At 36.5% G+C, this 115,343-nt stretch carries 111 protein-coding genes, 1 other RNA gene and 2 riboswitches (2 of these 114 running past the window's edge); of the genes, 88 read left to right on the top strand and 24 right to left on the bottom strand.

What is annotated here, in order from left to right; translation table 11 throughout:
- The 16 genes from FC73_RS01485 to FC73_RS01410 all read left to right on the top strand — a co-directional run.
- Positions 1-995, top strand: the 3' portion of a protein-coding gene (locus FC73_RS01485; RefSeq protein ID WP_010021324.1) for a proline--tRNA ligase. The gene continues 712 nt to the left of window position 1, outside the view; the window shows 995 of its 1,707 coding nt (coding positions 713-1,707); its start codon lies off the left edge, out of view; it ends in the stop codon at positions 993-995.
- A 55-nt stretch (positions 996-1,050) separates the two neighbouring features.
- Positions 1,051-5,364 (top strand): PolC-type DNA polymerase III, encoded by a 4,314-nt coding sequence (locus tag FC73_RS01480; protein WP_010021325.1) that lies wholly within the window; start codon positions 1,051-1,053, stop codon positions 5,362-5,364.
- A gap of 117 nt (positions 5,365-5,481) precedes the next feature.
- Positions 5,482-5,955, top strand: coding sequence for a ribosome maturation factor RimP (rimP, locus tag FC73_RS01475; protein WP_010021327.1), 474 nt, complete (start codon positions 5,482-5,484; stop codon positions 5,953-5,955).
- A gap of 13 nt (positions 5,956-5,968) precedes the next feature.
- Positions 5,969-7,078: a transcription termination factor NusA gene (gene nusA / locus FC73_RS01470; RefSeq protein ID WP_010021329.1), complete on the top strand. Its 1,110-nt coding sequence runs from the start codon at positions 5,969-5,971 to the stop codon at positions 7,076-7,078.
- 19 nt (positions 7,079-7,097) lie between these two features.
- Entirely contained in the window at positions 7,098-7,400 is a 303-nt protein-coding gene (rnpM, locus tag FC73_RS01465) for an RNase P modulator RnpM (protein ID WP_010021330.1), read from the top strand.
- Positions 7,387-7,686, top strand: coding sequence for a L7Ae/L30e/S12e/Gadd45 family ribosomal protein (locus FC73_RS01460; RefSeq protein WP_010021332.1), 300 nt, complete (start codon positions 7,387-7,389; stop codon positions 7,684-7,686). Before rnpM ends, FC73_RS01460 begins: the two co-directional genes overlap by 14 nt.
- A 30-nt stretch (positions 7,687-7,716) precedes the next feature.
- Positions 7,717-10,254 carry a translation initiation factor IF-2 gene (gene infB, locus FC73_RS01455; protein ID WP_010021334.1) on the top strand — a complete coding sequence of 846 codons (2,538 nt, stop codon included), beginning with the start codon at positions 7,717-7,719 and terminating at the stop codon, positions 10,252-10,254.
- A gap of 21 nt (positions 10,255-10,275) precedes the next feature.
- Positions 10,276-10,629: a 30S ribosome-binding factor RbfA gene (gene rbfA, locus FC73_RS01450; RefSeq protein WP_010021335.1), complete on the top strand. Its 354-nt coding sequence runs from the start codon at positions 10,276-10,278 to the stop codon at positions 10,627-10,629.
- A gap of 61 nt (positions 10,630-10,690) precedes the next feature.
- Positions 10,691-11,602 carry a tRNA pseudouridine(55) synthase TruB gene (truB, locus tag FC73_RS01445; RefSeq protein WP_010021336.1) on the top strand — a complete coding sequence of 304 codons (912 nt, stop codon included), beginning with the start codon at positions 10,691-10,693 and terminating at the stop codon, positions 11,600-11,602.
- 8 nt (positions 11,603-11,610) lie between these two features.
- Positions 11,611-12,555: a riboflavin biosynthesis protein RibF gene (gene ribF, locus FC73_RS01440; RefSeq protein WP_010021337.1), complete on the top strand. Its 945-nt coding sequence runs from the start codon at positions 11,611-11,613 to the stop codon at positions 12,553-12,555.
- A gap of 90 nt (positions 12,556-12,645) precedes the next feature.
- Complete coding sequence (hrcA, locus tag FC73_RS01435) at positions 12,646-13,689, top strand: heat-inducible transcriptional repressor HrcA (RefSeq protein ID WP_010021338.1); 1,044 nt, start codon at positions 12,646-12,648, stop codon at positions 13,687-13,689.
- A gap of 14 nt (positions 13,690-13,703) precedes the next feature.
- Complete coding sequence (gene grpE / locus FC73_RS01430) at positions 13,704-14,270, top strand: nucleotide exchange factor GrpE (protein ID WP_010021340.1); 567 nt, start codon at positions 13,704-13,706, stop codon at positions 14,268-14,270.
- 39 nt (positions 14,271-14,309) lie between these two features.
- Positions 14,310-16,181: a molecular chaperone DnaK gene (gene dnaK, locus FC73_RS01425; protein ID WP_010021341.1), complete on the top strand. Its 1,872-nt coding sequence runs from the start codon at positions 14,310-14,312 to the stop codon at positions 16,179-16,181.
- A gap of 95 nt (positions 16,182-16,276) precedes the next feature.
- Entirely contained in the window at positions 16,277-17,419 is a 1,143-nt protein-coding gene (gene dnaJ, locus FC73_RS01420) for a molecular chaperone DnaJ (protein WP_010021343.1), read from the top strand.
- Positions 17,420-17,535: 116 nt separating this feature from the next.
- Complete coding sequence (lepA, locus tag FC73_RS01415) at positions 17,536-19,374, top strand: translation elongation factor 4 (RefSeq protein WP_056936281.1); 1,839 nt, start codon at positions 17,536-17,538, stop codon at positions 19,372-19,374.
- A 77-nt stretch (positions 19,375-19,451) separates the two neighbouring features.
- Positions 19,452-19,892 (top strand): GNAT family N-acetyltransferase, encoded by a 441-nt coding sequence (locus FC73_RS01410; protein WP_010021344.1) that lies wholly within the window; start codon positions 19,452-19,454, stop codon positions 19,890-19,892.
- A gap of 810 nt (positions 19,893-20,702) precedes the next feature.
- On the opposite strand, the gene FC73_RS01405 is transcribed toward FC73_RS01410, so the two are convergent.
- On the bottom strand, positions 20,703-20,972 hold the full coding sequence (locus FC73_RS01405; protein WP_010021345.1) for a hypothetical protein: 270 nt from the start codon (positions 20,970-20,972) through the stop codon (positions 20,703-20,705).
- Positions 20,973-21,264: 292 nt separating this feature from the next.
- On the opposite strand from FC73_RS01405, the gene pnuC reads away from it, so the two are divergent.
- Positions 21,265-22,029, top strand: coding sequence for a nicotinamide riboside transporter PnuC (gene pnuC, locus FC73_RS01400; protein WP_010021346.1), 765 nt, complete (start codon positions 21,265-21,267; stop codon positions 22,027-22,029).
- Positions 22,030-22,072: 43 nt separating this feature from the next.
- On the opposite strand, the gene FC73_RS01395 is transcribed toward pnuC, so the two are convergent.
- Positions 22,073-22,855 (bottom strand): DNA/RNA non-specific endonuclease, encoded by a 783-nt coding sequence (locus FC73_RS01395; protein WP_010021347.1) that lies wholly within the window; start codon positions 22,853-22,855, stop codon positions 22,073-22,075.
- Entirely contained in the window at positions 22,852-23,298 is a 447-nt protein-coding gene (locus tag FC73_RS01390) for a sunset domain-containing protein (protein ID WP_010021348.1), read from the bottom strand. The genes FC73_RS01395 and FC73_RS01390 overlap by 4 nt, the downstream gene beginning before the upstream one ends.
- 113 nt (positions 23,299-23,411) lie before the next feature.
- Between FC73_RS01390 and FC73_RS01385 the strand changes: the two genes are divergently transcribed.
- The 10 genes from FC73_RS01385 (at position 23,412) to FC73_RS01340 (ending at position 31,424) form a co-directional block, all read left to right on the top strand.
- Positions 23,412-24,710: a Y-family DNA polymerase gene (locus FC73_RS01385; protein ID WP_010021350.1), complete on the top strand. Its 1,299-nt coding sequence runs from the start codon at positions 23,412-23,414 to the stop codon at positions 24,708-24,710.
- Complete coding sequence (locus tag FC73_RS01380) at positions 24,688-25,017, top strand: acetyl-CoA carboxylase (RefSeq protein WP_147299360.1); 330 nt, start codon at positions 24,688-24,690, stop codon at positions 25,015-25,017. Before FC73_RS01385 ends, FC73_RS01380 begins: the two co-directional genes overlap by 23 nt.
- A gap of 16 nt (positions 25,018-25,033) precedes the next feature.
- Positions 25,034-25,396 carry a hypothetical protein gene (locus FC73_RS01375; protein ID WP_010021353.1) on the top strand — a complete coding sequence of 121 codons (363 nt, stop codon included), beginning with the start codon at positions 25,034-25,036 and terminating at the stop codon, positions 25,394-25,396.
- A gap of 98 nt (positions 25,397-25,494) precedes the next feature.
- A complete protein-coding gene (locus FC73_RS01370; protein ID WP_010021354.1) occupies positions 25,495-25,881 on the top strand; it encodes a VOC family protein in 387 nt (128 codons plus the stop codon).
- A gap of 152 nt (positions 25,882-26,033) precedes the next feature.
- Entirely contained in the window at positions 26,034-26,357 is a 324-nt protein-coding gene (locus FC73_RS01365; RefSeq protein WP_010021355.1) for a hypothetical protein, read from the top strand.
- A gap of 37 nt (positions 26,358-26,394) precedes the next feature.
- Complete coding sequence (prmA, locus tag FC73_RS01360; protein WP_010021356.1) at positions 26,395-27,351, top strand: 50S ribosomal protein L11 methyltransferase; 957 nt, start codon at positions 26,395-26,397, stop codon at positions 27,349-27,351.
- The gene (locus FC73_RS01355; protein WP_010021358.1) at positions 27,352-28,095 is read left to right on the top strand and encodes a 16S rRNA (uracil(1498)-N(3))-methyltransferase; all 744 of its coding nucleotides are present in this window, start codon (positions 27,352-27,354) and stop codon (positions 28,093-28,095) included.
- A gap of 7 nt (positions 28,096-28,102) precedes the next feature.
- Positions 28,103-30,328, top strand: coding sequence for a RelA/SpoT family protein (locus FC73_RS01350; RefSeq protein ID WP_010021360.1), 2,226 nt, complete (start codon positions 28,103-28,105; stop codon positions 30,326-30,328).
- Between the two features lie 6 nt (positions 30,329-30,334).
- Positions 30,335-30,790 carry a D-aminoacyl-tRNA deacylase gene (gene dtd, locus FC73_RS01345; protein WP_056936280.1) on the top strand — a complete coding sequence of 152 codons (456 nt, stop codon included), beginning with the start codon at positions 30,335-30,337 and terminating at the stop codon, positions 30,788-30,790.
- 1 nt (position 30,791) lies between these two features.
- Positions 30,792-31,424, top strand: coding sequence for an HAD-IA family hydrolase (locus tag FC73_RS01340; protein ID WP_029327111.1), 633 nt, complete (start codon positions 30,792-30,794; stop codon positions 31,422-31,424).
- Here the strand turns inward: FC73_RS01340 and FC73_RS01335 are convergent.
- Positions 31,413-32,261: a fructosamine kinase family protein gene (locus FC73_RS01335; RefSeq protein WP_010021364.1), complete on the bottom strand. Its 849-nt coding sequence runs from the start codon at positions 32,259-32,261 to the stop codon at positions 31,413-31,415. The genes FC73_RS01340 and FC73_RS01335 overlap by 12 nt on opposite strands.
- A gap of 13 nt (positions 32,262-32,274) precedes the next feature.
- Positions 32,275-33,126 carry an N-acetylmuramoyl-L-alanine amidase family protein gene (locus tag FC73_RS01330; protein WP_010021365.1) on the bottom strand — a complete coding sequence of 284 codons (852 nt, stop codon included), beginning with the start codon at positions 33,124-33,126 and terminating at the stop codon, positions 32,275-32,277.
- Positions 33,127-33,471: 345 nt separating this feature from the next.
- Here FC73_RS01330 and aspS point away from each other — a divergent pair, with 345 nt between their 5' ends.
- The 6 genes from aspS (at position 33,472) to FC73_RS01300 (ending at position 40,468) form a co-directional block, all read left to right on the top strand.
- Positions 33,472-35,262, top strand: a complete 1,791-nt coding sequence (gene aspS, locus FC73_RS01325) for an aspartate--tRNA ligase (protein ID WP_010021366.1) — start codon at positions 33,472-33,474, stop codon at positions 35,260-35,262.
- Between the two features lie 101 nt (positions 35,263-35,363).
- On the top strand, positions 35,364-36,242 hold the full coding sequence (locus FC73_RS01320; protein WP_010021367.1) for a YitT family protein: 879 nt from the start codon (positions 35,364-35,366) through the stop codon (positions 36,240-36,242).
- A gap of 157 nt (positions 36,243-36,399) precedes the next feature.
- The gene (locus FC73_RS01315; protein WP_010021368.1) at positions 36,400-37,467 is read left to right on the top strand and encodes a CDP-glycerol glycerophosphotransferase family protein; all 1,068 of its coding nucleotides are present in this window, start codon (positions 36,400-36,402) and stop codon (positions 37,465-37,467) included.
- A gap of 26 nt (positions 37,468-37,493) precedes the next feature.
- On the top strand, positions 37,494-38,303 hold the full coding sequence (locus FC73_RS01310) for an ABC transporter permease (RefSeq protein ID WP_010021369.1): 810 nt from the start codon (positions 37,494-37,496) through the stop codon (positions 38,301-38,303).
- 10 nt (positions 38,304-38,313) lie between these two features.
- A complete protein-coding gene (locus tag FC73_RS01305) occupies positions 38,314-39,537 on the top strand; it encodes a CDP-glycerol glycerophosphotransferase family protein (RefSeq protein ID WP_225416834.1) in 1,224 nt (407 codons plus the stop codon).
- Positions 39,530-40,468, top strand: a complete 939-nt coding sequence (locus tag FC73_RS01300) for a deoxyribonuclease IV (protein WP_010021371.1) — start codon at positions 39,530-39,532, stop codon at positions 40,466-40,468. Before FC73_RS01305 ends, FC73_RS01300 begins: the two co-directional genes overlap by 8 nt.
- Here FC73_RS01300 and FC73_RS01295 read toward each other — a convergent pair.
- A complete protein-coding gene (locus tag FC73_RS01295; protein WP_010021373.1) occupies positions 40,449-41,267 on the bottom strand; it encodes a pyruvate, water dikinase regulatory protein in 819 nt (272 codons plus the stop codon). The two genes, FC73_RS01300 and FC73_RS01295, sit on opposite strands and share 20 nt — an antisense overlap.
- 145 nt (positions 41,268-41,412) lie before the next feature.
- Between FC73_RS01295 and rpsU the strand changes: the two genes are divergently transcribed.
- The 14 genes from rpsU (at position 41,413) to pepT (ending at position 55,071) form a co-directional block, all read left to right on the top strand.
- Entirely contained in the window at positions 41,413-41,610 is a 198-nt protein-coding gene (rpsU, locus tag FC73_RS01290) for a 30S ribosomal protein S21 (protein ID WP_010021374.1), read from the top strand.
- A 55-nt stretch (positions 41,611-41,665) separates the two neighbouring features.
- Positions 41,666-42,109 (top strand): GatB/YqeY domain-containing protein, encoded by a 444-nt coding sequence (locus FC73_RS01285; RefSeq protein ID WP_010021376.1) that lies wholly within the window; start codon positions 41,666-41,668, stop codon positions 42,107-42,109.
- A gap of 112 nt (positions 42,110-42,221) precedes the next feature.
- Positions 42,222-43,196: a PhoH family protein gene (locus FC73_RS01280; protein ID WP_010021377.1), complete on the top strand. Its 975-nt coding sequence runs from the start codon at positions 42,222-42,224 to the stop codon at positions 43,194-43,196.
- A 2-nt stretch (positions 43,197-43,198) separates the two neighbouring features.
- Complete coding sequence (ybeY, locus tag FC73_RS01275) at positions 43,199-43,681, top strand: rRNA maturation RNase YbeY (RefSeq protein WP_010021378.1); 483 nt, start codon at positions 43,199-43,201, stop codon at positions 43,679-43,681.
- A complete protein-coding gene (locus FC73_RS01270; protein WP_010021379.1) occupies positions 43,665-44,060 on the top strand; it encodes a diacylglycerol kinase family protein in 396 nt (131 codons plus the stop codon). The genes ybeY and FC73_RS01270 overlap by 17 nt, the downstream gene beginning before the upstream one ends.
- A gap of 13 nt (positions 44,061-44,073) precedes the next feature.
- A complete protein-coding gene (gene era / locus FC73_RS01265; protein ID WP_010021382.1) occupies positions 44,074-44,982 on the top strand; it encodes a GTPase Era in 909 nt (302 codons plus the stop codon).
- A gap of 32 nt (positions 44,983-45,014) precedes the next feature.
- The gene (gene recO, locus FC73_RS01260; protein WP_040472258.1) at positions 45,015-45,764 is read left to right on the top strand and encodes a DNA repair protein RecO; all 750 of its coding nucleotides are present in this window, start codon (positions 45,015-45,017) and stop codon (positions 45,762-45,764) included.
- 280 nt (positions 45,765-46,044) lie between these two features.
- On the top strand, positions 46,045-47,022 hold the full coding sequence (gene glyQ, locus FC73_RS01255; protein ID WP_010021385.1) for a glycine--tRNA ligase subunit alpha: 978 nt from the start codon (positions 46,045-46,047) through the stop codon (positions 47,020-47,022).
- On the top strand, positions 47,023-49,101 hold the full coding sequence (gene glyS, locus FC73_RS01250) for a glycine--tRNA ligase subunit beta (RefSeq protein ID WP_010021387.1): 2,079 nt from the start codon (positions 47,023-47,025) through the stop codon (positions 49,099-49,101).
- A 50-nt stretch (positions 49,102-49,151) separates the two neighbouring features.
- On the top strand, positions 49,152-50,972 hold the full coding sequence (gene dnaG / locus FC73_RS01245; RefSeq protein ID WP_010021389.1) for a DNA primase: 1,821 nt from the start codon (positions 49,152-49,154) through the stop codon (positions 50,970-50,972).
- A 26-nt stretch (positions 50,973-50,998) separates the two neighbouring features.
- The gene (gene rpoD, locus FC73_RS01240) at positions 50,999-52,258 is read left to right on the top strand and encodes an RNA polymerase sigma factor RpoD (RefSeq protein WP_010021390.1); all 1,260 of its coding nucleotides are present in this window, start codon (positions 50,999-51,001) and stop codon (positions 52,256-52,258) included.
- A gap of 59 nt (positions 52,259-52,317) precedes the next feature.
- Positions 52,318-53,022: a tRNA (adenine(22)-N(1))-methyltransferase gene (locus tag FC73_RS01235; protein ID WP_010021391.1), complete on the top strand. Its 705-nt coding sequence runs from the start codon at positions 52,318-52,320 to the stop codon at positions 53,020-53,022.
- Positions 53,009-53,821, top strand: coding sequence for a Nif3-like dinuclear metal center hexameric protein (locus tag FC73_RS01230; RefSeq protein ID WP_010021392.1), 813 nt, complete (start codon positions 53,009-53,011; stop codon positions 53,819-53,821). The genes FC73_RS01235 and FC73_RS01230 overlap by 14 nt, the downstream gene beginning before the upstream one ends.
- An 11-nt stretch (positions 53,822-53,832) precedes the next feature.
- On the top strand, positions 53,833-55,071 hold the full coding sequence (gene pepT, locus FC73_RS01225; RefSeq protein WP_010021393.1) for a peptidase T: 1,239 nt from the start codon (positions 53,833-53,835) through the stop codon (positions 55,069-55,071).
- 48 nt (positions 55,072-55,119) lie between these two features.
- Here pepT and FC73_RS06885 read toward each other — a convergent pair whose 3' ends face one another.
- Positions 55,120-55,296, bottom strand: a complete 177-nt coding sequence (locus FC73_RS06885) for a YjzD family protein (RefSeq protein WP_010021395.1) — start codon at positions 55,294-55,296, stop codon at positions 55,120-55,122.
- Between the two features lie 128 nt (positions 55,297-55,424).
- Between FC73_RS06885 and dnaE the strand changes: the two genes are divergently transcribed.
- The 17 genes from dnaE (at position 55,425) to FC73_RS01140 (ending at position 74,074) form a co-directional block, all read left to right on the top strand.
- On the top strand, positions 55,425-58,766 hold the full coding sequence (dnaE, locus tag FC73_RS01220) for a DNA polymerase III subunit alpha (protein WP_115791441.1): 3,342 nt from the start codon (positions 55,425-55,427) through the stop codon (positions 58,764-58,766).
- Positions 58,767-58,881: 115 nt separating this feature from the next.
- Positions 58,882-60,642 (top strand): pyruvate kinase, encoded by a 1,761-nt coding sequence (pyk, locus tag FC73_RS01215; protein ID WP_010021399.1) that lies wholly within the window; start codon positions 58,882-58,884, stop codon positions 60,640-60,642.
- Between the two features lie 89 nt (positions 60,643-60,731).
- The gene (locus FC73_RS01210) at positions 60,732-61,601 is read left to right on the top strand and encodes a CvfB family protein (protein WP_010021400.1); all 870 of its coding nucleotides are present in this window, start codon (positions 60,732-60,734) and stop codon (positions 61,599-61,601) included.
- A 6-nt stretch (positions 61,602-61,607) separates the two neighbouring features.
- Positions 61,608-62,495 (top strand): site-specific tyrosine recombinase XerD, encoded by an 888-nt coding sequence (gene xerD / locus FC73_RS01205; protein ID WP_010021401.1) that lies wholly within the window; start codon positions 61,608-61,610, stop codon positions 62,493-62,495.
- A 36-nt stretch (positions 62,496-62,531) separates the two neighbouring features.
- On the top strand, positions 62,532-62,915 hold the full coding sequence (locus FC73_RS01200; RefSeq protein WP_010021403.1) for a hypothetical protein: 384 nt from the start codon (positions 62,532-62,534) through the stop codon (positions 62,913-62,915).
- Positions 62,881-63,600: a segregation and condensation protein A gene (locus FC73_RS01195; protein WP_010021405.1), complete on the top strand. Its 720-nt coding sequence runs from the start codon at positions 62,881-62,883 to the stop codon at positions 63,598-63,600. The genes FC73_RS01200 and FC73_RS01195 overlap by 35 nt, the downstream gene beginning before the upstream one ends.
- An 8-nt stretch (positions 63,601-63,608) precedes the next feature.
- Complete coding sequence (gene scpB, locus FC73_RS01190) at positions 63,609-64,163, top strand: SMC-Scp complex subunit ScpB (RefSeq protein ID WP_158529762.1); 555 nt, start codon at positions 63,609-63,611, stop codon at positions 64,161-64,163.
- Between the two features lies 1 nt (position 64,164).
- Positions 64,165-64,890, top strand: coding sequence for a pseudouridine synthase (locus tag FC73_RS01185; protein ID WP_010021409.1), 726 nt, complete (start codon positions 64,165-64,167; stop codon positions 64,888-64,890).
- Between the two features lie 6 nt (positions 64,891-64,896).
- Positions 64,897-65,017: riboswitch (FMN riboswitch) on the top strand.
- A 59-nt stretch (positions 65,018-65,076) separates the two neighbouring features.
- Entirely contained in the window at positions 65,077-65,655 is a 579-nt protein-coding gene (locus tag FC73_RS01180) for an ECF transporter S component (RefSeq protein ID WP_010021411.1), read from the top strand.
- Between the two features lie 29 nt (positions 65,656-65,684).
- Entirely contained in the window at positions 65,685-66,713 is a 1,029-nt protein-coding gene (locus FC73_RS01175; RefSeq protein WP_162250895.1) for a helix-turn-helix domain-containing protein, read from the top strand.
- Positions 66,713-68,140 carry a RecQ family ATP-dependent DNA helicase gene (locus FC73_RS01170; protein WP_010021413.1) on the top strand — a complete coding sequence of 476 codons (1,428 nt, stop codon included), beginning with the start codon at positions 66,713-66,715 and terminating at the stop codon, positions 68,138-68,140. The genes FC73_RS01175 and FC73_RS01170 overlap by 1 nt, the downstream gene beginning before the upstream one ends.
- A gap of 58 nt (positions 68,141-68,198) precedes the next feature.
- Positions 68,199-68,864 (top strand): LysM peptidoglycan-binding domain-containing protein, encoded by a 666-nt coding sequence (locus FC73_RS01165; RefSeq protein WP_010021414.1) that lies wholly within the window; start codon positions 68,199-68,201, stop codon positions 68,862-68,864.
- A 30-nt stretch (positions 68,865-68,894) separates the two neighbouring features.
- Positions 68,895-69,596: a (d)CMP kinase gene (cmk, locus tag FC73_RS01160; RefSeq protein WP_010021415.1), complete on the top strand. Its 702-nt coding sequence runs from the start codon at positions 68,895-68,897 to the stop codon at positions 69,594-69,596.
- Between the two features lie 64 nt (positions 69,597-69,660).
- Positions 69,661-70,881, top strand: coding sequence for a 30S ribosomal protein S1 (gene rpsA / locus FC73_RS01155; protein ID WP_010021416.1), 1,221 nt, complete (start codon positions 69,661-69,663; stop codon positions 70,879-70,881).
- A 65-nt stretch (positions 70,882-70,946) separates the two neighbouring features.
- Positions 70,947-72,254: a ribosome biogenesis GTPase Der gene (gene der, locus FC73_RS01150; protein ID WP_010021418.1), complete on the top strand. Its 1,308-nt coding sequence runs from the start codon at positions 70,947-70,949 to the stop codon at positions 72,252-72,254.
- A 211-nt stretch (positions 72,255-72,465) separates the two neighbouring features.
- On the top strand, positions 72,466-72,741 hold the full coding sequence (locus FC73_RS01145) for an HU family DNA-binding protein (protein ID WP_010021419.1): 276 nt from the start codon (positions 72,466-72,468) through the stop codon (positions 72,739-72,741).
- 67 nt (positions 72,742-72,808) lie between these two features.
- Entirely contained in the window at positions 72,809-74,074 is a 1,266-nt protein-coding gene (locus FC73_RS01140; RefSeq protein ID WP_010021421.1) for a tetratricopeptide repeat protein, read from the top strand.
- A gap of 39 nt (positions 74,075-74,113) precedes the next feature.
- On the opposite strand, the gene FC73_RS01135 is transcribed toward FC73_RS01140, so the two are convergent.
- Entirely contained in the window at positions 74,114-74,932 is an 819-nt protein-coding gene (locus tag FC73_RS01135; RefSeq protein ID WP_010021422.1) for a site-specific integrase, read from the bottom strand.
- A 114-nt stretch (positions 74,933-75,046) separates the two neighbouring features.
- Here FC73_RS01135 and FC73_RS01130 point away from each other — a divergent pair, with 114 nt between their 5' ends.
- The 13 genes from FC73_RS01130 to FC73_RS01070 all read left to right on the top strand — a co-directional run bounded on the left by FC73_RS01130 (position 75,047) and on the right by FC73_RS01070 (position 88,664).
- Positions 75,047-76,258, top strand: a complete 1,212-nt coding sequence (locus tag FC73_RS01130) for a CCA tRNA nucleotidyltransferase (RefSeq protein ID WP_010021423.1) — start codon at positions 75,047-75,049, stop codon at positions 76,256-76,258.
- Between the two features lie 14 nt (positions 76,259-76,272).
- Positions 76,273-78,201, top strand: a complete 1,929-nt coding sequence (locus FC73_RS01125) for an ABC-F family ATP-binding cassette domain-containing protein (RefSeq protein WP_010021424.1) — start codon at positions 76,273-76,275, stop codon at positions 78,199-78,201.
- Between the two features lie 27 nt (positions 78,202-78,228).
- A complete protein-coding gene (locus FC73_RS01120) occupies positions 78,229-79,179 on the top strand; it encodes a thymidylate synthase (RefSeq protein ID WP_010021425.1) in 951 nt (316 codons plus the stop codon).
- Positions 79,180-79,188: 9 nt separating this feature from the next.
- Positions 79,189-79,683 carry a dihydrofolate reductase gene (locus FC73_RS01115; RefSeq protein WP_010021426.1) on the top strand — a complete coding sequence of 165 codons (495 nt, stop codon included), beginning with the start codon at positions 79,189-79,191 and terminating at the stop codon, positions 79,681-79,683.
- Positions 79,684-79,697: 14 nt separating this feature from the next.
- Positions 79,698-79,919: a YozE family protein gene (locus FC73_RS01110; protein ID WP_010021427.1), complete on the top strand. Its 222-nt coding sequence runs from the start codon at positions 79,698-79,700 to the stop codon at positions 79,917-79,919.
- A gap of 15 nt (positions 79,920-79,934) precedes the next feature.
- The gene (gene ylqF, locus FC73_RS01105) at positions 79,935-80,810 is read left to right on the top strand and encodes a ribosome biogenesis GTPase YlqF (RefSeq protein ID WP_010021429.1); all 876 of its coding nucleotides are present in this window, start codon (positions 79,935-79,937) and stop codon (positions 80,808-80,810) included.
- Complete coding sequence (locus FC73_RS01100; RefSeq protein ID WP_010021430.1) at positions 80,800-81,564, top strand: ribonuclease HII; 765 nt, start codon at positions 80,800-80,802, stop codon at positions 81,562-81,564. The genes ylqF and FC73_RS01100 overlap by 11 nt, the downstream gene beginning before the upstream one ends.
- A 32-nt stretch (positions 81,565-81,596) precedes the next feature.
- Positions 81,597-82,469 carry a DNA-processing protein DprA gene (dprA, locus tag FC73_RS01095; RefSeq protein WP_056936279.1) on the top strand — a complete coding sequence of 291 codons (873 nt, stop codon included), beginning with the start codon at positions 81,597-81,599 and terminating at the stop codon, positions 82,467-82,469.
- 90 nt (positions 82,470-82,559) lie between these two features.
- Complete coding sequence (gene topA, locus FC73_RS01090; protein WP_010021434.1) at positions 82,560-84,677, top strand: type I DNA topoisomerase; 2,118 nt, start codon at positions 82,560-82,562, stop codon at positions 84,675-84,677.
- 83 nt (positions 84,678-84,760) lie between these two features.
- Complete coding sequence (gene xerC, locus FC73_RS01085) at positions 84,761-85,693, top strand: tyrosine recombinase XerC (RefSeq protein WP_010021435.1); 933 nt, start codon at positions 84,761-84,763, stop codon at positions 85,691-85,693.
- A gap of 19 nt (positions 85,694-85,712) precedes the next feature.
- Positions 85,713-86,255 carry an HslVU peptidase proteolytic subunit gene (gene hslV, locus FC73_RS01080; RefSeq protein ID WP_010021436.1) on the top strand — a complete coding sequence of 181 codons (543 nt, stop codon included), beginning with the start codon at positions 85,713-85,715 and terminating at the stop codon, positions 86,253-86,255.
- A 15-nt stretch (positions 86,256-86,270) separates the two neighbouring features.
- On the top strand, positions 86,271-87,725 hold the full coding sequence (gene hslU / locus FC73_RS01075) for an ATP-dependent protease ATPase subunit HslU (RefSeq protein WP_056936278.1): 1,455 nt from the start codon (positions 86,271-86,273) through the stop codon (positions 87,723-87,725).
- A gap of 54 nt (positions 87,726-87,779) precedes the next feature.
- Positions 87,780-88,664: an aldose 1-epimerase family protein gene (locus FC73_RS01070; protein WP_010021438.1), complete on the top strand. Its 885-nt coding sequence runs from the start codon at positions 87,780-87,782 to the stop codon at positions 88,662-88,664.
- 37 nt (positions 88,665-88,701) lie between these two features.
- On the opposite strand, the gene plsY is transcribed toward FC73_RS01070, so the two are convergent.
- Positions 88,702-89,349 (bottom strand): glycerol-3-phosphate 1-O-acyltransferase PlsY, encoded by a 648-nt coding sequence (plsY, locus tag FC73_RS01065; protein ID WP_010021439.1) that lies wholly within the window; start codon positions 89,347-89,349, stop codon positions 88,702-88,704.
- Between the two features lie 168 nt (positions 89,350-89,517).
- Here plsY and parE point away from each other — a divergent pair, with 168 nt between their 5' ends.
- From parE to FC73_RS01025, 8 genes are all read left to right on the top strand, one after another.
- On the top strand, positions 89,518-91,479 hold the full coding sequence (gene parE, locus FC73_RS01060; protein WP_010021440.1) for a DNA topoisomerase IV subunit B: 1,962 nt from the start codon (positions 89,518-89,520) through the stop codon (positions 91,477-91,479).
- 15 nt (positions 91,480-91,494) lie between these two features.
- Positions 91,495-93,954, top strand: a complete 2,460-nt coding sequence (gene parC / locus FC73_RS01055) for a DNA topoisomerase IV subunit A (protein WP_010021442.1) — start codon at positions 91,495-91,497, stop codon at positions 93,952-93,954.
- A 65-nt stretch (positions 93,955-94,019) separates the two neighbouring features.
- A complete protein-coding gene (locus FC73_RS01050; RefSeq protein ID WP_010021443.1) occupies positions 94,020-94,907 on the top strand; it encodes a LysR family transcriptional regulator in 888 nt (295 codons plus the stop codon).
- Between the two features lie 135 nt (positions 94,908-95,042).
- Positions 95,043-95,978, top strand: a complete 936-nt coding sequence (locus FC73_RS01045; protein ID WP_010021445.1) for a manganese-dependent inorganic pyrophosphatase — start codon at positions 95,043-95,045, stop codon at positions 95,976-95,978.
- Between the two features lie 113 nt (positions 95,979-96,091).
- Positions 96,092-96,529 (top strand): peptide-methionine (R)-S-oxide reductase MsrB, encoded by a 438-nt coding sequence (gene msrB, locus FC73_RS01040; RefSeq protein ID WP_010021447.1) that lies wholly within the window; start codon positions 96,092-96,094, stop codon positions 96,527-96,529.
- Between the two features lie 30 nt (positions 96,530-96,559).
- Positions 96,560-97,087 (top strand): peptide-methionine (S)-S-oxide reductase MsrA, encoded by a 528-nt coding sequence (gene msrA, locus FC73_RS01035; protein ID WP_010021449.1) that lies wholly within the window; start codon positions 96,560-96,562, stop codon positions 97,085-97,087.
- A gap of 139 nt (positions 97,088-97,226) precedes the next feature.
- On the top strand, positions 97,227-98,180 hold the full coding sequence (locus tag FC73_RS01030; protein WP_010021450.1) for a Dyp-type peroxidase: 954 nt from the start codon (positions 97,227-97,229) through the stop codon (positions 98,178-98,180).
- A gap of 133 nt (positions 98,181-98,313) precedes the next feature.
- The gene (locus FC73_RS01025) at positions 98,314-99,081 is read left to right on the top strand and encodes an HAD-IIB family hydrolase (RefSeq protein WP_010021451.1); all 768 of its coding nucleotides are present in this window, start codon (positions 98,314-98,316) and stop codon (positions 99,079-99,081) included.
- Between the two features lie 137 nt (positions 99,082-99,218).
- On the opposite strand, the gene FC73_RS01020 is transcribed toward FC73_RS01025, so the two are convergent.
- The 3 genes from FC73_RS01020 to FC73_RS01010 form a co-directional block, all read right to left on the bottom strand.
- A complete protein-coding gene (locus FC73_RS01020) occupies positions 99,219-99,755 on the bottom strand; it encodes a folate family ECF transporter S component (protein WP_010021452.1) in 537 nt (178 codons plus the stop codon).
- A 44-nt stretch (positions 99,756-99,799) separates the two neighbouring features.
- Positions 99,800-99,897: riboswitch (THF riboswitch) on the bottom strand.
- A 36-nt stretch (positions 99,898-99,933) separates the two neighbouring features.
- Entirely contained in the window at positions 99,934-100,797 is an 864-nt protein-coding gene (locus FC73_RS01015) for a DegV family protein (protein WP_010021454.1), read from the bottom strand.
- Positions 100,798-100,811: 14 nt separating this feature from the next.
- Positions 100,812-101,231, bottom strand: coding sequence for a MarR family winged helix-turn-helix transcriptional regulator (locus FC73_RS01010; RefSeq protein WP_010021456.1), 420 nt, complete (start codon positions 101,229-101,231; stop codon positions 100,812-100,814).
- A 124-nt stretch (positions 101,232-101,355) separates the two neighbouring features.
- Here FC73_RS01010 and FC73_RS01005 point away from each other — a divergent pair, with 124 nt between their 5' ends.
- Positions 101,356-103,086 (top strand): Rqc2 family fibronectin-binding protein, encoded by a 1,731-nt coding sequence (locus FC73_RS01005; protein WP_010021457.1) that lies wholly within the window; start codon positions 101,356-101,358, stop codon positions 103,084-103,086.
- A gap of 12 nt (positions 103,087-103,098) precedes the next feature.
- On the opposite strand, the gene FC73_RS01000 is transcribed toward FC73_RS01005, so the two are convergent.
- From FC73_RS01000 to FC73_RS00970, 7 genes are read right to left on the bottom strand one after another with little or no spacing between them, the layout of a single operon-like run.
- Positions 103,099-105,615: a carbamoyl phosphate synthase preATP-grasp domain-containing protein gene (locus FC73_RS01000; RefSeq protein ID WP_056936277.1), complete on the bottom strand. Its 2,517-nt coding sequence runs from the start codon at positions 105,613-105,615 to the stop codon at positions 103,099-103,101.
- Positions 105,616-105,619: 4 nt separating this feature from the next.
- Complete coding sequence (locus FC73_RS00995; RefSeq protein WP_010021458.1) at positions 105,620-106,693, bottom strand: carbamoyl phosphate synthase small subunit; 1,074 nt, start codon at positions 106,691-106,693, stop codon at positions 105,620-105,622.
- 23 nt (positions 106,694-106,716) lie between these two features.
- Entirely contained in the window at positions 106,717-107,253 is a 537-nt protein-coding gene (gene pyrR / locus FC73_RS00990; RefSeq protein WP_010021460.1) for a bifunctional pyr operon transcriptional regulator/uracil phosphoribosyltransferase PyrR, read from the bottom strand.
- A gap of 12 nt (positions 107,254-107,265) precedes the next feature.
- On the bottom strand, positions 107,266-108,183 hold the full coding sequence (locus FC73_RS00985) for an RluA family pseudouridine synthase (protein ID WP_010021462.1): 918 nt from the start codon (positions 108,181-108,183) through the stop codon (positions 107,266-107,268).
- Entirely contained in the window at positions 108,173-108,676 is a 504-nt protein-coding gene (gene lspA, locus FC73_RS00980) for a signal peptidase II (RefSeq protein ID WP_404825576.1), read from the bottom strand. Before lspA ends, FC73_RS00985 begins: the two co-directional genes overlap by 11 nt.
- Positions 108,651-110,309 carry a formate--tetrahydrofolate ligase gene (locus FC73_RS00975; RefSeq protein ID WP_010021466.1) on the bottom strand — a complete coding sequence of 553 codons (1,659 nt, stop codon included), beginning with the start codon at positions 110,307-110,309 and terminating at the stop codon, positions 108,651-108,653. Before FC73_RS00975 ends, lspA begins: the two co-directional genes overlap by 26 nt.
- 22 nt (positions 110,310-110,331) lie before the next feature.
- Complete coding sequence (locus tag FC73_RS00970; RefSeq protein ID WP_010021467.1) at positions 110,332-110,718, bottom strand: EbsA family protein; 387 nt, start codon at positions 110,716-110,718, stop codon at positions 110,332-110,334.
- Positions 110,719-110,755: 37 nt separating this feature from the next.
- Between FC73_RS00970 and FC73_RS00965 the strand changes: the two genes are divergently transcribed.
- Positions 110,756-111,160, top strand: a complete 405-nt coding sequence (locus tag FC73_RS00965; protein ID WP_010021468.1) for a ribonuclease HI family protein — start codon at positions 110,756-110,758, stop codon at positions 111,158-111,160.
- Here FC73_RS00965 and FC73_RS00960 read toward each other — a convergent pair.
- The 5 genes from FC73_RS00960 to FC73_RS00945 all read right to left on the bottom strand — a co-directional run bounded on the left by FC73_RS00960 (position 111,153) and on the right by FC73_RS00945 (position 114,934).
- Positions 111,153-112,265 carry an NAD(P)/FAD-dependent oxidoreductase gene (locus FC73_RS00960; RefSeq protein ID WP_010021469.1) on the bottom strand — a complete coding sequence of 371 codons (1,113 nt, stop codon included), beginning with the start codon at positions 112,263-112,265 and terminating at the stop codon, positions 111,153-111,155. The two genes, FC73_RS00965 and FC73_RS00960, sit on opposite strands and share 8 nt — an antisense overlap.
- A gap of 30 nt (positions 112,266-112,295) precedes the next feature.
- A complete protein-coding gene (locus tag FC73_RS00955) occupies positions 112,296-113,417 on the bottom strand; it encodes a THUMP domain-containing class I SAM-dependent RNA methyltransferase (protein WP_010021470.1) in 1,122 nt (373 codons plus the stop codon).
- A gap of 69 nt (positions 113,418-113,486) precedes the next feature.
- Positions 113,487-113,866: RNase P RNA component class B (gene rnpB / locus FC73_RS06880), an RNA gene on the bottom strand.
- Positions 113,867-113,878: 12 nt separating this feature from the next.
- Positions 113,879-114,316 carry a cell division regulator GpsB gene (gpsB, locus tag FC73_RS00950; RefSeq protein WP_010021472.1) on the bottom strand — a complete coding sequence of 146 codons (438 nt, stop codon included), beginning with the start codon at positions 114,314-114,316 and terminating at the stop codon, positions 113,879-113,881.
- Between the two features lie 54 nt (positions 114,317-114,370).
- Complete coding sequence (locus tag FC73_RS00945; RefSeq protein ID WP_010021474.1) at positions 114,371-114,934, bottom strand: SLOG family protein; 564 nt, start codon at positions 114,932-114,934, stop codon at positions 114,371-114,373.
- 107 nt (positions 114,935-115,041) lie between these two features.
- Between FC73_RS00945 and recU the strand changes: the two genes are divergently transcribed.
- Positions 115,042-115,343, top strand: the 5' end (the start) of a protein-coding gene (gene recU / locus FC73_RS00940) for a Holliday junction resolvase RecU (protein WP_010021475.1). Its footprint extends 322 nt past the window's final position; only the first 302 of its 624 coding nucleotides appear in the window; it begins with the start codon at positions 115,042-115,044; its stop codon lies off the right edge, out of view.

The following is a 115,343-nucleotide window of genomic DNA, read 5'->3' as shown; positions in this document are numbered from 1 at the left end:
ATATGTTTGTTGATCAGAAGGGTCACGCTGACTTAAAAGATCTTGAACTAGTGGATACGCCTGATGTAACTAACATTAATCAAGTTAGTAAATTCTTTGATATTGAAAAGAATCAAATTATTAAAAGTTTGCTTTATATTGTTGATGATAAGCCTGTCATGATTTTAATTCGTGGTGATCAGAAGATTAATCCAACTAAAGTGAAGAATTACTTTAATGCTGATTCAGTTGAATTGGCTAGTCCAAGTGAAGTGCAAGATTCATTAAACGTGAAACCAGGATCTGTCGGACCCATTAAAGTTCCTGATGATATTCCCGTTTACGCTGATCAGTACGTTAAGGGAATTAGTAATGCTGTTACCGGTGCTAATGAAAATGGGAAACACTATAAGAATGTTAACTATGATCGTGATTATCAGGTAAAAGACTTTGGTGATTTTCATTTGGTTAAAGAAGGAAACATTTCCCCGGATGGGAGTGGAGTTCTGAAATTTACCAAGGGGATCGAAATTGGTCATATCTTTAAATTAGGAACCAGGTATTCGAAGACACTGGGAGCCGATATTCTTGATAAGAATGGGAGAAGCATCCCAGTTGTCATGGGATCCTATGGAATTGGAATTAGTCGCCTGTTATCAGCGGTTTCTGAACAACAAGCTGATCAAAATGGATTGGTTTGGCCAAAAGAAATTGCTCCTTATGACGTTCACATCATCCCAACAAACGTTAAAAATGATGAACAGTTAGAGATGACTACTGCAATTGAAAAAGAGCTTGAGTCTAAGGGACTGTCCGTTTTAGTTGACGATCGAAAAGAACGAGCTGGAGTCAAATTTGCCGATTCTGATCTGATTGGAATTCCGATTCGTGTCACCATTGGTAAAAAAGCCGATGAAGGAATTGTAGAAGTGAAGATTCGAAAGACCGGCGAAACGATTGAAACTAAACAAGATGACCTTAACAATACAATTGATATTTTGTCGAAAGAGATTTAAATTAAAGACCAGGTTATAACTGGTCTTTTTTAAACTAACGAAAGAGAGGGTCAAAGTGAGTTTAAATAAAAAAGAATTATTCAGTAAGCTACTTCAGCAAATTAAACTATCGGATTCAGTTGATCAATCTTACTTTAAGAACGCAGAAATTGACAAAATTGATGTTCATCAGAAGTCTAATCGGTGGCACTTTTATCTTGAACTACCTGAAATTATGCCATATGAAAAATTTGTTGAGTTTATTCATCACATGGACATTGCTTTTGATGGCATTGCTACGGTTGATTTTGAGATTAAAACGAAGGATAACAGTTTTGATAACCGGAAGCTTGGCGATTATTGGCAATGGGTCGTAAATAATGCTGGAATTACGTCTAATTTAACTCATGAATTGTGCAATAATAATTTACCAAAGCTAATTGATGATCGTGTGACATTTCTAGCAGACAATGAGATCGTAAAAGATTTTTTGGATGGAAAAGCTTTAGGTCCCATTGAAGCTACTTATCAAAAAATTGGATTTCCTAAATTTTCAATTCATACCATGGTTGACGCTACTTCTTCTCAAGCAAAGATTGATGATTTAAAGAAGAAGAAGCAACAACGTGACGTTGAGTTAGCTCAAAAGGCCATGAAAGCCATGCAAACTTCATCAAATAAGGGTACTAAAAGTAATAAGCATTCAAAATTGATTGGTAAAAAGATTAAGGATGATGTTGACGTTACTAAAATGGTCGACATAACTGAAGAAGAACGTTCTGCTGTGGTCAGTGGTTATGTTTTTAATAAAGAGATTCGATCATTACGTTCTGGTCGTCAATTAATGATTTTGAAAGTTACTGATTATTCGTCTTCTATTGTAGTAAAGAAGTTTTCCAAAAATGATGATGAGGAACAAGAATTTGCCGCACTAGATGAAGGGGATTGGGTTAAAGTTCGTGGCAGTATTCAAGAGGACAACTATTCTCATGAGTTAACGCTCAATGCTTATGACATTAATCCAATCAAGCATGAAGAAAAAGAAGACACTGCACCGAAAGATAAGAAACGGGTTGAACTTCATCTCCATTCCAACATGAGTCAGATGGATGCTACTAATTCGGTTAGTGATTACGTTAGTCGTGCAAAGAAGTGGGGTCATCCGGCAATCGCAATTACTGATCATGATGATGTGCAGGCCTTTCCAGATGCTTATCATGCGGCAAGTGATAATGACATAAAAATGATTTACGGAATGGAAGCAAACGTCGTTGATGATGGTGAGCCCATTGCTTATAACGATAAACATACAGCATTAAAAGATGCTACATATGTTGTATTTGACGTTGAAACGACTGGATTGTCAGCTATTTATGATAAGGTCATTGAACTTTCAGCCGTAAAAATGCAAAACAATAACGTAATTGATCAATTTGAGGAATTCATTGACCCAGGATTTCCATTATCAGAACAGACGACTAATTTAACTTCGATTACGAATGATATGGTAGCTGGATCAAAGTCTGAAGAAGAAGTATTTAAATTGTTTCGAGAGTTTTATGGTGATGCAATTATCGTTGGACATAACGTAACCTTTGATGTTGGTTTTATGAATACGGGATATGAACGTCATGGGATGGATAAGATTAGTAATCCGATTATTGATACGTTGACGTTGGCAAGGTTTTTATATCCTAACTTTAAAAGTTATCGTTTAAACACATTAGCAAAAAAGTTTGATGTTTCACTTGAGCACCATCACCGAGCTATTTACGATGCTGAATCTACCGGACATTTAAATTATTTGTTCTTAAAGGAAGCAGAAGATAAGTACAACATTCAGTATCATGATCAGCTTAATGATCACATGGAAGAACATGATGCTTATAAACATGCCCGTCCTTTTCATGCCGTTATTCTTGCGCAGACGCAGGCTGGATTGAAAAATTTATTTAAATTAGTTTCAATTGCTCATGTTGATTATTACTATCGAGTTCCCCGAATTCCACGAAGTCAGCTCAAAAAATTTCGTGAGGGATTGCTCATTGGGTCAGCATGCTCAAGCGGAGAAGTTTTTACCGCGATGATGCAAAAGGGAAAACAGGAAGCTTTAAACAAAGCTAAATTTTATGATTATCTTGAAGTTCAACCCCAAGCTGCTTATCAGCCCCTGATCGATCAGGGGTTAATTAGTGATCGTGGGAAACTGCAAGAGATCATTAAAAATATGTATGAAATTGCTCATGAGTTGGATATTCCATTAGTAGCAACTGGTGATGCTCACTATTTAGACCCACATGATTATATCTATCGGAAAATTTTGATTCATTCGCAGGGTGGAGCTAATCCACTTAACCGACAAGAATTACCCGATTTACACTTTCGAACTACCGATGAAATGTTAAAAGATTTTAACTTCTTAGGTGAAGATCAGGCTGAAGAAATTGTAGTGGACAACACTAATAAGATCGCTGACAAAATTGATGATGTGAAACCACTTAAAGATAAGTTGTATACACCAAGAATGGAAGGTGCGGAGGACGAGATTCGGCAAAGAACTTTAGATACCGCGCATCGCTTGTATGGTGATCCTCTTCCAGATATTGTACAGAAACGACTTGATAGAGAACTAAAAAGTATTATTGGAAATGGTTTCTCTGTTATTTATTTAATTGCCCAACGATTGGTATCGAAAAGTAATAAGGATGGATACTTGGTTGGATCACGGGGTTCAGTTGGTTCTAGTTTAGTTGCTACCATGTCTGGAATCACTGAAGTAAATCCCCTACCACCTCACTATCGTTGCCCTAATTGTCAGTATTCCCAGTTTTTTACCAAGGGTGAATATAGTTCTGGCTTTGACCTTCCACACAAAAAGTGTCCTAAATGTGGGACGGTGATGATAGGAGACGGTCATAACATTCCGTTTGAAACCTTCTTAGGATTTAAGGGAAATAAAGTTCCTGATATTGATTTAAATTTCTCGGGAGACTATCAACCAATTGCCCATAATTACACTAAGGTTCTTTTCGGTGAGAAAAATGTTTATCGTGCGGGAACGATTGGAACCGTTGCTGATAAGACAGCTTATGGTTATGTAAAGGCCTATGAACGTGACACTGGAAAGCGATTTAGAAATGCAGAAATTGATCGACTTTCAAAGGGAGCCACGGGAGTTAAAAGAACAACTGGTCAACATCCAGCGGGGATTATTGTTGTTCCCGATTATATGGATATTTATGATTTTACGCCCATCCAGTATCCTGCTGAAGATCAGAATGCTGCTTGGAAAACAACCCATTTTGATTTCCATTCCATTCATGACAATATTTTAAAAATTGATATTTTAGGACATGATGATCCCACGATGATCAGAATGCTACAAGATTTATCTGGGGTTGATCCAACGACCATCCCAATGGATGATCCAGGAGTGATGTCGTTGTTTGCCAGTCCTAAGATTCTGGGGGTAACTCCTGAACAGGTATTTTCTAAAACCGGAACTTTAGGGATTCCTGAATTCGGGACTCGCTTTGTTCGTGGAATGTTAGAAGAAACTAAGCCTAGCAATTTCTCTGAATTACTCCAGATTTCTGGTTTGTCCCACGGGACTGATGTTTGGCTAGGAAACGCAGAAGAGTTGATTAAAGATGGAACGGCTACGATTGCGAACGTTATTGGATGTCGTGATAATATTATGACTGATTTGATCAACTGGGGGTTAGATTCAGAGACTTCATTTCAGGTCATGGAACAGGTCCGTCACGGTCGTGGAATTAAAGACGAGTGGCAGGATAAGATGACGGATGTTGGAGTTCCACAATGGTACATTGATTCATGTCTAAAAATTAAGTATATGTTTCCTCGGGCTCACGCTGCTGCGTATGTTTTGATGGCCCTGCGAGTTGCTTACTTTAAAGTTTACTTTCCACTTGTTTATTATGCTGCTTACTTTTCTGTTCGGGCTGATGATTTTGACATTGTTGCCATGAGTCATGGAAAAGAAGCAGTAAAATCTAGTATTAAAGAGATTAATAATAAAGGAACCGATGCTTCTACCAAGGAAAAGAATCTTCTTACCGTTTTAGAGATTGCTAATGAAATGTTAGAGCGCGGTTTCGAATTTGAAATGGTTGACATTAATCGCTCTGACGCTTCTGAGTGGCTAATTGATGGCAATAAGCTGATTGCACCATTTAGAGCGGTTCCGGGCTTGGGATTGAACGTTGCAAAGCAAATTGTTGCTGCTAGAGAAGATAAACCGTTTATTTCAAAGGAAGATCTTGCTAAACGTGGTAAGGTATCTAAAACAATCATTGAATTTATGACGCAAAACGGAGTCTTAAACGATTTACCAGATGAAAATCAGCTTAGTTTGTTTGATCTCTAGGGCTTCGTTGATATTGTTTGATGTGTATGGTATAGTAGTAATAGTAATTATAAACTCTTCTGATGAGTGAGCAGGAATGCTCGCTCTTTTTATTGGTATTTTTTAGGAGGTAAGTATTTGAGCGAAGTTATTGATAGAGTTTCTAAAACCGTCCAACCGATTTTAGATGACAACAATTTTTACCTTTATGACATTGAGTACGTTCAAGAAGGTGGAAGCTGGTATTTGCGAGTTTATATTGATAAAGACCAAGGGGTTAGCTTGGATGACTGTGTTTTAGTCAGTGATCAACTTAGTGAAAAACTTGATGAACTGGATCCAGATCCATTTGATGAACCATACTTTTTGGAAGTGTCTTCACCAGGTGCTGAGCGACCATTAAAACGAGAGTCTGATTATCAAAATGCAATCGGAAAATACATCCATGTTTCTTTGTACCAGAAGTTGGATGGAAAAAAAGCGTTTGAAGGTACACTTGAAAGTTTGGATGATGATCAACTAACGTTATCGGTTAAAGATAAAACGCGAGTTCATCAATTAGAAATTCCAAGAAAATTAATTTCAAAAGCCAGATTAGCAATTGAATTTTAGTTAGGAGATTAAAATGAGTAAAGAACTGGTAAGTGCACTTGATCAACTTGAAAAAGAGAAGGGTGTCAAAAAGGAAGTTGTGATTGACGCTTTGGAAGCAGCCTTGTCATCAGCATACAAGCGTAATTTTGATCAAGCCCAAAACGTTGAAGTTAACTTTGACGAAAAAACCGGTAGTATTCATGTTTATGCGGTCAAAAAAGTGGTTGATAAAGTAGAAGACCAGCGTTTAGAAGTTAGTCTTGAAGAAGCTTTAACCATTAATAAAGGGTATGAATTGGGTGACGAAATCAAGTTCGAGGTAACGCCAAAGAACTTTGGTAGAATTGCAGCTCAAACCGCTAAACAGGTCATTACCCAAAGAGTTCGAGAAGCCGAACGTGAAACGGTTTACGATAAGTACAGTAAGTACCAAGATGAACTTGTTACTGCTGAAGTTGAACGTCAAGATAGTCGCTTTGTTTATATGAATCTTGGTCAAGTAGAAGCCGTTATGGCAAAAAATGATCAGATGCCTAATGAAACTTATCGTCCACAGGATAAGTTAAAGGTGTATGTTACTAACGTTGAAAATTCATCAAAGGGACCACAGATCTTTGTTAGTCGGACTGCACCAGGAATGTTAAAGCGTTTATTTGAACAAGAAGTTCCAGAAATTTATGATGGAACGGTTGAGATTGTTTCCATTGCACGTGAAGCTGGCGATCGCGCTAAGGTTGCGGTTCGTTCTAATAGTACTGACATTGATCCAGTGGGAACTAGTGTTGGTCCAAGAGGAACTAGAGTTCAAACCATCGTGAATGAATTAGGTGGAGAAAATATGGATATTGTTCAATGGGATGAAAATCCTGCTGACTATATTGCAAATGCTCTAAATCCAGCTGATGTTGTCGATGTGATCTTTAAAGATGGTGATGATCGTTCATGCACTGTTGTCGTTCCTGATGATCAGTTATCACTTGCCATTGGTAAACGTGGTCAAAATGCTCGTTTAGCTGCTAGATTAACGGGATATAAGATTGACATTAAATCTGAATCTGAAATGAATGGTAATGATGAAGATGACAGTGATGAAAATGATTCTGATGATTCTATCTCTAATGAGGAAGAAAATGAAGAATAGTTTTTGAGGAGGTACTGGTATGAGAAAAAGAAAGGTACCAATGCGAAAAGACGTTGTATCTGGTGAGATGGCTCCTAAACGACAATTAGTGAGAATTGTTCGTGATAAAGAGGGAAATGTTTCAGTTGATCCAACTGGTAAGCAATCCGGTCGGGGAGCATACGTTAAGATTGACGTTGAGACCGCTAAAAGGGCTAAACAAGATAAGATTCTTGATCAAGTTTTTGAAGTGACGTTAACGGATGATTTTTATGATAAACTCATTGATTATGTAGATCATAAACAGGCTCGGCAGGAACTAATTGATAATGACAAATTATAATAAAGTCTTAAACTTATTGGGAATTGCCAGACGAGCTGGTAAAATAATATCAGGTGAAGGAATTGTTTTAAACGCAATTAAAAATAGAAAAGTAAACTATTTATTTATTGCGTCAGATTGTGGTGCAAGCACTAAAAAGAAATTCTTAGATAAAAGTAAATTCTATGAAGTTCCAGTTAATACTGGTATGCTTAAAGATGATCTTAGTGAAGCGATTGGAATGAAACGATCAATCGTAGCAATTGAAGATAAGGGATTTTCGAAAAAATTTAAAGAATTAAAATAATAAAAAATATAAGTAAAGGAGTGTGATTATATGGCCAAAAAAAGAATTTATGAATTAGCCAAAGAGCTTAATGTACCTAGCAAACGTGTGATTGATACAGCCAAGTCAAACGGTTTTACGGTTAAAAACCATATGTCATCGCTTGATTCAAATCAGGAGAAGACCGTACGAGGTGCGCTCAGAAATAATCCAAAGGCTACAAATGGAAGCGTACACACACACGCTCCATCCAAAAAGCCTGTTGACTCCCACAATAGTAATAATGGACATGGCACTTCTAATGGTAGAAATAATCATAATAACAATTCTAATAGAAATGATCATGCTAATGGTCAACATCAAACCAACCGTTCGGATCATAAAGTGGTAAATCAACACTCAAATAATGGACATAGTAACAATAACCATACTCAACGTCCTGAGAATGCTCATAATAACGGTGGTCACAGTAATACGCAACATCGTAATCAGAACTCTAGTAATCACTTTAATCACAGTAATAACCATCCAACTAATCAGCATTCACACAATAATGTTAATGGTCAAAGTACTACCCGTCCTAATAATAATCATCATGCTAATACTACTGGTAGTAATAACGGAACAAATAAGAAGACGGTTAATAACACCTCTAAGCCACATAATAATGGAGGCGGAAAATTCGGTGGAAGTTTAAACCGTAATAAGAACAAAAGGGGTAAGAAGCGGAACAAGCGTCGTGATAGTCGTTACAATATGTATTCTAAGAATCAACGGATTCGTCAGAATCATAAGAAAAACGCTGCTCCAACACGTAAGAGCCGTCCATTACCTAAGGTCTTAGTTTACCAAGATGGCATGAATGCTCAAGATCTTGGTAAGTTATTGCATAGAGAACCGGCAGAAATTGTTAAAAAATTATTTATGTTGGGAATGATGGTTAATCAAAATCAATCACTAGATAAAGATGCCATCGAATTGTTAGCTACTGATTATGGAATTGAAGCTAAAGAAAAAGAAAATGTCAATGTTTCAGATATTGATAAATTCTTTAATGAAGAAGAACATAACACTGATTATCAGGAGTCTCGTCCTCCAGTAGTTACTATCATGGGTCATGTTGATCATGGTAAGACTACTTTACTTGATTACTTAAGACATTCTCACATTACTGCTGGTGAAGCTGGTGGGATTACTCAAGCAATTGGTGCTTACCAATTGAAGCATGGTGATCAAACCATTACCTTCTTGGATACTCCAGGGCATGCGGCCTTTACGGCAATGCGAGCTCGTGGTGCTGATATCACGGATGTTACCGTCTTGGTAGTTGCCGCAGACGATGGAGTAATGCCACAGACTGTTGAAGCCATTGATCATGCTAAGGCAGCTGGTACTCCAATCATTGTTGCTGTAAACAAGATTGATAAACCCAATGCCAATCCACAACATGTTAAAGAGCAGTTAATGAACTATGGGTTAGTACCCGAAGACTTTGGTGGAGATACTATCTTTGTTGATATTTCTGCTAAGAATGGAACTAACGTTGATGAATTATTGAATATGATTTTGCTTCAATCTGAAGTACTTGAACTTAAAGCTAATCCTAAACAAAATGGTGCGGGATCGGTTGTTGAAGCACGTCTAGATAAGGGAAAAGGTCCAGTTGCTACGCTCTTGGTTCAACAGGGAACTTTACACGTTGGTGATCCAATCGTTGTTGGAGATACTTTCGGACGAGTACGAACTATGACTAATGAAAATGGTAAAGATATTAAAGATGCTAAGCCATCGACTCCCGTTGAAATTACTGGATTGAATGATGTCCCAGAAGCCGGAGATCGATTCATTGTCTTTAATAACGAAAAAACGGCTCGTGCAGCTGGTGAAGAACGTGCCAAAGAAGCCCAAATTGAAGAACGAAAGCAAAATAATCGGGTTACATTGGATAATTTGTTTGATTCAATGAAGCAAGAAGACATGAAACAGGTTAATGTGATTATTAAAGCTGATGTGCAAGGGTCAGTTGAAGCATTAGCTGGCAGTTTAAAGAAAATTGATGTAGAAGGCGTTAAGGTCAACGTTATTCATGCCTCAGTTGGTGCCGTTAATGAAAGTGATGTTGCTCTTGCAGAAGCAAGTAATGCAATTATCATTGGCTTTAATGTTCGTCCTACCCCACAGGCTAAGACTCAAGCTGAAACCGACAAAGTAGATATTCGCCTTTATCAGGTTATTTATAACGCCATTGATGATGTCGAAGCTGCTATGAAGGGTATGTTAGATCCAACTTATGAAGAAGAAGTTACTGGAAATATTGAAGTAAGACAAATTTACAAAGCTTCTAAGGTCGGAACCATCGCTGGTGGAATGGTGCTTGATGGATACGTTCGTAGTGACAGCAAAGTTCGTTTGATTAGAGATAATGTGGTCATCTATGATGGTGAACTTGGCAGTTTGAAGCGATTTAAAGATGATGTTAAAGAAGTCAAACAAGGCTTTGAATGTGGTTTGACAATTGAAAACTACAACGACATTAAAGTCGGAGATAAAGTTGAAGCATACCACATGAAAGAAGTGCAGCCTAAGTAAGAGCCGTAAGGAGTGATTATAATGGCGCAATATCGTGTAGGAAGACTACAGCAAGAGATTCAAAAAGAAGTCGACGACATTTTGCTCAAACGAGTTCGTGATCCACGAGTTCAAGGTGTTACGATCACTGGTGTTGAAGTGACTGGTGATCTACAACAAGCTACTATTTACTACAGCAGTTTGTCTGACAATAAAGCTGACCAAGAAAAAGTTCAAAAAGGATTGGATAAAGCTACTGGACTAATTCGAGGAGAACTTGGTCACCGTTTAAGTATCTATGTAACACCTGAGATTCATTTTGAACGTGATGGATCAATCCAATATGGAAGTAAAATTGATCGATTAATTGATAATTTAAATAAAAAAGATAAATAAAAAATGACTGGGAATGTTAATTTCCAGTCTTTTTTGCGTAGATAGGATTGGAGTGAAGATATTGATTACTGGGATTGTTCCGTTATATAAACCACGGGGAATGACAAGCTTTGATTGTGTAAGTAAGATTCGTCACATTGTCGGACAAAAACGAGTCGGACATAGTGGGACACTCGATCCTAATGTTGATGGGGTTCTTCCAATCTGTTTAGGACATGCTACTAAAGTAGTTGATTATCTTATGCAATCTGGAAAAGTTTATCAGGGGACCATTACACTTGGCTTCTCGACCACTACTGAGGATTTAGATGGTGAAATTGTCAATTCAAATTTTGATTTCATGTCAATTCCTGATGCAAAGATTGACCAAACCTTAAATTCGTTTTTGGGTCAATCTGTTCAAATCCCACCCATGTTTTCGGCTGTGAAGGTTAATGGAAAGAGACTGTATGAGTATGCACGAACGGGAGAACGAGTTGAACGTCCGAAACGTCAGATTGAGGTTAAGCAGTTTGTTCGTCTGAATAGTAGTTCATATGATAATACAAGTCGGACGCAAACTTTTTCCTTTGAAGTCCAATGTGGTAAAGGAACGTACATCAGGACGCTTGCAACTGATTTGGGACGTAAACTAGGAGTTCCAGCTGTAATGTCAAAGTTGACCCGAATTCAAAGTGGTGGATTTAACTTTGCTGATACAGTTACGTTTGATGATCTCGATCATGCAGTGAATGCTCATAAACTTGATAAGATTATTTTTCCTATTTCTTACGCTTTAAAAGGTTTTAAAACCATCATTCTTACTGATGAACAATGGAATCGTGTTAAACATGGCGGTTTTTTGAGTATTGATGAAGTAGCTTGCGAAGATGAGATGATAGTTTTAAAGTATAGTAATATTGATCGGGCTTTATATTATAAAAATGAACAAGAAAATAATTATAAGCCCCAAAAAATGTTTGATTTAGATTAGAGGAAATTATGAAAGTCGACTATTTATCATATCCACTCGGTGAAAGAAACGAAAAGGAATCCCAGGTGATTGCAATGGGATTCTTTGATGGCGTCCATCTGGGTCATCAAAAAGTGATTAATAAAGCCAAAAAAATTGCGATGCAAAAGAAACTCCCCTTAGCAGTTTTAACGTATGATCATCATCCTTCATTGGTATATAAGAAATTGGATGGGAATGCTAAACGGTATCTCACTCCACTTGATCGAAAACTGCAATTGTTTAATCAATTGGGAGTGGATAATGTTTATGTCGTAAATTATAATTTTGCATTTCAAAACCAGCAGCCGCAAGAATTTGTGGATAATTATCTGGTTGGTTTGAAGGCTAATACGGTTGTTGCGGGATTTGATCATACTTATGGAAAAAAAGATGCCGGGATGACCGAGCTTCCTGAATATGCTAATGGGAGATTCGATGTTATAAGTGTTGGTGCAGATGAACTAGATGACCAAAAGGTTAGTTCGACTCGCATTCGACGTAATCTTGATCAAGGACACATCCAAACGGTTAATCGGCTGTTAGGTTATGAGTTTGAAAATGATGGAGTAGTAGTTCATGGATTGGCTCGTGGACGTGAATTAGGATTTCCAACTGCAAATATTGAGTATTCAGATAAGCAGCGGTTACCTAAATTAGGAGTATATGTAGTAGAAATTAAAGTCAATGATATTTGGTATAAGGCCATGGCTTCTATCGGTAAAAATGCAACCTTTGGGGATAATAATCCCGTTACTCTAGAGATTAATATTCTTGATTTTGATCAGAATATTTATGGGAATCGGGTTAAAGTTAGATGGTTGTCAAAGATGCGAGATGAAGTTAAGTATCAGAGTCCTAAACCCCTGATTGATCAGTTAAAAACTGATGAAAATAATACTCGTTTGTATTTTAAGGAGCGTAAAAACCAGTAGTCTTATTTCTTGACGTTCTTGTGTACCTTTGGTAAGGTATAAATGTACGTTAGCACTTGATAATAAAGAGTGCTAAAAGAGGTGATAAGAATGCTCACTGAGAGACAAAATATGATTCTAAAGTACATTGTTGATGATTATACTGACAACGGTGTTCCAATCGGATCGAAGCGATTAGCGAGTCAACTCCCGATGAATGTTAGTTCTGCTACCATTCGAAATGAGATGGCTGTGTTGAGTGGTCAAAATCTGATTCAAAAGGTTCATACTTCGTCCGGAAGAGTTCCTTCAAATGAAGGATATCGATATTATATTGATAATTTGGTTGCTCCCGTACTAGTTGATAATGAAGAGAAAAGTTTAATTCATAATGCTTTGGGCGGAACTTTTCAGCAAATTGATGATATTGTAAAACAATCTGCTGATATTTTATCTAGTCTAACCGATTATACGGCGATGACATTAAGCCCTGAGCAGACTAATACAGAGACTTTACGACATTTTCAGCTGATTAAATTATCTGATCATCAAGTAATGGCTATCATTGTCATGAATGATGGACAAGTTGAAAGTCAACCATTTATAACGAATGATCAAATTGATGAGGATAAGTTAGTTCAAGCAACTAACTTAGTTAATGACAAACTTTCAGGTGAATCCATTCCCGAAGTTTTGAATGAACTTAAGACTACAATTCCTGAGGAAATTAGAGATTATTTAACTTCTTCTGAAAATTTTGTCAGTGCATTCGAATACGTCATTAACAAATCGCTTAAAGACCATTTCTTTGTTAGTGGAAGAATGAATTTGTTAGACACAATGGATGATAAGAAAGATATTAAGAATATGAAGCCACTTTATTCAATGTTTGGTGATAATTCGAACATGGCTCAGATTTTGGATAATGATGCTAAACCCATTTCTGTTATGATTGGTTCCGAGCTACGAAATGATTTATTGAAGAATTATAGTATTATCTCCGGAACTTATGATGTTGGTGTTCATGGCATGGGAAGAATTGCTGTGATTGGACCGACTCGGATGGCTTATCCAAAAGTTTTAGGACTAGTTGATGCGTTTAAAGATGAACTTCAAAAGCGGATTAACGGATACTATAATAATTATGATAAATAAGAAGGAGGTTCAAAATGGCGAGCGATAAAGAAAAACAAAATAAAGATATTAAAGATGAATCGAAAAATGTTGACGAGTCAAGCAAACCAAAGAAAAAAGATGTAGAAACGGATGAAAAAGATGATTCCGCAAAAAAAATTGATGAATTAAAGCAAAAATTAGATTCAGTTCAAGACAAGTACTTGAGAGCTGAAGCAGAGATTCAAAACATTCAAAATCGAAACAAAAAGGAACGCGCTGATATAGTTAAATACGGTGCACAAGATTTTGCAAAAGATGTTGTTCCTGTTATGGATGACCTAAAAAGGGCGCTTGACGTTGACGTTTCTGACGAAAACGGTAAGCAATTAAAAAAGGGAATCGAAATGGTACAACAGCACCTCGAAAAAGCTCTGAAGGATAATGATATTTCTGAAATTAATGCTGATGGAGTGGAGTTTGATCCAAGTCAGCATCAAGCTGTTCAGACGGTATCCCCGAGTGATGAACATCCAAAGGGTACCGTGGTATCCGTTCTTCAAAGTGGATATAAAATTGCTGATCGAGTTCTAAGACCAGCAATGGTGGTAGTCGCACAGTAATTAAATTGTTATTAAATATATAAAAAGAAGGTTTTAGGTATGGCAAGTAATAAAGTTATTGGTATTGATTTAGGAACTACTAATTCAGCTGCAGCTGTTATGGAGGGTAATGAACCAAAAATCATTACTAATCCAGAAGGATCAAGAACCACTCCTTCAGTAGTTGCTTTTAAAAACGGTGATATCCAAGTTGGTGAAGTTGCCAAGCGTCAAGAAATTACTAACCCAGATACGGTTGTATCAATTAAGAGTCACATGGGTGAACAGGGTTACAAAGTTAAGGCAAATGGTAAAGAATATACCCCACAACAAATCTCAGCAATGATTCTGCAATACATTAAGGGTTATGCTGAAGATTACATTGGCGACACTGTTAGTCAAGCAGTTATTACTGTTCCTGCTTACTTTAATGATGCTCAACGTCAAGCTACCAAAGATGCCGGTAAAATTGCCGGACTTGATGTTAAAAGAATTATTAATGAACCTACTGCAGCTTCACTTGCATATGGTTTAGATAAAAAAGACAAAGATGAAAAAATCTTAGTTTATGATTTAGGTGGAGGTACTTTTGATGTTTCTGTCCTTGAATTAGGGGATGGAGTCTTCCAAGTTCTTTCAACTAATGGTGATACCCACTTAGGTGGGGATGACTTCGATAAGAGAATCATGGACTGGTTGATTGATAACTTCAAGAAAGAAAACGGAGTTGATCTTTCAAAGGATAAGATGGCTTTGCAACGTTTGAAAGATGCTGCTGAAAAAGCTAAGAAGGACTTATCTGGTGTAACTCAAACTGAAATTTCACTTCCATTTATTTCTTCTGGTGAAAATGGTCCACTTCATTTACAAACAACTCTTACTCGAGCAAAGTTTAATGAATTAACTTCTGACTTAGTTGAAAAAACAAAGGCTCCTCTTGACAATGCTTTAAAGGATGCTGGACTTTCAGCAAGTGACATTGACCAAGTTATTCTTAATGGTGGTTCAACTAGAATTCCAGCTGTTCAAGAAGAAGTTCAAAAATGGACTGGTAAGGAACCTAGCCATTCAATTAACCCTGATGAAGCTGTTGCCCTAGGTGCAGCTATTCAAGGTGGAGTTATTACTGGTGATGTTAAGGATGTCGTTTTGCTTGATGTTACTCCATTGTCATTAGGTATTGAAACCATGGGTGGTGTATTTACTAAGTTAATCGATAGAAATACTACGATCCCAACTTCAAAGTCACAAACATTCTCAACTGCCGCTGATAATCAAACTGCTGTTGACATTCATGTTTTACAAGGTGAACGTCCAATGGCTGCTGATGATAAGTCACTAGGTCGTTTCCAATTAACTGATATTCCTGCTGCACCAAGAGGTGTTCCACAAATTGAAGTTACCTTTGATATTGATAAAAACGGAATTGTTAATGTTTCCGCTAAGGATAAGGGAACTGGTAAACAACAAAAAATTACCATCAAAGATTCCAATGGTCTTTCAGACGATGAAATCGATAAGATGATGAAAGAAGCCGAAGCCAACGAAGATGCTGATAAGGAAAAGAAGAGCAAAGTCGATTTGAATAATGAAGTTGATCAATTGATCTTCCAGACTGATAAAACATTGAAGGATGTTAAAGGTAAGGTTTCAGATGATGAAATTAAGGCAGCTCAAGATGCTGAAGACGAACTCAAAAAAGCCAAAGAAGATGGCGATACTGATGCAATGAAGACTAAGAAAGATGCTTTGAACGAAAAAGTTCAAGCTTTAGCAGTCAAATTGTATCAACAAAACCAAGGCCAAGCTGGTCAAGGACAACAAGGTGGAAATGATGCTAATGGTGGATCATCAGATAAAGGAAATGGAAATGATGATGGCGACACTGTTAACGGCGATTACCATGAAGTTCATGACGATGACAAAAAGTAGTTTTGGCGATTGGCGTTGTTAAAATTGACGAAAGCTAAAGTCGGTTTGGTAGGCTTTGGCTTTTTGTTGTATTATTTGAGTTTGGAGGCGAGCTAATGGCTAGTAAAGATTATTATAAAGTATTAGGCGTTGATAAAAGTGCCAGTGAAGATGACATTAAACACGCTTATCGAAAATTATCCAAAAAATACCATCCAGATATTAATAAGGCTCCCGATGCAGAAGCAAAATTCAAGGAAATTACCGAAGCCTATGAAGTTTTAGGCGATAAAAAGAAACGAGCTAACTATGATCAGTATGGCTCAGCAGATGGTCCCCAAGGCTTTGGTGGCTTTGGCGGTGGTGCCGGAGCTGATGCCGGCGGTCAAGGTGCTGGTTTTGGTGACTTTTCTGATATCTTTAATGATATTTTCGGCGGTGGCGGAAGACGTCGAGCTGATCCAACTGCACCACGTCGTGGACGTGATTTACAATATCAAATGACGTTAACGTTTGATGAAGCTGTCTTTGGAACTAAGAAGACGATTAAATATAATCGTGAAGAAACCTGTCCGACATGTCATGGAACTGGTGCTAAACCAGGTACTAAACCAGAAACATGTTCCAACTGTCATGGTAGTGGTTATGTAACTAAGACTGTTAATACACCACTTGGACAGATGCAGACTCAGGAACCATGTCCTGTATGTGGTGGAACTGGTAAAGTTATCAAAGACAAGTGCCCAACATGTGGTGGAACTGGTAAAGTTGAGAAACAACATTCACTTGAAGTTACTGTTCCAGCTGGTGTTGAAGAAGGTCAACAAATGCATATGCAAGGCCAAGGGGACGCTGGTGAAAACGGTGGACCTTATGGTGATTTGTATGTAATCTTTAGAGTACTTCAAAGTAAGTACTTTAGAAGAGACGGTCCAACTATCTACTTTGATCAACCAATTTCATTTGCAACCGCTGGTCTTGGTGGAGAAATTCAAGTCAAAACAGTTCATGGTGACGTTGACTTGAAGATCCCTGCTGGAACCCAGACTGGCACTGTTTTCCGTTTGAAAGGGAAAGGTGCTCCTAAGTTACATGGAAATGGTAATGGTGATGAAATGGTTAAAGTTAAGGTTCAAACACCAAAGAAACTTAACTCTAAGCAAAAGGTTGCCTTACAAGCACTGGCTGAAGCTAGTGGTGATACTAATATCGATGAAAATAAGAATTTCTTTGATAAAATGAAAGATGCATTTAAGTAAACAAATAAAGGAGTAGCCATGTGGCCACTCCTTTATTTGTTTGTTATACATATGTGGGGTTGTTATAATAGTAATAACGACTTGAACGAATTGCATAATGAAAGTAGGAGAATATCGTGGATTATAAAAAAATGAAAGAAAAGCAACGCCGCACAAGAAATTTTGCAATTGTTGCCCATATTGATCACGGTAAATCGACTTTAGCGGATCGAATTCTTGAGTTAACTGATACAGTTGCCAAACGAGACATGCAGGATCAAATTTTAGATAATATGGATCTAGAACGTGAACGCGGAATTACCATTAAATTGAATGCAGTGGAATTGACTTATCATGCAAAAGATGGAGTTGATTATGTATTTCATTTAATTGATACTCCTGGACACGTTGATTTTTCTTATGAAGTTTCACGGAGCTTAGCAGCCTGTGAAGGTGCTCTGTTAGTAGTAGACGCTACTCAGGGGGTTCAAGCCCAAACTTTGGCGAATGTTTACTTAGCCATTGATGATGATCTTGAAATTATTCCAGTGATCAATAAGATTGATTTGCCTTCTGCTGAACCGGAAAAAACTAAAAAAGAGATCGAAGATGTTATCGGCTTGGATACCTCAGATGCAGTAGAAATTAGTGCTAAAAGTGGTTTTGGGGTTGAGGATTTATTAGAAGAAATTGTTCAAAAAATCCCAGCACCGGAAGGAGACATTGAAGCTCCCCTTAAAGCCTTAGTCTTTGATTCTATCTACGATGATTATCGTGGAGTTGTTCTTAGTATTCGTCTTTATGATGGAGTAGTTAAACCCGGAGATAAAATTCGTCTGATGAATAGTGGTAGTGAATATGAGGTAAACGAAGTTGGCGTAAACTCTCCCAAACCACTTCAACGAACATATTTAATGGCGGGAGACGTTGGTTACATTACTGCTAGTATCAAGGATATTACTAAAACTCGAGTTGGTGATACAGTCACGGATGCGGATAATCCAACTGAGAAGGCCTTGCCCGGATATCGTGAAATGATTCCAATGGTTTATGCTGGGTTATATCCTACAGATAATGCTAAATTTGATGATTTAAGGGAAGCACTTGAAAAACTTAAGTTAAACGATGCCTCGCTTGAATTTGAGCCTGAATCATCTGAAGCGTTGGGATTTGGTTTTCGTTGTGGATTTCTCGGATTACTTCACATGGACGTGGTTCAAGAACGATTGGAACGAGAATTCGGGCTTGATTTGATAACTACGGCACCATCGGTAACTTATCACGTTGACCTAAACGATGGAAGCACAATTGAAGTTGAGAATCCATCTGAGATGCCTGATGTTTCATCAATTAAAGACATTAAAGAGCCGTTTGTTAAAGCTAGTATTATGGTACCAAATGACTATGTTGGAGCCGTAATGGAGATGTGTCAGGATCGTCGTGGCCAATTTGTTACGATGGAGTATCTGGATGATGCAAGAGTTAATGTGATTTATCAAATGCCATTATCTGAAATCATTTTTAACTTTTTTGATAAATTAAAGTCAAGTACCCATGGATATGCATCTCTTGATTATGAACTTTCTGAGTACCGTCAAAGTGACCTGGTTAAAGTCGACATTCTTTTGAATGGCGATAAGGTTGATGCTCTGAGTTTTATTTCACACAAACAGTTTGCTGCTGGTCGAAGTCGTGAAATTGTCAAAAAATTAAAGGGAATTATTCCGCGACAAAACTTTGAAATTCCAATTCAAGCAGCAATTGGAGCCACTATTATTGCAAGAACTAACATTAAAGCATACCGAAAAGATGTTACTTCTAGGATTCATACTGGTGATCCTGATCGTCGGGCTAAATTATTAGAAAAACAAAAACGTGGTAAAAAACGCATGAAGGCAGTAGGAAAAGTTGATATCCCACAGGAAGCCTTTATGGCTGTTTTACAAACTGATGAAGATCAAAAGAACGACAAGTAATAATTGTCGTTCTTTTTTTATATGTAATATTAGTATTGATGTATAATTAACCATCTTTAATTATTAGGAGGAATTTTATGTGGAAAGTAAGAAAATTCAACCAATTGACTTTAGATGAATTGTTTAAGATTTATCAACTAAGGTGTGAAGTATTCGTCGCTGAACAAAAAATCACCTTACAAGACATTGATGATAATGATAAAAAGGCTTGGCATCTCTTCTTGATTGATGATAACCAAATTATTTGTTACGGGAGAATATATGAACAAACCCATTATGTGACCTTTGGAAGAATTGCGGTTAAATCTAATTATCGTGGTAAACATTTAGGAGAAGATTTAGTTCGTCACATTATGAACTTAATTGCCGACAAGTATCCTAAGAAAGAAATTATGATTGAAGCCCAAAAATACGTGGAAGATTTATATACATCATTTAATTTTGTGCCCACAGGTGGTGTCTTTTTAGAAGGTGGAGTGGAACATATTAAAATGAAACATCAACCATTCATTAAATAACAATAATAATGTTTTAAAAATTAAAATTTGGTATTTTATTTATTATTAAAAACCACTATTATAGAATAGTGGTTTTTTGATTGGAAAATAATGGGATTTTAATTAATTATTAGGAAATGATCATGAATAATGGAATATCGGTTATAGAAACCATTAGCTGATGTTATGAATTGCACAATTGAATTGGATACAAGTGTGAATATATGCCCCATGTTTTTTAGGGATTTTCCTAAATTAACAATCTGATTTCAATTCACATCAGTAACTAGAAACCCTATAACTGTGGGGTGTATGATATGTGATATAAGCAACAATATGATTGTAAAAATTTCTTAGAAAAATTTTTTATGAGATAAAAATTGCTTCATGATTAGTTTTAGTGTTCCCTTATAAGGAATATATTTTGATATTTTTACTTATATACTTGATTAGTAACAGCTAATATAATATACTGTAAAAGTAAGGTAAAGATTAAAGAATTCACGCAAGGGGATTTGAATGTACAAAAAAAGCACTCAAATTGAGTGCTTTCGACGATTAGAGAGGTTAAAAAACTGCAACATAGTTATGAGAAGTAACAATCTAATAAGTAAAGATCTATGAAATAAAAGAGTACACGTATCTAAGACCAGTAAGCAGTAGGAGTGGAAAGTCTTAGTTGATGTGAATGTTGAGAATGCAACAGAAATTTATTACCTCTCTAATCTACACTTTATATTTAATCACACTTTACGAATTTTTACCAGCGAATTCTCATAATTATGAAGCTTATTCGCTAAAGAAGTACTACTTAAAAAGTAGTACTTCTTTTTATTTTGGAATTGCCATGAAAATAACTTTACTATTTGATGGGAACGAGTTCTTTTCCCCAAAGTTATCAAAAGAAATACTTTCCCCGGGAGTTCCCAGTTCATGATGAGGATCTTTTGTAATGGTTAGAAGGTGTTCGTGATCACGATCAATATCGTCAAGGGTAGCAGCGTCTAATTTGACTTCTTCACCTGAAGGCATTTTAACGGTAATTTTTCTGAGGTCATGAATTCCATCAGCTTTAATTGAGAATGGGACATTTATTAACATGATTATTCCTCCTTTGGACTTCAATATCTATTATACATATTTATCACTTACTTTTACAACATCTTTTATGTTTATCAGTGGTACATTTTTTTAAATTAGTAACTATTTAAATCTTTAATCATTTCATTAATTTGGATTGAATGGAAAAGAAACTTAATTAAAAAAACTAAAATTTTTTATAGGCCAGTAACTCGCAAATTTGTAGAATTCATCGTTTTTCGTTGATTTGTCTCAAAGTGATGAATGTGTGATGATAATAATGAATTCAAATTTGGAGAAAGGATGATTATTTATGTCAGGGAAAAACAATGTTGCTGCTTATGACATACTAAAGCCAAGTTGGTATGTTAATCAGATGAAGGGGTGGAGTTTTACTAGCTATTTGTTACTTCTGTTTGGTTTAGGAGTAATTGCTGGATCAACCGTTACACAACCAATTACGTTTATTGCAATTATGACCATGTTAGCTGGAATGCTTGGATTTACCACCACTATTTCTATTACCAATACTAAACCACTAAACGGAATTTTTGGTTTAGTCAGTGCTTTGATTTATATTTATGTTGCTTTTACCGCTAAGAATTACAATGATATTATTCTACAGACTACATACATTGTACTTTTGGATATTCCGGTTTTGCTAATTCCCAGTTGGGCTACTAATGTTGACAAACACATCAAGAAATTAACTATTAAGGGTAATCTTAAGAAAACACTGATGAATTGGGGGTTGACAGCACTATTCTTTGTTGTAGTATTAGGAGTTTTATATGCTTGGGAACATGGATATAGTGATAGTCCACGACCATTTGTAGATAGCTTTGCTGCAACAATTGGAATTACAGGAGCTCTTTTAACTACTTTGAGATTTCGTGATACTTATTATTTCTGGCTTGCTCAAGGGATATTCTCAATTATTCTATGGGGAATTACTGCTTATCAAGGTGGAGCAAATTGGACGTTATTCTTAACCTACATTTTGTATCTATTCAATGACCTTCTAAGTTTCTTTGATAAGAACATTGCATGGTTCCATACCAAAACAGTTAATGGCTGATAGATAACGTAAAAAGACGATGACTAAATGTCATTGTCTTTTTTTATCCCTTAGTACTATATCCATTTTGATAGTCAATATTATATCCAGGTTCAACGTTAAAAATGTAGACGTTAAAGTGAATTTGGTTATTTCCAACTGATTGGGCTCTCATTTGAACTCCGCGACTTACTAGTTCGTTACCACGATAAATTGGAGTTACTTGGTATCTAACATAGTTATTTCGGTTTTGCTTTAAGTAGTTAGCAATGTCATCTTCATGATAGAGCATTAGCGGAGCGTTAAGGGTTCTGGTTCCCGTGATCAAGTTTTTAGGATTATTGTTTTCACCGCAGAGCTGATAACCAATTAGATGACTACGATTATAAAGCCAGCCATTATTAATTCGTTTGTTATGCCATCCGGTGGGATTAAAAGTAAGTGGTTCTCGTTTTTTAGTTGGCATTGTTTTTATATTCAACATGCCATTGGCATCGGTAGCACGGTTAAGGTGATCAAGATTGTTAAACTTTAGCCAGGGACTTTTATGATTTAATTCTGAAGGAGCAAAATGAGGATTATTATGATCAACTTCGACTTCCTGGTTTCCATCATAGTTTAGGTCGCTTAGCTTTAGATTGGATGAGTTCTTTAACTGATAATGAAGCTTTTTGAGCTTTGCCTTTTTGGTATCAACCTGACGTTGTAAATTGTTCACGTTCTTTTGAAGTTGCTGAGTATTTTGACTGGAGTTGGCTGAATGATTATGAGCTGGTTGGGACTGTTGTGAGCATCCAGTCATCAGTAAACTGACTAACGTAATGGGGATAATGAGGTACTTTTTCATCGTTTAGCCTCCCGGTATCCAGCAGCTTGTGCATCCGCTACAGAGTTAAAATAAACCGCGTTTTTACTTTTCATCTGATAATTGTTTTGGCTCGGAAGATGGTAAACATGAGAGTTGCGATTTCCAATGATTTTTTGATTGTTATTGGTATCAGTTTTATCTTCAGAGCTTTGAACTGCCCTTGCAGGAGTGGAGTCTTTTTTAGGATGCGATGAAACCAGTTGTTGATTAGAGACTGGTTTAATTGTGACGTGTTTTTGATTTAAGTCATCTTGCGCTTGATTAATTTCTTGGGATAATTGTTGGCTCTGTTTGGTAAGTGATTTTTCTTGAGCAATTAGTTCTGATTGATTGGAACCAGAAGCAAGCGAAATTTCGGTTGGAATAATCAACAATAAAACGGCGCATCCAGCCGTTAGTGCGATTTTCTTAAATTTATTCATTACTTTCATTCCTTATTTTTTTAATAATTCAAGAGTATCATAAAAATTTTATTTACATTACCAATAAAAGATAGTAATATTTAATACGAACAGGTGTTCGAGTAGGTGATATTTTGGATTATGATGAAGAACCTCACGGAGTTTATTTTTTTATTGATAACAAATCATTTTATGCCAGCTGTGAAAGTGTGAAGCGAGGGCTTAACCCACTTCGTTCTATATTAGTGGTGATGTCGGAACAGGCTAATACTAACGGTGGATTAATTTTGGCGGCATCTCCAATGGCCAAAAAGTTATTTGGAATTAGTAACGTTAGCAGGCAACGTGATCTACCTAATGATCCTAGGCTTTTGATTGTTCCGCCACGAATGAATTTGTACATTAAGAAGAACTTGCAGATTAATGATGTTTTTACTGAATTTACTGATGAAAATAACATTTTGCCGTATTCAATTGACGAATCATTACTTGATATGACTCATACATGGCACTTATTTGGCAACAGTTTAAGAAATGTTGCACTTAAAATTCAAGAGGAGGTTAGAAGTCGCTTAGGATTATATACCACGGTTGGAATTGGCGATAATCCCGTTCAAGCCAAAATTGCGTTGGACGTTTATGCCAAACATGATTCCGATTTAGTGGGCGAAATCCACTATAAAGATGTCCCAAACAAAATTTGGAACATTCAAAACTTAACGAGCGTGTGGGGAATTGGGAAAAGAACTGCAGCTAACTTAAATCACCTTGGAATTTATAATATGAATGATTTGGCTCACGCTAATCCGTATTTGATTAAGGAGAAGATGGGAATCATTGGATTGCAATTATTTGCTACCGCGTGGGGAATTGATCGAAGTAATTTAAGACAGCCCATGCATACCAAAGAGAAAAGTTATAGTAACTCACAGGTTCTCCCAAGAGACTATACAAGCCGAAGTGAGATCGAAATAGTTATTAAAGAGGTCGCGAGTCAAGTTGCTTCTAGGATTCGTAATCACCATTTGCAAACGGGATGGATTACCTTGTTTATTGGTTTTTCCTTTGCAACGAAGCAAGTAACTGGTAGCAGTGGATTTTCTCAATCAATGAAGATTAATCCGACTGATGATAGTTATGAACTTGGCCGTGATTTGACTGAATTATTTGAGAGAAATTGGAATGGCGAGATGATTCGCAATATTGGGGTAGAATATGTTCATTTATCACCTAAAGTAGGTGAACAACTCGACTTATTTAGAGATAATCAAAGGACCATCAAACAAAACGTGTTAAACAAAACTGGCGATCAAATTCGAAAACAATTTGGAAATGCCGCTTTATTAAACGCGAATAGTTTGTGTAACGGTGCTACCGCGATTTCTAGGTCAAATCTGGTAGGAGGACATAATGGAGGCAATTCCTATGAATAGTGATGTCACTTTGGTAGGAAACAAAATTTTAGCCAATATTGATCATTTGTTTTTACGCGTTCCAGGGACCCGCTACTGGATGATGATTGTTAATAATGTTTTTGATTATGAGTATGATTGGTTTCTAAGTTCTAAGAAAAAGTACCAACAGGAGCGATCACAACCGCTTTATGTTATTTCGAATTATGACTTGGAATTTTTGGAGGCAATCGTTAATTACGTAGGCAAACGTAATTTATTAACTACTTATTATCGTAATTTTGGGAACTTAGTTTGGCCAACGGCGCAAAGAAAAATTCAAAGTTAGAGTTAGGAGAACCATCATGAATGAAAAAGCTGTTCAGAATTTTTTTAAATTTGATTATCATGATCGTGGTATTAAAAAATGGCAGGGTTATTTTTTATCAGACCATACCAGCAAATTAAGTAAGTTAAGGAAACAAAAAGCAGAGCAACAGCAAAGAAAATTAGATGATCAAATGGATCGTTCAGAAATTGATGAGGTTCTGCAAAAGTCATTTGCTAATCGCCTTAAGGTGGAACTCCAATATGCTTACTACGATAAGAATGAATTAAAAATTGAACAAATCATTGGTACGATGAAGGGTTACTATAAAAATTTAGTCATTGTAGGTGATCAAATCCTTAGATGGGATGAAATTGTAAGTGCCAAATTAATAAAATAAACTAATAGTATGACTTTATTAATTATCGTTAATGTCTTACAATATAGTTGTTAGAGATTTCACATAAAGTGAAAAAATATATCATAAGGAGAATTATTATGGCACTTAGTGACTACTTCACAGGTATCCAACACGTTGGAATTCCTGCCAAAGATTTAGATGAAACAATCGATTTTTACAAGAAATTAGGCTTTGATAAAGCTGGCCAATTTATGTATCAAGGAAATCGTTGTGCTTTCATGAAGTATGGTAATTTGATGATTGAAACATGGGAAGGCGATCCAGTTGCTGATAAAGACGGTGCTATTAACCATATTTCATTAAATACCACTGATGCTGATGCAGCATTTAAAGAAGCTAAGAAAATGGGCTTAGACGTTCAGGAAGATGAAATTGATACTCGTCCATTCTGGGACAAGGGGATTCGCTTCTTCAACATTTATGGTCCTAACCACGAAAAGATTGAATTCTGTCAAATTGTTTAGTTTATAATTTGAATAGTTATAAAAAGACGTGGTAAAGCACGTCTTTTTATTTGCTGTATGATAGATGCTTGCTAATTAAATATTTCTCCATTATGATATAGACTAAAGGTTTTAAGGACGAGTGTAAATAAAAATACGAGAGGAGGATAAATATGTTAGATCAAACTAAAAAGTTTTTGCGCGATCAAGGATATCATTATAAAAAGACATATATTAGACCATTAATTACCCCAGATAATATCTACGTATTTCGCTTTGGTAAGAATAATTTGAATAATCGACTCATTATTCGCTACGGACACGGTTGGACTGGACGACAAAGAATTAAAGAAATTGATCTTCGATTGCATAAGCAAAAGCATCCCCGAATTTTTAAGACTGAACGAGGATTGCTTAAGTATTTAGCTGGTCATTTAAAGCAGCATGAGCAAAAGCTTGAAAAAATTGAAGATAATAAAAATAATGCATCCAGTTAACGGGTGCTTTTTTTATAAAAAGAATGAGGTTTAAAGGATGGATTTAGTTAAAGTTTCAGTAAAAACGAGTCATGAAGCCGTTGACGCTGTTTCCAATATTTTAATGGAACAAGGGGCAACTGGAGTTCAGATTGATGACAGAAATGATTATGAAGTTCTAAAACGCGAGGCTAATTGGGACCAATATGAGCTAGGTGATTCTAGAACTGATTATAATTTGAATGAAGCACAAGTCAGTGCCTATTTTAAGGATAAGATTGACGTTGATAATGTTGTTAAAAAGGTGAAAAATAAAGTAGGAAGTTTGAACCAGTTTGGCTTAGATCCTGGTCCAAATCTAGTTAGTGTTAAATCAGTTAAGGATGAAGACTGGGCCACTTCTTGGGAGAAGTATTATCACCCAGAACGAGTTACAAGATTTTTAACCGTGGTTCCAAGTTGGGAAGATTATGACATTAAGAATTCTGATGAGTTAATGGTTCGTTTGGATCCAGGGATGGCGTTTGGAACCGGTACTCATCCGACTACTAAGTTAGCAATGCAAGCCCTAGAAATGACAATTCGTGGCGATGAAACCATGCTTGATGTAGGAACTGGATCAGGTGTGTTAAGTATTGCTGCTAGGGAATTAGGAGCTGGAACCATTAATGCTTATGATGTTGATGACGTAGCGGTTAAATCAGCTAAAAAAAACATTGCACTGAATCCGGGTATGCAAGGAATTCAGGTGAAAGTTAACAATTTATTAGACGGAATTAATATCAAGGCGGATATCGTAGTTGCTAATATTCTTGCTGAAATTATTATTCCTTTAATCCCACAAGCTGAAAAGTGCTTAAATAACGGGGGAATCTTTATTACTTCTGGAATTATTGCTGATAAACTAGATGAAGTAATTGCTACCCTTAAAAAACATCATTTTAAGATTAATCAGGTTTTAACCATGAAAGACTGGCGTTCTGTCATTGCAGAAAAAGTTAGTGAGGAGAATTAATTGCAACATTATTTTTTAAATTATCCCCTTCAAGTTGGTCAAATCATTGAGCTTCCAAACGATGTTTCCCATCATTGGAATGGGGTGATGCGGGCCGAACGGGGATCAAAAGCAGAGTTTGTATCTAATCAAGAGATCGTATACGTTGGAGAACTGGTTGATGAAGCTACGCCAACCATTAAAATTACTGATAAAACTAATCAGAATGTTGAACTTCCCGTTAAGGTAACGATTGTTTGTGGACTTCCCAAAAGGAGTAAGGCGGATTTGATTACGCAGAAAGCAACGGAAATGGGAGCTGATCGGATTATTTTTACTCCAACTGATTGGGCCATTGCTAAGTGGGGTAGTAAGGCACCTAAAAAAATCAAAAGGTTACAAAAAATTGCTAAAAGCGCGGCCGAACAGTCTCATCGAAATTTAATTCCAGATGTGAAGTACGTAGATTCAATCAATCATGTTAGTAAAATTAAGTCTGATTACAAAGTGATGGCTTATGAAGAAGCTGCTAAACATGGCGAAAATAGCAAACTTTATAAAATAGTTTCACAAATGAAAACGGGACAAGACCTCATGGTTTTCTTTGGACCAGAGGGTGGAATTTCTCCTAGTGAGGTTGAGCGATTAGAGAATGTGGGCTTTGTCTCAGTTGGTTTGGGTCCAAGAATCTTGAGAACTGAATCAGCACCACTTTACCTTTTATCAGCAGTTTCAACGTTATTAGAACTAAAACAAATTAAGTAGGGATAACATGTCAAAAGTTAAAGAATGGACACCAAAAGAAATATTTGATGAAGCATCTGAGTATCTAGACAAAAACGATATTCAAATGATTAAAAAAGCGTATAAATTTGCAAAGATTGCTCATGAAGATCAAAAGCGAGCATCGGGACAACCTTATATTAATCATCCAGTTGAGGTTGCTGGTATTTTAACTGATCTTCATATGGATGCAGAAACAATTACAGCTGGATTTCTTCATGATGTTGTTGAAGACACTGGAGCAACCATCGGAGATATAACTGAACTTTTTGGTGACCATGTCTCATTAATCGTTGATGGGGTCTCAAAACTCAGTAAAATTAAATATAAATCTAGTAAAGAGCAGCTGGCAGAGAATCATCGAAAGTTGCTATTAGCGATGTGTAAGGATATTCGAGTAATGATCGTTAAGTTAGCCGATCGCCTTCATAACATGGAGACCTTGGATGCCCTTCGTCCCGATAAACAAAAACGAATTGCACAGGAAACCCTCGATATTTATGCACCCCTAGCGGATCGTTTGGGAATTGGAACCATCAAGTGGGAATTAGAGGACCTTTCACTCCGTTACCTAAAGCCAGATGATTATTATGAGATCGTTAACTTGATGAATTCAAAGCGAAATGAACGAGTTGCATATGTTAATAGAGCGGTTAAGAAAGTTCAACAAGCAATTGAGGGTTTAGGCATCAAAGGTGAGGTTTACGGACGACCTAAGCATATTTATTCCATCTATCGCAAAATGCATGACAAACATAAAGACTTTAAAGAAATTTATGACCTATTGGCCGTTCGTGTAATTGTTAAATCAGTTAAAGATTGTTATGCCGTTTTAGGAGCCATTCACACGGAATGGAAGCCATTTCCAGATCGTTTTAAAGATTACATTGCAATGCCAAAACCCAATATGTATCAATCATTGCATACTACAGTTGTTGGACCAGAAGGCAAACCACTTGAAATCCAAATTCGGACGGAAGAAATGCATCGCATTGCTGAATACGGGGTTGCCGCACACTGGGCATATAAGGAAGGCAAAACAGATGAGGTTGAAAGTAACAAGAGTAATGTTCAGCTGAATTTGTTTAAGAAAATTATCGAGATTCAGGAAGAATCAGAGAATGCTTCTGATTTCATGGATAGTGTGCAGGGAGACTTATTTAGTGATCGCGTCTATGCCTTCACCCCATCTGGAGATGTAATTGAACTTCCTAAGGGATCCATCCCGATTGATATGGCATATTCCATCCACACTGATGTTGGTAATTCAACTACTGGTGCGAGAGTAAATGGCAAGTTAGTTCCTCTTGATTATGAAATTAAAAATGGGGATATTGTCGACATTATTACGTCAAGTAGTTCTGATGGTCCAGGAAAAAATTGGATGTCCATGGTAAAAACCCGTCGGGCCAAACATAAAATTAAGCAATTCTTTAAGCGTAGCAGTCATGATGATGACATTAATTCTGGAAAAGAAACGTTGGAAAAAGACATTGTTGATTCGGGATTCGATCCAGCAACAATTCTTAGTGATGATAACTTAACGCGAGTTATCAATGAAATGCATTATACAAGTATTGATAATTTATACGCTGCGATTGGTTTTGGTGATATTCAACCTAACGGAGTTGTTAACCGACTTCTGGAGCCTGAAAAAAATGAAATTGAAAAGAAACGGCAAGAAGACGCTGAACGAGACGTGTTAGAGGGTCATAAGACCATTTCTCATGAGAGTGAAGATGCTGAACAAGGCAAGAAACCAGAAGATAACATTAAAATCGAGGGTGTTGATAATCTTTTAGTTCATATTAGTCGTTGTTGTGATCCAGTTCCAGGCGATGAGATTGAGGGTTATATCACGATGGGGAATGGAATTTCTGTTCATCGTGCTAATTGCCCGAACCTTCTTCAAGCTAAGACCGGGAATAATCGTATTATCAACCTTAACTGGCGCAAAGTAGAAGATAATGCCATTACTTATGACAGTGATCTAGAAATTCAAGGATACAATCGAAGCGGATTATTAAATGACATACTAAAACGGGTTAATTCCGCTACCAAGAATCTTAATTCGGTAGAAGGAAAGGTTATTCACGAGGATTTGGTTTCAATTCGGGTTTCAGTTGGGGTCCGAAATGTTCAGCAACTTGACCGAATTATTGATAGTGTAAATGCGGTTCCAGATGTTTATGAGGTTAAACGAACGGAAGGATAACGGATAATGAAGTTAGTCATTCAACGAGTTAATTGGGCAGAAGTTAAAATTAATGATCAGGTTAGGGGTGCCATTAAGAAGGGGTACTTAATTCTGGTTGGCGCTCAAGATTCTGATGGACAGGATGAAGTTGATCACCTGGCCCACAAAGTCGCTCATCTTCGGATCTTTGAAGATGAAAACGGTAAAATGAATTTAAATATTAAACAAGTCTCAGGTTCAATTTTGTCAGTTTCGCAATTTACTCTGTTGGCCGACACTAAAAAGGGTAATCGGCCTACTTTCACCGGCGCGGGTGATCCTGATCATGCGAAGAAAATTTATGAATCATTTAATGATGCCCTCAAAAAAAATGGATTGAAAGTAGAAACTGGCGTCTTTGGAGCTGATATGGACGTGGATTTAGAAAATCATGGTCCATCTACTTTTATTTTAAATTACCAAAAAAAGGAAAATAATTGATATGGTAAATGCAATTTGGGATTTTGATGGTACTCTTTTTAACACTTATCCCTACATGGTAACCTCATTTTGTAAAGCATTGGACGAAAATGGTGTTAGTGACGTTAATTTTGATTCTGAATCAATTTATGAAGACATGCGGATTCATTCACTTGGAGCTAGTGAAACCAAGTATTGTGCTAGCTTTAACATTAATCGAGATCAATTTTCTCGATCATATAAGCAATTCGAACGTGATGAGGTCATGTTGGCAAAACCATTTGTTGGGGTCAGAGCTGTTTTAAGTAATGTAATTGGTACTGGTGGAAGCAACGGACTGTTAACTCATCGTGATGATCAAGCCATAACATTATTAAATGATTTTGACCTAAAAAAACTGTTTACTGGTTTTGTAACCAGTAAACAGTCGTTTAAAAGGAAACCCAATCCTGAGTCTCTGAATTATTTAATTAATAATATGGACTTAAACCGATCATCTACTTTTATGATTGGTGATCGGCAATTAGATGTTGATGCTGGCCATAATGCCGGGGTTAAAACCATCTTGTTTGATCCTGACTATATGATTGAGGATCAAGGTGACCCTGATTACGTAGCTCATAGTTTTGATGAAATATCAAAGTTAATTGAATGAGCTAAGGATTCCGTCTAATAAAGGTCCAAAGGTTTCACCGAAAAGAACTACATGGACTAAAGCGTAGTAAAATCGGTACCAGCCAACGCGATTTTTAAAGCCTGGCTCAATTGGATATGTGTCATTATAGCCACGATAAAAGTCGCGATCGAATCCCCCAAAAACGGTTGTAACTCCTAGGTCATATTCACGATCGCCAAAGTAAACGTCAGGATCAATTAACATTGGTTCATGTTTACTGGTAAAAATGGCGTTTCCTGACCACAAGTCTCCATGAAGAAGGCTAGGAGTCACTGGGTGTTTAGTGTAGTAATCGATAATTTGTTGGCGCATAACTTGATAATGTTGGTCGCGGGAGTCATTCCAGCGACCTTTTTTGGCTGCAATCTTAACTAGGGGATCAATTCTTTGTTCAACGTAAAATTTTTGCCAAGTGTCTTGCCAATGATTGTTTTTAGGAATTTTACCAGCATCAAAGTTATGGTCTAAACCAAACTGATCGTTATGAACTTTATGAACGTTGGCAACCATTTTTCCCAAATCATATTGATTCCCAGATCCAACGTCAATCCAATCGAGGATAAGAAATCCATCTCCATTGATTTCACCAGAGGAAACTACTGTGGGAACATTGGCAGCTTGTGATAAAAGGTGAATTCCCTCAACTTCATGGTCAAAAAACTGTTTTCCACGACCTGGTTGAACCTTCATAAAATAGACATGATCTGGGGTTTTAACCTGGTATGAATCGTTAATATCTCCGCCTGACACGGGAGATAGTGATTGAACGTTTTTTAATGGCAACTGGTTAATCCACTCTTGATCTAATTTTTTCATAATAAACTCCTTTCTAGTAAGTTTTATTTACATAACGGTTGATTCCTTTGAGAACGTCATTTGCGACCAAATTTTGGTAGGTGGGATTTTTAATTTTGTTAAAGTCATGATCGTTGTTAATATATCCCATTTCAAGTAAAACTGACGGGATAGAAACATCCCTGATTACTAGATAATTACCAATCTGAACCCCTCGATTATTAAGAGGAACGTTTCCCATGTATGAATTAATGTCGGATGCCAGTTGTTTGGATTTTCCGGCGTGATAGTAATAATTTGTAAAACCACTGGCCGTATTATCCGTACTGGACGAGTCAAAATGAAAACTAACGAAGAGATTGGCATGATTATCAGTTGAAAAATCTGGTCTTTTATATAAACTAACGGATTTATCTGAATCCCTTGTCATAATAACATGTGCACCTTGATTCCGCAGTTTATTTGCAACCTTCTGAGCTAATTGAAGAGTGTACGTTTTTTCTTTTTGACCATGTGTTGAAAGCGCTCCAGAATCATTACCACCATGACCAGGATCCAATACAATGGTTGTTTCTGATAGTTTAGTGGCATTAGTAATCTTATTATTATTCACTAACCAGGTTGGAATCCAACCAATTTTTTGATTTTTATAAACCACTCGATACCAATTATTCTTTTCGCTCAAGATTTGCAATCGGGTGCCACGATTGACGGTTTTAACCGTTTTGTACTGGATTCCTGGACCGGTCTTAATGGCTAAATTATTGAATCCAACTCCAATATTGTTTTTAACTAGCATGATTAGGAGGATGATTATGGTTGTTCCAATAATTATTAGGGTAGTATAAAATCCTCGTTTGTTCTTTATGTAAAATTTTGTTTTCATTTTAAGGGCCTCATTGGATTATATGATTACTCATAATAGTATAACTTTTTTACTGTTTCCTTAAGTCTATAATAAAAAAATTAACTTGAATCTTGACAATTCATCTGGGTTTTATTAATCTTAAATTGATTTGAAATGCCGTTGAAGATGAATAGTAACCGTTTGCTGGTCTTAAGAGAGTACCTAATTGCTGAAATGGTATGTCCTATAAATGGTAAAGACGCATCTAGGTAAAATTAATAAATAAGAGAACCAAAAAAGGTGGTACCGTGCTAATTGCGCCCTTGTGATTACATGGCTCGCCTTTTTTTATACTTTTGACTCAATGAGAGGAAGATGTGGTAGATGAAAAGAACGACTTATGCTGGAAATGTTAACGAAGATTATTTAGATCAAGAAGTGGTTCTTGATGGATGGGTTGCCAAAAAACGGAATTTAGGAAGTTTAATTTTTATCGATCTTCGGGATCGTGCTGGAATTGTTCAACTGGTTTTTAATGAGAAAAATGGTGAGGATGCTTTTAAGGTAGCTGAATCAGTTAAAAACGAGTACGTAATCCAAATTAAAGGAAGAGTGGTTGCTAGATCTGAAAAGGAAATCAATCCTGATATTCACACTGGAAAAGTGGAAGTTGACGTTTCTGATGCTAAGGTTTTAAGCACATCAAAACAGACTCCATTTGAGATTAAGAATGATATCAATGCCTCTGATGATTTGAGGTTAAAGTATCGTTATCTTGATTTAAGACGGCCAGTAATGCAAAAGGGATTGATGATTCGGAACCGAATCTTACAGTCAACTCACAAATATTTTGATGAAAATGGGTTTATTGATATTGAGACGCCAGATTTAACGGTTTCAACCCCTGAAGGTGCCAGGGATTACCTGGTTCCATCACGAGTATACCCCGGTTCTTTTTATGCTCTTCCGCAGTCTCCTCAACAATTTAAACAATTATTAATGGGTGCTGGCTTTGATCGTTACTATCAGATTGCCCGTTGTTTTAGAGACGAGGATTTACGTGGCGATCGGCAGCCCGAATTTACTCAAATCGACATGGAAACGTCATTTTTGTCAGCTGAGGAGATTCAAGACCTTACCGAGGGATTGATTAAAAAGGTTATGAAAGATACGGTCAACGTTGACGTTGATACACCATTTGAAAGAATTACTTGGCAAGAATCAATGGATCGATTTGGAACTGACCAACCTGACACACGTTTTAAAATGGAATTAAAAGATCTTTCGGATGTAGTAGCAGATTCTGATTTTAAAGTCTTTAGTTCGGCCATTAAGAACGGTGGTCAGGTAAAGGCCATTGGCGTCCCTGATGGAGCCAAGCAGTTCTCAAGAAAAGATATTGATAAGTATGGTGAGTATGTAAAACGGTTTGGTGCTAAGGGACTAGCATGGATGAAGGTTACAGATGACGGATTTTCTGGCCCAATTGCTAAGTTCTTTAAAGATCCAGCAATGGTAAGTAAAATTAAAGAAACGACTGGGGCTAAAGACGGTGACTTATTGTTGTTTGCTGCCGATCGAAGTAAAGTGGTTGCGGATACATTAGGATATTTAAGAGTTGCGATTGCTAACGAATTGAATATGATTCCAGAAGATCAGTACAACTTCTTATGGATTGTGGACTGGCCACTGTTTGAGTACGATGAAGGTGCAGGACGTTGGGTAGCTGCTCACCATCCATTTACGATGCCAAATAAAGGTGATGAACATTACTTAAATGATGGGGAAGATCCTCATAAAGCACATGCTCAAAGTTATGACATTATCTTAAATGGCCTCGAACTTGGTGGTGGATCAATTCGTATTCACACCCGTGAACTTCAAGAAAAAATGTTTAAAGCCCTTGGGTTTACTAAAGAGAGTGCTGAAGCTCAATTTGGATACTTTCTTCGTGCTTTGGATTATGGATTCCCACCACATGGTGGTCTAGCAATCGGACTTGATCGTTTTGCTAGGTTGTTAGCTCATCGTGGCAATATTAGGGATGTAATTGCTTTCCCTAAGAATTCAAAGGCGGTTGAGCCTTTGACCGGAGCTCCAACTCCAGTTTCACAGAAGCAGTTGGATGAATTAGGAATTTCTCTAGATCAAAAAGACAAATCAAATAATAAATAAGATTAAATAAAAAGTTGTGACTAGCTCACAACTTTTTATTTTTTTTAAATTTGGTAATGTTATACTAGTTATGAATTTCTAAATGATCAGAAGGAACTTAAATGGACGACGTACAAAAAATTTTAAAACGACATCAGTACATATCAAAGTTATCAACCGCATTTGTATATGGAATTATGGTATCCATCGCGATGAACTTCTTTTGGACTCCTGGGCACATTTATTCTTCAGGGGTTACTGGATTTGCACAGTTACTTAATACTTTGACTGAACGATATTTTCCGTTTACGATTTCGGCTGCATTGGGATTATTCCTACTTAATATCCCAATGTTTATTTTATCTTGGAAACAAATTGGTCATCAGTTTACGATGTTTACGTTTGTTTCTGTCGTTGTTGCCAGTGTCATGATTAAAATCTTACGTCCTCTAACCTTAACCACAGATCCATTAATCTGTGCAATTTTTGGTGGTGCAATTAATGGATTTGGAGTGGGATTATCCTTAAAAAATGGTATTTCAACTGGTGGATTGGATATTTTGGGAATCGTGATCCAAAGGAAAACCGGAAAATCAATTGGAACCATTAACCTTATATTTAATACCTTTATTATTTTATCAGCTGGTTTCTTTTATGGATGGCCCTATGCTTTTTATTCAGCAATTGGAGTTCTAGTAAACGCTAAGGCAATGGATTTGGCATATACAAGACAACAAATTGTCCAAGTGATGGTTGTTACCGATCGGCCCAAGACGGTCGTAGATAGCATTCAAAATCATTTGAGAAGAGGAATTACTATTATTCATAATGCCGAGGGTGCTTATAACCATAAGAAGAAGTCGGTCCTGTTTACTTCAATTTCACGATATGAAATGACCGAATTTGATGCAGCCTTAAATGAATCTGATCCCGATGCATTCGGGGTAGTGGTCGATGTTGATAAGGTGTTTGGTAATTTTTATGAGAAAAAACGGAAATAGCTGGCTTTTAGCCTGAAGTGTTGTTTTTTTATTATGGTATAATGTTTCATTGTAATTATTGAAAATGGTGATGAAAGTGAAAGTCATATATACATGGTTGATTAGATTAATTTCGACAATTTTTTATTTTCGACCCAAAAAGAATATATATTATGTAATGAGTTTTGATAATAATCTGAGGCTAATTAAGCAAATTGCCGCTAACATGCCTGAGGGTCAAGAGCTAGTTGTGTTATACGAACCTGAAATTGAGGCAGCCGCAACTGACCTGAGTGCGTTTGGGATTAAGACCATTCCATTTAAAGAAAATGCAAGGTTTGCGTTGTTAACTATTCCTAGTTTAATGTCGGCTCGCGTTTTGTTTTGTGATAATTATTTCCCGTTTTTGGCTGGTTTAGTTCGACCAAAGAAAAAAATGAAGATTGTCCAGTTGTGGCATGCCGATGGTGCCATTAAATGTTTTGGTTGGGAAGATCCGACCACTAACAAAAGATCATTTTTTGACAAACTTCGATTTCAAAGTGTTTACAATCATTTTGATGATTTTGTGGTTGCTTCTAAGGCAATGGGACATATTTTTGAACGAAGTTATCGAGAATCACCTGATAAGATGAAGTATCTTGGATATCCGAGGTCAGATCGACTATTTAAGGAACGTTGGAGAAGGGTTGCTAGACACAGGGTCTATGAGGTGGCACCTGAATTAAAGGGGAAGCGTGTAATCTTGTATGCTCCCACCTATCGTGATGGACTTGAGTTTGATCCTCCAAAGGACATTGGTGAAGCGTTAACGGCTGATCCTGATGCGATTACGGTCGTTAAACTTCATCCGTTGTTACGAGATCAGGAATCACGAATCAGGAAATTTTCTAATGGGAATATTCGCTTTTATAATCAACTTTCTACTTCTGATCTCCTATCAGTATGTAATACACTAGTGACTGATTATTCTTCAGTGGCTTTTGATTTTAGCTTATTACCCCAAGCTCATTCAATGATTTTCTTTATGTTTGATCTCAAACAATACGAGCAGGACCCAGGAATCCAAAAAGACTTTTTGGAGTGGCTGCCATCAGAGCCAATTACAAGGGTTGATCAATTAACGCAGGCAATTGTTGCTAATCAAAAGATTGATTTTACTAGTTTTAATAAACATTGGAATACATACAATGATGGGTATGCAACCGAACGTGTTATCAAAAGATATGTTTTACAAAATAATTAATGAAATAAAAAAGGAGAGTGCTGAGCTTGAAGGAAGTTTGGGCCTTACTTAAAGAACAATTTGAAAATTTAGGCATTATTTTTCGAATTTCAAAATACGAAGATAAGGCTACTTACCAGAGTCATTACTTAGGCTTGGTTTGGGAATATTTGTACCCGCTGATTCAAATTGCCATTTACTGGTTAGTCTTCGGTGTTGGACTAAAGGGAAGTACTGGTCACAACGGAAGTTATTTACCATGGATGGTTATTGGTATCACACCATGGTTTTTTATGAATCGTGTGACTCTAGATGCTTCTAAAAGTATTTATCAACGTGCCGGTTTAGTTTCAAAGATGAAGTTTCCCATTAGCATCCTACCCTCGATTAAATTAGTCAGTAATCTAAGCTCCTTTTGGACCATGCTGGTTTTTTCAATTGTGATTGGATATCTTTATGGGGTTCGTCCGAGTTTATTCTGGTTTCAGTGGATTTATTACTTTATCGCAATGATTGCGTGGTTAATTGCTTTTGGAATCTTTAATTCGACGATTACCGTTTTAATCCGGGATTACCACGTGATGCTACAGTCGTTTATGAGAATGTTGTTCTACATTTCTGGAGTTCTGTTCAACTTTGAATCTTCTGCTTCGTTCCCGCCATTTTTGATTAGAATCCTAGAATTAAATCCATTCTTTTATATCGTTCAAGGATTTCGTGATTCAATGTTATCAAGCAGTTGGTTCTGGGAAAAGCCGCTTCTAAGTATTATTTTCTGGTTAATGACGTTGTTTTTCTTTTTAGTTGGATCACATTTACACTTTAAATTTAGATCACATTTTGTTGACTTAGTATAAGGAAAATAATATGAATGGAAAGCAAATTAAGGACAAATTAATTAGTGGTATTAAGTTAGCCATTCGCACTGGACTCATCGCGCTGAACGATGGGTTTATTTGTATGCCCGTTAAAAAACACGAAATCATGTTCGAAAGTTTTAACGGAAAAGACATTAACGATAATCCTGCTGCCATCTATTTTGAATGGATTAAGCAACATCCTGAATACGCTAAGCATGCGTATTTTGGGGTGAAAGCAGCTAATTATAAAGAGTTACACAAACAGTATCCTAACGTTCAAATTTTACGACGCTTTTTTCCGAGATGGGTTTGGCACGTTGCTCGAGCTGATTTTTGGGTCTTTAACTCGCGATTTCCCAAATGGTGGAAGAAAAATAAGCGAACGACCTACATTCAAACCTGGCATGGGACTCCGCTTAAAAAATTAGGAGTTGATATTGAGCATGTTTCCATTCCAGGAATTTCGACTCAGCAATATCATGACGATTTTAAGAAGGCTGCTAGTCGATGGAAATACTTGATTATGCCTAATCAATATTCAGAGGATATTTTTGATCGGGCATTTGATTTTAAAAACGTTCCCTTGCAAATTGGATATCCAAGAAATGATGTTTTGTATCAGCAAAATAACGCTAAAGCCATTTCAGAATTAAAGAAAAGAATTGTTGGTAATCCAAGACAAAAAGTTATTTTGTATGCACCAACTTGGCGAGATGATGACTATCAAAAAAAGGGAAGCTATAACTTTGAACTGCCATTTTCGTTGAAATCATTTTTTGATCATGTGGGTGATAACACGAAATTAATTATTCGTCCTCACTACCTTATTAAAGATCGAATTGATATCGCTGGGTATGAAGATCGAGTTCAGATTGAAGCCGATTGTGATATTAGTGAGTTATACTTAATTTCAGATTTATTGATCACCGACTATTCTTCTGTGATGTTTGATTACGCTAATTTGAAACGTCCAATGTTATTCTATGCATATGACTTAAAACATTATCAAAATGAGTTAAGGGGTTTTTATTTTGATTTTAAAAAAGACGTTCCTGGTCCAATTGTTGAAGATCAAGATTCTTTTTATAATGAGTTGTCACATTTTAACGAAGATGGTAAGTTTATCGGGTATGATCAGAAAATAGAAGATTTTTATAATAAGTTTTGTAGTTGGGAGCATGGGGATGCTTCCGCTAAGGTTGTTAAAGTAATGGAGGATAAAAATGAGTAGTGATGAATTCTTAATTGGGTCACATGTTGCCATGAAAGCACCAGATATGATGCTCGGTTCTGCTGAGGAAGCAGCTCGGGATGGTGAAAATGTTTTTATGTTATACACTGGAGCTCCACAAAGCTCAAAAAGAACTGCGATTGATAAACTTAAGATTGATCAAGCTCATTCGTATATGGAAGACCATGATTTACAAGAAGTAGTGGTTCATGCTCCTTATATTATTAATTTGGGCAACCCCAAAAAGCCCCAAAGTTTTCACTTTGCGGTTAATTTTCTGAAACAAGAAATTGATCGTTCAGAAGCAATGGGTGCTGATCAGATTGTCTTGCACCCAGGATCCCACGTTGGATCAGGAGTGGAAGCAGGAATCAAACAGATTATTAAAGGTTTAAATGAAGTGATCACTCCCGACCAAAAGATTCAGGTGGCCCTTGAAACTATGGCAGGTAAAGGAACGGAAATTGGTTCAACATTTGAGCAATTAGCTAAGATTATTGATGGGGTTAAGCTGAATGACAAATTGTCGATTACTTTTGATACCTGTCACACTAGCGATGCTGGTTATGACATTAAGAATGATTTTGATGGGGTAATGAAAGAGTTTGACAAAATTATTGGAATGGATCGGATTAAAGTGATTCATTTAAATGACTCCAAGAATCCTCAGGGTTCCCATAAAGATCGTCATACTAACATCGGTTTTGGGGCCCTTGGATTTGACGCTTTAAATTACGTGGCCAGATACCCTAAGTTTGATAAGGTCCCTAAAATTCTTGAAACACCAACAATTAAAATTAATGATGAAGTTAAGATTAATCCTCACCAGTATGAGATCAAAATGCTAAAAGAACAGAAGTTTAATCCAGATATGATTGAAGATATTAAACGTGATTATAAGGATGGAAAGATTAGTGACCTTGTTCATTAATGTTTAGACTCTGAGTGATGATCGTAGCTGTTTCTTCAATGGACTTATTGTACACGTTGATTTGTAGACAATCTAATTTACGATAAAGATGCTTGGCATAGTCAAGCTCTTTTTTTATTTGTTTTGAGTCTGAGTATGGAGTGTCAGGGTCGAGTCCATATGCAATCATTCTTTCTTGGCGAATCTTCTTTAGGTTTGTAACAGAGTTGGTTAAACCAAAAATTTTATTGTGGTCGATTTGATAAACTTCTTCTGGTAGTTGGATGGTTGGTCCAATGGGAACGTTTGCTACTAGTAAGTTTTGGTTGGCCAGATAGAGCGATAGGGGTGTTTTAGATGTTCGTGAGATTCCAAGGAGAACAATATCCGCTTTTTTAAGATCACCTGGTCGTTTTCCATCGTCATTTGCTACCGCAAATTCAATTGCAGAGATTCGTTTGAAGTAGTCTTCGTTAAGGTTATGAACTAAACCAGGAACTTCGGCAGCTGATTCATGAAGCTTTTTGGAAATAATTTGAATTGGCTTTTGAATGCAATCAAAACTATATAAATTATTATCCATGGCAAAGGCAGTTACTAGCTTACTTAGATCAGGATCGACTAAGGTGTGAAAGATAATGGCATCTTGTTCTTTAGCTAGTTTAAGAATTCCGTCAAGCATCGACTGCGTTTGAATGAATGGATAGCGTTTAAAGTTAGCATTTGCTTCAGGGAATTGGGCTACTGCAGTTCGGGCGATTGACATGGCTGTGGCACCACTTGAATCTGAAATTATAAATGCATTGAAATTGGTTGTCATAATATTACCTCCTACTTTGTTAGTATTTTATCATATTTATCGTTCAGACTCGTTGACGGGCCATTCCCCATAATGTATAATTAATAATGACCGTTAAGGATTAAATACAAATGGTATTATTTAAGCTCGGAGGGAGGGATTTATCATGTCAAAAACTGTCGTTCGCAAAAACGAATCTCTTGATGATGCTCTTCGACGCTTTAAGCGCACGGTTTCAAAAATCGGTACCCTTCAGGAATTCCGTAAACGTGAGTTTTACGAAAAACCTAGCGTAAAGCGTAAATTAAAATCAGAAGCAGCTCGTAAGCGTAACAATAAGAAAAAGAAGCGTCGCAGCTTCTAATAATGAAACGCCCCTGATGATAGGAGCGTTTTTTATATATGAAAAGAGGGCTAAAATGGCTTTATCCGATGAATTAAATAATGATCTCAAAAGTGCCATGAAGAACCATGATAAGACAAGATTAACCATTGTCAGGATGCTTAAGTCTAATTTAATGAATGAAAAAATAAAATTAGGCCATGATCTTTCTGATGCTGAAGCGGCAGCTGTTGTTAATCGAGAAGTTAAGCAACATAAGGATTCAATTGCTGAATTTAAAAGTGGTGGAAGAGATGATTTGGTGAAGGGTCAAGAAGAAGAGCTCAAGATTCTTGAAGACTATGCACCAAAACAAATGTCTGAAGCCGACGTTGAAAAAATCGTTAATGATACAATCAAACAACTCGGAGCGTCCGGTAAGGGCGACTTTGGAAAAGTAATGGGTGCTGTCATGGGAAAAGTTAAGGGACAAGCTGATGGCAGTACTGTTAATAAACTAGTTAATAAAGCTCTCAGTTAGAAAAAGAACTCATTGAATGAATCAATGAGTTCTTTTTGTTCTTTTGCTTTGTAAGTGGCGGATTATATGCTAGTATTTTAGGTAAAAGTCGATATGAAAGGAACTTGTTTGATTGACAGATAATTTTAAGTTTAAAAAAGAATTAACGTTAAAGAATCCCAATGATGAAGCCGCTTTATTTGGTGTACAAGATGCCTTTTTGGATATTTTAGAACAGGGTATGGCAACATCAATTCGTCATTCTGGGGGAAAGATCACTGTTGAAGGTGATGACGAAAAGGCGGTTCAAAATACCATTGATATTTTGAATGGCATGCTTGAATTGATTCATTCTGGAATCACTTTAAATTCTAGTGACTTCGTTTCGGCCATGAAAATGGCTGAAAAGGGAACCCTTGGATTTCTTCCAGAGTTGTATAATCAAGTGCTTTTAAAGGATAATAAAGGGAAGCCCGTCCGAGTAAAGAATTTTGGTCAACGTCAGTATGTCCAGTCCATTAAGCATAACGATGTCACTTTTGGAATCGGACCAGCTGGTACCGGGAAGACCTATTTAGCGGTTGTAATGGCAGTAGCAGCCCTCAAAAAGGGTGATGTGGATAAGATTGTCTTAACTAGACCTGCTGTTGAAGCTGGTGAAAGCCTTGGATTCTTACCCGGAGACTTAAAAGAAAAAGTTGATCCATATTTGCGTCCTTTATATGATGCATTAAACTCAACGCTTGGATCTGATCATAGTGAACGATTAATGGATCGTGGGGTTATTGAAATTGCGCCCTTGGCATATATGCGTGGGAGAACGCTTGACAATTCCTTTGTCATTTTGGATGAAGCTCAAAATACGACCAATGCACAAATGAAAATGTTTTTAACACGTTTAGGTTTTGGTTCTAAAATGATTGTTAATGGGGATGTTTCTCAAATTGATTTAAACGGAAGAGTACGAAGTGGGCTAGTAACCGCTCCTAAAATCTTGCGAGACATTGATGATATTAGTTTTGTTAATTTTAGTGCTGACGATGTGGTTAGACATCCCGTAGTTGCCAAGATTATTAATGCGTACGAAAAAAATGATAATGGAGAATAGATATGGATCTTGAAATATATGATCAAACTCAAGATGGAGTTGATCCCCAAAAAATTACTCTGATTAGAGATATTCTAAATTATGCTGCTAAGTACATTAACTTAAAGGATAATACCGAGATGTCAGTTACCTTAGTTAATAATGACCGTATTAGAGAAATTAATCGTGATTATCGTGGAGTTGATCGGGCTACGGATGTAATTAGTTTTGCAATTGAAGACCAGAGTGATGACGATTTTCCAGTGATTATGAATGATGAAATGAAGAAGGATATTCCTGAAAATATCGGGGATATTTTTGTGTGTGTTGATAAAGTAGCCGAACAGGCTGACTTTTTAAATCATTCTAATGATCGAGAGTTAGGGTTCTTGGTTGTTCATGGATTTTTACATTTAAATGGTTATGATCACATGAAACCTGAAGACGAAGCGGTAATGTTTCCTCTTCAAAGAAAGATTATGGATTCTTATGGACTCACAAAATAACAAACAAACGGGTAAAAACAAAAATTTCATCCAGGCTTTTGGTCATGCTTATGACGGTATTAAATGGGTTTTCGTTCACGAACGAAATTTTAAGTTTGATATGGCGTGTGCCGTTATTACGATGGGATTAGGATTTATTTTACGGATTCGACTGGAACAATTTATGTGGCTTTTGACGGCCATTATTTTAGTACTTGTTGGTGAAATCCTTAACACTGTGGTTGAAAGAATCATGGATTTTATGAGTGATCATCATTATGATGAACGAGTAAAAGTGATTAAAGACGTTGCGGCTGGTGGTGTGGTACTAACGGCTATCTTTGCAATTGTCGTTGGACTATTTGTGTTTGTTCCAAAAATTATTGAATTATTGAATTAATTAAGGGGAAAATATGGCAGAGACTTCAAAATACAAATCAGGATTTGTAGCAATTGTAGGACGTCCCAATGTTGGTAAATCAACGTTTTTAAATCGAGTGATTGGCCAAAAAGTGGCCATTATGTCTGAAAAAGCTCAAACAACAAGGAACAAGATTCAGGGAATTTACACTACTGATGATGCGCAGATTGTTTTCATTGATACTCCTGGAATCCATAAGCCTAAGAACAAGTTAGATGACTATATGGATGAAGCAGCTCTCTCTTCTTTAAAAGAAGTTGATGCAGTTTTATTTATGGTCAGCGCAACTGAGACACGTGGAGCTGGCGATAATTATATTATTGATCAACTAAAGCAGGTTAATAGTCCCGTCTATTTGGTTATTAATAAGATTGATGAAATTAATCCTAATAGTTTATTACCAATTATGGATACCTATAAACGAGCTTATGATTGGGCAGATGTATTTCCAATTTCTGCTCTACAGGGTAACAATGTTGATGAACTATTGAATACTTTAGTTGCTAAGCTTCCAGAGGGTCCCCAGTATTATCCGGATGACGAAATTACTGATCATCCCGAACGTTTTATCGTAGGAGAATTGATTCGAGAAAAGGTTTTGGAATTAACCAGACAGGAAATCCCTCATTCAGTTGCGGTGCAAGTCGAAAAAATGAAGACACAAGATAATGGGAATGTTCATATTGATGCCAATATTATTGTAGAAAGAAAGGGTCAAAGAGGTATCCTAATCGGCAAAAATGGTGGAATGCTTAAAAAAATCGGAACCTTAGCTCGAAAAGAAATTGAAGATTTACTTGGAAGTAAGGTATATCTGGAGTTATGGGTTAAGGTTCAACCGAGTTGGCGTGAAAAAGAATCCGCTTTAAGACAATTAGGATACCGCAAAGATAGTTACTAGGTGGTATTTTGTCAGTAAATCCAAAGAGTCAAATGTTTCATGGAATTTTGTTATACCGTAAAAATTATCGTGAACATGATATGTTGGTGAAATTTTTAACGGCTGAAACTGGACTTAAAATGTTCTTTGTAAGAGGAGCTAATAAGGCTAATTTTAAAATGGCAGGAGACATTTTACCCTTTAGTTTTGGGACCTATGAGGGTACTTTAAGGCCAGAGGGATTGTCATACATTAGTAGTGGGAATGACGTTAAACATTTTGAACAAATTTCAAATGACATTTATTTGGATGCATATGCCACCTATATCATGACGTTAATTGATGCCGCTTTTCCTGAAGGGGTTAAAATTAATGATTGGTTTAATCGTTTATACTATGCGTTGAACATGATTAACAGTGGGTTTGATGCTGAAGTTGTTACTAATATTATTGAAATTCAATTATTACCGGTTTTTGGGGTGGCACCAGATTTTAAGTCGTGTGTGATCTGCCATCAAACTAATAAAAAATTTGATTATTCGGAAGAGTATGGTGGTATTATTTGTGAGGATCATTTCAATATGGATCCTCATCGAATGCATTTAGATCAAAAGACAATTTACTACCTTCGTTTATTTTCAGCGGTTAATTTAAAAAAGATCGGAAATATTCAGGTTAATGAAAAAACTAAGAAGAAATTACGAAGCGTAATTGATAAAATTTATGATAGTTCTGTCGGATTGAATTTAAAAAGTAAAAAATTTTTAGATCAGATGAATGATTGGAAAATTAACCTTAAATAATGATTAAACGTTGACGGTTGTGACTGATAATTTTATAATTAAGTTAGTTAAATAACTGACCTTGATGAAAGATGGTTTATATTTATGACATCTCAGTGAAGCCACGATGGTGAGAAGTGGTCGATGTTAATATGGATTGGCACTTTCGGAGTCGTTTAATCTCGAGTTGCTGATTAAGTTCAGAAGTAGGGTGGAACCGCGAATAAATCGTCCCTATGTAGAAGTAGTGATACTTTTGCATAGGCTTTTTTATTTGCTTATTAATTAGGAGGAAAAAGTAATGACGGAAAAATTATCGGTTCAAGATATTATCAGTACTTTAGAGTCATATTGGAGTTCATTAGGTTGCATGAGGATGCAATCATATGACACGGAAAAAGGTGCAGGAACCATGAGTCCTTACACTTTTCTACGTGCAATTGGTCCAGAGCCCTGGAACGTTTGTTACGTGGAACCATCAAGACGTCCCGCTGATGGTCGTTATGGCGAAAATCCTAATCGACTGTATCAACATCATCAATTTCAAGTTTTGATGAAGCCCTCTCCGGACAACATTCAGGAACTGTACATTAATTCATTAGAGCAGTTGGGGATTAATCCTCTTGAACATGATATTCGTTTCGTTGAAGACAACTGGGAAAACCCTTCAATGGGATGTGCGGGAGTTGGATGGGAAGTCTGGCTTGATGGAATGGAAGTTACCCAGTTTACCTACTTCCAAGTTGTTGGTGGACTTACCATGGATCCTGTTGCCGTTGAAATCACATATGGACTTGAACGTTTGTCTTCATACATTCAAGATGTTAATAATGTTTTTGATCTTGAGTGGGGTAATGGAGTTAAGTATGGTGATATCTTTAAAGAACCTGAGTATGAACACTCCAAATATAGCTTTGAAGAGTCCGATCAGAAGATGTTGCACCAAATGTTTAATGCATATGAAAAGGAAGCTAAACGATTAATTTCCCTTGGACTAGTTCACCCTGCTTACGACTATATCTTGAAGTGTAGCCATACTTTTAATTTACTCGATGCCAGGGGCGCCGTTTCGGTAACCGAGCGGGCTGGTTATTTATCACGAATTAGAAAGATGGCACATGCGATTGCGAAGGCTTTTGTAGCAGAACGTAAAAAGCGTGGTTTCCCACTCATTAAGGATGAAAAGAAACGACAAGAACTTTTGCATGATGATCAAAAAGATAAAAAGAAACATAAAAAACATGGTAATAATCGTAATAACGGAAAGGGGGAGAAATAAATGTCAAGAACATTTTTATTAGAAATTGGATTAGAAGAAATGCCAGCACATGTGGTTACTCCCAGTGTCAATCAACTGGCAGATAAGACGGCTGCATACCTAAAAGATCAACGAATTTCTTATGATCAAATCAAAAAATTTTCTACCCCACGCAGATTAGCAATTCAGATTACGGGGCTGGTTGATAAGCAGCCTGATGTCGATGAAGAAGTAAAGGGTCCTGCCGAAAAAATTGTAAAGGATAAAAATGGTGATTGGAGTAAAGCTGCCATTGGATTTACTAAGGGACAAGGATTATCTCCAGCGGACATTGTCTTCAAAGACGTCAAAGGCACAAAATATGCCTTCGTTAAAAAGCACATTGAAGGGAAACCAGTCCAGGTCGTCTTAAGCGGACTTAGTAATGTTGTTAAGTCCATGACATTTCCAACCCTTATGAAATGGGGAACAAATAAGTTTGAGTTTATTCGTCCCATTAAATGGATTGTGGCCTTGTTAGATGATGAAGTTATTCCAATGCAAATCGTTGATGTTCATTCAGGTCGAACTACTTGGGGACACCGATTCTTAGGAAAAGACGTCGAATTAAAAAATGCTAAGGATTATGAAGAAGCATTAACTAACCAACATGTAATTGCTGATGCAGACAAACGTAAGGACTTAATTCGGAAGCAAATTGAAGCCATTGCTAAAAAGCACAATTGGAAAATTAACATTGATAGTGACTTGCTTGAAGAGGTTAATAACCTGGTTGAATGGCCAACCAGCTTTGCTGGGAAATTTGATGATCATTTCTTAAAAATCCCACGTGAAGTTTTAATTACCTCAATGAGAAACCACCAACGTTTCTTTTATGTTGAAGATCAAGATGGCAATTTATTACCTTATTTTGTTTCCGTACGTAATGGGGACGAAAATCATCTTGATAACGTGATAGCTGGAAACGAAAAGGTTTTAACTGCGCGTCTTGATGATGCTGATTTCTTCTATAATGAGGATCAACAGCAAACAATTGATGACTATGTAAATAAACTTAAAACGGTAAGCTTTCATGATAAGATTTCATCTGAATATGATAAAATGCAACGTGTTCAAGTTATTGCAAAGTTGATTGGTGAAGAAGTGGGCTTAGATGAAAAACAGTTAAAGCATTTACAGCGAGCTGCCGAAATCTATAAGTTTGATTTAGTGACTGGAATGGTAGGCGAGTTTGCCGAATTACAAGGTGTGATGGGTGAAAAATATGCCCTATTAGCTGGTGAAGATCCTAAGGTTGCTACCGCAATTCGGGAACATTATCTGCCAATTTCAGCTGATGGACAGTTACCTAAAACTAAAGTTGGTGCAGTTCTTTCCGTTGCTGACAAGCTTGATAGTGTTATGACTTTCTTTGCCGCTGGCATGGTTCCGAATGGTTCTAACGACCCATATGCTCTTAGAAGACAAGCAGCTGGAATTGTTAGAATTGTTACCAATGAAAAATGGCGGATGCCACTTGTTTCGCTTATGAAAAATGCGATTGCTCAAGAGAAGCAAGCCGACGTTTTACCAAAGGTTGATCAAAATCCAATTGTGTCTGATGTGGTATCTTTTATTAAAGAAAGAATTAAGCGACAATTAAAATCACAGGATATTCGTTATGATCTGATTGATGCAGCCGTTGGTTCCACTGACAGTGACATCTACTTTAATGTAGAAACAGCAATGACGTTAAATGATCATAAGGATGATGCTCACTTTAAGGAAGCCATTGAATCCTTAACAAGAGTGGTTCGAATTGCACAAAAGGGTAATTTTAAAGACGGATTACTTGAAGTCGATCCGAACATGTTTGAAAATGACTCCGAAAGGGTCCTTAATGAACAAGTTGACCGAATCAGCCAAAACTTCGATGAATTAAATGCTAACCAAACTTTTGAAGAACTTACTTCTTTGCGTCCAGCCATTAATGATTATTTTGATCAGACCATGGTGATGGTTGATGATGAGAAAGTTAGGACGAACCGATTAGCTGAGTTAACTAATTTGGCACGTTTGATTGATCGGTTTGCGGCGGTTGATGAAATCATTGTTAAATAAAAATAATAAATAGTAAGTAGTATGTAATCCTAAGAAGGGATGGTGATTTCATGGCAAAGATTCCCGAAACGGTAATTGATGATGTTTTAAATCAGACCAATATTACTGACGTTGTTAGTAAGTACGTTAACTTGAAAAAGTCTGGGAATAACCTATTCGGTTTGTGTCCGTTTCATGAAGAGAGAACACCATCCTTTTCTGTGTCCGAAAGTAAGCAAATTTTTCACTGCTTTAGTTGTGGTCGTGGAGGGAATGTTTTTAAATTCCTGATGGATTTACAGGGAATTTCTTTTCCCGAAGCTGTAATTGCAGTGGCTAATGATGAGGGAATTAAACTTCCTGATTCAATCCAAAATGGTGGTGATAACTCCCCGGTTCACACTGAGAAAAATAATCTTATTCAGTTACAAGAAGAGGCAGCCAAACTTTATCATCATGTGTTGGTTAACACCGAACTAGGTGTCCCAGCTCTTAAGTATCTTCATGATCGAAAAATCACGGATGACATGATCGAAACTTTTAATTTAGGTTTTGCTCCAGGACAACGATTATTAAAGCCATTCTTTGAGAACAAAAAAGCCGATTATCAACTTTTGAGGAAATCGGGGTTATTCATTGAAAATTCAGATGGAGAACTAAATGATCGATTTACAAATCGAATCATGTATCCGATTAGGAACGATAGTTCTAAGACTGTGGGATTTTCGGGAAGGGTTTTACACAAAGATCCTGATATTCCCAAGTATTTGAATAGCCCAGAGACAAGTATTTTTAACAAACGGAAAATCATTTATAACATTGATCTAGCTAAACCTAGCATTCGTAATGAACAAAATTTAATATTATTTGAGGGATTCATGGATGTCATCTCAGCCTATCAAGCTGGAGTAAAAAACGGTGTAGCTTCAATGGGGACTAGTTTAACTAATGAACAAATTTACCAGTTTAATCAGTTAACTAATCAGGTCTATGTTTGCTACGATGGTGATGATCCTGGACAAAAAGCTACTAAACGTGCTATTTCACTTTTGGGTGATGAAGGTCAGTTTACGGTTGGCGTAATTCAAATGCCAAATGGGATTGACCCCGATGAATATCGGCGAAAATATGGAAACGACAAGTTTAAAGATGCGATTAAAAGTGCACGGGAGACTACTGTTTCTTTTGAGCTACGTTTTCTTAAAACCCAGTATGATTTAAGTAATGATGAAGAAAAGTTAAATTATGTGGATGCGGCTTTAAACGTAATTGCTAAAATTGATAAACCAGTTGAACGAAGTGTCTACCTAAAACAGCTTTCAGATGAGTTTGAGTTAGATATGAATGCATTAACCGTTCAGTGCAAGCAGATTCGCTCAACATTTATTAACAAACGTCAAAGAAAACAAGTTCGGATGTTGAAAACCGATACAGTTCCCGAAGTGCTGAATCAAAATCCTAAGAAGATTACTCGGGTTGAGAGTGCGGAACGGTTACTTTTATCGCGAATGTTGAATAATCGTAACGTGTGGTTGAAAGTCACAGATGATCCTGAGTTCAGTTTTGTTCACGATCAGTATCAGACAATTTATTTATTAGCACAACACTATTTTCAAAATCATGATCATTATAGTGCGGCGGAGTTTAGTGATTTTTTGAAAGAATCTGATTTACAATCTACGCTTGCTAATATTGAAATGGCTGCTTTATCCAATGAGCCAAGTGAAAAAGAAATTGATGATTGTGTTAGAATAATAAGGCAAGCATTAACTGGTGAAGTGTCACTAAAAACCAAGCATCAGGCCATGATGGACGCTGTAAAGTTGGGTGATATTGAGAAAGCTGCCCAATTGGGCAAGGAATACCAGGATTTGCAAAAGAAGTATCAGTAAAAAGACAGTAATGGGAGGCAATTTCTATGGCAGAAAAAGACATTAAGAAAAATGAAGTAAATTCTACAAATAAGACTGCGAAGGCAGCTCCCAAAAAGAGTAGTGCAACCAAAAGCACTAAGAAGACTACTGCAAAGAAAACCACAAGAACTAAAACTACTAGAGCTAAGAAGACCACTAGTAAAGAAAAATTTGATAAAACTGGATACAAAAAAGTTTTTGATGCGGTTGTGAAGAAGTACAAAAAAGTGGGTCACATCACTTATGGGGTCCTTGAAGAAGAACTCCAAATTCCATTCAGTTTGAACAAGAAGCAAATGAATGAATTAATGGAAAAAATTGAGGACTCTGGAATCAGTATCGTTGATGATAGTGGTGAGCCTGACCCCCGTGCTTTAAAGGCTGCTAAAAAAGTTACCCAAAAGGAATTAAAGAATGCTTCAAGTTCCAAGGGTGTTAAGATTAATGATCCAGTAAGAATGTACCTAAAAGAAATTGGACGTGTTCCGCTACTAACTGCTGACCAAGAAGTTCAGTTAGCTTTAAGAATTGAACAGGGTGATGAAACCGCTAAACAAGAATTAGCAGAGGCTAACTTACGATTAGTTGTTTCGATTGCTAAGCGTTACGTTGGTCGTGGAATGCAATTCCTTGATCTAATTCAAGAAGGTAACATGGGTCTAATGAAAGCCGTTGAGAAGTTTGATTATCGAAAAGGATTTAAGTTCTCAACCTATGCCACCTGGTGGATTAGACAGGCGATTACTCGGGCAATCGCGGATCAGGCTCGAACGATTCGAATTCCAGTTCATATGGTTGAAACCATTAATAAGTTGATCCGAATTCAACGTCAATTACTACAGGATCTTGGCAGAGAACTACTTCCATCAGAAATTGGTGCTGAAATGGATATGCCAACTTCAAAAGTTCGAGAAATTCTCAAAATTGCTCAAGAACCTGTATCACTTGAAACCCCAATTGGGGAAGAGGATGATTCTCATCTTGGTGATTTTATTGAAGATGAAGATGCAACGAGTCCGGCTGATCACGCAGCTTATGAACTTTTAAAGGAACAATTAGAAAGTGTCCTTGATACGCTTACTGATCGTGAAGAAAATGTTCTTCGGTTGAGATTTGGCTTGGATGATGGAAGAACTCGAACTTTGGAAGAGGTTGGAAAAGTTTTTGGTGTTACCCGAGAACGAATTCGTCAGATTGAAGCTAAAGCTCTGAGAAAATTGAGACATCCATCACGTAGTAAACAACTAAAAGATTTCTTAGATTAAAAAAAGTGGCAGAGATCCCAACGGATCGCTGCCTTTTTTATTGAATTTGGAGGAAGATAATGACGGCAAAAAAATTATCGCCACGACTGCAAGCAGTTTCTGATTTAGTTCCTAATGGATCCATTATGGCAGATATTGGCTCCGATCATGCATATGTTCCAGCTTACCTATTAAAACGAGATTTAATTAAGTATGCAATTGCTGGTGAAGTAGCTCCTGGCCCACTTAAAAATGCAACATCTGAGATGGAAGAGCAGCATTTGACTGATAAAATGACAACTCGATTGGGAGATGGACTTGATGTGATTAATCCTGATGATCACGTAAACGCCATTGTAATTGCTGGAATGGGTGGGGAATTGATTACCCAAATTCTTGAACGGGGAAAGCATAAACTAACTGATCAAACTGCTTTGATTCTTCAGCCAAACGTTGATGAAATTCGTTTACGCAGGTGGTTAGTATCCAACCAATATGGAATTAAAGCGGAAAACATTGTTTTTGATGCAGGACATTTTTATGAAATGATGTTGGCTAAGCCAGTTGTCAAACGGGTTGAATATTCTAAGCAGGAATTGCGATTTGGTCCTGTTCTTTTAAAGCAAAAGAATCCAGAATTTATTGATAAGTGGACCGATCGAATTCGCAAGAACAAGGTTGTGTTGAATAACTTGAATAATGCAACTAACCCACCATTAGATAAGATTCGCCATATTCAGAAAATTAATGCAGAATTAAAGGAGATTTTAAATGACCACAGTTAATGATTTGATCAGTAGATTTGAAGAATTTGCACCTCTTTTACTTGCTGAACCTCATGATCCTACTGGATTTCAAATTGGATCAAAGGACCAGAAAATTAAGAACGTGATGACGACCCTCGATGTAAGGCCAGAGGTTGTAAAAGAAGCAATTAATCGAGATGTAGATTTTATATTTGCTCATCATCCCGTTATGTTTCATCCAGCAAGGAATCTTGATCTGGCTGATCCACAAAATCAGATGTACGCAAATCTTTTAGAACACCACATTACTGTGTACGCTGCTCACACCAACTTGGATAATGCAAATGGTGGCATGAACGATTGGTTGGCAGATGCCATTGGTCTTCAAAATCCTACTGGCCTTGTTCCTCATTTAGATTTAAACGGAAATCCAACTAATTATTCGATGGGGCGCTTTGGCAATTTAAAACAGCCAATGAAGGTGATTGATTTGGGAAGACTATGTAAACAAGTGTTTGGAATTAATGGTTTACGAATGGTAACGAATGATGATCAACAAAATGTTTCCCGAGTTGCTATTCTTGGTGGTGATGGGGGAAAGTTTTATCCAGAAGCAATTAAACGAGGCGTCCAAGTTTATATTACGGGTGATTTGTATTATCATACTTCTCAAGAGATGCTTTCTAATGGTCTGTCTGCAATTGATCCTGGCCACCATATCGAAAGTATTTGTAAAAACAAATTAGCTGAAATGTTTACGCGTTGGTCCGACGAAAATAATTGGAAAATCAATGTATTTGCATCGCAATTGAACACGGATCCATTTGAGTTTATATAGGAGGAAGAACTATGGCTGATAGTAAACAACTATTAGATCGCTTTTTAAAGTATGTACGGGTAAATACGCGATCTAATCCCAATTCTGATACGATTCCATCTGATCCAAAGGAAGTTGATTTTCTAAATGAACTTTCTTATGAGTTAAAGGACATTGGGATGAAAAACGTACGAACAAATGAAAAGAGTGGATACGTTTTTTCGGATTTACCTAGTAACATTGATCAAAAGGTTCCTAAAATTGGATTCATTTCTCACGTTGATACGGCTGACTTTAACTCCGAACACGTTCATCCTCAGATCGTAAAGGATTATGACGGAAAATCAGTTATTAATCTTGATAAAGACGGAAAGTACAAATTGGATCCTAACGTATTTCCAACCCTTAAGAAGTATGCTGGTCAAACGTTGGTTACTACCGATGGTTCAACTCTTTTAGGAGCCGATGATAAAGCTGGTGTGGCCGAAATCATGACCGCAATGAAGTATTTAATTGATCATCCTGAGATTAAACATGGTGATATTGTAATTGGTTTTGGACCAGATGAGGAAATTGGAACTGGTGCTGATCAATTTGACGTTACTGATTTTGGCGCTGATTTTGCCTATACTGTTGATGGTGGTCCGCTTGGAGATTTAGAGTACGAAACTTTCAACGCAGCTGCCGCTACAATTAAGTTTAATGGAACCGATGTGCATCCTGGTGATGCTTATGGTGTAATGGTGAATGCTTCACAACTTGCCATTGATTTTCATAATCAGTTGCCTAAGGATCAACGTCCGGAGAACACTAAGGATCGTCAGGGATTTTACTATCTATTGGCGATTGATGGGGTGACAGATCATGCAAAATTAGATTACATTATCCGTGATCACGATAAAGATAAGTTCAATGAACGCAAAGAATTCATTCAGAAGTTAGTTGATCAATTTAATGAAAAGTATGGCGACGGTCGAGTCGAACTGGAAATGCATGATGAATATTACAACATGGCCGAGGTAATTAAGAAGGATATGACCCCGATTAATATTGCTAAAGATGCCATGAATAAGGTTGGTATTAAACCAAATATTTATCCTGTTCGTGGTGGGACTGATGGTTCTAAGATTTCTTTTCTTGGAATTCCGACACCTAATTTGTTTGCCGGGCCTGAAAACATGCATGGCCGTTTTGAGTATGTTTCACTTCAGACAATGGAAAAAGCGGTTGATTTGATCGTCAAAATTTCAGAAGACGTTGCGAAAGAATAAAAAATAACCTGCAGATCAATCAACCTGCAGGTTATTTTTTGTTTATAATTAACGACTAATCAATCTAATTCCATTGAAAGCAATTAGTGCAACAACAGCGCCGATTACTCCAACTTGGATCCAATTATATGGTGCACCGACTAAAGCAGAGCCAATGTATCCAATAATTTCACCATAGACGAAACCCCAGAAAGCACCAGTCAAGTTAGCAGCAAATGTCTTCATAATTAACACCTCTCAATAAGAGTAGTTTATCACTATAACGGAAAAAATCAATTGCAAACATCAGCTAATGTCTGATAAATTTTACTAATTTCATTTGGTATAATGATTAGTGAAGTTTAAGAAGGGAGATGACAAATTTGGGATATAATCCATTACAAAATATTACTTCTTATAGCCTACTTCAAAGTACTAATAAGGTTCCAAAATTAATCGAGAAGGCCAGGGCACGTGGTTATGACAGTGTTGCGTTAACCGACCGGAACGTACTTTATGGAGCAGTGGCGTTCTATAATGAATCTAAACGCCAGGGGATTAAGCCGGTTATCGGTTTAACGGTGGTTTTAAGTGGAATGTTTTTTAAGGAAGAGTCATCTGAACTGGTTTTGATTGCTAAGGATCATACTGGGTATCAAAACTTGATGAAAATTTCATCATTATTGATGGATAATGAGCAAACGAATCTCATTGAGAAGATCAAGAATCAATTTCATCATTTATTTGTCATTTTTCCTGAAAATAGTGAATTAAGAAAGTTAATTGAGATTGGCAGAACTGATGATGCAAGGAAGCTTATTAATGATATTGAAACTGTTTCTGATTTAAATTCAGTCAAAATCGGAGTTAATTTAAGTTTATCTAAATTATTAATGAGCCACATTCATGATCTAGCTGCTGAACTGAACGTTGATTTGGTCGCCCTTAATTCGGTTGAATATTTGGATGCTAGTGATTATTTTCCCAATGAGGTTTTAAAAGCAATTGGGACTGGTAAAGTAATGGATCATCCAATGGAAAAGCAACATCAAGTCGGATCTAAGTGGCTAAAAGATCGCCATGACGTAGAGAGTCAGTACCACGAGTTGGGACTTGATCAGGCAGTTTTAAATAATCAGAAAATTGTTGATGCTGTAAACGTTGATATTCCTCAAGAGCAACCAAAACTACCAAGTTTTACCACACCGAACCAGCTAACTTCAAAAGCATACTTACGTCAGTTGTGTGAGCAGGGGCTAAAGGAAAGACAGCTTGCTCAACCAGCATACCAAAAGCGACTTGATCGAGAACTAAGTGTAATCAATCACATGGGTTTTGATGATTACTTTTTGATTGTGTGGGATGTTTTAAACTTTGCACATCGGCATGGTATTATTACTGGTCCTGGACGTGGTTCATCAGCTGGTTCGCTAGTTGCTTATACCTTAAGAATTACCGATGTTGATCCAATTAAGTATAATCTATTGTTTGAACGGTTTTTAAACGAAGAACGGGCTCAAATGCCAGATATTGATTTAGATATTCCTGATGATCGGCGTGATGACATTTTACAGTATGTCCATCATAAGTATGGAAATGAGCATGTTGCCCAAATTGTAACGTTTGGAACCTTAGCCGCTAAACAAGCCATTCGTGATGTTGGCCGGGTCTTTGGAATGACTCCAACTCAGATGTCACAATGGTCGTCAGCAATTCCTAATCAATTGCATGAATCGCTAAGCAAAGCTGAGTCAGAATCACAAAAATTAAAGAATTTATTAGCAGACCAAAAAGTTAATCAATTGTTGTTTGATACGGCAGAAAAACTCGAAGGGTTACCACGTCATTTTTCAACGCATGCTGCAGGATTGATTTTAAGTGAAGACCCGATTGTTGATCGTTCTCCACTCCAATCCGGAAATGATGGATTATTAATGACACAGTATTCAAAATATTATGTTGAAAGTGTTGGACTATTAAAGATTGATTTTCTTGGACTACGAAACTTATCAACAATGGCTAATATTTTAAAAATCATTCATTCTGAAATTGATCCAAAATTTAAAATCAACGAAATTGATTTAAACGATCAGAAAACTCTGAAATTGTTTCAGGCTGGCAAAACTGATGGGGTCTTTCAGTTTGAGTCATCTGGGATTCAGGGTGTGTTACGTAAGCTAAAGCCTGACAATTTTGATATGGTAGCGGCCGTTAATGCTCTTTATAGACCCGGTCCAATTAAAAATATTGATATGTTTATTGCACGTAAGAATGGGACACAGAAAGTTAATTATCCTAACCAAACCATTAGGGATATTCTTGGATCAACGTTTGGCATCATTGTTTATCAGGAACAAGTGATGCAATTAGCATCAGCAATGGGTGGTTTTACGCTTGGGCAAGCTGACATTTTAAGACGTGCCATGAGTAAGAAGCACAAAAAAGAAATGGATGATATGAAGATCCAGTTTATTGATGGTGCAACTAAAAATGGATATCCTAGTGACGTTTCTGAAACAACGTTTGATTACATTGAACGGTTTGCTGACTATGGATTTAATAAATCACATGCAGTTGCTTATAGCAAGATGGCGTTTCAATTAGCTTATTTGAAGGTTCATTTTCCTGGTCCTTTTTTTGCATCTTTATTGAATTCCGTTCTGGGGAATTCGCGTAAAATTAAAAATTATGTACAAGAAGCAAAAGAGTTTGGGATTCAGGTTGAACGTCCAGATATTAATGAAAGTATGGATGATTATACTTATCAAAATGGAAAAATCCGATTTGGATTTCGGGCAATTAAAGGCTTGCGAACTGATTTCATTAAAAACATTGATGACGAACGAAGCAAAAATGGGAACTTCCATGATTTACAGGAATTAATCAGCCGAATTGATCCAAGATTTAGAAAAGTTGATCTCCTTAATTCATTGGCTTATTCTGGTGCGCTTGATGGTTTTGGCTATAATCGTCATGAACTGATTAATGCTATTCCAGAGTTTATTAGTTCGGCTGAGTTAAGTGGGGATTCCATTGAATTAATCCAAGCACTTGCCCCCAAAATCAAAAAGATGGATGATTTCTCCGACTGGGATAAGCTTAACAAGGAAAATGAATATTTAGGCACTTATCTAACTGGTCATCCCGTCGAACATTATGCTGGTTTACAGAAACAGATTCATGCTTTAAATACCAGCGACGTTCATGATCCAATTAAAAACGTCAAAATGATTTTATTTGTGTCCCACGTTAAAACCATTCGAACCAAGAAGGGACAATTAATGGCTTTCATCGATGGAAACGATCCGTTTGGTGATATTGACGTTACTATTTTCCCCAAACTTTATAATAAAATCAGTGGATGGTTAAAAAGTGGTATGGTTGTTGTGATTGCTGGTAATGTTGAAGTTCAAAGGGGACTTCAGTTAGTGGCCAATTCGATTGAACCAGCTGCAAACGTTGTTCATAATTCTGAAGCTAAAACCAGTGGGCCAAAGTTATATCTAAAAATTGATTTGGATCATGATGAAAGTGCCATTTATCAGGATATAATGCGGGTTATTCAAGATCATCCAGGCAATACTAGGATTTTAATTTATCGGACCGCAGATGACCGCAAACAACTCCTAGATAAAAAATATAACGTAGCGATTAATACAAGTTTGATGCAAGATTTATGGAACATTTTAGGGGATGGAAACGTTGTTACACAATGATAAATTTTGACTGTGAAAACAACGACAATCCTACGGAAAAGTGATACAATACACTTGAAATCAAATAATGCGTGGTGCACAGGTGTGTGCCGTGCAAAGAGGAGAGGCTTTACTTATGAAGAGAACAAAGATCGTAAGTACACTTGGTCCTGCAAGTACTGATGTTGATACCATCACTAAGCTTATTGAAGCAGGAGCAAACGTTTTTCGTTTTAATTTTTCACACGGAGATCATGCGGAACATTTAGATCGTATGAACAAGGTGAAAGAAGCGGAAAAGAAAACTGGTAAGGTTGTTGGAATTGTCTTAGATACTAAGGGTGCTGAAATCAGAACCACTGTACAAAAAGACGGAAAGATTGAATACCACACTGGTGATCAATTTAGAATTTCAATGGATGGTAACCTTGAAGGAACAAAAGACAAGATTGCTGTTTCTTACCCCGGTTTGTATGACGATGTTAAAGTTGGTGGACACGTTTTGTTCGATGATGGTCTTCTAGATACCAAAATCGACAAAAAAGATGATGCTAACAAAGAGTTGGTAGTTACTGCTCAAAATAACGGAGTCTTAGGTTCACGTAAGGGTGTTAATGCTCCAGGAGTTTCAATTAACTTGCCTGGTATTACTAAAAAAGATACTGATGATATCCTCTTTGGTTGTGACCATGGTATTAACTATATCTCTGCTTCATTCGTTAGAAAGCCACAAGATGTCTTAGACATCCGTGCCCTACTTGAAAGTAAGAATATGGAAGACGTTCAAATCTTTCCTAAGATCGAATCACAAGAAGGAATCGATAACTTTAATGAAATCATTAAGGTTTCTGATGGTTTGATGGTTGCTAGAGGTGATATGGGGGTTGAAATCCCACCAGAAAACGTTCCAACCGTTCAAAAACATCTAATTAAGATTTGTAATGATTTAGGTAAGCCAGTTATTACTGCTACTCAAATGCTTGATTCAATGCAAGAAGAACCAAGACCTACTCGTGCCGAGGTATCTGATGTTGCTAATGCCGTTTATGATGGTACTGATGCTACGATGCTTTCTGGTGAAAGTGCTAACGGTGATTACCCAGTTAAATCAGTTTCAATGATGAGCAAGATCGACATTCAAGCTGACAAACATTTCTTTGAATTTGGAACTCCACGTCCAAAGTTTGGCAATGGTGACGTTACTGAATCATTAGGTGATTCAGTTGCTCGAATTGCTAAAGACATGGGAATTCATACCATCGTTGCTGCAACTGGATCAGGTTACACTGCTAGAATGATTTCTAAGTATCATCCAGATGCTGATATTCTTGCTTTAACCTTTAATGATCGTGTTCGTCGTGGATTGACGGTTAACTATGGAGTTCAACCAATCTTAGTTGACAAGCCTTCAAATCCTGATGAAATGTTCGAATTAGCTGCTAAGAAAGCAGTTGAAACCGGACTTGCTAAGGAAGGCGACATGATTTTGATCACATCCGGTGTTCCATTGGGTGATCAAGGAACTACTAACACTATCCGTGTTAAGTTGATTGGTACCAAGTTAGCTCAAGGACAAGGTGTCGGTGGTGAAACTGTTATTGGTAAGACAGTGGTTGCTAAAGATGCTCAAGAAGCTAATGATAAGGCCGTTGATGGTGGTGTTCTTGTTGTTAAAGACACAAACAAGGATTACTTACCAGCTATGAAGAAATCAAGTGCAATCGTTGTTGAAAACGGTGGTTTGACTTCATACGCTGCTGTTGTTGGTATTTCACTTAACATTCCTGTTATTGTTGGTGCTACCGATGCAGTTGAGAACATCAAAGATGGTCAATTAGTTACTGTTGATGGTCGTTGCGGAATCGTTTACGCCGGTAATCAATCAAAAGCTAAATAATAATTATTAATAATAAAGCATCCGAAAATATCGGATGCTTTTTTTATTTGGTATAATGGTCATTAAAAGCGTTGGGATGGAGAGATAATATGAATGAAGATCTTGGAACCGTAATTATAGGAAAAGTAATTGATGAAAATGATAAGGAATATTTTATCCAAAATAACGGGATTACCTATTCTTTGAACAAGGATGAATTGAAGAAACCCATCAAAATGGGTGGTAATTTCAAGGGATTTGTATACGAAAATGAAAAGCACCAAATGAAAATAACTCGTAATGTTCCCGATGTGGGTGTCGATAGTTACGCATGGGGAAAAGTAGTCGGCATTAAGTTTGGTTTAGGAATCTTTGTCAATATTGGTTTGCCAGATAAGGACGTGGCAGTTTCACTTGATGACCTGCCTGATATCAAATCGCTCTGGCCTGAAGTAGGTGATGAACTTCTAATTTCCCTTAAAAAGGATAGTAAAAATCGCATTTGGGGCGAATTGGCTGATTCACAGATATATAAAGCCATTTCTCAACCAGTGAATGATCCAAAGTTAAAGAATCGTGACGTAACGGCTTGGGTAATCAATCCCAAACTAATGGGAACTGAAGTTATTACCGATCATTATAATCTGGGCTTTATTGATAAGTCGGAAGAGGAACAACAACCTCGGCTGGGTGAGAAGGTGAATGCTAGAGTTATTGGGATTCGTCCTAATAAAACCCTGTACTTATCCCTTCGCCCCCGGGCATATGAAGTAATCGGCGAGGATGCTAAGATGATTCAAACCATCTTAGAACATAAGCCAAACAATGAATTGCCCTATAACGATAAAAGTGATCCGCAAGAAATTAAAGATTATTTTGGAATTAGTAAAGCCCAGTTTAAACGAGCACTTGGACACTTATTAAAGGCCCGTATCATTGAAGAAACACCAACCGGAATTAAATTAGATGAAACGAGATGAAAATAGTTGAATGACCAAGTTGAAGATTATCTTCACTATCTTTTGGTTGAACGGGGATTATCTGACAACACCATCAAAAGCTACCGGCAGGACCTAAAAGAATTCTGTACTGGTATGAAAGAAAAGCATGTTAATTCGTTTAAAGATGTTGATCAGTATGAAATCTTGAATTATATGGAAATGATGAAGCAAAAAGGTAAATCGCGTAACACTATCATTCGTTTTGTATCAACGTTACGTAAATTTTTTCAGTATCTCATGGAGTTTAAGATTATTAAACAAAATCCTATGAATAAAATTGATACACCTAAAAAGGGCAAGCATCTACCAGATGTGCTATCTGTAGATGAAGTTGATCGTTTACTAAAAATGCCAGATACTAATAATAAGTATGGCATTCGAGATCGAACTATCTTAGAAGTGCTGTATGCCACGGGATTACGGGTATCAGAATTGATTAATCTAAAGTTATCTGATCTTCATTTAGAGATGAATTTGATCCAAACCATTGGGAAGGGTGATAAAGAGCGAATCGTCCCAATTGGAAAAGTTGCTCAAAATTGGCTTTCTAAGTACTTAAATGGTAGCCGTTTGAAGTTACTTAAACATCGAACTTCACCCTATGTCTTTTTAAATGCTCATGGTGGTCGCATTAGTCGTCAGAGTGTCTGGGAAAAGATCAAACGGTATGTAAGTTTGGCTGGGATTAAAAAGAATGTTACTCCGCATACTTTGCGTCATTCTTTTGCCACCCATATTCTTGAAAATGGAGCGGATTTAAGAACGGTTCAAGAACTGCTTGGTCACTCGGATATTTCGACAACTCAGATTTATACCCACATTTCTCATGAACGTTTAAGCCAGGTCTATGACAAGTACCATCCCAGAGCATGAATTAGTCGGTATAATCAATTGATTGAGGTGATTATAATGTTATTTAAGTATCGCAATGATTATGAAAAGATCGTGATGGGGATGTTGTCTCTTTCTAAAAGTAGTGATAAGACGAAACATCTCTTGGAAGAAATGAATTGGTATCGAAATGCGGATAATCGTGATATTTATCTGTGGAAAGATCAGTTTGGAAACTGGGCTGGAATCGTTGGGATTGAGACTAATCCTAAGAATGTGGTTGTAAGAAGAATCACGATGACTCCTGATGCAGATACTATTTTTAATGAATTTCGGATACTTGATAGTGTTGAAAATGAGTATCCAGATCAGAAGATCATGGGAACTTTTAATACCCAAGATGTTATTAGCAAATGGGAGTTGAGTCATGAGCAGCGACAATCTACAAATTCACTTAGATGATTTTGATGGGCCATTAGAACTTTTATTGCATCTTATTCATCAGTCTAAAATGGATATTTATGATATTAATATTAAAGATATTACTGAACAATATTTTGATTATTTGAATCAGATGAAACAACTAAATTTCGATGTTGCTGGTGATTTTTTTGTCATGGCAGCCAACTTAATGCGGATTAAGTCCAAGATGTTACTTGCTAAGGAGACTGACGATGAAGATGAGGATCCGCGAGATGATTTAGTGGGACAATTGATTGAATACAAACGATTTAAACGGGCTTCCCAAAAATTGCGGGTAAAGGAAAAGGAACGCACTCAATATCATTTTCGGGATCGATCGTTTAATAAATCAGATGTAATGATTGGTGCAAACGAGTTTGAAGTTAGTTTGCTTGAACACGCTTGGGACAAAATTATGCGACGGCGACACTTGAGCTCAGCTCCACAAATCGAAGAGGTTCAGGATTGGGATTTTAGTGTAAATGAACAGAGTGAAATCATTAGACGGAAACTAGATTCTGCTGTAGATTATGAAATGCCATTTTCTAAGTTGTTAAGCGGTAATTATCCGCTTGAGGAATTGGTAACAGACTTTTTGGCACTGTTAGAGATGGTTAAGCACCAAAGCGTTCGCGTAGTTCAAACAAGTAATGATGGAGAAATCTTAATAAGGAAATGGAATTAATGAATTTAATGGCTGAAATTGAAGCGCTCTTGTACGTGTCTGGAGACGCTGGAATGACAATTAAACGGTTAATGAAGTTGACTAGTAAAAGTGAGAGTGAAGTCCAACGTGAAGTAGACGCATTAAAAAAACGGTATGCAAGCACTCAATTTGGACTTTGTATACTGCAAAATGGTGACATCATCCATATGTCAACTAAGCGAGAGTATGCTGATGTTGTACAAAAATTTGTGAAAGCGGATGATGATCTGTTAACTCAATCAGCTTTGGAAACACTTACTATTATTGCTTACAAACAACCAGTCACTTGCATTGAAGTTGACAATGTTAGAGGAGTTAATAGCTCAATTTCAATCCGAAATTTACTTACGCAGAACTTAATTAAGGTTGATGGTGAAAAAAACGAACCTGGTAAACCCAAGCTCTATGGCACTACAGATTTATTTTTAAGTGCATTTAACATTGAAAAAATTGATGATCTACCAGAACTTGATGAAGGAGAAGATCCAAAAGATTACGTTCAAATGTTTGATGATGAGATGAAACCATTGGAGGATCAATAAAATGAGTGAAAGATTACAAAAGGTAATGGCGCATGATGGGGTGGCTTCTAGAAGGAAGTCAGAGGAGCTAATTAGCACTGGTCATGTCAAAGTGAATGGTAAGGTTGTTAATCAGCTAGGAGTTAAGGTGGATCCTACTGATCGAATTGAGGTCGATGGCACTCCGTTAAAGAAAGAACGCTTAGTGTATTTTGCGTTGTATAAACCGCGCGGGGTGATTTCATCAGTAAATGATGAGAAGGATCGCAAGACTGTCTTAAGTTTTTTTAAGAAAGTTCCAGAACGAATTTATCCCGTTGGAAGACTGGATTATGACACTAGTGGACTTCTCATTTTAACTAACGATGGGACACTTGATTTTCAATTGACCCATCCCAAATATGAGATCAAGAAGACCTACTTGGTTAAGGTAATTGGAAAACTTAATCACGAAGAGTTGAAAAAGATTCGTGAAGGTGTTTTAATTAATGGAAAGTATAAGAGTGCACCCGCAGAAGTAGAGGTGATTGCGAAGGCTGGTAATTCAAAAAATAATTCGATGCTGCGTCTAACAATTCATGAGGGTAAAAATCATGAAGTTAAAGAGATGCTAAAGGCAGTCGGTCATCCCGTTGAAAAATTAAAACGGGAGGAGTTTGCTGGAATTGGTTTGGAAAATTTACAACCTGGTGAATTTCGACAGCTTCGAAAACGAGAAGTACGAGATTTGTATGATTTAACTAAATAATTTATAAAACGTCTTCAAGGTCGGGTGAAATTCCCAATCGGTGGTTACAGCCCACTACCCAATGAAAATTGGTTGAGATGGTGAAATCCCATTGCCGACAGTAAAGTCTGGTATAAAGAAGATCAGTTTTTTATGGCGCAATTTACCCTAATTGACTTGGAGAACGTTTAATTGGAGGAAATTGTGATGATAGCTAAAGATGATCGAATTAAAAGAATTACTATAACTGCAGTGATTGGGGCGATCTCATTTTTATTGATGTTGATCTCATTTCCAATCATTCCTTACATGACTTACTTAAAATTGGATTTTTCGGATATTCCACTTTTAATTTGCTTGTTATTGTTAGGTCCTACTGCTGCTATTGAGGCCACTGTGCTAAAGCTGTTCATCTATTGGATGGTAATGGGTTTTTCACCAATTGAATTAGTTGGCTTATCTAGTTCGTTTCTAGCATCCCTAACGATGATTTTGGTGTTTTACTTTTTGAGAAGGTACTTATTTAGAAGTCATATTATTGATTTTCTAATTGTGTTGGTAGAAACAGTTGCTTTAACAATCATAGAAAGCCTTGCTAACCTGTTTATTACCACGCCCTTATACGTAAAATTAACGAATTTAAAATTAGATTTTCCATTAGCAAAGACCATTCTATTTGGAGTAGTACCCTTTAATTTGATTAAGGGAATTATTATTGGATTGATTTTTGTGATTATAGCAAAGCAAATGCAGAAATGGATTAAAAAGCGATCTTCATGGAAATGATTAATAATACAAATGGGGCCCTTTGTCTTTTGGTTTTTAGCTCACACCAAAAGCGAAGGGTTCGATTAATTGAGAATCTGTTGACTGGTAAAAAGACTGTGGCAACGCTCTATTGGGCAATGAGATACCAACTTCTCGATCTTTTAGGAGTGGGTCGTTATTTCAATATTAATCAATTAGAGATTAATCCTTTAGTTCAAAATGGTTTAATTATGAGAACTGATAATGATCAGGTTCACTTAACCGCCGCAGGGAAACAAGCAAAAGAAGAATTAATACAGGAAATTAATGGTTCTGACCTTTCTTTTGCATTACATACTTTTCAAAAAATTGATTTGAATAACTTTAAGCAGCGTTTTCAACTTTTAGTGCAAGTTCTTTCAGAACGGGTTCATCACGTCAGGCAATATTATCCAATTAACGTTGATGGAACTAATAAAGCTTTTATTAAAAAATATTATCGACAAATTGATCGTGATCAAGCAGGTGCACTTTTAAAAGATGAGTTAAACCAATTTTTATCTTCACTTGAATTTGATCGTGCTAATCTATTTGCTCAGGAACTAGTGGGATTTAATACCAATGGGTTAACGATGCAACAAATTGCAGCTAATTTAAATCAATCTTTATTTAAAACTGCTCTTGATGATTTAATTAACTATGCCAAGTTGGTCAGTTTTATAAGCCACCGTGACCACTCCATCATTGCTCCATTACTGAACGGGCTATCCAAGCATTCCGTTTCTACTAGCGCGGAGGAGACTTTTACTGAATATCAACAATTACGTGATTTAAAGCAAGTTGAAAAGCGAAGAAAACTTCGTGAGTCAACTGTTTTAGAGCATTTGTTAGAAGTTGCGATTTATACACCACTAGCTGGTTTTCCGTATCGTGATTTTGTGTCCTATGACTTAGAAAATAAGATAATCAGGCACCTAAGCGGAATTCCGGTCGATGAATGGGACTATCGACAACTATCAGATTTTCTTTCTAATCATTTGAGCTTTTTTCAATTTAGATTACTTGAGATTAAACGGACGAAACAGGATGTTAAATAATGAATGGTATGAACTTGGCAACTAAAATCCTAAATAATCGGTTTGGCTTTGATGAGTTTAAATCAGGTCAAAGTGAAACCATTCAAGCCCTTTTAAGTGGATCAGATGTTCTTTCAATCATGCCAACGGGATCTGGTAAATCACTCATTTACCAGTTGTACGGATATTTGGTTAATCAGCCAGTTGTGATTGTGTCACCGTTAATTTCATTAATGGGTGATCAAGTTGATCGAATGAATTTTATGGGAGAAAAGCGAGTTTGCGCTTTAAATTCTATGAATGACTGGAAACAGCGAAGAGGCTTGTTGCAACATCTTGATCAGTTTCGGTATATATTCGTTTCACCAGAATTGTTGTCCAGTCCGGATGTACTTAAGCGCATGAAAAAATTAAATATTGGGTTGTTTGTGATTGATGAAGCACATTGTATTTCTAAGTGGGGACTTGATTTTCGTCCTGAGTATTTGGACCTTGGCCGTGAAATTAGAGCGTTGGGTCATCCACAGACGTTGATGCTCACGGCTACTGCGTCTGGTAGAGTTCAAAATGACATTATTAGTCATCTTCAGCTTACTAATGTAAAAAAAATCATTGAAAATATTGATCGGCCCAATATTTTTCTTGCGGCCCATCAAAGTTCCAATGATGAAGATAAGCAAGAAGAGTTGTTTCGCTTGATTAATAAGCTGAAGTATCCTGGTATTATTTATTTTTCTAGTCGTGATAAAGCAGATGAGATTGCTGAAAAGATTAGAGCAGATGGTAACGTGAAAGTGGCCTCCTATCACGCAGGCTTAAGTAATGATGATCGTTATCGGATTCAACACCAATTTATGGATAATGAACTTCAAATTATCTGTGCAACTAGTGCGTTTGGAATGGGAATTGATAAGAATGACATTCGGTTTGTGATTCACTACCACATGCCAACCGACATGGAAAGTTACGTTCAAGAGATTGGTAGAGCAGGGAGAGACGGGAAAGAGAGCATTGCAATTATGCTCTATTCAACTGGTGATGAACAAATTGCTCAAAGTTTGATCGCTAGTTCAATTCCTAGTGACCAACAGATTAACTCGTTTTTTGATGATCCTAAGGTTAAAATAAGTGAACAACCTAAAAGACTTCTTCAGTTTTACATGAATCATGACTATAGCCGTGAGGAAACTAAAAAAGTATTTGCAGTGGTTGCGATGAATAAAGATCAAAGTTTAAGACAAGTTATTAGTTATATTAATAATGTTGGTTGCCGAAGAAAGTATTTACTTTCATTATTTGACGTAAGTTTTAATGATCATGACGATACTTGCTGTGATTTTGGCAACGAAAAATTCGATTTAGATTCACTACATTTATTAAGAGGTCGTAATAAGAATACTTCTAAAATAAAAAATGATTGGCATAATATCTTAGCCAGACTTTTTTAATAATAATTTGGCTCAAAAAATGATATAATCACCATAGAAGTTTTGGAGGGATGTATTTATGAAGGACGATAAACACGAAGATAATAAAAAGAAAGATCCGTGGGATGACTCATTTTCAGATGACACGGATCCAGATGGAAATCTTTCAAGAACGGAGTATCGAAAACATCATCGTAGTAATTCGTTAGTTGTGATTATGCTTGTTTCAATTATTGTAGTCATTGCCCTTGTTGCATTAGTTTTCGGTCTTTCTAAAGAGCGTGCGGTTGGTACGGGTTCTACCAGTCAAAAGGCTCAATCAAGTAAGGTTAGTCATTCAAAAGCTAAGAGCAGTAAGCCTGATCGAAGGGCTAAGAAGTCATCTAGTTCAAGTAATTCTCAAGACGATGCTACCACTAATAGTGATACTACTGATGATGATGCTGGTTCATCTTCTGCTACACCGAACACTCAGGGTAATACCAGTACTAATGAAAGCACAACTCCAAGTAGTGCAAATAGTGATAACTCAACCTCTGATAGCAAACAACCGACCCAAAAGTCTTCTCAGACAACGGATAATAATGATAATTCTGAAAGTAATGATTATGTTAAGGTGCAAAAGGGCCAAGGAGTTTATCGAGTGGCTACCAACGCAGGAATCAGCATGCAACAACTGTTAAAATTAAATGGTCTTAGTTCGTCCAGCCAAATTCATCCCGGACAAAGTCTTCGAGTTAAATAATTATAAATAAATAATAAGGATTGATTATTTTTGGGAAAGAATGGATTACAAGTAGCAATTGATGGGCCTGCTTCGGCCGGAAAAAGCACGGTAGCTAAGTTAGTTGCCAAAAAATTTCATTACATATATTGTGATACCGGTGCAATGTATCGATCAATCACTTTAAAAGCGATCAGATTAGGATTAGATCTAAATGATGAGGAAGCCATTCTTAACCTTTTAAAAAAGACGAGGATTGTTTTTGAACCTGGTGATCCAGTTCAGAAGGTTTTTGTTGATGGTAAAGAAGTTACAAATGATATTCGTAGTACTGAAGTAACTAATAATGTTTCGGCTGTTTCAGCGCTTGGATCAATTCGTTCAGAATTGGTTAAAAGACAACAGTTTCTGGCTAAAGATGGTGGAATTGTGATGGATGGAAGAGACATCGGAACCACGGTTTTACCTCAAGCTGATGTTAAAGTTTTTTTGATTGCAAGTGTTTCAGAACGTGCAGAACGTAGGTATAAAGAAGATCAAACCAAGGGAATTTCGGTTAGTCTAGATCAACTTAAGCAAGATATTGAAGATCGGGACTATAAGGATTCCCATCGAAAGATTTCACCATTAAAAAAAGCATCTGATGCTTCTGAGATTGATACAACTTCAATGTCGATTGATGACGTGGTGAAGGCAATCTCAAGATTAATCGAAAATAAAATTCAACAACTTTCAAATAATAAAGCCGATTAACTGGTATTTTATTTCCAACTAAGATAAAATAGCAGTTAGAGTTGTTGCAAGGAGGAAATGTTTGATGAGTGAAAACGATACTAATGCAAACAAGGATTTATTAGCCGCTCTCGATAATATTAAGCAGGTGAACGTTGGATACGTTGTTAATGGTGAGGTTTTAGCTATTGATGATGACCAACAATTAGTCGTGGGAATCGAAGGCGCTGGTGTTGAAGGAGTTATTCCTAGAAAGGAAATCTCTGCACAAAGGGAAGATAACCCAACCTCAAACTACAAAGTTGGAGACAAAGTTAAGGTTGTTGTTGTATCTCGAATTGGTGATGACAAAGAAGGTGGAAGCTATCTTCTTTCAATCAGAAGACTTGAAGCTCTCAAGGTTTGGGATGAAATCAAGGAAAAAGCCGATAAGGGTGAAACAATCAACGTTACTGTTACCCGAGCAGTAAAGGGTGGACTAGTAGTAAATGCTGATGGAGTTCGTGGATTTATCCCAGCTTCAATGATTACCGATCACTTTGTTGATGATTTGAATCAATTCAAAGGTCAAGAACTCGAAGTTAAGATTATCGAAGTTGTTCCTGAAGAAAACCGTTTGATTTTGTCACATAGAGCAATTGCTGAAGCAGAACGTAAAGAAGCTCGTGATAGAATTATGAGCACACTAAAGCCTGGCGACATTGTCGAAGGTAAAGTGGCCCGTTTAACTAACTTCGGTGCTTTCGTTGATCTTGGCGGAATTGATGGACTTGTTCATGTTTCAGAGATTTCATATGAACATGTTAATAAGCCTAGTGATGTTTTGAAAGTTGGAGAAGAAGTTAAGGTTAAAGTTCTTTCAGTTGACCCTGACCGTAATCGTATTTCATTATCAATTAAACAAACTCAACCAGGTCCTTGGAGTGATATTGAAGAAAAAGCTCCTAAGGGAAGTGTTCTTGATGGAAAAGTTAAGCGCTTAGTTGATTTTGGTGCTTTCGTTGAAGTTTTCCCTGGTGTTGAAGGATTAGTTCACATCTCACAAATTTCACATAAGCATATTGACAAGCCAAGTGATGTTTTAAAGTCTGGTGAAGATGTTAAGGTGAAAGTTCTTGATGTACAACCAGAAGAACATCGATTAGCATTGTCAATGAAAGCTCTTGAAAAAGATCCAAGAGATGATCAAAAAGCTCCAAAGAAAAATGTGAGTGATAATTCAACCAATAACGCTCCTGAAGAAGAAAATGGTTTTACTTTAGGTGACATTGTGGGAAATGAATTAAACGATGATGACAATGAGTAATTAGAAAATTATCCTTCATGTTTATGAAGGATTTTTTTATTCTTAAAAACGAGAGGTGATATAAAATGGCAAGACCAACTGTAGCAATTGTTGGACAACCTAATGTCGGTAAATCAACGATTTTTAATCGAATTGCTGGTGAGCGGATTTCGATTGTGGAAGATACGCCAGGTGTAACTAGAGATCGAATCTATGCTCATGGAAGCTGGCTTGGACATAATTTTAACCTAATTGACACTGGTGGAATTGAAGTATCGGATGAGCCCTTCATTAAACAAATTACTGATCAAGCTGAAATTGCAATTGATGAAGCTGACGTTATTGTGTTTATGGTGAATGAGAAACAAGGGATGACCGATGCTGATGAACGAGTGGCTCAATTGCTTTATCGTGCTAATACCCCAGTTGTTTTAGCGGTTAATAAGATTGATAATCCTGAAAGTCGGGCTGATATTTATGACTTCTATGCATTAGGATTTGGCGATCCCTATCCAATTTCTGGTTCTCATGGGCTTGGAATTGGGGATCTTCTGGATGCGATTATTAAAAACTTTCCAGAAAACGCTGAAAATACTGATGATGATAGCATTAAATTTAGTGTGATTGGACGACCTAACGTTGGAAAATCATCACTAGTAAATGCTATTTTAGGTGAAAATCGTGTAATTGTATCAGATGTGGCTGGTACAACAAGAGATGCCATTGATACTAAGTTTGAAAACGATGGCCAGGAATATACCATTGTTGATACCGCGGGAATTCGAAAACGTGGTAAAGTTTACGAGAAAACTGAGAAATATAGTGTTATGCGGGCAATGAGAGCCATTGATGAAAGTGATGTAACTCTGATGGTGCTTAATGCTGAAGAAGGCATTAGAGAGCAAGACAAGCGGGTTGCTGGCTATGCACACGAAGCTGGCAAAGGTGTCATTATTGTTGTTAACAAATGGGATGCTTTGAAAAAGAACAATCATTCGCAACAAGAATTCGAGGCGGACATTCGGGAACAGTTCCAATATCTAGCGTATGCTCCCATCATTTTTGTTTCAGCGACAACTAAACAGCATGTTAGCCAATTACCTTCCTTGATTAAACGTGTTAACGAAAATCATCAGCGTCGGATCCAATCATCTACGTTGAATGATGTTATTATGGATGCAATCGCAATTACTCCTACACCAACTAGAAATGGGAAACGGCTTCGGATTTATTATGTTACCCAAGTTGCTGTGGGGCCACCTACGATTGTTCTGTTTGTCAATGATCCTGAACTGCTTCATTTTTCATACAAACGTTATTTAGAAAATCAAATTAGAAAGAACTTCGACTTTGTCGGCACGTCAATTCACTTGATTGCGAGAAGGCGGAAATAACAACTAATGGTAATAATATTCTAATCATAATTATATTAAAAAAGTTTTAATAAATGTTGATTATAATCCCATTATTTGTTGCAATGGCACTATTCTTATGCTAAATTAAGACTAGAAATGATGTAGAAGTACATCGTTTCCCCTGGCTTAATCTTTAACTTATTGGGTGTTTTTTTACATAAAAAAACATCTACTCGGGAGGTGAATACACATGGCCAACAAAGCAGAATTAGTTAATGATGTCGCAAAGGCAACTGGTTTAACTAAAAAAGATGCCACCGCAGCTTTGGATGCAGTCTTTGACTCAATCCAAGACAAGTTGACTCACGGTGAGAAGGTACAATTGATCGGTTTTGGTAATTTCGAAGTACGTAATCGTGCCGCTCGTAAAGGACGTAACCCTCAAACAGGTGCAGAAATTCAAATCCCTGCAAGTAAAGTACCTGCCTTTAAACCTGGTAAGGCTTTAAAGGAAGCTGTTAAATAATTTTTATTTAACGCTTGACCAGTGCGCTTATGCGTACTGGTTTTTTTATTAGTAGGAGGACATGTGAATGACTTATTCAGAGAAAGCCCTAGAAGCCCTAAAAAAGGGTGATATGAACCAATTTAATGATGATATTAAAAATGCTAAAGAAAATGATAGTGATGATATGCTATATTCTTTGGCAGAAGAACTTTATTCACTTGGATTTTTAAACGACTCAATTGATATCTATAAAGGTTTGCTAAAAAAATATCCAGATGAAGATGAATTACGGACTAGTATTGCCGATATTTTAATTTCTGAGGGCAAGATCGACAAAGCCCTCAACTACTTGAGTGAAATTAAACCAGATTCACCTAATTATGTGAATGCGTTAATGGTTGAAGCTGATCTTTATCAAACTCAAGAGATGTACAGTGTGAGTGAGCATAAACTATTAGAGGCTGAAAAAATTGATCCTGATGAGAATGTGATTAAATTTGCGTTAGCAGAATTATATTTCTCAACGGGACAGTTTGATAAGGCGATTCCCATCTATTTAGGGTTGATTAAACAAGGTGAATTAAATATTTCTTCTGTGAACCTTGTTGAGCGATTAGGGGTAGCATATGCTAATGCTGGTCATTTTGAACAGGCCATTGGGTATCTTGAACAGATTAAACCAATTGATATGACTCCTGATGTTAAGTTTGAAACTGGATTTACGTATCTTCAACTGAAAGATTATGCTAAGGCAATTGAAATGCTTAAACAGTTGAGAGAGGATGATCCTCAGTATGCTTCCCTATATCCTTACTTAGGTGAGGCCTACATTGAAATGAATGAACCAGAGAATGCCCTCAAAGTCTATCAAGAGGGGATGAGTGTGGATCAGTATAACGTTAATATGTACATTCAGGCTGCTGATGTGGCTGCTAAATTATCTGAAGAAGATTTAGCGTTAAAGTACCTCAAGGAGGGACATAAAGTTGACCCTGATAACATGGAACTCATCATTAAATTATCCAACTTGTACGTAAAACAAGGTGAATACCAAAAGAACGTTGACTTTTTGGCTCAGTACGTAAAAAATGAGGAGACTGATCCGCAAATCTACTGGAATTTAGCTGTTTCTTACGCACACCTTGAAAAATATGATGAAGCTCAAAAGTACTATCAACGGGCATTGCCATACTTTGATGACAATCCAGATTTCTTACATGAAGCCATCCTGTTATTTAGAGAAAACGGACAAATTAAAGAAACCATTAAGTTGTTGAAACGTTATGTGAAGTTAGTTCCAACTGATGATGAAATGGCTTATATGCTTGAAGACCTAGAAGATTATGAATAAAAAATAGGGAATAAAATATCACTAAAGATATTTTATTCCCTATTTTTGTGCTAATTTTTGATAATATAACAGCGAAGCAGGATCCATTCGAAGGTTCCGACTAAGCGTTTTATCGTTATCCTTTTGATGTTGACTTAAGTAGTTAATGACAAATGATTGATAAAGATACTTGGGACTTAGGTTCATTTGTAAATATTCACTATCTGGTTTCAAATATTTGTGAAGCCCTGCTGAAGTGATGTGACAGTCCTTTGCGATTCGTTGTTTTAAAAAAAGATCTTTAGTATGATGACGAATCTGAAGTGGAGTAATAAACGTCATGAATTGTGATAGGAAAGTGCGTTCTTCTGATGAAAATTTAATGTGATCAAGTTCCTGATAAAACCCCGGAAGTAAGAATTCAGACGACTGATATCCCTTACTGATGAGTAGTAGAGTCATTCTAGTGTAATAGTGGAGCTCGTTATCTTCTAGAATAACGGGTAAAGAGTAAAGCCATTTTGTGATGTAAGAAGTATGCTCGTTTTTATCTTTGCTTTTAATGTTAATGGTCGGAAGGTGCGTATTAAGGTTGTCATTAAATAAAAATTTAAAATAAACGTTAATTTGGGACAAGATCTTATTATAAGTGTTATTTCCATTGTTTCTTTTGGAAACAATCATATCCAGATACTGCTCGATGTCACGATCAAAGATTTGACTGACACGATGATCCTGCTGGTATCCAACGTTAAAATTGGATAAATAATTAAAAAGATCTGATAAGGTTTTCGAATACTCTCTGATGGTAATGCCTGAGAGTTCTTTTTTTCTTAAATAACGTTCAAAATGATCTTGATATGGATAATTATTTGTCATAATTAGTCTCCTGTAATAAGTTACTTTAACTTAACTATAACACAACAACAAATGTAAGGTCTAACTTTTGTATGATAATTTTGGTAGAATGAGATTAATGAAAGTGGGTGGACCATGAAGATAGAAAATTTACCCAATGAGTTTACTGATGCAAGAAAAGTTTTACAAGTAATTGAAGATGCTGGTTATCAAGCATATTTTGTTGGCGGATCCGTTCGTGATACAATTTTGCATACACGAATTCACGATGTGGACATTGCTAGTAGTGCTTATCCAGAAGAAATTAAGTCGATTTTTAAGAAGACCATTGACACTGGCATTGAGCATGGGACTGTGACCGTCATGTATGATGGTAAATCGTATGAGATTACCACCTTTCGGACTGAATCGGGGTATCAAGATTATCGGCGACCAGACCAAGTTACTTTTGTTAGATCACTTAAAGATGATCTTAAGCGCCGTGACTTTACCATCAATGCACTTGCCATGAAAGAAAATGGGGAAGTAATTGATTTATTTGGTGGGATAGACGACTTAAAAAAGCATATCATTCGCGCCGTAGGCGATCCTGAGCAGCGTTTTAATGAGGATGCATTACGGATGATGCGAGCGGTTAGGTTTGCCAGTAAATTGGACTTTACCATTGAAGCAGACACCTTTACAGCGATTACCAAGCATAGTTATCTGCTAAAAAAAATTGCGGTAGAGCGGATTAACGTTGAATTTGTCAAAATGATGTTAGGGAAAGCCCCAAGTAGAGGACTAAACCAGATGATTGAAACGAAACTAATTCAGTATGTGCCGATCTTTAATAACTATGTTTCAAACATAGCTGACTTAGCTACTTTATCAATTTCAGATTATTTAAACAATGAAACGCAGGTATGGTCTTTGTTAGCGGTTCAATGTGGTTTAAACGACGATCAGATTAATCATATGATGAAAGCATGGAAATGTTCTAATAAACTAACTGAAAACGTTCGCTTAGTCGTATTAGCGTGTCGTAAAATTATGACAGATAATTTAGATGCTATGACAATGTACTTAGTTGGTAAAGAAGACTTGGATAATGCTTGTCAAATTGCTTTGGCATTTGGCCATTTGGTTGATGATGATCGGATTGAAAATGAGTATGAGCATCTTCCCATTAAAAGTAAAAATGAATTAAAGATTAACGGTAAGATCTTAATAAACCATGGATTTAAACCTGGTCCACAGCTGGGAAGAGTCTTAAAACGACTAGAACAAGCAGTTGTTAGCGAACAAGTTAATAATGATTATGATTCACTACTTGCTGCGTCGAAGAAAATAATGAACAGGCAATAATTGGAGCAGATATTGTGCAAACATTAAAAGCGGAAAATCTAACAAAAACGTATGGAGAAAAAAGCCTTTTTAAAGATTTGGATTTTATTATTAATGAACATGATCGAATTGGATTAATTGGTACCAATGGAAGTGGAAAGTCATCCCTTTTAAATACCATTTCTGGTATTGATCATGATGTTAATGGAACCATCACAACTTCCAAATCATATACGATTGGGTACTTGAAGCAGGTTCCAGATTTAGACGGCGAATTAACCGTAATGGATGCGGTGTTTGCTGGTGACCAAAAGATATTTAAGATTATTAGAACATATGAAAAAGTGTTAAAGGATTATTCGCAAAATCCCGAGAATGCCGATTTTGAAAAACGTTTTGAGAATGCCGAAGCTAAAATGAACGAGGAAGATGCTTGGACGGCTGAGGTAGACGTAAAAAATATTCTTAATCAACTAAAAATTACTGATTTAGATCAAAAGGTTGGTAGTATGTCTGGTGGTCAACAAAAGCGGGTTGGATTGGCTCAGGTTTTAATTCAATCGCCTGATCTTTTACTGCTAGATGAGCCAACTAATCATTTAGACTTTGATTCAATTGATTGGTTGGAACAATTTTTAAGTAAATATAAGGGAGCGCTAGTTTTCGTTACCCACGATCGTTACTTTTTGGATCAGATTGCAAATCAAATCTGGGAGTTATCCTTTGGAAAACTCTATAAGTATCCTGGTAACTACCAGGATTATGTTCAACGAAAAGCAGAATTGGATGAAGAGCAGGAGGAAGCTTCTCATAAGCAGCAGCGTTTGTATAAACAAGAACTTAAATGGATGAAGAAGGGCGCTAAAGCTCGGTCCACTAAACAGCAAGCCCGAATTAATCGGTTTAACGATTTAAAGGAAGACGTTAGTCAGGGGAATCCAACTGATGAAGACGTTGATATTACCATGGGACAAAAACGGCTTGGCAAGAAAGTGATTGACATCCAACACGCTGATTTGACCATTGCTAAAAAGCCCATCTTAAAGGACTTTAGTATGTTAATTCAAAATGGACAACGAATCGGAATTAGTGGTGAAAACGGAGCTGGAAAATCCAGCTTTTTGAATGCAATTGCTGGAAAGATCCCCCTGCAGTCCGGAACCATTGATATTGGGGAAACCGTGAAAATGGCCTACTATACTCAGCAAATGGAACCAATCCCAGAAGATAAGCGTGTGATCAGTTACTTAACTGATGTGGGTCAAAATGTAATTGATGAAGATGGTAATAAGGTAAGTGTAACTAATCTACTAGAACAATTTCTCTTTCCTAAGTTTATGCATGGAACTTTAATTAGAAAGCTTTCTGGAGGAGAGAAGCGACGACTTTATCTGCTGAAATTATTAATGGAACAACCCAATGTGTTGTTGTTGGATGAACCTACTAATAACTTGGACATCGGAACTTTAACCGTGCTAGAAGACTACATTCAGCATTTTAGCGGTACGACCATTACTGTTTCACATGACCGTTACTTCTTGGACAAAGTGGCTGATCGCCTGTTAATTTTTGATGGGGATGGCAAGATTGAGCGTTACACCGGACAATTTACTGATTATCTGCAAAAATTAAAGGATAGAAAAAAACAAGTGCGCCATGAAAGCCATGTTAATCATGATCGAAAGACTAATCAGGCCAAACCCACTTCTACTGATTCTAAGGGATCAGCTAATTCAAAGGCCAAGACAAAATTAACGTATGCTGAGAGGATTGAGTGGAATAAAATTGATGATAAAATTGATTCACTTGATCAACAAACCAAGCATGTTAAAAAACTCATGCAGGAAAATAGTGCTAATTATGATAAATTAGCTGAATTACAGCGTCAACTGGATGAATTAAACCAAAAATCAGATCAGTTAATGAATCGTTGGGAATATTTAAGTCAGTACGTTAATGATTAATGATTTTAATAAAGGAGAAGATAACCGATGTTAGAAGATGCATATTTAAATCTGGAACGTTATGTTTTAGAGCATGGGCACAAGAAATCTGATCGGACTGGGACGGGAACAATTAGTACCTTTGGGTACCAGATGCGGTTTAATTTGCAAGAGGGATTCCCTCTTTTAACCACTAAAGCAGTTCCATTTCGATTGATTAAGTCAGAATTACTCTGGTTTTTAAAGGGTGATACTAACATTCGTTACCTACTTCAACATAATAATCACATATGGGATGAATGGGCCTTTGAAAAATGGGTAAGTTCTGATGAATACCATGGCCCTGACATGACCAATTTTGGTTTACGTTCAGAAAGTGATCCAGTGTTTAATCAGGAATACCAAAAGCAAAAGAAGATCTTTTGTGATCGGGTTTTAAATGATGATGACTTTGCTAAAAAATATGGTGATCTCGGCCTTGTTTATGGAAGTCAGTGGCGTAAGTGGAAGACCAGTCATGGGGATACCATTGACCAAATTAAAAATGTGATTGAAACCATTAAGAATAATCCAGATTCAAGACGAATGATTGTAAGTGCCTGGAATCCAGAAGATATTGGAAGTATGGCACTCCCTCCGTGTCACGTAATGTTTCAATTTTACGTTAACGACGGAAAACTGAGTTGCCAGTTGTATCAGCGGAGTGGCGACATTTTCCTTGGAGTTCCGTTTAACATCGCTAGTTATGCTCTTTTGACTAATTTAATTGCAAAAGAGGTAGGCCTTGAGCCCGGTGATTTTGTTCATACTCTAGGAGATGCTCACATTTACAGTAATCATATTGAACAGGTAAAGGAACAATTGAGTCGTAAGCCACATCAGGCACCCAGTCTTTGGCTGAATCCCCAAAAGGAGAGTATTTTTGATTATGGCATGGATGATATCAAAGTTATTGATTATCATCATGACAAACCGATTAAAGCTCCTGTAGCAGTTTAGGAGGTTACTATGTTAGCTTATATTTGGGCGGAAGCTTCGAATCATGTGATCGGGAAAAATGGTAAATTACCATGGCATTTACCTGATGATATGCAGTTTTTTAAAGATCAAACCATTAACCATCAGATTTTAGCCGGGAAAAGAACCTACGATAGTTTTGGTCGTCCTCTTCCGAAACGAAAGAATCTAGTTTTAACTCATTTTTCCCAAGCTGATTTTCCAGCCGGCGTAAAAGTTTTTAAAACCATTGATGAGTTTTTACAGTACGCGAAAGGTTATCCAAATGAGGTCATTTTTGTTGTTGGTGGGACTTCTGTCTTTAAGGAACTTCTGCCATACGTGGATTACCTATACCGTACGAGTATTAATCATGGGTTTAATGGTGATGTGCGAATGATTGATATTGATTATTCACAGTTTGAATTAGAACAACAAATTCCAGGAAAGGTGGATAAGAACAATGTTTATCCGCATACTTTTGATGTATTTAAAAGAAAAAAATAATAAGAGGTAAAAATTTGAGAAAAAGTTTCTATGAGTTTTTAATGACACAGAGGCATCCCGGAAGTTCGGATCCAATCGCTGAATTTGCGAATAATGCTTTTTTTGATCAGTCTTTCCCAAAACAAGAAGATGACTTTGAGAAGCTTTCCAAATATTTGGAAGAAAATACTGGATACTTGCCTTCAATGACAATTTTTGACGATGCTTGGAAAGACTATTTGGCTTATCTTGATTAACAGAGAGGAGAAATAATGGGAAGTAACATACAATGGTTTCCTGGTCATATGGCCAAGGCGATTCGGCAGTTTGAAGAAAATGTCCATGTAGTTGATATTATCTTTGAATTAGTTGATGCACGAATTCCGTACTCTTCAGTTAATCCAGAAATCAAGCGGGTTGCTGGCAATAAACCGCGTCTATTTATTTTAACTAAGTCGGATTTAGCTGATCCTAAGATGACGCAGAAATGGTTGGATTATTTTAACCAGACTGGATTATCAGCAATTTCGATTGACTCAAAAGCACATGGGGTAAGAAAGAAAATTGAGGCAGCTGCACGTCAGGTTTTAAAACCACGGTTGGAAAAGTCACAAGCAAAGGGAATTAAGAAAGATATTCTTAAAGCGGTTTGTGTTGGCGTGCCCAATGTTGGAAAGTCGACGTTATTGAATCAACTAGTAAGTAAACGGTCAGCAGCTGTTGGTAATCGACCAGGTGTTACTAAGGGTCAGCAATGGCTAACTTCTAGTCCAACGATGGAGTTACTAGATACACCAGGGATCTTATGGCCAAAGTTTCAAAATCAGGAAATCGCCGATAAATTAGCTCTGACCGGTGCCATTAAAGAAAGCATTTATCATCCTGATGATATTGCGTTATTTGCACTACATTTTTTCCGAACCAATCATGAAGACGAAATTTTAAAGCGATATCATTTAAATGCCAATGACTTGAATTTAAGTGATGTTGATTTATTACTCAAGATTACGGAAAAGATCGGGATGAAAGACGACTATGATCGAGCCAGTATTCGGATCATTAATGACGTACAAAAGGGAAAATTAGGACGATTTACCTTAGATTCACTTGAACTAGTAAATGGGAATGAGCATAGTAATGACAATTAGGGAAATTGCTGAGCGGTTTGCTAACGTTACTGACGTTAGTGATCCGCTTTTTGTCCAATTTGATGGCGATCATCGAATTGGCGTTCAAAAGATTATTAAAAAAACGCTGAAGCGACTAAAAGAAGAGAATGAGCGCCAACATGAATTCTTTAATCGGTTTAAATATGAAAAAGAACTGTGGCACAAGGGAATTAAGTATGTTGCTGGAGTTGATGAAGTTGGAAGAGGGCCGTTAGCTGGACCAGTGGTAGCCGGTGCTGCAATTTTACCGTCTGACTTTGATTTAGTAGATGTAAATGACTCTAAACAATTGAGTGATGAAAAGCGGCGGGAACTGGTCCCACTGATCCAAAAAGAAGCCATCGCATATAGTTGTGTTCCCATTTCAAGTCAGATAATTGACGAGATCAATATTTATGAGGCTACTAGGGTGGCAATGAAAAAGGCCGTTTATAAATTAGATCCACAACCAGGTCATATTATTGTTGATGCGATGACGATTGCTAATGATATCCCGCAAACGCGGTTAATTAAGGGTGACGCTAAGTCTATTAGTGTAGCCGCTGCTAGTATTTTGGCAAAGGTTTTTCGGGATAATCTAATGGATGAGTATGCGGTTCAGTATCCACGATATGGCTTTGAGCATAATGCTGGTTATGGAACCAAACAACATTTGTTAGCTTTGGCTAAGTATGGCCCGACTCCGATTCATAGAAAAACATTTTCACCAGTTTTAAAAACGATTCATCATTAATTGCGTATTTATTCATAGAAAGGAAGAGAAAAATGGATAAACGCAATTTATTGCTTAGAATCAAACTGTGTCCTGGAATTGGAATTAAAGGTGAGGCAATGCTGGCTCATTGGATTAAACATGCATCAATCGAATCAGACTTAGGCGTCTCAATTTTGAATCAATTAACCGTCATTCTTAAAAAACATCATTTAAAGTATGAACGGTTTGAACGGTGCTTTTTAAGCGATGAGGTAAACAAAAGAGTGGATTTAAATCAAAAGCAGCATTGGATTACGATTTTAGATGCTGAATATCCGCAGCAATTGGCTGATATTTATTGTCCGCCGATAGTTCTTTTTTTCGTAGGTGATGTAACTATTCTGAAAACACGATCAATTTCCATTGTTGGAGCTAGACAATGCACCAATTATTCGATTGCAGCCATTAAGTCCATCTTGACCAAGAGAGTTTTGAAGAGATTTACCATTGTGTCAGGATTAGCTAAGGGAGTTGATTGTTTAAGCCACCAATGCGCGTTAGCTAATAATGAACGGACAATCGGAGTGATTGGAACTGGATTGGATGGTTCGTATCCCAGTGAATGTATGAATGTTCAAAATGAGTTAATGAATACTAATCTGGTAGTTAGTGAGTATCCGTTGGGTAGCAAACCACTTAAGTACCACTTTGTAGAACGAAATCGGATCATTGCGGGGCTTTGTGAGAAATTAATTGTGGTGGAAGCAAAGCAGAAGTCGGGAAGTTTGATTACGGCTAGTTTGGCATTGTCAGAAAATCGGGATGTTCTTGCTGTGCCGGGGAATATTACTTCACCGCTATCGATTGGCTGTAATCAATTAATTGCTTCCGGTGCACGTCCATGTTTGAGTGATAATGACGTTTTGGAAGAATCTTTAGTTTGACAGGCTTCATAAACTGCAATATGATATGGAAGAAATTTAAACGGAAATTATCATGTATTAATGAAGAAAAAAATAACGAGGATAATTTTAATGGCGACAACTTCTGTAACAAAAACTAAAACGAAAAAAAGAAAAACAAGGACTAATAAGAAAAAGCTAGTGATTGTTGAATCACCTGCTAAAGCAAAGACCATTCAGAAATACTTGGGTAGTACCTACAAAGTAGTAGCAAGTAAGGGACATGTTCGAGATTTACCTAAGAGTCGGATGGGCGTGGATATTGGTGATGATTTTAAGCCCGATTATATCTCAATCAGGGGTAAGGGTGATGTCATCAAGATGTTAAAATCTGAAGCTAAAAAGTCGAAAATGATTTATCTGGCGTCTGACCCAGATCGTGAGGGTGAAGCAATTGCGTGGCATGTTTCGCATGTGTTAAATCTGGATGTAAACGATCAAAATCGGGTTGTTTTTAATGAAATCACAAAGGATACGGTTAAGGATGCTTTTAAACACCCTCGAACTATTGATATGAATTTGGTCGATGCTCAGCAAGCTCGACGAGTACTTGATCGATTAGTAGGATATTCCATTTCACCTTTACTTTGGAAAAAAGTGAAGAAAGGATTAAGTGCGGGGCGTGTGCAATCAGTTGCATTATGGTTAGTAATTGACCGTGAGCGACAAATTAGAAAATTTGAGCCGGAAGAGTATTGGACGATTGATTCGGAATTTAAATCCGGTCGTTCTAAGTTTAAAGCTAGTTTCTATGGTTTAAATGGTAAAAAGACTAAGCTTGCGAATAACGATGATGTTCAAAAAGTCCTAAAAAAGATTGATTCGAAGGGTGATTTTGATGTTAATAAAGTCACTAAAAAAGAACGACGAAGACAACCTAATCCACCATTTACGACTAGTACCCTTCAACAGGATGCTAACCGGAAATTAAATTTCAAGACCGGACGGACAATGATGGCTGCTCAGCAACTTTATGAGGGAATTAACATCGGTAGAGAAGGCAGTCAAGGGTTAATCACTTACATGCGGACTGATTCAACTCGGATTTCTTCAATTGCTAAACATGAAGCTGCTACTTTTCTTCATGAAAAGTATGGAGCAGAATACTCAGCAAATAAGCCGATTAAAGGTAAAATGCCAGAGGGAGCTCAGGATGCTCATGAAGCTGTTCGACCGACTTCAGTTCATCGGACACCCGCTAGTATTAAACAATATTTATCTAAGGACCAATATAAGCTTTATAATCTGATTTGGTCGCGTTTTGTGGCTAGTCAGATGACTCCAGCAATTATGGATACTGAAACGGTGACAATTGAACAAAACGGTGTGACCTATCGGGCTAATGGATCCAAGATGAAGTTTGAAGGCTTTTTGAAGGTTTATTCAAATGGAAAAGAGAAAGATAACATTTTGCCTGACTTAAACCGTGGTGACACTGTGAAATTAGCCAAGAACAACCCAGATCAACACTTTACACAACCACCAGCTCGGTATACTGAAGCAAACTTGATTAAAACTCTGGAAGAGAATGGGGTTGGACGTCCATCGACTTACTCTCCAACGCTTGGAACCATTCAGAAACGATACTACGTTAAATTAGTGGGAAAACGTTTTGAGCCAACTGAACTTGGTGAAATTGTTAATAAGATCATTGAAGAATATTTTCCTGATATTGTTAACGTTGATTTCACTGCCGACGTAGAAGGCAAACTAGATGAAATTGAAGAAGCCAAAGAAAAATGGGTTGAGGTTGTTGATCATTTCTATCAACCATTTTCTAAGGAAGTTGATCACGCTGAAAAGCTCATGGAAGATGTTCAGATTAAAGATGAATTAGCAGGATTTAACTGCGAAATTTGTGGTGCTCCCATGGTTGTCAAGATGGGAAAGTATGGTAAGTTTTATGCATGTTCACGCTTCCCAGATTGTCGAAATACCCAAGCAATTGTTAAAGAAATTGGGGTAACGTGTCCAAAATGTAAAAAGGGACAGGTTATTGAGCGCAAAACGAAAAAGAATCGTTTATTCTATGGATGCTCACGATATCCAGAATGTGACTTTGTTTCATGGGATAAGCCAATTGGACGAGATTGTCCTAAGTGTGGTCATTTCTTAGTTGAGAAAAAGGTCCGAGGTGGCATGCAGGTAATTTGTCCAAATGGTGATTATAAAGAAGACATTCAAAAATAATTAAATTAACTGTTCTTCGGAACGGTTTTATTTACAAGGTAAAATGTAAAAAGTTACTTTAACCCAAAAGAAAGAAACAAAAAATGAAAACAAAAAACCAAGACCTAATCAATCTATTTATCAAATACATCATAAATGAACGCCAATATTCGGACGATACCGCCAAGGCATATAAGGATGATGTGGAAGAATTTAATACTTTTTTGAGGGATTCTGGAAAACAAAAAGATTTTAAAGCAATTGATAATTTTGATGTGGAAGTTTTTTTGAGTAGTTTACATGATCGTGGTGATGAAAATAGTACTATTGCAAGAAAAATTTCGTCATTAAGATCATTTTTCAATTTTTTATTAAATAATGAGTTAGTTTCAGACAATCCATTTGAATATGTTCATATAAAAAAGCATAATAAACACTTGCCGAGATTTTTTTATCAGAAGGAATTGGATATTCTGTTTAAAACTGCTCGTAAAAATCCTAATAAACAAATGGCAACGCGTGACAGCGCTATTCTTGAAGTACTATATGGAACTGGAATGCGTGTCAGTGAATGTTCCAATTTAACCTTAAGTAATATTGATTTTGGTAATCGGATCATGCTAGTTTTAGGAAAGGGGAACAAAGAACGTTATCTCCCATTTGGTCGGTATGCCAAAAATTCAATTCTTAAATATTTAGAAGTATGTCGAACCCCGCTTATGAATAAATATCATAAGGATCATGATTTTTTGTTTATCAATCAGCATGGAGATCAACTATCAAGTCGTGGGATTGAATACGTTTTGGATAAAATCATGAAAAACAGTGGCATGAATGGATCAATTCATCCCCATATGTTGCGACATACATTTGCCACTCAAATGTTAAATAATGGTGCTGATTTGAGGACCGTTCAGGAATTATTAGGTCATTCTGATTTATCTACCACCCAAATTTACACCCACGTAACTAAGGAAGGATTGCTTAAAAATTATAGTAAGTTCTTTAAGCGTCCAGATGAAGACAATCCAGATTAAGTTGTGAAAGGAATTAATTATGACAGTAAAGTTTGAAGCTACTACAATTTGTGCCATTAGGCATAATGGTCACGTTGCTCTTGCAGGTGATGGTCAAGTCACTATGGGAGAAAAGGTGATTATGAAAGGGACTGCTCACAAGATTCGTCGTATCTTCGATGGAAAAGTTGGAGTAGGATTTGCTGGCAGTGTCTCTGACGCCTTCAATTTAGAAGAAAAGTTTGAGCAAAAATTAAAAGAATATAGTGGCAACCTAAAGCGGGCTTCAGTTAAATTAGCCCAACAGTGGCGTGGTGATCAACAATTACAAAAGCTTGAAGCAATGCTAATCGTAGCCGATCACGATAATTTATTGTTAGTATCTGGCTCTGGTGAAGTAATTGAACCCGACGATGATATTCTAGCCATTGGATCTGGTGGTAATTTTGCGTTAGCGGCAGCAACAGCTATGAAACACTATGCACCGGAAATGTCAGCTGAAGACATTGCGAAAGCTGCTATTAACATTGCTGCAGATATCGATATTTTTACTAATCACAACGTAATTTCTGAAGAATTATAAAATGAGGTATGATTAATGACACAAGAAGAACAAATGACACCCAAAGAAATTGTTTCACAATTAGATAATTACATTGTAGGACAAGATGAAGCCAAAAAGTCAGTTTCAATTGCCTTACGTAATCGCTACCGTCGGCTCCAACTAGATCCGCAGATGCAGGAAGATATTACTCCTAAAAATCTTTTAATGATTGGTCCAACTGGAGTTGGTAAAACAGAAATTGCACGAAGACTTGCTAAAATTGTGGATGCACCTTTTGTTAAGGTAGAAGCAACTAAATTTACTGAGGTTGGATACGTTGGTGGTGATGTTAATTCAATGGTTCGAGATTTAGTTGAAAATTCAGTTCAAATGGAAAAGAAGATCCAATTTAAAAATGTTCGACGTGAGGCAGAAAAGAAGGCCAACCAAGATTTAGCTGAAATTATTTCACGTGAAGAAAATCATGTTGATGATGCTCAAGAAAAGTCCAATAATGATAAAAAACTCCAAGACACCGTCAAGGAGCTCAATAAGGCCTTCAAAAAAGGGAAACCGATGGATTTATCATGGCTGAACGAAAAGGATCCTTTCATGGATCAAAACGAAAAAGATAAGATTAAAGATGATTCTAGTCGAATTTTGGCTCAAATTGAAAATGGTGAGCTAGAAGATCAAGAAGTTAAAATCTCAATTGATGATCCCTCAGCCGCATTAAACGCTGATAACAGTAAAATGGAACAAATGGGAATTAACTTGCAAGGATTGAAAAACATGTTACCAAAAAAGCAAGTTGAGCGAGTTTTACCGTTAAAGGAAGCGCGTGAAGCTTTGATTAATCAAGAATCTGAGACTTTAATCGATGACGCTAAGGTTAATGGAGCTGCAATTAAACGTGCGGAAAATACCGGAATTATCTTTATTGATGAAATTGATAAACTTACTGGTGGAAATAAGCAAACACGTGGTGAAGTTTCCAGAGAAGGTGTTCAACGGGATATTTTACCAATTGTCGAAGGAGTTAATGTAAATACAAAATATGGTGTCATCAATACTAATCATATCTTGTTCATTGGCTCTGGTGCTTTCGCTGATAGTAATCCATCTGACCTAATTCCCGAACTTCAAGGTCGTTTTCCAATTCGAGTTGAATTAAATGACTTAAGTAAAGATGATTTTGTTAAAATTTTAACTGAACCTAGTGATGCATTGATTAAGCAATATGTAGCTTTAATCGGTACTGATAACATTAAAGTTACCTTTACTAAAGAAGCAATTGAAAAAATTGCTGATATTGCCTACTCTGTTAACCATGATACTGATAATATAGGTGCTAGAAGACTTCATACCATTCTAGAAAAATTACTCGAAGATATTTTGTATGAAGGTCCTGATATGCATATGGGTGACATTACCATTAATCAGAAGTACGTAGAAGATAAAGTCGGTAATTTAGCTGCTGATGAAAATGTAGCCCGTTATATTTTGTAGGTTTGAAATTTGTGAAGTACGAAGTACTAGGTATAAGGAAAGTGAGGGATTAGATTGCCAGTTACGTTAAAAAATGATTACTTGACGGTTAAAATTAACCAAAAGGGTGCAGAAATTGTATCTGTTAAGGATCAAAAAGGAACTGAATACATTTGGGGTGCTAATAAAGAATACTGGAAGCGCCATGCACCAATATTGTTTCCAATTGTTGGGCGACTTCAAGATGATGATTACATTTATGATGGGAATAGTTATCATATGTATCAACATGGATTTGCTAGAGATAGTGAGTTTGAAATCGAATCTCATAATAAAACTGAGGTTAATTTCATGTTGCATTCCAATGCGGCAACTAGAAAAATTTATCCCTTTAACTTTAACTTATCCATTCATTATGAGTTAGATGAACATACAATTGCAGTTGAAATGGTGGTAGAAAATATTAATCCTGATCCAATGTACTTTTCATTGGGAGCCCATCCAGGATTTAACGTTCCACTCTTTCCTAAGCGCGAAACGTTTGATGATTATTCGGTTTCAGTGGCTCCTAAACATGATTACAAAATCGTAAGAATTGATCAAAATGGATACAGTAACATCAAACATCCCGTTGAAAAGACTTTAGATAATCCACTTCAATTAAAACGAGATTTGTTTAAACATGATGCCAAAGTACTAGATGTTTCCGATAATGAACAAACAACCGTTATGCTTCAATCTGATGTCACAGATCATGGGGTGGCTCTTACTGCTTACGATTGCAAATACATTGGCATTTGGTCAACTTATCCTAAAGAAGCCCCATTCGTATGTTTAGAACCATGGTGGGGAATTGCTGATGAAGAAGAAAGTACCGGATTTTTAAAGGACAAAGCTGATATTAGTAAACTTGATCCTGATGAAAGTTTAAATGCTAATTTTGATATTACCTTCTTCTAATCAAAAGAAAAAATAAGGGACGCTCAGAGAGTGTCCCTTATTTATGCTGTTGTTTAGGATGAATTGTTTTTTTGATGTACTTCAGATACCAATAGTAAAGTCCAAAGGGTACCAGATTTTCGTTTCCATGAATAATTTTAATAATATTATTACGATGTCGATAGAAGGTGAAGATGGTCAGACAGATTGCTAAAATCGTAAGGGCGGGATCGTGCTCGAAAAACGATGCAATTACGATAATAGTAAATCCAAGCATACTAGCAAGGCTTACCATACTAGTAACAAAGATACAAGTAACCCAGGTACCTGCTGCAATACAGAAAAACACGAAATTATACGCCCATAACATTCCAGCACTGGTAGCAACTGCTTTTCCACCACGAAAATGATCAAAGATAGAGTAAGTATGACCTAAAATTGCTGCTAGGCCGAAAATTAATGGATACCAAGAATGGATGCCAAATTGCATTGGCAGCCATGTAGCAATGGCACCTTTAGCAATGTCTAGAACCATCACGATTGTTCCAGCAAACCATCCTAGTACTCGATAAGTGTTAGTGGCTCCAATGTTTTTGGAGCCATGTCGTCTAATATCGATATGAAAAAATATTTTACCGATCCAAATTCCGTTTGGAATTGAGCCGAGTAAGTAGGCCAAGATCAGGAGAATAATAAATTTAACCATATCTTCCTCCATATTTATTAATATATGCTCACAAAGTTTTATTTTAGCATTAAAAAGATCATTTTAAAATTTAGTTTGAAAGATTGTGGTGGACTTTGAAACGTCTTTCCAATCAAGTTTAAATAGGTTATTATTAAAAACGATGATTAAAAGAAGGAGTCTTTCCTAATGACACAGGCAAAAAAACAAGAATATGATGCCTCTTCAATTCAAGTCTTACATGGTTTAGAAGCAGTTAGAAAACGACCTGGTATGTACATAGGTTCGACTGACTCGAAAGGACTACACCATTTAGTATACGAAATCGTAGATAATGCAGTTGATGAAGCACTCGCTGGATATGGTGATGAAATTAACGTCACCATTCATGAAGATGATAGCATTACCGTTGTTGACCACGGACGTGGAATGCCAACGGGAATGCATTCTTCTGGGAAACCAACTCCAGAAGTAATTTTAACGGTTCTTCATGCTGGTGGAAAGTTTGGACAAGGAGGATACAAGACCTCTGGTGGTCTTCATGGGGTTGGTTCAAGTGTTGTTAATGCACTTTCAACTCATTTAACCGTTCAAATTGTGCGTAATGGTCAGCTTTATCAGGAAGATTTTGCTGATGGTGGGAAACCAGTTGGAACCTTAAAAAAACTTGGTAAAACAAGTAAACACACCGGAACGACTGTCACATTTAAACCTGATCCAGACATTTTCACTACTACAACTTACAATTACGACATTTTGGCAGAACAGCTTCGTGAGTCTGCCTTTTTGCTGAAGGGCGTTAAAATTACTCTCAAAGATGAACGACCAGGAAAAATTCGCGAAGATGAATTTCAATTTAAAGATGGAATCAAAGAGTTTGTTGATTATTTAAACGAGGGTAAGAGCACTCTTGGAAAAGTTATGTATTTTGATGGTAAAAAAGACGGCATTGAAGTTGAAGTAGCTGCTCAATACAACGATGGTTACACTGAAAATATGCTTTCATTTGTTAATAACGTTCGCACAAAAGACGGTGGGAGTCATGAAGCTGGCTTTAGAAGTGCTTGGACCAAGTCCTTTAATGAATATGCAAGAAAAGTGGGCTTATTAAAAGATAAAGATAAAAATCTCGAAGGTAATGATGTTCGAGAAGGTTTAACTGCGATAGTAGCACTAAAAGTTCCAGAAGAATTACTTCAATTTGAGGGACAAACCAAGGAAAAATTGGGAACACCAGTAGCTCGATCTGTCGTAGATAACGTGGTTTCTGAACAGTTATTGTATTATTTAATGGAAAATAGTGATTTTGCTAACACATTAATTAAGAAAGCTACCAATGCTCGAACTGCACGTGAAGCTGCTAAAAAAGCACGAGAAGAAAGTCGCCATGGTAAAAAAAGAAAGAAAAGAGAACGTTTACTTTCTGGAAAGTTAACCCCAGCTCAATCTAAGGATACAAGTGAAAACGAACTATTTTTGGTTGAGGGTGACTCCGCCGGTGGATCAGCTAAACAAGGCCGAGACCGTAAGCATCAAGCCATCCTACCATTGCGAGGAAAAGTTTTAAACACAGAACGTGCTAAGCTTCCTGATATTATGAAAAATGAAGAGATTAGTACGATCATCTACACGGTTGGCGCTGGTGTAGGAGTGGACTTTAAGATTGACGAATCCAATTATGACAAGATTATTATCATGACTGATGCTGATGATGACGGTGCTCATATCCAAATCTTGCTACTAACTTTTTTTTATAAGTACATGCGTCCTATGATTGAAGCTGGCAAAGTATACATTGCCTTACCACCACTTTATAAATTGCAACATGGAAAAGGCAAAAGAGCGAAAGTAGAATATGCTTGGACTAACGAAGAGCGAGATCAAGATATTAAAGATTTCAGATCGGGCTATTCGTTACAACGTTTTAAGGGTCTTGGTGAAATGAATGCGGACCAGTTATGGGAAACAACAATGGACCCTGCCAAACGAACCCTGATTAGAGTAAGAATTGATGATGCGGCTGATGCAGAACGACAGGTTTCTACTCTAATGGGTAACAAGGTTGAACCACGTCGAAAATGGATTGAAAGCAATGTCCAATTTAACCTTGAAGAAGACGGAAGTATTTTGGATAATACGGAAAAAAATTAGTTTGGAGGTGATGAAATGGCACATAGATCAAAAATTAAAGATTTAACTCTTTCAGAAGTTATGGACGAACGATTTAGCCGTTATTCCAAATCAATTATTCAAGAACGAGCTTTACCAGATGTTCGCGACGGATTAAAACCCGTGCAAAGAAGAATTTTGTACGCTATGAATAAAGATGGGAATACTTCATCTAAAGGTTTCAGAAAAGCAGCAAAATCAGTGGGTAACGTAATGGGTAATTTTCATCCCCATGGTGATAGTTCAATTTATGAAGCTATGGTTCGAATGAGTCAGGATTGGAAATTAAGGGAACCATTAATTGAAATGCACGGAAATAATGGTTCTATGGATGGAGATCCACCTGCAGCAATGCGTTATACTGAGGCACGTCTAAGTAAGATTTCAGATGAAATGCTTCGTGATATCGATAAAGATACCGTTGATTGGATTCTAAATTTTGATGATACAGAATATGAGCCTGTTGTACTTCCATCACGATTTCCCAATTTATTGGTAAATGGGGCAACTGGGATTTCTGCTGGATATGCGACCGAAATTCCACCACACAATCTTGGTGAAGTGATTGATGCATTAATCTACTTGCAAAAACATCCCGATGCCACTTTAAAAAACTTGATGAAGTATGTAAAAGGCCCTGATTTTCCAACTGGTGGAATTATTCAGGGATTAGATGGAATTAAACAAGCTTACGAAACCGGTAAAGGACGTATCATGATTCGGTCCAAAACCTCGATTGAATCATTGCGTGGAAATAAGCAAATGATTAAAGTAACTGAAATCCCTTATGAAGTAAATAAAGCTCAATTAGTTAAACAAATTGATGAAGTCCGAATTAACAAAAAAGTAGATGGAATTGCTGAAGTACGTGATGAGTCTGATCGTGAGGGATTGACCATTGCAATTGAATTAAAACGAGACGTAGATAGTACTAGTGTTTTAAATTATTTATTTAAAAATACTGACCTTCAAGTTTCATACAATTTTAATGTAGTTGCTATTAGCAATATGGCTCCTAAACGCCTTTCTCTAAAAGAAATTCTGGTTGCATATTTGGACTATCAACGTGATGTAATTGCCAAACGGACTAAATTTAACCTAGATAAAGCCAATGCTAGACAACATATTGTTTTGGGTTTAATTAAGGCATTATCAATTCTTGATCAAGTCATCAAGACCATTCGTGCCAGTAACGACAAGAAGAATGCACGTGACAATTTAGTTGCTGAATATGATTTTTCCGAGAAACAAGCAGACGCAATTGTAGCTTTACAACTTTATCGTTTAACTAATACTGATGTGACCGAATTAAAGAAGGAAAATGCAGATTTAGCGGCTAAAATTGCCGAATATGAAGCAGTTTTAGCTAATCCTGATGAGTTGGATTCTGTTCTTAGAAAGGAATTACGTGATATTGCAAGGTGTTATCGTAATAAGCGCCGGACTAAGATCGAGGATAAGATTCAAAATTTGGAAGTCAGTGAAGAAGTGACTCTTCCAGATGAAAACGTGATGGTACTAGTCAGTAACGATGGGTATCTGAAACGAAGTAGTCTTCGCTCGTTTAACGCGTCTGAGATCACCGATAACGGCTTAAAAGAGGATGACCATGCCGTTTACCTAAATGAATTAAACACGCGTGATTCGCTGTTTATGTTCACTGATAAGGGGAACATGATTTATCGTCGAGTTTATGAGGTTGAAGATACTAAGTGGAAAGATACTGGAGAGCATATTTCCAGAATGAATGGCCTAGATTCAAATGAGAAAATTATTGATGTTTATGCATTCCCCGATCTAAAACAAGATGGAGAATTCGTCATTACTACCAGTGGAGGTCACATTAAGCGAACTGAGTTTAGTAAATTACTTCCTAGTAGGACTTACAAAAGTCGAGCCGCGGTCTATGAAAAATTAAAGGGTCCTTTGTCAAGAGTAGTAGACGTTTCATATAATCGAACTGAAGACCCTGGAAGTGTTCTACTAATGACGGAAATGGGATTAGCACTTAGATATGATTTGCAAGAAGTTTCTCTAAGTGGACCACGAACCACTGGAGTTAAAGCTATCAGTCTTGATGATGACGACCACGTGATTAATATGCAGTTTGTAGATGACAATTCTGAGATAGCACTTATCTTTCAAAATGGTAATTTTAAAAAGATGAAAGTGTCTGATATTCCAGTAACGAGCAGGGCTCGTAAGGGAATTAAAGTCCTTAAAGAATTTAAGACCAAAAGTAATCTATTAGCCGATTTTATTAAGATTGAATCTAATGATGAAACTCTCAAAGTTTATACTGATCATATGACTTCACATGATGTAATCCTCGGTGATCACGGAATTTCTGGTCGTTTATCTAATGGTTCACCCGTGATGGATACTAAGATGATTGGAACACCAATTATGATTACTCATGATGCTTTGAAACAGTCTCAAATTGATAGTTTACTATAGTAAATATAGTAATTCCGTGATAATATACACAATATAATAATAAATGTTAGTGCGAGGTATTAATTTTGAGAGAATCTAAAAGAGAATCATTATTTTCATCAAAAGCTTTAGTATATTTCTTACAATTATCCGAATCGCTAAATTATACAAAAGCTGCTGGTGTTTTAGGAATTACGCAGCCGGCACTATCTCAACAAATTAAAAAATTGGAAAATAAACTACATGCCAATCTATTTTATTCAGTTGGAAAACAAATTCACTTAACAGATGCTGGATACACTTTGAAAAATGCTACTGAAGAAGTTTATGGAATTCTGGACAACGCTACTGATGAAATTGAATCTTATTCAAGCTCCATTCGGGGAACCATTAAAGTTGGAATTCTTTCAGCAATTGAAGATGAAATCTTTGAAAATTTTGCTTTATATTTCTATGAAAAGAATCCAGACTTAAGAATTGAAATGTATATGTTAACCCAGCAAACATTGATTTCTGACCTTGAAAGTGGAAAAATTGATTTAGCAATTATGTATTTACCAAACGAAAAATTACATAATTGGAAGGGTATGGCAATTAAGCCGATTCTTCACGATACCCTGTGTTATGTTCACCATGATAAGAGTAAGGTAGGTAGCAAAATCAATCTTAAAAAGGTTGAGGGACCAATGGTTGGGTACCCTAATGGATACTATTTTAATCAGTTTTTAAAGAATATTTATAGTGCTAAACGTTATGAAATGCCTAAGATGGTAGCTTGTTTTACGAGGCCAGTGCAAATTATGGAATTCGCATTATCATCTGGATTAAACACTATTTTGCCAAAAACGTTTATGATGACCCGGGATCGAAGTAAGATGGCTGAAAAAATACTTACTATACTGAAATCATTCCTGACTTTTCCCTTCAGGCCGTCGCTGTTTATCGTGATACTAAAGATGGTATCCCACGGTTGAATAAATTATTTGACGAATTTAATGGCTTTATTGGGGAATATGCTCAGGCTAAAGATGTATACTTAAATAGTATTAATATTGAAGTTAGAGATCGTCAGAGACTCTTGGAAATATGGAAAAAGAGGAGAGAGAATCATGAGTAAAGAATTAGTTTTTGGACACAAAGTGCCCGATACAGATGCAATTGTTGCTGCAATGGCACTTGCATACTTAAAGAAGCAGGACGGTTATGACGTTGAAGCAGTTGCTTTAGGTGAACCCAATGCTGAAACTAAGTATGTTTTAGACTATTTTGATACTAAGGCACCACGAGTAATTAGCAGAGCCAAACCTGAAGTTGATAAGGTCATGTTAGTTGATCACAATGAACCACAACAAAGTGTCAGTGACATTGATCAATTGACCGTTACCGACGTCGTTGATCACCATCGAATTAATGGTTTTAATACGGCGGCTCCTTTATACTACCGAGCTGCTCCTTATGGTTGTTGTAGCACGATTTTAACTCAAATGTTTTCTGAAGAAGGAATTAAGATTCCTAAGAAGTTGGCTGGCTTAATGTTATCCGCCATTATTTCTGATACTTTGCTATTAAAATCTCCAACTACCACTGATTTTGATCGTGATGCTCTGAAAGCTTTGGCTGATATTGCTGGAATCGATGACTATGAAGATTACGGTGTCAAAATGCTTAAAGCTGGTACAGATGTTGATTCAAAGACCGACCAACAATTAATTGACGGTGATGCTAAGTCATTTACTATGGGTGGTAAGAGCGTTCGAATTGATCAAATTAATGTGGTTGATTTAGATGACATTACTAAACGAGCTGATGATGTTAAGAAAGCCATGGAAGCTGAAGCTAAAGATAAAGGATACGATTTATTCTTAGTCTTAGTAACTAATATCTTAGACAGTAATTCGGAATTAATTGTTGTTGGTGAACCAAAGAGTGTTGTTGAAAAGGCATTTGATAATAAATTTAATGCTGATGACATCATGAATCTACCTGGAGTAGTTTCACGTAAGAAACAAGTGGTTCCACCATTAACTGATGCATTAGAAAAATAATAATTATAAAACCCCGCGTAGTTAACGCGGGGTTTTTAGTTAAAAACAAATTGTTTGCTATTTAATTGGATAAGATATAAGTTATATATAAACGTAAATAGGGGGTTTATATTATGGCTGAAAACAACAAAGAAGATTTAAAGAATCGTTTAACACCTGAACAATATAACGTGACACAAAATGCAGGAACTGAACCTGCTTTTACAGGAAAATACGATGATTTCTACAAGAAGGGAATCTACGTTGATGTTGTGAATGGTAAACCATTATTTAGTTCAGCTGATAAGTATGATGCTGGATGTGGTTGGCCATCATTTACTAAACCAATTAATGAAGATGAGCTAAAGAGTGATACCGATACTTCATTCGGTATGATCAGACAAGAAGTTCGTGGTTCAGATTCTAAGTCCCATTTAGGTCATGTTTTTCCAGATGGTCCTCAGGATAAAGGTGGATTAAGATACTGCATTAATTCTGCTGCCTTGAAATTCATCCCTTATAATAAGATGGATGAAGAGGGTTATGGTAAGTACAAAAAGTTTGTTGAATAATACAAATAACCAAATTAGAGGTGTTTATTAATGAGTGATAAAGAAGAAACTGCAATTTTTGCTGGTGGATGTTTCTGGTGTATGGTTCAACCATTTGATCAGATGCCCGGAATTATTTCCGTTGTATCAGGATATACCGGAGGTCATGTACCTAATCCAACCTACGAACAAGTTGCTTCTGGCACAACTGGCCACACTGAAGCAGTTAAAATTACATTTGATCCAAGTATTATTTCATATAAGAAACTAGTTGAAATTTACTGGCATCAAACCGATCCAACCGATGCAATGGGACAATTTCAAGATCGTGGTGATTCTTATCGTCCAGTTATCTATGTAAATAGTCCTGAGCAACGTAAGATTGCTGAAGAATCAAAGAAAGAATTAGAAAATAGCGGAGAATTTGATGAACCAATCGTTACCAAGATTGAAGATGCACAGCCATTTTATCCGGCTGAGGATTATCATCAAGATTTCTATAAGAAGAATCCACTTCGTTATGCAATTGAAGAAAGTGGTGGACGGAAAAAGTTCATTAATGATCATTGGAAAAAGTAAACAAATAAAAAGAATGTCAATGTTGGCATTCTTTTTTAATGTAGTGGTTAACATATTGTATAATTAAGTAGTATGAGATTGGCTATATAAAACAGTTAATCCTTTACTAATACTGAATTTAACTTAGGAGGTATTTATAATGGCTGAGAAAAAAACAAGTCCAGACAAATCACAAGATGTTTGGAAAGATACGGGTGAAAACGTTGAGTTTGCAACGCTAGAATTAACTCGTAAGGATCAAAAAGCAACTCAAGAGGGAATTCAAGATTTTGCTGATCGTTCCCAATCAATTATTCGATCAATGCGAATTAGAGAACCTGAAGCTAATTTAAGGGTTGCAATTGGATTTAGTAGCAAGGCCTGGGATTACTTATTTCCCAAGGCTGATAAGCCCAAGGAACTTATTGATTTTGAGGGAGTTAAGGGTCCAAAGTATTCGATGCCATCTTCTGAGGGAGATATTTTTCTTCATATTCGTGCTAATACTGAAGCAGTTGTATATGAAGTGACGACTCAGTTCATGCTTTTTCTAAGAGACTTTACGAAGGTAGTTAATGAGACGCATGGATTCCGATACCTTGAAGGTCGTGCTATCATTGGATTTATTGATGGAACCGAAGTACCACAAGTTGAAGACATTGCTCCATATGCATTGATTGGTGATGAAGATCCCGAGTTTATCAATGGATCATACGCGTTTGCTCAAAAATGGCACCATGACATGGATTACTGGAATAAATTAAATACCACTACGCAAGATAAAGCAATTGGGAGAGAGAAGTTTTCTGATCTTGAATTACCCGATGAAGAAAAGTTTAAAAATGCGCACAACGTAACTTCCAATACATCGGTTAACGGGGTCGAACAAAAAATTGTTAGAATGAATGTTCCGTATTCTGATCCAGCTAATAATGATACAGGAACTTATTTCATTGCATATTCGCGCTATTGGCATGTTATTCAGGGCATGTTGCAGCAAATGGTTGATCAAAATGATTTTCTATTAACTTTTTCAACTCTTTTAACTGGTCAAACTTTCTTTATTCCATCTAGACCATTGCTTGGGAAGATTGCTGATGGTGATTTGAACTAATAATTAAGTTTTAAGAGATTTACAAAAAACTTTCGATCATTTCGAAAGTTTTTTTATTTTAATTTTATGAATTACCATTTTTAGCGTAATATTTAAATAGGTAATATTAAGAAATCAAGAGGTAATTATAAACATGCTATATGTATTTGATGTTGACGGAACGCTGAGCTTTAATGGTGTTGAAATAGATTCAGAAATTGTAAATGCAATTAAGCAACTAGCAAGACATAATGAAATTATCTTTGCTTCAGCCAGGCCAATCAGAGATCTAATTCCAATCGTACCAACGTTTAAAGATAAGACATTAATAGGTGCAAATGGTGCACTTGTATCAAGAAATGGTCATACTTATTCAATAAAACCCATTAGTAATTGTGATATACAATTGACTAAAAATATCATTAAAAAATACGATTTAAATTACATAATTGATAGCAATTGGGATTATAGTGCCAAAGTAAGCGCTTTAAATCCAATATTTAAGCAATTGGATCCAGATCAATTAGCTGAAAATGTAGCTATCTCATCAATCAAAAAAGCCGTTAAAATCATCTTATTAGACATAAATAACAATTTAATTGATAAAATATCAGCATTTATTAAACAAAATACGTCATTATCAGTTATCAAACATACTGACGAAAATAATATTGATCTGACAGCACAAAATATCAATAAATTCAGCACATTAAGAACTATAACTGATAGCAACTATATTGTGTTTGGAAACGATAGTAACGATCAAGAATTACTCGTGAATGCTTTTAAAAGTAATTGGGTTGACGATGGTAGCAATAAACTTAATCGGATGAATCTACAGCCAGATCAAATTGTTTTGAATTCAAATGATGAAGTTGCAAAACTAATTCAAAGTTATACAAATGTTGATAATCTAAAATAAGTATAAATTGGTCTTTTTTCAATATTAAGTCTACTTCGTATAATATATATTATGTAAAGTAGACAAATAAAATATTAATATTGTCCTTCCCTCATATATATGTATTAAAAAACACCATTTCTGGTGTTTTCAATCGTTTATTTAAAAACGTTGGGTTTAAAATGCTGGATGGTCTTATTATTCATTAATATATAAAGAATAATAATTTGAATCGGAATCATAATTATATTTTTTACCAATCTAAGTGGTAAATAATAGAAAAATGACGTATGAGCCATCACAGAAATCCACAACGTATTTAGTCCTATGTTTACTATTAAAGTAATTAATACGACTGCAACAATCACTCTTAGCCAACTAACTTTTTCTTGATTATAGAAAGCAAAACTAAAAATTAATGCTGCAATGATTCCAGAAAATGTAAATCCAATGAAGAACCCATATCCATTAATAATGGATGTTAGTACATCAACTAGAATAGCTACGATTGTCGACCAGAACGGTCCAAACCACCATGCAATGAATGCAACTGCAATAAAACCAAATCCAATTTCCAGATAACTCGTCTGGAACTGGAATTTATTCAGGACAATCTCAATTGCCATTAAAATGGCAATATAAGTTAATCCCTTGATACTAAGAGGACGTAATCCCCAATGTTCTAATTCCTTCATAATTGACATCTCCTAAGTGGAGCTGCCACCAAAAATGGCAATATAGTGGCGAATGCGGATCTAGCACCGCAAACGATTAGTTTTTCGTTCAGCGTTCACATTCCGTTCCGCCGACACTTAACGCGCTAGATCCTACTCCTAAATTTTTAGAACATTATTAATTATACACCTTTTATTTTTATTTGCTCATGTCTCTAATCCAACCCAAAGCAAGTGCCCCACTACCAAGATGTGTTCCAATCGCTGGGCCAAAGTATCCGCGACTCACTTTCATGTTCGGATATTTATCTTGGATAGTTTTTTGCCAAATATCTGCTTCTTTTGGATTATTAGCATCAATCACTGCTACTTCAATTGGATAATCCGCCTTTTCAACTGCTTGCGAAAATAAATCTTCCACTCTTTTAAGTGCTTTTTTCTTTGATCGTACTTTATCAAATGCTACAATTTCATCCGTTTGATTATCAAAAGTTAAAATCGGTTTAATGTTTAATAACCCACCAACAAAAGCACTAGCATTCGATAAGCGTCCGCCTTTTACTAAATTATCTAAATCGTCTACCACAATGAGTTCGTCGATTGTAGAACGTAATCCCTTTAATTTATCGATAATTTCGCTCGGATTAACGCCTTCTTGAGCCAATTTAGCAGCGTACTTAACTAAAGCAGCCATTGGATCAACGGTAATTCCTGAATTAAATGGATAAATTTGAATGTTATCCATCATTTTTGACACATTGCAAACCGCCTGATACATTCCCGATATGGTTGATGCAAGATGAATACTAATAACTGCATCATAACCTTCGTCAGCTAGTTTATTATATTCCTCCACTAAAGCACCAATTGGTGGCTGTGAAGTTGTTGGCAACTTGGTCGATTCTTGAAGCTTTTTATAAAACTCATCATTTGTAATATCGATTCCCTCACGGTAGTCCTTACCGTCGAAGATTACGGAGATTGGAATAATATGAACATTATATTTTTTGAGATCTTCTTTAGATAAATATGATGTACTATCAGCGACAATCGCTGTCTTCATTTTTTTCACCTATCTTATTTACGGATTTTTTTCATACTTGTTTCTAATCGGTTGAGCAAAATTTTTAAAAGATTCTTTTCTTCGTCTGTCCACTGATTAAAAATTCGTGTGGAAAGATCTGCATAATCAGAGTTAATCTGATTGCAGGCATTTTTACCCTTATCAGTAATACTGTAGATCAACTGACGCTTGTCCTGCCCGACAGCCTTTTTACGGATCATTTCTTTTTCAACGAGTCGTTTTAATTGTCGCGATAAAGTTGATGTATCCAATTCCATTGACTGTGAAAGGGATTCTTGCGTAGTGTAACCGTCAGTAATAGCGATCAATAATTGCCACTCTGAAATAGTAAGATTTGATTTTTTAGTAAGTGCTTGAAGCTGTTGTTGATGGATTTTTCCTACAACTCTAAGAGCAGTTAAACTATTTTTCATTGATATTCCTCCATAAAATATTATACCATTAATTGCCTAATACAAGATTAGCGATTTAATATTCGTGTGATGTACGAGAAGATATAAGTTATACTGGACAATGAAGTAAAAAGGAGTGTTATATATGTCATTTGACGGATCATTTACACATGCAATGAATCAAGAGTTAAAAAACGACTTGTTAAATGGACGAGTTTCTAAAATAAATGAACCCTATCCCAACGAAATCATACTAACCATTCGTTCTAACCATAATAATTATCAATTATTACTCTCAGCAAACCCGTCTTACGCACGGGCTCAAATTACAAACGTCCCCTTTACTAATCCCAAAGTTCCAACTAATTTTGCAATGACGTTAAGGAAACATCTTAGTGGGAGCTTTATTAGTAAAGTTCATCAGGTTAATAATGATCGAATTATTCATCTTCATTTCAATACCAGAAATGAACTTGGAGATATAGAAGAACTAGTGCTAGTAATTGAAATTATGGCTCGTCATAGTAACATTATTTTAGTCCAGGCTAAGGATTCAACTATCATTGACTCGGTGAAAAGAATTTCTTCTTCTCAGAATCGCTATCGTACCATTCTGCCAGGTTCCAAGTATATCCAACCCCCCAAGCAAAATTTGGTGGATCCCTTTCAAGTCCAAGATAATGAAATAACTCGAATCGAACGAATCAACCGTGAATTTCCAAACGTTGACGTGTTTGCTAGTAAACTTCGCAAGTATCTTCAAGGACTTGGAACTGATACTGCTTATGCACTTGCTAGTGCACTTCATGTCTCAGGATCATCCATCAAGCAAAAATACTGGGAATTCTTTAATCATTTTGATAGTCCTAAACCAGTGATTGGTGATGATTCTAAGGGGAAATTACAGTTTTCCGCTTTCCCTTACATTGGGATCGAGCCACAGCAAGGATTCGATAATTTGAGTTCAATGCTTGATGAATATTATCAAACAAAAGTTCAACGCGAACGTGTTCGAGAGCAAGGGTCCCAACTAATCCGAATTACGAAAAATGAATTAAAAAAGAACCACAAAAAGCTCAAAAAACTACAAAAAACTTTAGAAGAGTCAGAACATGCTGACGATCTCCGTATCAAAGGTGAAATTTTAATGACCTATTTGAATCAAGTCAAAGTTGGTTCTAAGAGTATCAAATTACCCAATTTTTATGACGATAATAAAGATATTGTAGTATCCCTTAATCCTGCTCTTTCGCCCTCAGAGAATGCACAAAAATATTTTAAAAAATATGATAAAAAAAGAAATGCTAAGGATTACGTAATAAAACAGATTCAAGAGTGTCAATCAGAAATCGACTATTTTGATAATATTGAATCTCAGATTGAGATTGCCAATCCTCAAGATTTAAGTGATATCAAGACCGAATTAAAAGACGGCGGATACATTAAAAAAACAAAGAAAAATGCCGGAAAACGTCGTAAAGTTAGTAAACCCGAAAAGTTTATTTCTGATGATGGCGATGTAATCCTCGTTGGTAAGAATAACCTTCAAAATGATCAATTAACCTTAAAAACAGCTGACAAGCGTGATACCTGGCTTCATGTTCAAAACATTCATGGATCTCATGTTATCATTCGTTCTTTCGATCCTAGTGAGCAAACTGTTTTACAGGCTGCTGAACTTGCTGCCTACTTTTCTAAGGCAAGAGAATCAGCAAATGTGCCAGTTGATTACGTTAAGGTAAAGGCTGTCAAGAAACCTAATGGTGGTAAACCTGGATTTGTTACCTATCGTGGTCAGAGTACAATGTACGTAACTCCGAGTGATGAAATTGTAAAACATCTAAGAGAAAATAATAAAAAGCAAGATGCAAAATAGCATCTTGCTTTTCTACTTTAATAGTTTTTTGGTCGCTTCGTTAATAGTATATCCAATTGACAGTTTTGCTCCCGATTCAAGCGATCGGTCTTTCTTATAATCATAAACACCAAGTTGCTTGAATGGAAAAGAAGCTTGCATAACCGTAAAATGAGTCGATGAATCAATTTTAGGGACTTCTTTTTTAATCTTTTCAATATTTAGATGTCCAGTAGCCATTCTAACCAAAACACCAATCCAATTAATTCCTGTAGACATATTTAAAAGAACCGTCTCAGTAATTCGAAGTGGTCTTACTCCGGTAATCTTAATTTGGTCCTGATCCTTATAAAAAAGTACTTGAACTAGGCCGTGAATGTTTTGGTTTTTAACGGCTACTTTTGCTTTTTGCACTAAGCTATCAATGTTCAAGGCATCTTTTCCGTAAGGAACGTAGTAGTCAGTTTGTAGATTAATATCATCACTGCCGTCTTCTGATTTAAATCCAACTGTTGAAATTGGAATAATTTGATCATCAGTTACCAGAAGATCAAAGGCAAAATCAACGTGAGATCCATACCAGACTGCGTTTTTTTGATTTGGTGGTAAAATAACTAAATTAATTTCAGCATATTTACTAAGTTCACGAATCAAAAAATGGCGATTTCCAGGCAAAAAAACATACTTTGGTTTTTCGGTCTGGATCACATCTAAAATCTCACCTAGTTGAATGGGTTCAATATATTGTTTATCACTCATCATTGGAGCTAATGAAGCTGAATTAGGATTATTATTTAGGATTACAGTATTAAAACCAATTTTTTTTAGTTGGATCAATAACTCGCTCGTATAAAAGTCAGAAGCAACGTTTGGTCCAATCTTATTTCGACCTTTACCAATAACAAGAGCTGTCTTATTTCCAATTTGATTAGATTCGTTATCGATTTCATAACTGGCATAAAAGGAATTAATTTGTTCTGGGAATTCCCCTGCCGTTGGCTCAATCATTTTGTAAGTCTTGTAAGAATCTTTTCTTCGCAACTTATCAATGTTAATGTGCCAAATTGATGACAGCATACCATCACCAAATCCCATTTCATGTGCAAGGCGAAATGCTTTTGGATCATTTTGATGTTGAAGAATATAAGAGCGACTTTGATCAATGTTGGCCATCACAATGAAGAAAAATCGATCTATTTTAGTCAATTCATGTAAATCCTCTACCGTGTAATGTCGTGAAAGTGCTTCAAATAAAATGGGAAGCTGAATATCAGTGGGATGAATTAATTGGGAAATTAATTCATCTTCAGATAATTCAGAATAACTAGGTAGAACATCTTTTGGACTAGACTGCGAACTTCTAATTCCCTTTAATAACGCTGCCTCACAACTACGTCCTACCCCAATTACTGATCCAATTGATTTAGTTTTCGTCCCAAGTCGTGCATCTGCTTCAGGTAATTGTTCAAATGGCCAAATTGGGATTTTAACGGTAATATGATCACTTATTGGTTGTAAAATTGAAGTAAATTTGTGAAAACGTTCTGGTAACTTTACTTTCATAATTGGATAATTTAACAATAATTGTGACGTTACTAATGCCACTGGATACCCGGTTGACCTAGCTGCCAGTGTCGTACTCATGTTAAAGCTTGGATTTACTTTTAACACAAAACAATCATCGGTTTCAGCGTTAAGGGCAAATTGTACATGACAAACACCCTTAATACCCAACACATCCATGATTTCAAAAGAAATAGAACGGATCATTTGAATCTGTGTATCACTTAGAGTTTGTGATGGCGTAAAAACCACCGAATCATTTGAATTTACTCCAACCGGATTCATGTCTTCTAAGGATGAGATCATCATTTTAGTCCCCATCGTGTCACGTAAGGAGACTGTCCCAATTTCCTTGTAGCCCACAATTTCTCGTTCAATTAAGCATTTACCGGATTTAGATTCATCAAAAATATTATCTGCTTCATTTGTAACTTGCTCCATATTTTGAAAAATTGAACGTTGTTGTCGGGTTTTAGGATCAAGTGGTCGAACCGAAATTGGGAAAGAAATCTTATCAATTACATTTCTTAATTCATCAAAATTACTAACGATGTAATAGTCAGGTGTTGGGATACCGTATTCTTTTAATCGCTGATTTAACCGATTCTCATTATTAAAGAGATCAATATTATCTTTATTTAATCCGATAATATCAACATTGTTTTCTTCCAATATGCCATTTTTGTTTAGACGTTGGATGACTTTTAATGCATTGACCCCACCGAAAACTGATGTAATAGCATCAACGTGTTCCGATTCAATAACATGTTTAGCATTATCAGTGTTAACTGGCTTTATATAGACGTGATCAGCATTCATTTCCTGTAAAATGACGGAATACGGATTATTATCCAATAGGAAAGTTTCAATTCCAAGCCGTTTCCAAACGTGAAGAGCTTGAAAAGCTGCTGAATCTAATTCACATTCTTGACCGATCCCAGATGGGCCAGCTCCTACTATCAATATCTTTTTTAACTTGTTTTCCATCAAGCTATCTCCCGTGTGCTGTAATACTTTCTAGAAATTCATCAAACAGATCAATGCTATCAGTTGGACCGCTGGAACCGTCTGGCGAGAATTGAACAGAAAAAGTTGGATAATCACGATGTCTAATTCCTTGAACAGTTCCGTTTATCAAATCTATGTATGTCACAATTAGTTTTGAGGTATCAATAGAATCAGGATCAACCGCGTAATCTTGAGCTTGATTAGCATAGATAATTTGATTAGTGATAATTTTCTTAATGGGATGATTACTTCCATGATGACCTAACTTCATTCGATAAACACTAGCACCATTAGCCATGGCAAGTAACTCATGCCCTAATCCCATACCAAAAACAGGTAGCGCATGTTCCAGCTGATTAATGGTGGTTAGAACGCTATCATCAATTTCGTGAGGAGAACCAGGTCCTGTAGATAAAATAATCCCCTCTGGATCAAGATCGATGATTTCTTGGTAAGAAGTATCGAAGGGTAAAACAATCACATTACAATCTCTTTGAGCAAGTTGTCTAACAATGCCCTCTTTTAATCCAAAATCCAAGACGGCTACTGTTTTACCATTTCCTGGTACTAAGTATGGTTTAGGAGTGGCAACTTGTTGAATTTGTTGATTACTTAAAACTGCTGCATTCAATTGATCAAATGCATGCTCATCGTTGACATCAACCAAACTTGCCTTAGCAATATCATGCTTCATAATGTATTTTAATAAGTACCGGGTATCAATGTCAGTAATTCCAGGAATATTCCGCTGTGTTAAAAACGAATCTAAAGAAATCTTTTTTAGATAACTTGTTGAAATATCTTCACTATGATGAATTACGATTCCCTTTGCTGAAGTTAAAATAGATTCATAGTTCTTCCGATTAATTCCAATATTGCCTACTGAGGGTTGCGAAAAGGCTACTATTTGATTGTGATAAATCGGATCCGTAATTGATTCTTGATAACCATTTAGATTGGTATTCATCACGATTTCACCTGTGACGGTTGATTCCGCCCCAATTGATTTTCCTACAAATGAAGTTCCATCATTTAAGATTAAATATCTTTTAGTCATAATCAAACCTCTTCAGATCTGCTTTACTTATTAGAGACGATCTCAACTGAATCGCGATCATCAATCTCAGAAACCAAAACGTTGACTTTTTCGTCTTTTGAACTAGGAATATTCTTCCCCACAAAATCAGCACGAATCGGTAATTCCCGATGACCACGATCAACTAATACAGCGAGTCCAATTCGCTTTGGTCGCCCCATTTCATTGATTGCACCTAACGCTGCTCGCACCGTTCTGCCAGTATATAAAACGTCATCAACCAAAATGACGTTCTTATTGTTAACATCTACTTTACTATCATTAACCGGTTCTGAATTTGACTTTTTATTTTTTAAATCATCACGGTATTTAGTAACATCAAGTTCAACAACGGGAACTTCAGCATTTTCGAGTTTTTCAAGTCGCTTAGCAATTCTTTTTGCTAAATAAACGCCACGTGTCTTAATTCCAACAAGAACTAAATCATTAATTCCCTTGTTTTTCTCAATAATTTCGTAGGTAATTCGCGTTAAAGCACGCTGCATTGCCATACCGTCAACTACGACTTTTTCTTTTGCCATAATTTTCACTCCTTATTCAACATCAGGATATTCTTTTCTCAATTGGTCAATTGTTTTTAAAAAGATTGAAGGTGCTGGAACTTTAAAATCTAGTTCCTCACCAGTAGTGGGATGTTTAAAGCCTAATTCCGCAGCATGCAAAAACTGACCATTTCCCTTAATTGTTTTCTTTGGACCATATAATGGATCACCCACAAGGGGATGATCGATATACTTCATGTGAACCCTAATCTGATGAGTTCTTCCCGTTTCTAATTGACATTCCACAAGCGTGTACTTACCGCCAAAGCGCTCTAGAACATGAAAATGTGTTATAGCAGGCCTTCCTCCAGTAATAACAGCCTGCTTTTTGCGATCCTTTGTTGACCTTCCAATGGGGGCGTCAATTGTCCCATAACTTTCTTTAATATTACCATGAACTAATGCAAGATATTTTCTTCGGTTCGTTTTTTCCTTTAGTTGCTTCGATAATGATTTATGGGCAACATCGGTTTTTGCTACCATTAGTAACCCAGAAGTATCCTTATCAATTCGATGAACAATTCCAGGACGAACTGTTCCATTAATGGATGAAAGTTTTGTATGATACAACAACGCATTTACTAAGGTATGATCGGGATGTCCAGGAGCCGGATGAACTACCATTCCTTGAGGCTTATTAACCACGATAACTTGATCATCTTCATAAACAATATCTAATGGAATATCTTGTGGAGTTAAATCTAATGGTTTTGGTTCAGGAATTGCAATTTGAATTAAATCACCGATTTTTGATTTATACTTTGGTTTCTCCTTCTTTTCATTAACCAAAATTAAGTGTTCTTTGATGAGTTCATTGGCTCTGCTACGGCTTAAGTCTTCATAATGATCTGCAACTAGTTTATCTAGTCTTTCATTCTTTCTTGTAACTTCAAATTCTCTATTCTGCATGTTTTTCACTTTCAGGTTTTGCCAATAAAATAACTAAAAATAACACAATTACTCCAATCGTTACACATGAATCAGCAACGTTAAAAATAGGAAAATTAATAAAATCTAACTGAATCATGTCAGTAACGGAGCCCACCAAAAAACGATCCAATAGATTTCCAATGGTTCCTGCCAGCATTAACGTTAAACCAATTAGATAACCAGTATGGTTTCTTTCAAAGTAAATGAAAAACAAAAAAACGAAAACAGCAATAACTGCAATGATCTCAAAAATAAATGATTTTCCTGAAAGAAAACTCCAGGCTGCTCCAGTATTATTAATGTTAGTGAGCGAAAGAATTCCAGGAATTACTGAAATGTCTCTTCCCGTTGGAATATTTAAACGAATCCATGACTTTGAAACCTGATCAAGGGTAAGTAAAAGAACAAACAGTAAAGCAGTAAGTATCCAAATTAAGATTCTATTTTTAGAATAAGCCAGTGATTTTTTCATTTTTATCAATATCCATTCCAATGGCAGCGGGATGTTTTGGTAAACCAGGCATAGTAATAACTTTTCCAGCCATGGCAACAATATATCCAGCACCTAATTTAGGCAATAATTCGGTAATATGCAAGGTAAATCCACTTGGATCACCCAGCTTTTGAGGATCATCAGACAAAGAGTATTGAGTTTTGGAAATACAAATTGAGAGTTTATCCCATCCATTTTTTTGAATGTCCTTCAATTGTCCCTTTGCTTTTGACGATAAGACCACGTCACCAGCGCCATAAATCTTTTTAGCAACTTTATTTATTTTATCTGTCAAATTATCTTCATTACTGTAAACTCGCTTAAGTGAATCATCATTATCAACCAATTTGGTTAATTTTTGTGCTAAATCAATTGAACCCTTGCCACCTTCAATAAATGATTTACTAATTCCATGTTCAACCCCTAAATCTTCCAAATGACGATTTAACCATTGAATTTCTTCAGGTGAGTCATCATTAAATTGGTTTATGGCAACGATTACAGGCTTATTAAAGGATTTCATAGCTCGAATGTGATGATCCAAATTTTTGACTCCCTTTTTTAAAGCGTCAACATCTGGGCTTGATAACTCTGATTTGGCTAATCCACCATTAAACTTTAGTGCTCTAATTGAAGCTACGACTACCACCGCACTTGGATCAACATTTAAATGTGGTGAAACCAGATCCATGAATTTTTCTCCACCAAGATCTGATCCGAACCCAGACTCAGTTAAGGTATAATCAGCAACCTTCATAGCTGTATTAGTAGCTTGAACACTGTTACAACCCATTGCTAAATTGGCGAAAGGGCCTCCATGAATAAAGGCAGGAGTATGTTCTAAGGTTTGAACTAAATTAGGGTTAATGGCGTCCTTTAAGATAATGGTTAACGCACTCTCAGCCCCCAGGTCAGAAACGAAAACAGGCTTATTTTCATAAGTATATCCAATTAAAATATTCTTAATTCGATGTTTTAAGTCGTTTAAATCAGTTGATAAACACAAAATTGCCATTAATTCACTGGCAGCAGTAATTTCAAAATGTTCTTCTCGTGGAACTCCTGACTTTGAACCACCTAGGCCAATTACCATATTACGCAATTCGCGATCATTAACATCCATGGCTCGATGCCATTGAATTTTACGCGGATCAAGGTTTAATTTATTTCCTTGGTAAATCGAATTATCAATTAAGGCAGCCAACGTGTTGTTAGCTGAGGTTAGAGCATGAATATCGCCAGTAAAATTAAGGTTGATGTTAACCATGGGTTCAACTTGAGCGAATCCACCGCCAGCTGCTCCACCTTTCATTCCCATTACGGGACCCATTGATGGTTCACGCAATGCAATTGCAACCTTCTTGTTTAATTGATTTAATGCATCACCAAGTCCAATTAAGACTGTTGATTTTCCTTCTCCTGCAGGAGTTGGATTAATTGCTGTTACAAGGATTAACTTTTTCTTGGTACCTTGGTCAGGAGTATCACTTGAAACTTTGGCCATGTATTTCCCATAGGGATTTACCTTACTCTCTGGGATGGAAAGCTTACTAGCAATTGATTGAATTGGCTTTAACTTACTCTCTTGTGATATTTCAATATCTGTCTTCATTAAATCACCTTCTATTAGCATGCTATTTATTGTTTAATGCTTCGCTCAATTCGATTGTTGAATTATTAGGAAGAACAAATGTATATTTCTTATTTTTGTAATTAAAAGATAGCTGAAACCTTTTTAATTGAACGTTACTAATATCTTTGATATTCATTTTAATTCCTCGGGGATGAAATACACTTCGTAATGTCAGAGTATCTCCTACTAATATTAATTTTCTAAAATGAATTTGAATCCATGATAATAAAATAAAAGCAATGAAAAAGCCTAACGTAATCTCTTGAAAATGAGTTATTTCAAGCCAAATAATAACTCCGATCAATAAAACAATAAGAGTCCAACTCCAGCAGATGATACTAGTAGTAATATTTGGCTGATACAAAAACTTTCTCTTTTGAGTTATCATAATTTAAACCTCTTTAAATGAATGGAGTAATTAACTCATGTATAAATTATATTCAGATGCAGCAATTAAGCCTCAAAGTCACCAATGTGGGATTGGAATTTTAATCGTTCATAAGCAAGAACAATTACAAATTAAGAAACAATGTAAAGCAAAAGACAATCACGTTGGCGAATTTAAAGCCTGTATTGAAGCTTTAAAAGTCCTTCAACATCATTTAAGACATTCCGGTAAGATACCAGGAAACGTAACCGTATTATACTACACTGATAGTTCAATTTTGAGTGACAGTATTAATAAACAGTATGCAAAACACTATCAAAAATATATTGATCAAATTATTGAATTAGAAAGCCATTTTGCGTTTGTTTTAACTAAATGGATTCCTGATAATCAAAACATGGGTGCTCATGAATTAGCATTTCAGGCTCTTCATTCTAGCTGATGTAGTTAGAAATAGGCTTTTCGTACATCTTCCAATCAGGATGACCACCAAAAATAGCCGATCCCGCTAATAATTTACCAATCATAGGACCAGTGGTTAGTCCCGAGGAACCTAGTCCACTTCCAATCAATACATTATCATGATTAGGAACAATTCCAAAAAACGGAGCAAAATCATTAGTGTAAGCCCTCGTTCCAACTTTACTCAGTATAATATCAGTTGAGTTTAATCCTGAGACCAAGTTTTGAGCCGAATCGATTAACTGGTTATCAACGCTTGCTTCTTTGCTTAAATCAAATTCTTTATTATCATCATGAGTGGCCCCAACAATTAGTTTTCCATGTCCTAGTGGGATAAAATCATATTCTCCTTCAGGCATCATCACTGGCATGCTTTCATGATCGGGAAAATCAGGAACTTTAAGTTCAACTAATTGTCCCTTTTGTGGTCTCACATGAACTTTTACATTCAAAGGTTGCATTGTTTCCTTGACCCATGCTCCTGTAGCAACAATAATTCGGTCAAACTCAAATGATTGCTCTTTAAAAGAAATGGTATGATCATTAATTAGTCTTGCTCTTCCATCATGAACCGTAAGATTATTTTTTTTCGCAATTGAAATGAGATGTTGACAAAAGAGTGCACCATTAATCCGACTTCCTCCTGACACCAAAACACCAGACTTCGGGTTGGTCAGAATTGGAATTTGAGATTGAATCGCTTTCCGATCTAATTTTTGGATCTTGCCCATTTCTGGAGTAACTTGGGCTCGTTCTTTGGCAAAAAGATATAATTCATCTAAATTACTTTCGTCTTCTCTTGTAATAATTGTTCCGCAATGATCAAAAATTTCCGAATTCATATGAGTGTCATTAGCAATTTCAGGAATCAATTTAGCTCCAGCCTTTGCTAAGTTATACCATTGCTTATTTCTACGTTTTGACAACCATGGAGATATAATTCCAGAGGCGGCTTTGGTAGCTTGACCGTAACTATCATCAAACATTACCACGTCACGTTCGTCAGCATTTGGCATTTGACTCAAATAATATGCAGCAGTAGAACCAACGATTCCACCACCGATAATCGCAATTCGTTTTCTCAATTACTTTTTCCCTTTCTTATTGAAATTTTGTTAAGCCCAGTACTGGAAATAATCTGTTCTGATTCTTCCATTATATAATTTACGTCTCTTAGTAGCTTTCTTACCATATTCTTTTTCAAAGTTCAAATCACTTGTGAGATAGTACTTAGACCAAGTCTTCATGGGGATGAAGACTTTTCCCATTTCATGGTAGAGTTGGGCGACTTCTTTTGAGTCTCCCATTCTTTGTCCATAAGGTGGATTAGTTACAAGCACACCATCTTGTTTATCAGTATGAAAATCTTGAACTGCAACCTGTTTGAACTGAATATCATGAAGTAGACCAGCTTCTTCTGCATTTACTTTAGCATAATTAACCATCTGCTCATTAACATCGGAGGCCATGATATCAAATTGAGAATCATAGTCAGCTTTGGCATCCGCTTCAGCACGAATTTTTTTAACAAGTTCAGGATCGACCCAATCCCAGTCTTCAAAAACAAATTCGCGATTGTATCCAGGAGCTATATTTCTAGCAATTAATGCTGCCTCAATTGGGATGGTACCAGAACCACACATTGGATCAAGAAACGGCATTTCTTCTGGGTGCCAGTTGGTTAAGAGAATTAGTGCGGCAGCCATATTTTCTTTTAAAGGAGCTTCTCCCTTGGCAACTCGATAACCACGCTTAAATAAACTTGGACCAGTAGTATCTAGGGTGTCCATAACCTCATCTTTATTTACACGAACTTCTAATGGATACAATGATCCTGATTCAGGAAGTCGGGTTCTTCGATGATAAAACTTGCTAATCTTTTCAACAATGGCCTTCTTAGTAATGGCTTGAATATCGGGAACACTGTGTAAAGAAGACTTTTGGGAACGACCTTCAACGGGGAACTTTCCGTCCATTGGAATTAAGTCTTCCCAATCTAAACTTTTAGTTTTTTCAAACAACTCATCAAAAGTAGTCGCCCTAAAACGACCCACGATGATTTTAATTCGATCAGCCGTTCTTAACCATAGATTCGTTCTAATAATATCGGAAACGGTTCCTGTAAATAGAACCATTCCGTTTCTGACTTCGGGTTCATATCCTAAGTCTCGTAATTCATTTCCAACTAGTCCTTCTAGCCCAGCTGAACATGTTGCCATTAAATTAAATTTTTTCATTTTATTCATTCCCTTTTTATATAAAAAAAGAGTGGGAAAATCCCACTCAACCTGAAAAACGGTACAGGCCCCTGTAAGCCATGTTTTGTGCTTAACCACAACTTCAGGACAAAGTGATTAAGTAGTAATCATCTATCTCAAGAACATAATGTTCTTCCCCCACACTTGGTTCAATTTCCGTGTGTGAAGCTCCCCTACCAAAGTTTGGGTTTCCCGCTCGCGGGGTTTACTGCGTTCCAATAATTTGATTTCTCAAATTAGTCGTTTCTGTGGCACTTTATGAAATACTAAAGCATAGTAACAATAACCTTAGCTCGTTCTTTCGCCGTAATCAACTTAATGATTCCTCGGCTTATTTTTTCACCGAGCACGAACACTACAAGCATCTCAGCTTGTGCGAGAGTGGACTTTCCTCAGCCAACATTCATTGACCGCGATTACTCAGGACCTGTACCAAGTATTTAAAATCTATTGGAATTATCTGAATCCTCACCGTAAACACGGCGTTCCAGACTAGATAAACGTTTTAAGATATCCATGTCAGTAGGATTCTGACTTTGAGCCGGCTGATTTGAAGGTTGTGCTTTAGGTGCTTCTTGTTTAGCCGGCTCATTATTTGTTTCTTCAGGTGCACGTTGCTTTTGAGAACTTGGACGTTCCACAGGACGTTGTGTACTCTGTGCACCAGAACCCATTGATACTTGGCGTGTTAACTCATCAACTTTTAACTTAAGATCTTGATTTTCTTGATCTAATTGATCAATCTCACGTTGAAAAGTTTCATAGTCTTTAATGATACTATCTAAAAAAGTATCAACTTCTGCAGGATCATATCCCCGCATTTTCTGCTTAAATTCTTTTTGTAGAATTTGTTTTGGAGTAAAATTAATATTTTCCATTAATACACACCTCACCAATCATTTCCGCATATATTTATTTTAACAGAATTAAAACTAAAAGTCATCATTTAAATTGCGTTCGTAATCATCAGCAATATCTTGTAACTGATCAAAATCAATTAGCTGCAATGGATAGGCATGGCTTTGTTGAAATTGTTGAATTGCCTGATAATCATACTTAGTTTTACCTTCATTTTCTGGATCATACACCAATAAAGCTTGATCCGTGTGTGTTAACATAAATCGTTGATAATTTTTTAATTGTTTGGGTGAATCATATAGATGGTTACTTACTGAATCAGAAAAGTCTGATTTGGTAATGGTTTGGTTCAATTTTGCTTGATTATCTTCATTCCAATTTGACCCAAACTTTTTAAATGGTAGCATTACTGCTAACTGGAACTCATGGGGATATTTTTGCTGTAATTCTTTAGCAACATCAACTGTCCACTGTTCAATGCCAAGTTGACCCCCAGTAATAATCCAATCACAACCACTCTCAATTAATTGAGAAAGCTGATCCGATAATGCTTGTTTGATAATTTTTAACTTTGGATCATCATTTTGAAATATTCCTAGTTCATAACTTCGATATCCTGATACCCAAACGCGACTCATTTCTTGTCACCCTTCAATATTTATTTCTACAAATTACTTACTATTGCTATAATATATTACGTATATGTTAACATGATTGATCTAATATAATGGATTGAGGCCATAAAATGAATTTCCACTATCCAAATGGTAGTTCTTTCAAGAATACCAACAAATCAAAACAACTTAATCTTTCGAAGAATTCCTCCATTAATTATGGAGATCGTGGGATGTCACTTGAAGCAGAATTAAACCAAAGTAATGAATACTATTTAGATGAAGATATTGCGGTTGTACATAAAAAACCAACTCCAATTCAAATTGTTAATGTTGACTACCCCAAGCGAAGTGCTGCTGTGATTAAGGAAGCATATTTTCAACACGCGTCCACTACTGATTACAATGGAGTTTATCGTGGTAAGTACATTGA

The organism is Fructilactobacillus fructivorans (assembly GCF_001434095.1).
In the GTDB taxonomy this organism is placed as follows: domain Bacteria; phylum Bacillota; class Bacilli; order Lactobacillales; family Lactobacillaceae; genus Fructilactobacillus; species Fructilactobacillus fructivorans.
The sequence above is the reverse complement of the archived record's forward strand: the minus strand, read 5'-3'. Positions and strand labels throughout refer to the sequence as shown.

Excerpts from the sequence above, each read along its gene's own strand:
- nusA (WP_010021329.1), top strand. The coding sequence starts at position 5,969 with ATGAGTAAAGAACTGGTAAGTGCACTTGATCAACTTGAAAAAGAGAAG.
- rnpM (WP_010021330.1), top strand. The coding sequence starts at position 7,098 with ATGAGAAAAAGAAAGGTACCAATGCGAAAAGACGTTGTATCTGGTGAG.
- FC73_RS01460 (WP_010021332.1), top strand. The coding sequence starts at position 7,387 with ATGACAAATTATAATAAAGTCTTAAACTTATTGGGAATTGCCAGACGA.
- infB (WP_010021334.1), top strand. The coding sequence starts at position 7,717 with ATGGCCAAAAAAAGAATTTATGAATTAGCCAAAGAGCTTAATGTACCT.
- rbfA (WP_010021335.1), top strand. The coding sequence starts at position 10,276 with ATGGCGCAATATCGTGTAGGAAGACTACAGCAAGAGATTCAAAAAGAA.
- ribF (WP_010021337.1), top strand. The coding sequence starts at position 11,611 with ATGAAAGTCGACTATTTATCATATCCACTCGGTGAAAGAAACGAAAAG.
- hrcA (WP_010021338.1), top strand. The coding sequence starts at position 12,646 with ATGCTCACTGAGAGACAAAATATGATTCTAAAGTACATTGTTGATGAT.
- grpE (WP_010021340.1), top strand. The coding sequence starts at position 13,704 with ATGGCGAGCGATAAAGAAAAACAAAATAAAGATATTAAAGATGAATCG.
- dnaK (WP_010021341.1), top strand. The coding sequence starts at position 14,310 with ATGGCAAGTAATAAAGTTATTGGTATTGATTTAGGAACTACTAATTCA.
- dnaJ (WP_010021343.1), top strand. The coding sequence starts at position 16,277 with ATGGCTAGTAAAGATTATTATAAAGTATTAGGCGTTGATAAAAGTGCC.
- FC73_RS01410 (WP_010021344.1), top strand. The coding sequence starts at position 19,452 with ATGTGGAAAGTAAGAAAATTCAACCAATTGACTTTAGATGAATTGTTT.
- FC73_RS01405 (WP_010021345.1), bottom strand. The coding sequence starts at position 20,972 with ATGTTAATAAATGTCCCATTCTCAATTAAAGCTGATGGAATTCATGAC.
- pnuC (WP_010021346.1), top strand. The coding sequence starts at position 21,265 with ATGTCAGGGAAAAACAATGTTGCTGCTTATGACATACTAAAGCCAAGT.
- FC73_RS01395 (WP_010021347.1), bottom strand. The coding sequence starts at position 22,855 with ATGAAAAAGTACCTCATTATCCCCATTACGTTAGTCAGTTTACTGATG.
- FC73_RS01390 (WP_010021348.1), bottom strand. The coding sequence starts at position 23,298 with ATGAATAAATTTAAGAAAATCGCACTAACGGCTGGATGCGCCGTTTTA.
- FC73_RS01380 (WP_147299360.1), top strand. The coding sequence starts at position 24,688 with ATGGAGGCAATTCCTATGAATAGTGATGTCACTTTGGTAGGAAACAAA.
- FC73_RS01375 (WP_010021353.1), top strand. The coding sequence starts at position 25,034 with ATGAATGAAAAAGCTGTTCAGAATTTTTTTAAATTTGATTATCATGAT.
- FC73_RS01370 (WP_010021354.1), top strand. The coding sequence starts at position 25,495 with ATGGCACTTAGTGACTACTTCACAGGTATCCAACACGTTGGAATTCCT.
- FC73_RS01365 (WP_010021355.1), top strand. The coding sequence starts at position 26,034 with ATGTTAGATCAAACTAAAAAGTTTTTGCGCGATCAAGGATATCATTAT.
- prmA (WP_010021356.1), top strand. The coding sequence starts at position 26,395 with ATGGATTTAGTTAAAGTTTCAGTAAAAACGAGTCATGAAGCCGTTGAC.
- FC73_RS01350 (WP_010021360.1), top strand. The coding sequence starts at position 28,103 with ATGTCAAAAGTTAAAGAATGGACACCAAAAGAAATATTTGATGAAGCA.
- dtd (WP_056936280.1), top strand. The coding sequence starts at position 30,335 with ATGAAGTTAGTCATTCAACGAGTTAATTGGGCAGAAGTTAAAATTAAT.
- FC73_RS01340 (WP_029327111.1), top strand. The coding sequence starts at position 30,792 with ATGGTAAATGCAATTTGGGATTTTGATGGTACTCTTTTTAACACTTAT.
- FC73_RS01335 (WP_010021364.1), bottom strand. The coding sequence starts at position 32,261 with ATGAAAAAATTAGATCAAGAGTGGATTAACCAGTTGCCATTAAAAAAC.
- FC73_RS01330 (WP_010021365.1), bottom strand. The coding sequence starts at position 33,126 with ATGAAAACAAAATTTTACATAAAGAACAAACGAGGATTTTATACTACC.
- aspS (WP_010021366.1), top strand. The coding sequence starts at position 33,472 with ATGAAAAGAACGACTTATGCTGGAAATGTTAACGAAGATTATTTAGAT.
- FC73_RS01320 (WP_010021367.1), top strand. The coding sequence starts at position 35,364 with ATGGACGACGTACAAAAAATTTTAAAACGACATCAGTACATATCAAAG.
- FC73_RS01315 (WP_010021368.1), top strand. The coding sequence starts at position 36,400 with ATGAGTTTTGATAATAATCTGAGGCTAATTAAGCAAATTGCCGCTAAC.
- FC73_RS01305 (WP_225416834.1), top strand. The coding sequence starts at position 38,314 with ATGAATGGAAAGCAAATTAAGGACAAATTAATTAGTGGTATTAAGTTA.
- FC73_RS01300 (WP_010021371.1), top strand. The coding sequence starts at position 39,530 with ATGAGTAGTGATGAATTCTTAATTGGGTCACATGTTGCCATGAAAGCA.
- FC73_RS01295 (WP_010021373.1), bottom strand. The coding sequence starts at position 41,267 with ATGACAACCAATTTCAATGCATTTATAATTTCAGATTCAAGTGGTGCC.
- rpsU (WP_010021374.1), top strand. The coding sequence starts at position 41,413 with ATGTCAAAAACTGTCGTTCGCAAAAACGAATCTCTTGATGATGCTCTT.
- FC73_RS01285 (WP_010021376.1), top strand. The coding sequence starts at position 41,666 with ATGGCTTTATCCGATGAATTAAATAATGATCTCAAAAGTGCCATGAAG.
- ybeY (WP_010021378.1), top strand. The coding sequence starts at position 43,199 with ATGGATCTTGAAATATATGATCAAACTCAAGATGGAGTTGATCCCCAA.
- FC73_RS01270 (WP_010021379.1), top strand. The coding sequence starts at position 43,665 with ATGGACTCACAAAATAACAAACAAACGGGTAAAAACAAAAATTTCATC.
- era (WP_010021382.1), top strand. The coding sequence starts at position 44,074 with ATGGCAGAGACTTCAAAATACAAATCAGGATTTGTAGCAATTGTAGGA.
- recO (WP_040472258.1), top strand. The coding sequence starts at position 45,015 with ATGTTTCATGGAATTTTGTTATACCGTAAAAATTATCGTGAACATGAT.
- glyQ (WP_010021385.1), top strand. The coding sequence starts at position 46,045 with ATGACGGAAAAATTATCGGTTCAAGATATTATCAGTACTTTAGAGTCA.
- glyS (WP_010021387.1), top strand. The coding sequence starts at position 47,023 with ATGTCAAGAACATTTTTATTAGAAATTGGATTAGAAGAAATGCCAGCA.
- dnaG (WP_010021389.1), top strand. The coding sequence starts at position 49,152 with ATGGCAAAGATTCCCGAAACGGTAATTGATGATGTTTTAAATCAGACC.
- rpoD (WP_010021390.1), top strand. The coding sequence starts at position 50,999 with ATGGCAGAAAAAGACATTAAGAAAAATGAAGTAAATTCTACAAATAAG.
- FC73_RS01235 (WP_010021391.1), top strand. The coding sequence starts at position 52,318 with ATGACGGCAAAAAAATTATCGCCACGACTGCAAGCAGTTTCTGATTTA.
- FC73_RS01230 (WP_010021392.1), top strand. The coding sequence starts at position 53,009 with ATGACCACAGTTAATGATTTGATCAGTAGATTTGAAGAATTTGCACCT.
- pepT (WP_010021393.1), top strand. The coding sequence starts at position 53,833 with ATGGCTGATAGTAAACAACTATTAGATCGCTTTTTAAAGTATGTACGG.
- FC73_RS06885 (WP_010021395.1), bottom strand. The coding sequence starts at position 55,296 with ATGAAGACATTTGCTGCTAACTTGACTGGTGCTTTCTGGGGTTTCGTC.
- dnaE (WP_115791441.1), top strand. The coding sequence starts at position 55,425 with ATGACAAATTTGGGATATAATCCATTACAAAATATTACTTCTTATAGC.
- pyk (WP_010021399.1), top strand. The coding sequence starts at position 58,882 with ATGAAGAGAACAAAGATCGTAAGTACACTTGGTCCTGCAAGTACTGAT.
- FC73_RS01210 (WP_010021400.1), top strand. The coding sequence starts at position 60,732 with ATGAATGAAGATCTTGGAACCGTAATTATAGGAAAAGTAATTGATGAA.
- FC73_RS01200 (WP_010021403.1), top strand. The coding sequence starts at position 62,532 with ATGTTATTTAAGTATCGCAATGATTATGAAAAGATCGTGATGGGGATG.
- FC73_RS01195 (WP_010021405.1), top strand. The coding sequence starts at position 62,881 with ATGAGCAGCGACAATCTACAAATTCACTTAGATGATTTTGATGGGCCA.
- scpB (WP_158529762.1), top strand. The coding sequence starts at position 63,609 with ATGGCTGAAATTGAAGCGCTCTTGTACGTGTCTGGAGACGCTGGAATG.
- FC73_RS01185 (WP_010021409.1), top strand. The coding sequence starts at position 64,165 with ATGAGTGAAAGATTACAAAAGGTAATGGCGCATGATGGGGTGGCTTCT.
- FC73_RS01180 (WP_010021411.1), top strand. The coding sequence starts at position 65,077 with ATGATAGCTAAAGATGATCGAATTAAAAGAATTACTATAACTGCAGTG.
- FC73_RS01170 (WP_010021413.1), top strand. The coding sequence starts at position 66,713 with ATGAATGGTATGAACTTGGCAACTAAAATCCTAAATAATCGGTTTGGC.
- FC73_RS01165 (WP_010021414.1), top strand. The coding sequence starts at position 68,199 with ATGAAGGACGATAAACACGAAGATAATAAAAAGAAAGATCCGTGGGAT.
- rpsA (WP_010021416.1), top strand. The coding sequence starts at position 69,661 with ATGAGTGAAAACGATACTAATGCAAACAAGGATTTATTAGCCGCTCTC.
- der (WP_010021418.1), top strand. The coding sequence starts at position 70,947 with ATGGCAAGACCAACTGTAGCAATTGTTGGACAACCTAATGTCGGTAAA.
- FC73_RS01145 (WP_010021419.1), top strand. The coding sequence starts at position 72,466 with ATGGCCAACAAAGCAGAATTAGTTAATGATGTCGCAAAGGCAACTGGT.
- FC73_RS01140 (WP_010021421.1), top strand. The coding sequence starts at position 72,809 with ATGACTTATTCAGAGAAAGCCCTAGAAGCCCTAAAAAAGGGTGATATG.
- FC73_RS01135 (WP_010021422.1), bottom strand. The coding sequence starts at position 74,932 with ATGACAAATAATTATCCATATCAAGATCATTTTGAACGTTATTTAAGA.
- FC73_RS01130 (WP_010021423.1), top strand. The coding sequence starts at position 75,047 with ATGAAGATAGAAAATTTACCCAATGAGTTTACTGATGCAAGAAAAGTT.
- FC73_RS01120 (WP_010021425.1), top strand. The coding sequence starts at position 78,229 with ATGTTAGAAGATGCATATTTAAATCTGGAACGTTATGTTTTAGAGCAT.
- FC73_RS01115 (WP_010021426.1), top strand. The coding sequence starts at position 79,189 with ATGTTAGCTTATATTTGGGCGGAAGCTTCGAATCATGTGATCGGGAAA.
- ylqF (WP_010021429.1), top strand. The coding sequence starts at position 79,935 with ATGGGAAGTAACATACAATGGTTTCCTGGTCATATGGCCAAGGCGATT.
- FC73_RS01100 (WP_010021430.1), top strand. The coding sequence starts at position 80,800 with ATGACAATTAGGGAAATTGCTGAGCGGTTTGCTAACGTTACTGACGTT.
- dprA (WP_056936279.1), top strand. The coding sequence starts at position 81,597 with ATGGATAAACGCAATTTATTGCTTAGAATCAAACTGTGTCCTGGAATT.
- topA (WP_010021434.1), top strand. The coding sequence starts at position 82,560 with ATGGCGACAACTTCTGTAACAAAAACTAAAACGAAAAAAAGAAAAACA.
- xerC (WP_010021435.1), top strand. The coding sequence starts at position 84,761 with ATGAAAACAAAAAACCAAGACCTAATCAATCTATTTATCAAATACATC.
- hslV (WP_010021436.1), top strand. The coding sequence starts at position 85,713 with ATGACAGTAAAGTTTGAAGCTACTACAATTTGTGCCATTAGGCATAAT.
- hslU (WP_056936278.1), top strand. The coding sequence starts at position 86,271 with ATGACACAAGAAGAACAAATGACACCCAAAGAAATTGTTTCACAATTA.
- plsY (WP_010021439.1), bottom strand. The coding sequence starts at position 89,349 with ATGGTTAAATTTATTATTCTCCTGATCTTGGCCTACTTACTCGGCTCA.
- parE (WP_010021440.1), top strand. The coding sequence starts at position 89,518 with ATGACACAGGCAAAAAAACAAGAATATGATGCCTCTTCAATTCAAGTC.
- parC (WP_010021442.1), top strand. The coding sequence starts at position 91,495 with ATGGCACATAGATCAAAAATTAAAGATTTAACTCTTTCAGAAGTTATG.
- FC73_RS01045 (WP_010021445.1), top strand. The coding sequence starts at position 95,043 with ATGAGTAAAGAATTAGTTTTTGGACACAAAGTGCCCGATACAGATGCA.
- msrB (WP_010021447.1), top strand. The coding sequence starts at position 96,092 with ATGGCTGAAAACAACAAAGAAGATTTAAAGAATCGTTTAACACCTGAA.
- msrA (WP_010021449.1), top strand. The coding sequence starts at position 96,560 with ATGAGTGATAAAGAAGAAACTGCAATTTTTGCTGGTGGATGTTTCTGG.
- FC73_RS01030 (WP_010021450.1), top strand. The coding sequence starts at position 97,227 with ATGGCTGAGAAAAAAACAAGTCCAGACAAATCACAAGATGTTTGGAAA.
- FC73_RS01025 (WP_010021451.1), top strand. The coding sequence starts at position 98,314 with ATGCTATATGTATTTGATGTTGACGGAACGCTGAGCTTTAATGGTGTT.
- FC73_RS01020 (WP_010021452.1), bottom strand. The coding sequence starts at position 99,755 with ATGAAGGAATTAGAACATTGGGGATTACGTCCTCTTAGTATCAAGGGA.
- FC73_RS01015 (WP_010021454.1), bottom strand. The coding sequence starts at position 100,797 with ATGAAGACAGCGATTGTCGCTGATAGTACATCATATTTATCTAAAGAA.
- FC73_RS01010 (WP_010021456.1), bottom strand. The coding sequence starts at position 101,231 with ATGAAAAATAGTTTAACTGCTCTTAGAGTTGTAGGAAAAATCCATCAA.
- FC73_RS01005 (WP_010021457.1), top strand. The coding sequence starts at position 101,356 with ATGTCATTTGACGGATCATTTACACATGCAATGAATCAAGAGTTAAAA.
- FC73_RS01000 (WP_056936277.1), bottom strand. The coding sequence starts at position 105,615 with ATGGAAAACAAGTTAAAAAAGATATTGATAGTAGGAGCTGGCCCATCT.
- FC73_RS00995 (WP_010021458.1), bottom strand. The coding sequence starts at position 106,693 with ATGACTAAAAGATATTTAATCTTAAATGATGGAACTTCATTTGTAGGA.
- pyrR (WP_010021460.1), bottom strand. The coding sequence starts at position 107,253 with ATGGCAAAAGAAAAAGTCGTAGTTGACGGTATGGCAATGCAGCGTGCT.
- FC73_RS00985 (WP_010021462.1), bottom strand. The coding sequence starts at position 108,183 with ATGCAGAATAGAGAATTTGAAGTTACAAGAAAGAATGAAAGACTAGAT.
- lspA (WP_404825576.1), bottom strand. The coding sequence starts at position 108,676 with ATGAAAAAATCACTGGCTTATTCTAAAAATAGAATCTTAATTTGGATA.
- FC73_RS00975 (WP_010021466.1), bottom strand. The coding sequence starts at position 110,309 with ATGAAGACAGATATTGAAATATCACAAGAGAGTAAGTTAAAGCCAATT.
- FC73_RS00970 (WP_010021467.1), bottom strand. The coding sequence starts at position 110,718 with ATGATAACTCAAAAGAGAAAGTTTTTGTATCAGCCAAATATTACTACT.
- FC73_RS00965 (WP_010021468.1), top strand. The coding sequence starts at position 110,756 with ATGTATAAATTATATTCAGATGCAGCAATTAAGCCTCAAAGTCACCAA.
- FC73_RS00955 (WP_010021470.1), bottom strand. The coding sequence starts at position 113,417 with ATGAAAAAATTTAATTTAATGGCAACATGTTCAGCTGGGCTAGAAGGA.
- gpsB (WP_010021472.1), bottom strand. The coding sequence starts at position 114,316 with ATGGAAAATATTAATTTTACTCCAAAACAAATTCTACAAAAAGAATTT.
- FC73_RS00945 (WP_010021474.1), bottom strand. The coding sequence starts at position 114,934 with ATGAGTCGCGTTTGGGTATCAGGATATCGAAGTTATGAACTAGGAATA.